The following is a 108,918-nucleotide window of genomic DNA, read 5'->3' as shown; positions in this document are numbered from 1 at the left end:
GACGGGCGCCTGGTCGCGGGCGCGCTATGCGCGGTGGATGCTGGCGGGCTTCGGCGTGGGCGTCCCGGGCTACGCGCTGCTCGCGGCGTGGCTGGTCTCGCGCGATTTCGATCTGCTGACGGTGGCGACCGCAACCATGCCCCTCGCCGCGCTGCTGCGCGTGCTGATGATCCTGGGCTGGGCGTGCCTGATCCTGCTGCTCGCGCGGTCGGGCGGCGGGCTCACCGAGCGGCTCGCTGCGGCCGGGCGGATGGCGTTCACCAACTATCTGACCACCAGCATCGTCATGACCACGCTCTTCTACGGCTATGGCCTGGGCTGGTACGGGACGCTGTCGCGGGCGGCGCTCTATCCGATCGTGTTCGCGATGTGGGCGGCGATGCTGTTGTGGTCGCCGGCGTGGCTCGCCCGCTTTCGCTATGGCCCGTTCGAGTGGCTGTGGCGTTCGCTGGCGCGACTCGAACTGCAGCCGATGCGGCGGACGTCCGTTCTGCCCCGTTGATGGCGCAGACCCCCGATTTGCGAATGCGTCGCAAAACAGTTGCGAGCAGTTCGCAATGGCGCTACCCGGTCCCGGTCAACAAGGAATCGGCAATGGTCGTCTGCGTTTGCAATGCGATTCGGGAAGACGAAGTCCGGCGGGCCGCGCGGTCCGGCGCGATGAGTGCCTGCCAGGCCTATCGGGCGCTCGGCCGGCAGGCGAAGTGCGGACAATGCGTGCCATTCGCACGCGAGATCATCGACGAGGAGCGCGCGATTGCGTGACGCTCGCAGGTAGAAAAACCGCAGATTCCCGCCGTTTTCTGCCTGTTCAAACCGGGATCAGCACCGTAGATTCACGCCCATAATTTACCAGCAAGGGCATGTGAACGTGAAGGGTGATCCCAAGGTCGTCGAATTCCTCAACGAGACGCTCCGCAACGAGCTGACGGCGATCAATCAATATTGGTTGCACTACCGGATGTTCGATCATTGGGGGGTGTACAAGCTCGCCAAGTTCGAGCGCGAGGAATCGATCGAGGAGATGAAGCACGCCGACCGGCTGGCGGAGCGCATCCTCTTCCTGGACGGCCTGCCCAACTTCCAGCTGCTCGGCCGCCTGCGCATCGGCGAGACCGTGGTCGAGGCGATCAAGGCCGACCTGGCGCTGGAGCTGGAGGCCGTCGCCCAGCTGCGCGAGGCGATTGCGTACTGCGAGAGCGTGCGCGACTTCGTGAGCCGCGACCTGTTCGCCGAGATCCTCGAGAACGAGGAAGAGCATGTCGACACGCTGGAGCGCCAGTTCGAGATGATCGAGCGCATGGGCCTGGAGAACTACATCGCCCTCAATGCGAAGTCGGAATATGACGTGAAGGAAGGCTGAGCCTCCCTACCCGTTTCCGAAAAGATGGGGCCGGCGGCGACGCCGGCCCTTTTTTTGTGCGCGGACGAATAGGCTCAGCCCTGGTCCGCATCCGCGCCGTCGAAGCGGCGCCGGGCGGCTCGAAACGCGTCTGCGTTGTCGATCACCCAGGTCCAGAGCGGCAGCATGCCCACCAGCAGCCCGCGCCCAAGCTCCGTCAGGCGATAGTCGACCCGCGGCGGCACCTCCCGATAGTCGTGACGGGCGATCAGTCCGTCGCGCTCCAGCTGGCGCAGCGTGCGGGTGAGCATGCGCTGGGTGACCCCGTCCAGCCGCCGGGCGAGCTCCGCGTGGCGCAGCGTTCCCGCGACGCCCAGCGCATGGACGATGCCCAGCGACCAGCGGTTGCCGGCATGGGCCAGCACCTCCCGCTTCAGGCCATCGTCCGCGTCGCTCAGCGCCGCACAGGCGGCCTGCGATTGGGCGATCACGTCTTCGAAGCTGCTTTTGGGGTGCGGTATCACGCCTGTGCCTTCTTTTGCTCGCGGATCGGCGAGCCATCTCACCCACCCGATTGGAGGAGATACGAATGCACGAGACCGAACCCAAGACCGATGCCACGCTCGTCCTCGGCGCGGGCGAACTGGGCGTTGCGATGCTGGAGGCGCTCACCGACCGGCGCACGGCGGACGGACGCACGCTGAGCGTGCTGCTGCGGCCCCGGCAGGACCCTGCCGCCGAGGAGGGGATCGACGCACGGTTGCACAGCCTGGGCATCGACATCGTTCGCGCGGACCTGGCGACGGAGACGGAGGACGCGCTTGCCGCGGTGTTTGCGCGCTTCGACACCGTGATCTGCTGCACGGGGTTCGTCGGCGGGCCAGGCACCCAGCGCAGGATCACCGCCGCCGTGCTGGAGGCAGGGGTGGAGCGCTATGTCCCCTGGCAGTTCGGCGTCGACTATGACGTCGTGGGGCGGGGCAGCGGCCAGCCGGTGTTCGACGAGCAGGCCGATGTGCGCGACCTGCTGCGCGGCCAGTCGCGCACGCGCTGGACCATCGTGTCGACCGGCATGTTCACCAGCTTCCTGTTCGAACCGGCGTTTGGGCTGGTCGACCTGGAGCATGGCCGGGTGCATGCGCTCGGCAGCTGGGAGCATCGGCTGACGGTGACCACGCCTGAGGACATCGGCCGGCTGACGGCGGCGATCCTGGCGCATCGGCCGCGGCTGGACGATCAGGTCGTATACGTGGCGGGCGACACCGTCTCCTATGCCGAGCTGGCGGACCGGGTGGAGGCGTATCTGGGGCGGCCGGTGGCGCGCGTGTTGTGGAGCATGGAGCAGCTGCGTGCGGACGCGGCAGCGCATCCGGGGGACGGCATGCGCGCCTACCGGCTGGCGTTCGCGCGCGAAACCGGCGTCGCCTGGGACCGGGAGCGGACGTTCAACGCGGCGCAGGGGATCGCCGTCACCGATGTCGCCGGCTGGCTGCGGCAGCACCGCCCGGCGGGCGGCGATCGCGGCTAGGCCGAAGGCGGCGGGCGCGGTCGGCCGCGCCCGCCGCCGCGGTCAGCCGGGGGAAGCGGCGGACCCTGCCAGCAGGCCGCCGTCGATGTTGATCTCGGTCCCAGTCACGTAGGTTGCCTCGTCGGAGGCGAGCGTCACGGCGATCGCGGCGACTTCGTCGGGCATGCCGAAGCGCTTGAGCGGGGTGTCGGCCACGAACGCCTGCATCCTCGCCGCCCGATCCGGGCCGCTGCCGAGCATCGGCTCCCAGATCGGGGTGAGGATGGCGGCCGGGTGGATCGAGTTGCAGCGGATCTGCCAGCCCTGCTGCGCGCAATAAAGCGCCACCGTCTTGCTGTGGTTGCGGATCGCCGCCTTGGACGCGGCATAGGCCGCCGCGCCCGGGATGCCGACCAGCCCCGAGCGTGAGGAGATGTTGAGGATCGAGCCCCTTCCCGTCCCCTTCATCGCGCCGATCGCGTAGCGACAGCCGAGAAAGGTGCCGTCCAGGTTGACGCGATGCACCGCGCGCCAGTCTGCAAGGCTGGCGTGTTCGGGATCGTGGGGCACCATCCCCCCTTCAAAGCCGGTGATGCCGGCATTGTTGACCACCACGTCGGCCACTGGGACGATGCCGGCCAGCCGCGCCCAGTCGCCTTCCTCGCGCACGTCGAGGGGTTCGAACCGGCAGCCGATTTCGGCGGCCGCAGCCGCTCCCATGGCGGCGTCGATGTCGGTGGCGATGACGGTCGCCCCTTCGTCGTGGAAGCGGGCGGCGATGGCGCGGCCGATGCCACGCGCAGCGCCGGTGACGACGCACGTCTTGTTCTTCAGTCGTTGCATGATGTTCTCGAAACAGAGTCCGGTCGGCGGATCGCTCCGCTGGCGCAGGTTTTTACCGCCTTAGCGGTGACGCTGGATCATTTCGAAAACTCCCGAGAACGGGGTGGTGGTACGCCGACGGATCGCCGGTTGCAATCCGCGCGGGCTCAGGCGGCGGGACGGACCTCGAAGCGGGCGTCGGCGAGGCGGATCAGGCGGCGGCCGGCGGCCTCGGCCACGGCACGCATCTCGCGTTCGGCATTGGGATCATCGGCGAGCACTTCGAACGGCTCCGGCTGCTCCCCCTGGCGCAGCGCCCTGGCCAGGCGCAGGGCCGGCCAGGGGCAGCGCAGGCCGCGGGCGTCGATCATCCGTCCTTGTTGTCGAACGGGTTCTTGGGCGCGCGCAGGTTCAGGCGGACCGGTACCGCGCCGAAATCGAACTCGCGGCGGATGCCGTTGATGAGGTAACGCTTGTAGCTTTCCGGCAGCATGTCGACGCGGGTGCCGAACAGCACGAAGCTGGGCGGGCGCGTGTTGTTCTGCGTGATGTAGCGCATCTTGATGCGCTTGCCGCCGGGCGCGGGCGGCGGATTGGCCTCGATCGCGCGATCGAACCAGCGGTTGAGCTGGCCGGTCGAGACACGGCGGCTCCACGCCTCGCGCGTCTCGAACGCGACCTTAAGCAGCGTCTCGATGCCCTTGCCGCTGAAGGCCGAGACGGTGAGCAGCGGCACGCCCTTGGCCTGGGCCAGGCCTTCCTCCAGCGCACCCTTGACGCCGTTGAACAGGCTGGAGGCGTTCTCCGCCACGTCCCATTTGTTGAGGGCGATCACCAGCGCGCGGCCTTCCTGGAGGACGCGGTCGGCGATCTTGATGTCCTGCACCTCAAGCCCGCGGGTGGCGTCGAGCAGCAGCACGACCACCTCGGCGAAATCAACGGCACGCAGCGCGTCAGCGACGGAGAGCTTCTCCAGCTTCTCCTGCACGCGGGCGCGCTTGCGCATGCCGGCGGTGTCGATCAGGCGGACCGGACGGCCCTCCCATTCCCACTCGATCGCGATCGAATCCCGGGTGATGCCGGCTTCCGGGCCGGTGATGAGCCGGTCCTGGCCGAGCATGCGGTTGATGAGCGTCGACTTGCCCGCGTTCGGGCGGCCGACGATCGCGAGCTTGAGTGGCGCGTCGGGGGATTCGGGATCCTCCTCCGGCTCTTCCTCGTCCTCGCGGTCGACGAACGGGCGCAGCGCGTCGAACAGGTCGACCACACCCTCGCCATGCTCGGCCGAAAGCGGCACCGGATCGCCGAAGCCGAGCGCCATCGCCTCGATCACGCCGGTCTCGCCGGCGCGGCCCTCTGCCTTGTTGGCGAGCACGATGACGGGGCGATCGGCGGCGCGCAGCCAGCGGGCGATTTCCTCGTCGAGCGGGGTCACGCCGACCCGCGCGTCGATCATGAACAGCGCGACGTCGGCGTCCATGACGGCCGCCTCGGTCTGCTGGCGCATGCGGCCCGGCAGGCTCTGCGGGTCCTCGTCCTCGAACCCGGCGGTGTCGATGATCCGGAATTCCAGGCCGAGGAGGTTGGCATCCCCCTCCCGCCGGTCGCGCGTGACGCCAGGCTGGTCATCGACAAGCGCCAGGCGCTTGCCGACGAGCCGGTTGAACAGCGTCGACTTGCCCACATTGGGGCGTCCGATAATGGCGACGGTAGGAAGCGGCATGTCCGTTTTCAGCAGCGATCAGCGCCAGGCGCTGATCGTGCCCGAGTCATCGAGCAGGTAAAGGGTCGAGTTGGCGACGATCGGCGACAGGCCGATCGGGCCGCTGGAAGCCTCCACGGTGGCGCTGACGGTGCCGTCCTCGGGCGAGGCATAGACCAGCTGGCCTTCGGAGTTGGCGAGCACCAGGCGATTGCCGGCGAGCACCGGGCCGACCCACAGGATCGGGCCCTTCTTCTTCTTCTCGTTCTGGTAGCGGGGCAGCTGGTGCATCCAGCGGACCTTGCCGCTGCCGCGCGCGACGCAGAGCAGGCGCGCATCGTCGGTGACGACGAACAGCCACTCTCCGGCGACGGCGGGCGTCGAGATCCCGGCGAGGTTCTGCTCCCACAGGCGCTGGCCGCTGGTGACCTCGAGCGCGACCATGCGGCCACCCTGGCCGACGGCATAGGCGCGGCCGGCGTCGATCACCGGCTCCGCATCGATGTCGGCGAGCGAGGAGACCGAGGTGGTGGCGCTGGTGCGCGAGAGGCTGTCCGCCCAGAGCGAGCGGCCGTTTTCGTAGCGATAGGCGTTGAGCTCACCCGAGGAGAAGCCGGCGACCACGGTGCCCTGCGCCGAGGCGGGGGCTGCGACGCCGAACACGCCCTGGCTTTCGACGGAGCCCGCCTGAGTCCAGACGACGGTGCCGTCGGCCTGCGCCAGCGCGAACAGCTGGTTGTCCTGGCTGACGACATAGACCTGGTCGTTGGCGACCGTGGGCGCACCGCGCAGCGGACCGCCCGGCTTGGCGCGCCACACCTCGGCACCGTCCGCCACGTTGAACGCGACCACGTCGCCGAGGCCGTTGGTGGCGAACAGGCGCCCTTCGCCGACGCTCACGCCGCCGCCGAAGCGGGCCGCCTGGTTGCCGTTGTCGGCATCCTTGACGGTATTGGCGGTCCAGCCGGCAGCGCCGGTCGTCGCGTCAAAGGAATGGACGACGCCCTCCACGTCCATGACGTAGAGGCGGCCGCCGGCGACCACCGGGGCGGCGCCCAGGCGGACGCGGGTGGTGCCGCCGGGGATGCGGGCGGTCCACACGCGGCTGGGCGCAGCGGCGAGCGCGAGATGGCCCATCGCCTTCGACTCGTTGCCGCCCGGCTGGGTCCAGTCGGCATTGGCGACCGGGGGCGGCAGCAGCACCTGCACCGCGGCGAGCGACGGATCGACCGTCACGTCATTCTCCGCGGACAGGATCGGCACGCGCTCGCCAAGGATCGGCGTCTTGCGCTTGCCATCGCCCTTGAAGATGCCGCAGCCGCCCAGCAGCGAAAGCGCTGCCACGGCCGTCATCAGCTTCGCGCTGGTCCTCATCCTGCGTTCTTTTCCTCTGAGGTGGGGGTCGTCGGCGCCTTGGAGGCGGGCGCGTCTACGCCAAGAGCACTCGCCATCTGAACCGCACGTTGCCGGATCGATTCCGGCACGCTCTCGGTCTGGGCCATTTCCCCGAACATCTTGCCGGCCAGGTCACGGCGACCCAGGCGGATATAAGCGACCGCGACCATTTCGCCCGCGCTGCCGAACCAGGGGCTCTGCTTGCTGGCGAGGCCACGCAGCCGATCGACGACGGCCTGGGGCTTCAACGTGTCATATTCGGCCGCGGTCTGGCGCAGGAGTGCCAAGTCGCGGAACTCGCCCGGAAGCGAGGTGTCGTTCGCGACCTCCGCGAACTTGGCGGCGGCGCCCTTCAGGTCCTGCTTGTTGAGCAGGATGTCGGCCTGCACGAACTTCGCCGAGGCGCGGTAGCCGTCGCTGCCGGAGTTTTCGAGCTTGGCGAGCGCGCTCGTGGCGGCATTGACCTTGCTCGCGCCCAGGTCGTCCATCGCCTGCTGGAGCAGCACGCCCTGTTCGGCCGCCTTCTCCTTCTGGTGGTGCTGCCACCAGATCCAGCCGCCGAACGCCGCCAGCACCGCGACGATCGCCACCGCGACCCACAGGCCGTAGCGGCGGCCGAAGCTCGCCACCTGGTCGCGCCGCAGCTCCTCGTCGACCTCGCGCAGGAAGGCCTGGTTATTCTGGGGGGTGAGCGCCAAGTCCTACTCCATGCGTGCCGCGAACGAAGCGCGCTATCTAGCCGCGCGGGAAGGGAAACGAAAGCCGTTCAAACCCTGGGTTGATAGAGGTGTTCGGCGTTGGGAAACGCACGCGACCGCACTTCGCCCGCATAGGCCTCAACCGCGGCCGAAATACGGCCGGCGAGATCTTCGTAGCGCTTCACGAACCGGGCGGTGCGATCGAACAGGCCGAGCATGTCCTCCCCCACCAGGACCTGCCCGTCGCACTGCGCCGACGCGCCGATTCCGATGGTGGGACAGGCGATGCGGTCCGTCACCGCGATCGCGATCGGCTCCAGCACGCCTTCGATCACGACCATGAAGGCGCCCGCCTCCGCGATCGCGACGCCGTCGGCGACGATCTTGGCGGCTTCCGCCTCGCTGCGCCCGCGCGCGCCATAGCCGCCGAGCAGGTTCACCGCCTGCGGCGTCAAGCCAATGTGGCCGATCACGGGGATGCCGCGCTCGGTGAGGAAGCGGACGGTCGGCGCCATCGCCTCCCCGCCCTCCAGCTTCACGGCGGCGGCGCCGGTCTCCTTGAGGAGCCGCGCGGCGCTTTCGAAGGCCTGGGCCGGGCTCGCTTCATAGCTGCCGAAGGGCATGTCGATCGCGACCAGCGCATGGGCACTGCCGCGCACCACCGCCGCACCATGCGCCGCCATCATCTCCAGCGTGACCGGCACGGTCGACGGCAGGCCGTAGATCACCTGGGCCAGGCTGTCGCCGACCAGCAGCATGTCGCAATGGGGATCGAGCAGCTGCGCCATGCGCGCGGTATAGGCAGTGATCATCACCAGCGGCTCGGCATCGGCGCCCTTGCGGGCGCGGAGCGCGGGCACGGTCAGCCGCTTGGGAGGAGGCGACGCGGGATCGGCACGACGTGCGCCGCCCTCGATGGAGGAGGTGGTGGACATGGGCCCGGAATAGAGGGTGCGGCGCCAGCGCGCCAGTCACTCGCGCCGATCAGCGCCAGTGCTGCCCATAGGCATCCGGCTTGAAGCCGACCAGCAGCGCATCCCCATCCTCCAGCACCGGGCGGCGGATGGACGAGGGGTTGGCGAGCATGATCGCCATTGCCCGATCGCGGTCGAGATCGGCGCGCTGCTCCTCCGGCAACTTGCGGAAGGTGGTGCCGGAGCGGTTGAGCAGCGCCTCCCAGCCGAGCCGGTCGACCCAACGCTCCAGCGCCTGCCGGTCGACGCCGGCGGTCTTGTAGTCGTGGAAGGTGAAGGCGACGCCCTTCTCCTCCAGCCAGCTGCGCGCCTTCTTCATCGTGTCGCAGGCGCGGATGCCGTACAGGGTGGCGGTCACATCGGGTCCTTGGTGGTTTTGGTTGGCCCGAGGCGTAGCCGCGAGAGTCGGGAAAGGCGACCGCCGAGTGCCTCGGCGGTACCCACCCCCGGCCCCTCCCTTCCAGGGAGGGGAGAGGCAGCCTGTTAGCCGATGACTGCAGCGCCCCCTACGAGCCGCGCCCGGTCAGCTGGCGCGGTAGGCGCGGCCGGACTGGATGAGGCGCTGGCGCGCGGTATTGCCCGGGACCGCGATGTGGGTGGCGGGATCGAACTCCTTGCCGGCGCCGGGTCCGTCGGCGGGCACCCAGATCTCGACGACCGTGTTGGTGTAGCTGCTGGGCAGGTAGCGGACCCAGTAGCCATCCGGATGGTGGCTCCAGCGGCCGGTCGGCACGTCACGGCTGCCGGCGCCCACGGGGGCCATGCCGGCGAGCACCGCCACGCGCTCCAGTTCGCTGTAGCTGGTGCCGGGGGTGGTCAGCATCTGGCGCAGGTCCGCCTCCGCCCGGAGCACGGCGCGCACCTCGGCCGGCAGGTTGTCGGCGATGGGGCCGGACGAGAGCATGTCGAGCACGCCGCGGTTGAGCCCGGCGAGCTGGCGCGGGGTCAGCAGCTGGGCGGCGGCGGCACGATGCTCGTTGGACATGTCCTCCAGCTTCGCGCGCGACAGGATCGCCCACAGCAGCGCCTGGATGGTGTGCTGGTCGATCTCCGGGTGCTGGACCGAGTTGCGGACGATGGTGATCACCGCATCCTTGGCAGCACCGAGCGGCGGGGCATAGAGATAGCCGTCGCCGTTGCCCGGCCCGTGGGTGCCGGCGTGCAGGCAATAGCTCTGATCGTGGAAGCTGTAATAGCCCGGCTGCAGGACGAAGCCGCCGTTGGGCGTGCGCTGCAGTTCGGCGAGGTTGCGCTTGGGCTCCCGCGGCACGAACCCGTCCTGGCTGGGATCGCCCCAGCGTGCGTCGGGAAGGCTGGTGGTGATCGGTTCCTTGCGCAGGCTGGGCATCGAGACGCCGGCGCGCTTGGCGAGATCGCCGAGCATGCCGAACTGCGCATCCGCGGGGACGGCGCCCCAGGCGAGCATCGACACGGAAACCGACGCCAGAACCTTTATCCACACGGTGCGCAAAGTCATTCCCCCCGAAGTTATTGCCCCATTTGCTGGCGGCCTCAGTAACGAGAGCGCCGATAGCTGTGAAGCGGGATCGAGAACTTGCGCGCAGCCGCGCCAAGCCGCCGGCAACTCAGGCAATCGGGAGGACGGGACGCGAGCGATCCCGAGTCTAGGTCAGCTGATTGATCAGGGCCGTCGCTCCGGCTTCGATCCCGGTTGCCAGGTCGCCCTGCCGGAAGCGAGGCAGCATTTGCTCCTCGATGATGTGGCCGCAAAGCGCATCGGGCAGGGTTTTCTCAAGGCCGTAGCCGACCGCGATCCGTACCTTGCGTTCGTTGGGAGCCACGAGGAGGACGACGCCGTCGTCGTGTTCTGCCCGCCCGATCCCCCAGGCGTTGGCCAAAGCGGTTGTGAAGTCGGCAATGTCCTGCCCATCCAGCGAAGGGACGGTCACGATGACCATCTGATGACCCGTCGCCTGTTCAAGCGCGTACAGACGCTTGGAAAGCGCCTCTTCTCGCGTGGCATCGATAATGCGGGCGGTATCAGTGACATACCCTGCCAGGACGACCGCCGGCTGCGCCGACGCCGGGGACTGCCTTGAACGGCTATCCTCGACAGAGGAATTCCCCGCCGATCCATCTGAGCAGGCGGCAGCAAGGGCAAGCATCAACAATGTCAGCTGCTTCATGGGAGGCACGCTGGCGTGCTGGCGTTCTGCCGTCAACGTCCGCAATTGGGGTCGCTGGCTGCCCGCTACTAGGCGTCAGCCCCGCGGCGGAACTGGGGACTGGGCCGGCGGGTTGCATTGTCTTCCCTGACGGAGACTCGACATGGCTCAGAAAGGTGCAGGCGGAAATCCCGGCGCGATCACGACCAAGGGCGGCGACGGTGCGAGGGGCAGCACCGGCACCGGCCGGGGCGGCGCCACCGGAACCGGGGCGCGCAAGGCGTCGAAGAAGAAGTCACCCGACAAGACCGGCGACGACAAGGACAGCTCGGCCGAGGAATAGCGGGCGAGGGAGGCGTGCCCGACCGGCGCCCTCCCCCTGTCCTACCGAGGCTCGCCCCTCCGGCTGGCAGGGGCACGGGATAGCGGACGCTTCGATTGCCGGGAGATGGCCGGTGTGCGGGCGATCGAGCGGCTCGCCGGCGGTCATGGCCCCGTGGGGTGGCTGCACGAGGGCGGCACGACCGGAACCACCAGGCACAGGCTCTGCGCCGGCAGCACGTCGCGCCAGTCGGCGATCAACTGCTTGTACGCCTTGCCCACCGGGCGGATGTTGCGATCCAGGTCGTAGAGGCCGACCGGGGTCACCCGGCCGTTCTTTTCGCGAAGCGCGGTGTCCCAGTCCATCTGGTCGGTCAGCGAATACCAGGTGAAGCCCACCGTCGGGATGCCGGTGTTGCGCAGCCTGAGGACGTTGGCCCATTCCTTCCACAGCCAGTTGACGCCCTCGTCGCCGTTCGGTCCCTCGGCGATGTTGGTCTCCGTGTGCATCACCGGCAGGCCGTAGCGGCAGTAATATTGGCGGGTGATCTCGCTGTAGCCGAACACCTCGCCCGAGGCCCAGCTGTGGCCGTCCTGGTGCATGCGATGTTCGTTGGTCCAGTAATAGTCCGTGCCGAGGATGCAGTGCTGCTTCAGCCGGTTGCCGTGGAAGCGGTGGTACTCCTCGCGCGTCATGCCGTTATCCAGCAGATATTCGTACATCGCGCTGTCGACCCGGCGGCCGTAGTTGAGATCGAGGCTGAGGAAGCGGCGGGCGTTCATCACCTCGGCAGGGCGGATCGCAGCCGGGCTGTCGGCGTGGAAATACTCCGAGGACTCGCTCTGGATGAACAGCGCGTCGGCGCGATGCTCCAGGATGCGCCGCATCGCGAGGACGTTGGCGTAGACGATGTTCTTGAGCGCGGTCACGAAGGCGCGGTCGCTCGCGAGCTGCTCGTTCCACCAGCCGTAGAGCGCGGAGAAGACCGCGCAGACGAACATCTCGTTCACCGGGGTATAGAGCTGCACCCAGGGATAGCGCTGGGCGAAGGCGGCCGCATAATCGGCAAAGAGCTGCGGGAAATCGGGGTTCTGGAAGTCGCCCACGAAGTCGGGCACGCCGAAGTGGCAGAGATCAACGATGGGCGTGATGTTGCGGCGGCGGAGGTCCCCGAGCGTGAGGTCGGCGAACTCCCAATCATATTTGCCCGGCGCCAGCAGCGTCTTGTGGAGCGGCGGGCCGAAGCGGAGGAAGTGGATGCCGAGATCCTGGACCAGGTCGAAGTCCTCCCGCCAGCGCGCATAGTGACCACAGGACTCCATCTGGTCGACGCGCACCCGGCCGTTGTCGATGGTGGGGATGCTGCTCTCGATCCCCGTGCAGAACATGAAGTGCGCCATCCGCCTCTCCCGGCAGCCGGTCGGATCGCGTGAGCGCGAGGCGGCCGAGACCAGGGACTGGAACGCGAGCCGTGGCGCGAAGGTTTCGGGAAAAACGCGCGTGCCCGGTCAGGCAGGCTCGGGCGCGAGGAAACGGCCGAGGGTGACGACGTCCTGCGGGACGAGGCCCAGCCGATCGTAGAAAGCGAGCGCATCGGCATTGCCGGTGCGCACCATCAGCTGGATCTTGGGACAGCCGCGGGCGCGCAGCCATGCCTCCGCGCCCAGCATCAGGGTGCGGCCGAGCCCGTGGCGACGCCGATCGGGGGCGACGGCGAGATAATAGACCCAGCCGCGGTGGCCGTCATAGCCGACCATGACGCTGCCGATCAGCGCTGCGCCGTCGCGCAGCACCAGCACCGCCGAATCCGCGGCGGCAAGCGCGCGGGCGAAGTCGGCGGCGGGATCGTTCCAGGGCCGCGTCAGCCCGGCCGCCTGCCACAGCGCGACCACGGCGGCGGTGTCGGCGGGGCCGGCCTCGACCGGGGTCACGGGCAGCGGATGCGGGTGGTGGTGATGCCGTCGACGGTGACCGCCAGCCGCTCGCCGCGGGACCGTGCGAGTCGATAGCGCCGCCCGGTGGTGATGCCGTCGACCTCGGCCGAGGTGTCGACGTCGACCGCCCCGTCGGTAGCGGTGGTGACCGCATCGATGCGGGCGCCGGCGATGCGATCCGCCGCCACCTCGAGCGGATGGGCGCAGGCCGCGTCCTCCCCCCAGCGGCCGAGCATGGCGGGCGGAAGGCTGGTCGCGGCGGCGTGCGGCGGCAGTGCCGGGTCGGATCGCGGCGCCTCGTCCGAACAGGCGGCCAACAGCAGCGGCAGCACCGCAGCCGCCAGCCTCATGCCCCCGATCCGGCCGTTCCGTACGTTCATTCTCGCCCCCTCCCCTGCAAGGTGCCCGCATAGCCAAGCGCCCTCGCCGCCGCCAGAGCCGCGAGGGATCGGATCGCAACGGCGGCTCGTTCTGCGCCCGCACGACGCCGCCTTCCACGGCGTCGCCCAACCAGACGAGGTAGCATGAAGGCCCAACTGAAGCCGCTTTCCGAGCAGGTGATCGTCATCACCGGCGCAAGTTCCGGCCACGGGCTGGAGACGGCCCGCCGGGCGGCGGCGGCAGGCGCGCGGGTGGTGCTGATCGCGCGCGACGGCGACGCGCTGGCGCGGGTGCGCGACCAGATCCAGACCACCGGCGGCACCGCCGTCACCTTCGTGGCCGACGTCGGCCAGGAGGAGGAAGTCGAGCGCGCCGCAACCTTTGCGATCGACCACTTCGGCGGCTTCGACACCTGGGTGAACAATGCCGGGATCGGCGTCTATGCCGCCGCGCTGGAGACGCCCACCGCCGACCACCGCCAGGTGTTCGAGACCAATTACTGGGGGGTGGTGTACGGATCGCTGGCAGCGCTGCGCCACCTGAAGGAGAAGCCCGGCGGCGGCGCGCTGATCAACGTGGGGTCGATCAACTCGGACATGCCCTCCCCCGTCATCTCCTCCTACACGGCGTCGAAGCATGCGGTGAAGGGCTTCACGGATTCGCTGCGGCTGGAGATGATGGCGGAGGGTGCGCCGGTGTCGATCACCCTCATCAAGCCGGGCCCGGTCGGAACCCCCTTCCCCCAGCACGGCCGCAACCTGACCGGCTACAAGGCGCAGCTTCCGCCGCCGCTCTACGCACCCTCGCTGGTGGCGGACGCGATCCTGGATGCGGCGCAGCACCCGCGGCGTTCGCTGACGGTCGGCGGCGTGGGCAAGCTGCAGGTGCTGGGCGCCCAGCTGATGCCGCTGCTGTTCGACCGGGTGGCGCAGAACATGGGGGTGCTGCTGGCCAACCCCGCCCGGCCGGTGCCGGTGAGCCCGGGCAATCTCTACGCGCCGGACGGCAAGGACGGGGTCACCGAGGGCGAGCAGAAGGGGCGACCGGTCAGCGCCTTTACGGCCACCCGCACGCACCCGGGGATTGCGCTGGGGGCCGTTGCCCTGGCGGGTGCGGCGCTGGGCCTCGCCGTTCGCGCGCGGGGCCGCAAGCCGTAGCCGTGACCGCCGCTCCGCAGTGCTTCGGAGCGGCGCCACGGCGGGGATGAAGGAAAGCGCCCTCAGGCGAGCTTGAGGCCTTCCTTGTTCATCGCGGCGGTGATGTGCTTGTTCTGCGTCTCCGACAGCTGGTCGCGCAGCTTGGGGAAGAGGTCCTGTTCCTCCTCGCGCATGTGGCTTTCGATCAAGACGCGGAATTCCTTGAGCTTGGGAAGCCAGGCGGGATCGTCCTTCGCCATCTCGGTCAGGTCGAAGAAATACTGCTTCACATAGCCATGCTCGTGATTGAGATGGTCCGCCGCCTCCGTCAGACCCTGATCGCGCATCATCGCGTAGACGACATTCTCTTCCTGGAACGCATGCTTGCTGATCGCATGCTTCAACTGCATCAGCAGGAAGGCACGGCGGGCGGTGTCCTCGTCCTTCGTCTTTTCCAGCAGGTCGAAGATCTTGAGCGCCGCGGCATGTTCGGCCGCCAGCGCCTTGTCCCAGCGGCCGGCCATCACCGTCGGCGCCTGTACCGCCGCCTTGCGCAGGAAATTGGCGAGGAGGCCGGCGACCACTCCCGTCGCCGCGCCGATCGCGACCGTGCGGCCGACATTTCCCGAAGATGCTTGCTGCGTCGTGGCCATCTGCTTGCTCCTCACCGTTTCCGGCTCAACGAAAGGCGTGGCGCCGCCGTTCCGCAGCGCGAGGGAATGGCGCGGCTCGGTGCGGAACGCCCGTGCGAACGGATGCGCTTACGTCCCATCTTGATTTAACGATATAACATCACCTAGACGACGCCGGTCAAAAAGGTGGGGAGCAAGACCATGGGTTTTCGAAACATGCGCCGCGGCGCAGCAGCGCTGCTGACGACGTCCGCCCTTGCGGCGGGTGCGCCGGCCCCGGCGTGGGCACAGGAGGCGGTGACCGGGGGCGAAGAGGCGGAAGTCGACGCGCGCGGCCACGTCGGCACGCGCGAGATCGTCGTCACCGGCCGTTCGCTGGAGACGGAGGAGAATGCCTTGCCGGTGCAGGTGCTCGCCGGCGACGAACTGGCGCATCGCCGTGAAGGCGGCCTAGGCGAGACACTCGCCGGCCTGCCGGGCGTGCACCTCGACAATTTCGGCGGGGGCGCATCGCGTCCCGTGATCCGCGGCCAGACGGTGCCCCGCATCGAGGTGCTGAGCGACGGCGCCAACCTGTTCGACGTGGCGTCGGTATCGCCGGACCACGCGATCACCACCGATCCGCTGCTGCTCGACGCCATCGAGATCCAGCGCGGGCCTGCCGCGACCCGCTATGGCGGCAATGCCACCAACGGCGCGATTAACCTGATCGACAGCAAGGTGCCCAAGGTGGTGCCGGTCGGCGGCCTCACCGGCGCGACCGAGGTGCGATACGGGACCGGCGACGAAGAGAAGACCGTGGTCGGCCGCGTGACGGCGGGCATCGGCCAGTTCGCCCTCCATGCCGAGGGGGCGCGTCGAGCGGCGGACGACTATGACGTGCCCGACAGCTACGGCTCCGACAAGCTGCGCGATTCCTTTGCCGAGAGCACCAGCTATGCGTTCGGCGCGTCCTGGATCACCGCCAAGGGCTATGTCGGCGCCGCCTATTCACGCATCGAAAGCGAATATGGGCTGCCCGGCCACAGCCATCTGAACGGGGTCTGCCATACGCACGGGCTGGACCTGCATTGCGGGGCACATGGCAGCTGGGAGGATCCGTTCGGCTCGCCCGACGACCACACGGCCTATATCAAGCTGCGCAGCGACCGGGTCGATGTCCGCGCCGACTATGACGACCTGCTGCCGGGCTTCTCCCACACGCGCGCGCGCCTCTCCTACACCGACTATACCCATGACGAGATCGACGGCGATCTGCTGTTCAGCCGCTACACCAACGAGGTCTGGGACGGGCGCTTCGAGCTGACGCACGAGCCCGTCCTCGGGTTCACGGGTGTGCTGGGGGTGCAATATACCGACGGCCGGTTCGGCGGCATCAACGTCAACGACCGGCACAAGCCCTTCCCGGACGGAGCCTATGGCTTTGACGGAAGTCCCGATTACCTCACCGACAACTTCGGCATCTTCCTGTCCGAGCGGCGGTCGTTCGGCTCGGTCGACGTCGAGGCGGCGGTCCGCAAGGACTGGCGCACGGTGGACGTGACGGTGCCGCCCTATCGCATCACCCTCGATGCCGAGCTGCAGGACCTCTTCGCCGAATGGTACGGCCCGGACTGGCGGCAGATCCTGGAGCGCGAGGACGTGGACGCGTTTCGCGCCCGGAACCCGGCCGTGAAGCACGATCCCTTCTCCGCCTCGCTTGCAGCCAACTGGAACATCGGGCGCGGATACGGCCTCGCGCTTTCGCTGGGGCATACCGAACGCGCGCCGAGCGTGCGCGAGCTGTACGCGCGCGGCAACAACCTGGCGACCAACAGCTACGAACTCGGGCTTGCGGTCGGGAACCCGGTCCTGGGCGAAAAGGGCCTGTCCGCCGAAGACATTCTGGAGACCACCGACGCGATCAACCTGACGTTCCGCAAGGCGGGAGGTCCGTTCGAGTTCGAGGTCGGCCTGTTCTATCAGGAGGTCGACGACTATGTCTTCGCGCGCCTGATCGAGACCGAGACCGAAACCGGCGTTCCGCACGACTTCCTGATCTACACGGCGGCGGATGCGCGCTTCGCCGGGATCGACGGCCAACTCAGCTACCAGCTGACGCCCCAGTCCCGGGTGACGGTGTTCGGCGACTATGTCGACGCCAAGCTGAAGCGCGACGACGACAACCTGCCCCGGATCCCGCCTGGGCGCCTGGGCGCGCGCTATGACCTTGCCGCCGGGCCGCTTTCGGGTGACGTCGAATATTATCGCACGTTCGAGCAGGACAAGGTCGCCTCCTATGAGACGCCCACGGCGGGCTACGACATGCTCAACGCCACGCTGAGCTATCGCATCGACCTGGGCGGCGCGCGGGCGGTGGAGCTCTACGCACGTGGCAGCAACCTGCTCAACGAGCTGGCGTTCGTCCACACCTCGTTCGTGAAGGAGCAGTCGCCGCTGCGTGGCCGCAACGTCGTGATCGGCATGCGCCACGCTTTCTGATCGGGTGGCGGAACCCGCGCTTCCGCCCCCCTTTTCCAACCCAGTGATAGCGTCATATAAAGATTTCTTTATATGACGGTTGACCGAGCCATGATTTTTCCCGATGCTTGCTGCGTCGAGGTTCTCCGGCCGGGCGCTTGCCTGCGCCGGAGCTAAGACGGGAAGCCGGTGCGCTCCTGATGGGGCAAGGCCGGCGCTGCCCCCGCAACTGTAAGCGGCGAGCGGCGATCCAAGCATGTCACTGAGGCGCGCGGCGTCTTGGGAAGACGGATCGTCCGTGCTGACCCGCGAGCCAGGAGACCTGCCTTTGACGCCATAACGTCCACCGGCGGGGTGCCCGGTCTGGTCGCGTGCGTGTGCGGCCGGGCGATCCCTGGCGCGTGCCTGCCTGCGCTCGGTCCGGCGCTTCGCCCTCTTCGGGGTTGAAGACATGACAGTGACGATCGCGACCTTGGGGTTTCCCCGCATCGGTCCGCGCCGCGAGTTGAAGTTCGCATTGGAGAAGTTCTGGTCCGGTAGGATCGGCGAGGCCGAGTTGCAGGAAGCCGCATCGGGCCTGCGCACCGCCGCCTGGGCGCGGCAAAAGGCGTTGGGGGCCGACTGGCTGCCGTCCAACGACTTCTCGCTCTATGACCATGTGCTGGATACCAGCGTGATGCTGGGCGCGATCCCGAGCCGCTATGGCGCGGCGGACGGGGTCACCGACCTGGCGACCTATTTCGCGATGGCGCGGGGCACCACCGGCGAGGACGCGGGATGCGGCCATGCGCATGGTTCGGTGACCGCCGGCGAGATGACGAAGTGGTTCGACACCAACTACCACTATATCGTCCCGGAGATCGAACCCGGCCGCAAGCTCGCGCTCGGCCGGTTGAAGGTGGTCGAGGAATATCGGGAGGCTCAGGCGCAGGGTTATGAGACGCGCCCGGTGCTGCTCGGTCCGATCACATGGCTGAGCCTGGCCAAGGGGCATGGGATCGACCCGTTCGACTTGCTCGACGAGGTGCTCGGGCTCTACCGCGTCATCCTGGGGCATCTCGCGCACGCCGGAGCCGAGTGGGTGCAGATCGACGAGCCGATCCTGGTGACCGATCTTTCGGAGCAGCAGCGGGCGGCCTTTACCCGCGCCTATGCGGCGCTCCAGCGGTCCGGCCCCAAGCTGATGCTGGCGACCTATTTCGGTGGGCTGGAGGACAATCTGGCCCTGGCGACCGCGCTGCCGGTGCAAGGCTTGCACGTCGATCTCGTCCGCGCGCCCGGGCAGCTCGATGCCGTCCTGCGGGCCGCGCCCAAGGACCTGCTGCTCTCGCTGGGCGTGATCGACGGGCGCAACGTCTGGCGTGCCGACCTGGACGCGGTGCTGGAACGGCTCGCCCCGATTGCGGCATCGCGCGACCTGGTGCTGGCGCCGTCCTGCTCGCTGCTGCACGTGCCGGTGGACCTTACGCTCGAACCCAAGCTCGACGCCGAGGTGAAGCAGTGGCTCGCCTTTGCGGTTCAGAAGGTGGAGGAACTGGCGGTCCTCAAGCGCGCGCTGAATGAAGGGCGGGACAGCGTAGCCGGGCCGCTCGCGGCGTCGGCAGAGGCGGCAGCGAACCGGAAGGTGTCGCCCCGCATCCATGACGCGGCGGTGCAGGCGCGGGTGGCGGGGGCGACGCCGGACATGCGAGCGCGCCGTTCCGGCCATGCCGAACGCGCGCGGGCCCAGGCCGAACTGCTCGACCTGCCCCCCTTCCCCACCACCACCATCGGCTCTTTCCCGCAGACGGCCGAGGTACGCCATGCGCGTGCCGAGCATAATCGCGGCAACCTCGACGATGCCGGTTACCAGCAGTTCCTGCGCGAGGAGACCGAGCGCGCCATCCGCTGGCAGGAAGCGGTCGGGCTCGACATGCTCGTCCACGGCGAGTTCGAGCGCAACGACATGGTGCAGTATTTCGGCGAGCAGCTGGCCGGCTTCGCGTTCACGGTGAACGGCTGGGTGCAGAGCTATGGCTCGCGCTGCGTCCGGCCGCCGATCCTGTTCGGCGATGTCCGCCGCACCCACCCGATGACGGTGGAGTGGTGGCGCTTTGCGCAGGGGCTCACCGACAAGCCCGTGAAGGGCATGCTCACCGGGCCGGTCACGATCCTCAACTGGAGCTTCGTGCGCGACGACCAGCCCCGCGAGACCTCCTGCCGGCAGATCGCCTTTGCGATCCGCGACGAGGTGCAGGACCTGGAAGCGGCCGGATGCCGGGCGATCCAGATCGACGAGGCGGCGCTGCGGGAGGGCCTGCCGCTCAGGAAGCGGGACTGGCAGCAGTATCTCGACTGGGCGGTGGACTGTTTCCGCCTCTCGGCCGCAGGCGTGGCGGACGGCACCCAGATCCACACGCACATGTGCTATTCGGAGTTCAACCACATCCTGCCGTCGATCGGCGCGATGGACACCGACGTGATCTCGATCGAGACGGCGCGGTCGCAGATGGAGCTGCTGGAGGCGTTCGCGAAGTATCGCTACCCGAGCGCGATCGGGCCGGGCGTGTACGACATCCACTCCGCGCGCGTGCCGGGCGAGACCGAGATGGTCGAGCTGATGCGGCTGGCCCAGCAGCACCTGAGGCCCGAGCAGCTCTGGGTGAACCCGGACTGTGGGTTGAAGACGCGCAAATGGGATGAGGTGAGGCCGGCGATCGAGGCGATGGTCGCCGCGGCACGCACGCTGCGCGCCGCCTAGCGCTGAAGAGCGGCTGCGTGCCGGATCCGCGGCACGCAGCCTCCCCGTCTCGGCTCAGCGGAGCGGCAGGCGCGGGGAATAATCGGCCAGCGTCATGAACACGCTGTCGATCTTCGTCACCAGCTTGCCGCCGGCTTCGGAGGTGGCGACCACCGCACGCCATTCCGGATCGGCGCCGAACGCCTTCCAGCTCGCCTCCCGAGCCTCCCGGCTCGGGTAGGCGAGCACGTAGACGACCCGACCCTCCGGCGCTTCCGCGGTCGGCTGCTCGTTCCAATAGGCGACGTTGTGCATGCCGTGCTTGGCAAAGAGCGCGAGCGTATGCTCGCGGAAGCGGGCGTTGAGGGCGGCGAGCTTGCCGGGCGCGGGGTAATAGATGCGCAACTCGTAGACCGCGGTCTTCGGATCGAGTGCCGAGGACTGGGCGATCGCCGGACGCATGGCGGCAGGACTGGCGATTGCCGCAGTGACCAGGCAGGCGGCGAACAGGAAGCGCATGGGGATCTCCCGGACAGGTGCGGGCCATCATAGGCACCATGCGCGACCGCGCGCCACTCTGGCGGCGCGGTTCCGGCTGCCTGCGGTTGTCCATCTACAGTCCCGTCGGCCAGGTCTCGTCCTGCCCCGCCTCGCCCCTTGCCGCCGTAGCCTGCACGGCAGTCGTAGTGTCGAACCACAGGAAGGCATCATATTCCTGGGCCAGCGACGCCTCGGAATAGTGGCTCCAGCGTTCTGTGTCCGGGCGGTAGATGACGCCGATGTAGCGCTCGAGCCGCTCACCCGCGAGGGCCTCGCGCAGTTCGGGGCTTGCCGCCCCCTCGCGCAGATCGAGCAGGAAGCGCGGGGCGCCGCTGTCGTGGAGGATGCGCTCGAAGCTGTCGGGGCGGGACGGATTGACCGTCATGATCCGCATCGGCTCGTCCCAATCATCGGCGGCGGCGACGGTGCCAGCGTGGGTTCCGAAGCCGATCAGGCAGGCGGCGCCGTCGTAGCGCTCCCGCACCAGCTGGCCGAGGTTCAGCTCACCGCGGCTCTGGCCCATGTCGGTCCGGCGGGCGTCGCCGACATGGCTGTTGTGCGCCCAGACCACCGCCTTGGCATCCGGCCCCTTGCGCTGCAGCAGCAGTTCCAGCGTGTCGGCCATATGCTCGTCGCGCAGGTTCCAGCTGGCCGCCGAGCCATAGTACATGGCGCGATAATAGGCCTCTGCATTGGCGACGAGCCTGGCGTTCTGCGCCGCATCAAGGAAGGAGTCCGGATCGCCGGGCGCATAGGCGGCTTCGTTGGCGAACAGGTCGCGCAGCAGCTGCACCACCGCCGTTTCGCATCGGCCATGGCCTTCGCTCAGCGCCATGCGGCCATAGCGTTCGGGCTGCTCCTTCCACGGCTTCAGGCAGCCGTAGAGGCGGCGGGCCTCGGCGGCGGCTGCCGGATCGACCCGCTCCAGATAGCCGATCACAGCGGCGACCGACGCCGTCATGTTGTAGAGATCCAGACCGTGGAAGCTGACGCGGGCGGACGCGTCCCGATCGGCATTGTGGGCGGTGAGCCAGTCCACGAAGCCGTCGAACTCGGCATTGCGCCACATCCAGGCGGGAAAGCGGGTGAAGGGGGTCGGCGCTTCGGCCGGCGCAGGCTTTGCGCGCACGGTGCGGTCGATGACCGCGGCGTCGGGCCAGTCCGCCTCGACCGCGACCATGGTGAAGCCGTGCCGCTCGATCAGGTGGCGGGTGATGGCGGCGCGGGCGCGGTAGAATTCGGAGGTGCCGTGGCTCGCCTCGCCCAGGCACACCACGCGGGCGTCGGCGAAGCGATCGAACAGCGCTCCGAATGCCGGATCGTCGAAATCGGGCAGCGGTTCGGCAGCGCCTGCCACCAGCTGCGCCGCCCGGCGCGTGTCGTCTTCTGCCACCATCCGCCTGCCTCTCCGTTGCGGGAGACCAACGCCGGGACGGCGGCTTGGTTCGGCGTGTAGGCTCGGCGGGAACGTCAGCGCCGGGCAAGGTGCGATACCCTGCCCGGCGCCCGGCGCTTACCAGCGGCTGCCGTACTGACGGTCGCGCCAGCCATAGTGGCCGCGGTCGTCCCGCCAATCGCGGCGATCGTGGCGCCAGTCGCGGCGGCTGTCGCGGCGCGCGTCTGCGATCTCGCGGCGGCACTCGCGCTGCTCGCGGCGGTATTCGCGGCGGCTGTCGGCACGGCGCAGCTCGCGGCGGCATTCCTGCACTTCGCGCCGGACTTCGTGGTTGTAGCCGTAACGCTGGGCGGATGCGGCGGCCGGAGTGAAAGCCGCAGCGGCCACGGTGGCCAGGATGATCAGCGTACGCATGGTTCTCTCCTTCGCAATCTCGATGGGGAGAAGCTAAGCGCGCCGGCCTGAACGAAGCCCGTCCGCGACATTCATCGACGAGACAGCGTTTCGGGCCGCTTCGCGCGCGCGGGACGCCCGCGCGGGAACTCCCCTGCCCTCCGGTCGTAGTCCCCCCAGACACAGGGAAGGACATGCCTATGGCCGAGAGCATCGCGCACGCCGATCGACGGCCACCCGGCGTCCTCGGCCACCGGATCTATTCCGCGCTGCTCCCGGCTTCGATCACCTGCTTCATCGGCGCGCTGATCACCGACATCGCCTATTCCCGCGCACCCGACATGATGTGGCTCAACTTCTCCAGCTGGCTGCTGCTGGCGGGACTGGTCTCGGGCGGAGTCGCCGGGGTGGTGCTGATCGTCGAGACGGTGCGCAGGCGCGCGCGGCGCACGGGCGCGTGGGCGGTGCATGCGCTGCTGTTCCTAGCCGCCTGGGTGGTGGAGGTGTTCAACTCCTTCGTCCACACGCGCGACGGGTGGACGGCGGTGGTGCCGACCGGGCTGATGCTGTCGATCCTGGCCGTCGTGCTCGCGCTGCTGGCCGGATGGTTCTGGCAGTCCGCCAATCGCCGCGTGGCGGGAGACCTGTGATGAAGCGCAGCCTTGCAGCCCTGCTCGCCGTTTCCGCCCTTGCCGGCTGCGGGGGCGGCCAGAAGATCGACCCCAACGCACAATATGGGCCGAACCCTCTGCTGCCCGAGCCGAAGGAGGCGCTGATCTCCGACGTGGGCGTCTACAAGGTCGTGGGCTGGAAGGCGGGCGAGACTCCGACCGTGCCGGCCGGGTTCCGCATCGAGGCGATCGCGACCGGGCTCGCCAACCCGCGCAACGTGCTGGCGCTGCCGAACGGCGACGTGCTGATCGTGGAATCGAAGAAGGAGGGCGGCGAGCCGGTCCAGCGGCCCAAGGACCCCATCCGCGACTGGATCATGTCGATGGCGCATGGCCAGGCGAAGAGCGGCGAGGCCCCGCCGCAGAGCAACCGCATCACGCTGGTGCGCGATGCCAATGGCGACGGCCGGCCGGATGGGCGATCGGTGCTGGTGGACAAGCTGAACGCGCCGTTCGGCGTGGCGGTGATCGGAAGCGACCTGTATGTCGCGAACACCGATGCGATCGTGCGCTATCCCTTCGTGCCCGGGCAGACGCGGATCACCGCGCCCGGCGTGAAGGTGGCCGACCTGCCGGCGGGGCCGATCAACCACCATTGGACCAAGAGCCTGACGGCGAGCCCGGACGGGACCCGGCTCTACGTGGGCATCGGATCGAACAGCAATGCCATGGAGCGCGGCGAGGAGGCCGAACGCGACCGGGCTGCGATCCTGGAGGTCGATCCGAAGACCGGCCTGCTGAAGGTGTATGCGAGCGGGCTGCGCAATCCCAACGGGCTGACCTTCTATCCCGGGTCGAACACGCTGTGGGCCGTCATCAACGAGCGTGACGAGCTCGGCCCCGACCTGGTGCCCGACTATATGACGTCGGTGCAGCCGGGCGGCTTCTATGGCTGGCCGTACAGCTATTACGGGCAGCATGTGGATCCGCGGGTGCGGCCGCAGCGGCCGGAGTTGGTCGCGAAGGCGATCTCCCCGGATTATTCGCTGGGATCGCATGTCGCGCCGCTCGGCCTCGCCTTCTACACGGGCGCGAGCTTTCCTGCGGCCTACCGGGGCGGCGCCTTTGTCGGCGAGCACGGCAGCTGGAACCGCAGCGATCCGCACGGCTACAAGGTGGCGTTCATCCGCTTCCAGGGCGGCCGGCCGACCGGCATCCCGCAGGATTTCGTCACCGGCTTCCTGAAGGACGGCAAGGCACGCGGCCGGCCGGTGGGCGTCGCGGTCGATCGCACCGGCGCGCTGCTGGTGGCGGACGATGTCGGCAACACGGTGTGGCGGATCAGCCATGCCGGCGGCGCTCCCGCTGCGGGCACGGGCGGCCGCAGCGCGACCTGACTTCCCCCAACGCAACGTCCGGCGCACTCGGGTGGAGTGCGCCGGACGGATGCTGGCCGCTTAGCGCGAGCCGGGGATCATTCCCACTCGATCGTGCCGGGCGGCTTGCTCGTATAGTCGTAGGTGACGCGGTTGATGCCCTTCACCTCGTTGACGATGCGGGTCGCGACGCGCGGCAGGAAGTCGCCGGGGAATTGGAACGCCTGGGCGGTCATGCCGTCGGTCGAGGTGACGGCACGCAGCGCCAGCACCGAGTCGTACGTGCGGCCGTCGCCCATCACGCCCACCGAGCGGACCGGCAGCAGCACCGCGAACGCCTGCCAGATCGCGTCGTAGAGGCCGGCGTTGCGGATCTCTTCGAGGTAAATGGCGTCGGCCTTGCGCAGGATGTCGCAGCGCTCCTTGGTGACCTCGCCCGGGATGCGGATGGCGAGGCCGGGGCCGGGGAACGGGTGCCGGCCGACGAAGGCGTCGGGCAGGCCCAGCTCGCGGCCGAGCTCGCGGACCTCGTCCTTGAACAGCTCGCGCAAGGGCTCGACGAGCTTCATGTTCATGCGCTCGGGCAGGCCGCCGACATTGTGGTGGCTCTTGATCGTCACCGACGGGCCGCCGGTGAAGCTGACGCTCTCGATCACGTCCGGATAGAGCGTGCCCTGGGCCAGGAATTCGGCGCCGCCGATCTTCTTCGCCTCGTCCTCGAAGACGTCGATGAACGTCTTGCCGATGAACTTGCGCTTGGCCTCCGGGTCAGTGACGCCGGCGAGGCCGTTCATGAACAGCGGTTCCGCGTTCACGTGCACGAGCGGGATGTTGTAGTGGTTGCGGAACAGCGAGACGACCTGCTCGGCTTCGCCGGTACGCATCAGGCCGTGGTCGACGAAGACGCAGGTGAGCTGCTCGCCGATCGCCTCGTGGATCAGGACCGCTGCCACTGCCGAGTCGACGCCGCCGGACAGCCCGCAGATCACGCGGCCCTGGCCGACCTGGGCACGGATGTCGGCGATCTTGGCTTCGCGGAACTCGGCCATCGTCCAGTCGCCGGTGAGGCCGCAGACGTGGCGGGCGAAATTGCCGATCAGGCGGCCGCCATCGGGCGTGTGGACGACTTCGGGGTGGAACTGGGTGCCGTAGTAGCGGCGCGTATCGTCGGCGATCACCGCGAACGGTGCGCCGGGGCTGGTCGCGACGACGCGGAATCCGGGGGCGAGCGCCGTCACCTTGTCGCCGTGGCTCATCCACACCTGATGGCGATCGCCCTCATCCCAGAGCGCGTCGAACAGGCCGCAGCGGTCCTCGACGCCGATATAGGCTTCGCCGAACTCGCCGCTCATGCCCTTCTCGACGGTGCCGCCGAGCTGCTGGGTCATGACCTGCTGGCCGTAGCAGATGCCGAGCACCGGCACGCCCGAATCGAAGATCGCCTGGGGCGCTCGCGGGCTCCCCTCCTCCGGCACCGAGGCGGGGCCGCCCGACAGGATCACGCCGCGCGGGCGCATCCGCTCGAAGGCTTCGGCCGCCGACTGGAAGGGCGCGATCTCGCTGTAGACGCCGGCCTCGCGGACGCGGCGGGCAATCAGCTGCGTGACCTGGCTGCCGAAGTCGACGATCAGGATGGAGTCTGTGGGATGAACGCTCATGGCAGCGCGCGATAGCAGAGCTTGTGCGCGCTGCCAGCCCCTTTGGCGAGGGCCCTACTCCGCATCCGGCCTTCCGTTCGTCTCGAGCAGGGATCGAGTTTGTCGAGAGCCCGTGTCGAGAGAACCGCGGCCGGTTTCTCGACACGCCGTCTCGACAAGCTCGACGGCTGCTCGAAACACACGGGAGAGGTGGGGGTGCGCCCTGAACCCAGATGGAATCAGGTAGATCCGTTCGTGCTGAGTAGGGGCTGAGCTTGTCGAAGCGCCGTATCGACTTCGCTCAACGGCTACTCAGGACGAACGGGTACGCTCAACGCCATCACGCTCTCCTTACTCGACCGGCTTGACCTCCATGCCGGTCCAGCGGGCGGCGAACGCCCAGAGGTCGGCATATTCCTCGATGACCTTGTCGGTCGGCTTGCCCGAGCCGTGGCCGGCGCGGGTCTCGATGCGGACGAGGTGCGGCTTGTCGCCGATCTTGGCCGCCTGAAGCGCTGCGACGTACTTGAACGTATGGCCCGGCACGACGCGGTCGTCCGTGTCCGCGGTGGTGGCGAGGATCGCGGGATAATCCTTGCCCTTGCGGATGTTGTGGTACGGCGAATAGGCGCGCAGGGCCTTGAAGTCCGCTTCCTCCGCCGGATCGCCATAGTCGTCGACCCAGTAGCGGCCAGCGGTGAAGCGATCGAAGCGCAGCATGTCCATGACGCCGACCGCCGGCAGCGCGGCCGCGAACAGGTCCGGGCGCTGGTTGACGACCGCACCCACCAGCAGGCCGCCGTTGGAGCCGCCCTGGATCACCAGCTTGTTCTTGGTGGTGTCGCCCTGTGCGATCAGATCCTCGGCCGCGGCGATGAAGTCGTCGAAGACGTTCTGCTTGTTGGCGAGGCGCCCGCCGTCATGCCACGCCTTGCCATATTCGCCGCCGCCGCGAATGTTCGCGACCGCGAGCACCCCGCCCTGCTCCAGCCACGCCAGGCGATTGGACGAGAAGGCCGGCAGCACCGACGAGTTGAAGCCGCCGTAGCCGTAGAGCAGCGTCGGCGCAGGGCCGGTCGTCCCCTTCTTGCGGACCAGGAACATCGGCACGCGGGTACCGTCCTTGGAACCGTAGAAGCGCTGCGCGACGTCATAGTCGGCAGGGTTGAACGCGACCTTGGGCGTCTGCCACGGCGTCGCTTGACCCGTGCGGACGTCGTAGCGGTAGATCGTCGTGGGCGTGGCGAAGCTGGTGAAGGCGAAGAAGGTCTCGGGATCGTCCTGGTCGCCGCCGAAGCCGCTGGCCGTGCCGATGCCGGGGAGCGGCACTGCGCCGTCGCGTGCGCCGTTGAGCGTATAGCGGCGCACCTCGGTCTTTGCGTCCACCAGGTAGCTCGCCATCAGCTTGCCGCCGGTGATCTTCGCACCCTGGAGCGTCGCCTCGTCCTGGGGCACGATCTCGCGCAGGCGATCAGTCGATGCGGCGGCGTCGATCGCGACGATGCGGCCGCGCGAGGCGTCCTTGTCGGTCACGAAGTAGAAGGTGCTGCCGATGTTGCCCGCCAGATCCCAGCTGTTCTCCAGCCCGCGCACCAGCGTGCGGGGCCGCATGCGGCTGTCGGTGAGGTCGACGAGCGTGATCTCGTAGCGGTTGTCGGTGCCCTCCGACGTGGTGATCACCAGCCACTTGCCGTCGTCGGTGACCTGGCCGACGTGGCTCTGCTTGGGCTTGTCCGGGGTCGAATAGACCTTGATGTCGGCCGACTGCGGCGTGCCGATCTTATGGAAATAAAGCGCGTGGTTGAGGTTGAGCGCCTGGAAGGCCGCCCCCTGCTCCGGCTCCGGGAAGCGCGAGTAGAAGAAGCCCGAGCCGTTGTGCGCCCAGGCAACCGCGGTGAACTTGGCCCACTTCACCTCGTCTTCGAGCGGCTTGCCTGTCGCGACGTCGAGCACCTTGAGCGTGCGCCAGTCGGTGCCGCCGTCCTGGATGCCATAGGCGATCAGACGGCCGTTCTCCGACGGCACCCATTCGGACAGCGCGGTGGCGCCGTCCGCCGCCCAACCATTGGGATCGATCAGCACGCGGCCCGGCCCGTCGAGCGTGTCGCGGACATAGAGGACCGACTGGTTCTGCACGCCGCTGTTGCGCGTGTAGAAGTAGCGGCTGCCCTTCTTGGTCGGGAGGCCGAAGCGCTCATAGTCGATCAGGGTGCGCAGCCGCTCCTTGAAGATGGCGCGGCCCGGCAGCGTCGCCAGGTACGCGTCGGTCACGCGGTTCTGCGCCGCGACCCAGGCGGCCACCTCCGGATCGGTGCGGACGTCGTTCTCGAGCCAGCGATAGGGATCTTCGACCTTTTCGCCGAAGAGCTTGTCGACCTGATCGACCCGGCGGGTTTCGGGGTAGGACATGGTTACCTCGGCTTTGTGGGACGGCGACTGCGAAAGGCCGGGCATGCCGGCGCGAAAGCCCGGGTCGGACTTGCCGCAGCCGGCGAGCGCCAGCGAAACCAAAGCCATTGCAGTCGCGCAGACGCGTCGTGACACCAGGTGCTCTCCGGGGAAAAAAGAAAGGGCCGGCGCCAAACTGGCCCGGCCCTTCTTTGTTTGCAACCGCTTAGAAGCGGTGGCGACGTCGCAGCTTATGCGGCTTCGTCGAAGTCCTCTTCGGTCACGACCGGACCCGAGTCCTGGCCCTTGGCCGAGACGTCGCGGTCGACGAACTCGATGATCGCCATCGGCGAGGCGTCCGACGCGCGGATGCCGGCCTTGATGATGCGGGTGTAGCCGCCGTTGCGATCGGCATAGCGGGTCGCCAGCACGTCGAACAGCTTCACCAGCTGCGCGTCGTCGAGGAGACGGGCGTGGGCGAGACGACGGTTGGACAGGCCACCCTTCTTCGCCAGCGTCACCAGCTTCTCGACGTAGGGACGCAGTTCCTTCGCCTTGGCGACGGTGGTGGTGATCTGCTCGTGCTTGATCAGCGCGGCCGACATGTTGCGGAACAGGGCCAGACGATGAGCCGAGGTACGCTGCAGCTTACGACCGCCAACGCGATGACGCATGAGTATTTCCTTCGTTCGTTAAGGGGCCGTGTCACGGAAACCCCAGACCAGGTGGGACGGTGAGCCACCCAACAATACCGTCATGCCAGCTGTGCCGGCATCTTTGAACCTAGCGCTCTGAACCCGGAGCCCGTCGCGGCAAAGCCGCGACGTCGAACGGGCCGGTTTGCACCGGCCCGCCGGCCGGGGTTCGGCGTCTCCGGATCAGCCAGGCTGATCCGGTGCGCCTTACCCCATGATCTCCTGCTCGAGCTTCTTGGCCATTTCCTCGATGTTCTCGGGCGGCCAGCCCGGGATTTCCATGCCGAGGCGCAGGCCCATCGACGAGAGCACTTCCTTGATCTCGTTGAGCGACTTGCGGCCGAAGTTCGGGGTGCGCAGCATCTCTGCCTCGGTCTTCTGAACCAGATCGCCGATGTAGATGATGTTGTCGTTCTTCAGGCAGTTCGCCGAACGCACCGACAGTTCCAGCTCGTCCACCTTCTTGAGGAGGAAGCGGTTGATCTGCGCGGTGTCGCCCGCCGACTCGGCGACCTGTGCCGGAGCCGCAGCACCGGTCGGCGCCTGACGGGTGACCGACGAGTCGTCGAAGTGCACGAACAGCGCCAGCTGGTCCTGAAGGATGCGGCCCGCATAGGCGATCGCGTCCTCCGGGGTCACCGTGCCGTCGGTCTCGACGGTCAGCGTCAGCTTGTCGTAGTCGAGCTCCTGACCCACGCGGGTGTTCTCGACCTTGTACGACACCTGGCGCACCGGCGAGAACAGCGCATCGACCGGGATGAGGCCGATCGGCGCGTCGGCCGGACGGTTGCTCGCGGCCGGAACATAGCCCTTCCCGCTCTCGGCGGTCAGTTCCATGTTGAGCGTCGCGCCTTCGTCCAGGTGGCAGATCACGAGCTCGGGGTTCATCACCTCGATGTCGCCCGAGACGGCGATGTCGCCAGCCTTGACTTCGGCCGGGCCGGTCATGGACAGCTGGAGGCGCTTGGCGCCCTCGCCCTGCATCTTGAGCGCGATCTGCTTCACGTTGAGGACGATGTCGGTCACGTCCTCACGCACGCCCGCCAGGCTCGAGAACTCGTGCAGCACGTTCTCGATCTTGATGGAGGTGACCGCGGCGCCCTGCAGCGAGGACAGCAGCACCCGGCGCAGCGAGTTGCCGAGCGTCAGGCCGAAGCCACGCTCCAGCGGCTCGGCAACAAAGGTCGCCTTGCGCTTGGAATCGCCACCAGCCTTCTTCTCGAGGCCGCTGGGCTTCTTGAGTTCCTGCCAGTTCTTAGCGTTGACAGACACGGGCTTCCCCTAGTTGTGGGCGCAGGCGGGGGCTGCCCGCGCCGAATGACGATCCGGCCGCGCAGCCAACAAGGGTCGCGACGGCCGGACGGGATCGATCAAACGCGGCGGCGCTTGGAGGGGCGCACGCCGTTGTGCGGGATCGAGGTCACGTCGCGGATCGACGTGATCTGGAAGCCAACGGCCTGCAGCGCGCGCAGCGCCGACTCGCGACCCGAACCCGGGCCCTTCACTTCGACTTCCAGGGTGCGCACGCCGTGGTCGGCAGCCTTGCGGCCTGCGTCTTCGGCTGCGACCTGGGCGGCATACGGGGTCGACTTACGCGAACCCTTGAAGCCCATCATGCCGGCCGAAGACCAGCTGATCGCGTTGCCCTGCGCGTCGGTGATGGTGATCATGGTGTTGTTGAAGCTGGCGTTCACGTGCGCGACGCCTGCGGTGATGTTCTTGCGTTCGCGCCGACGAAGGCGCTGCGGTGCCTGTGCCATGGGGTAATCCTGACCTGATATCGTGTGACGAAGGCCGGGAGGCGTTCAGCCTCTCACCGGCCTGCGGAGAAGCAAGCGCGTTGCGCTTACTTCTTCTTGCCCGCGATCGGCTTGGCCTTGCCCTTGCGGGTGCGCGCATTGGTGTGCGTGCGCTGGCCACGGACCGGCAGGCCCTTGCGATGACGCAGGCCGCGGTAGCAGGCCAGGTCCATCAGGCGCTTGATGTTCATCGCGGTTTCGCGACGGAGGTCACCCTCGACGGTGTGGCTGGCGTCGATCGTCTCGCGGATCTGCAGCACTTCCTGATCGCTCAGGTCCTGCACGCGACGCTCGGCAGCGATGCCCAGCGCGTCGGTGATCTGCTTGGCCTTCGCAGGACCAATGCCGTGGATGTACTGCAGCGCAATGATGACGCGCTTGTTGGTCGGGATGTTAACACCCGCGATACGTGCCATGAACTTTATTCTCCCAGCTCCACGAGGCACCGCATGGCTATACGCGCGCCCCATCTCGTAGCGTTGACCCGAAACGCACGATTGCGGCGGACACGCGTGCGCGCCGCCGGGACCGGTGTGTCGGGGTAAAGCGCAGGTAAGCCCAGGCGGGGAAGCTGTCAACCGCCCGGCGGAACCAAATTTGCGATGGAGCGTGCGGGTGGTCGTGGCGGAGGGTGCCGACCCGGCTAGATAGGTTGGCCGCTGACGGAAGCGGGTGCCGCCGCCTCTCGATCAGTCCCGTACCCCGGCGAAGGCCGGGGCCCAGTTGGGAGAGCTTGCCGTAGGAGCCTCGGCCGCACCGTAGCTGGGCCCCGGCCTTCGCCGGGGTACAGGGCGGCGGGGACCGAAGCCCCCGCACTCCTCAGCGGTTGAGGATGTCCGCGATCTGCGTGGCGACCGTGTCCATGTCGGCCATGCCGTCGACGCGCTCGACTAGGCCGCGCTCTTCGTAGCCGGGCAGGATCGGCGCAGTCTTGGCGCGATACTCGGCCATGCGGGTGCGCACCGTCTCTTCATTGTCGTCGGGACGGCGCTTGAACTCGATCGAGCCGCAGGCGTCGCAGGTGGCCTCGACCTTGGGCAGCTTGAACTTGTCGTGATAGCCCGTGCCGCAGACGGCACAGGTGAAGCGGCCGACGATGCGCTCGACCAGCGCATCCTCGTCCACCACCAGCTCGATGACATAGGCCAACCGGCGGCCGCGATGCTCGAGCAGCAGGTCGAGCGCGTCGGCCTGCGCCGCGGTGCGCGGATAGCCGTCGAAGATCGCGCCCTGCCCTTCCTCGAGCTGGTCGAGGCGCTCGCCGATCAGAGCCGAGACGATCGCGTCGGAGACGAGCTCGCCCGCCTCCATCACCGCTTTCGCCTTGAGCCCCACGGGCGAGCCCGCCTTCACCGCCGCGCGCAGCATGTCGCCGGTGGACAGCTGCACCATCCCGCGATCATGCTCCAGACGGCTCGCCTGCGTACCCTTGCCGGCGCCCGGCGGTCCGAGCAGGATGATGTCCACGTGTCTTCCCCTCTTCGATCGATCAGCGACGCGCGCGGCCGCCCTTGAGCTTGGCCTTCTTGATCAGGTCCCCATACTGGTGCGCCAGCAGGTGCGACTGGATCTGCGTCACCGTATCCATGGTTACGTTGACGACGATCAGAAGGCTAGTCCCACCAAGATAGAAGGGAATAGCGAGCGCCGAGACCAGATACTCCGGCAGCAGGCAGAGGATGACCAGATAGGCCGCACCGATCACGGTGATGCGGGTCAGCACGTAATCGAAATAGGCCTCGGTGTTCTTGCCCGGGCGGATGCCGGGAATGAAGCCGCCGTAGCGCTTGAGGTTGTCGGCGGTTTCTTCCGGATTGAACACCACGGCGGTGTAGAAGAACGAGAAGAAGATGATGCCGGCGCCGTAGAGCAGCATGTACACGGGGCTGCCGTGCTGCAGATACTGGTTGAGGCTGATCACGAAATCGCCCCACCAGCTCTGGCCCTCTGCCGCCTGGCCGGCGAACTGGGTGATCGTCACCGGCATCAGCAGCAGCGAGGACGCGAAGATCGGCGGGATGACGCCCGCGGTGTTGATCTTGAGCGGCAGATGGCTGCGGTCCGCCTGCACCCCGCGCGCGGTCTGGCGCTTGGGATACTGGATGAGGATGCGGCGCTGGGCGCGCTCCATGAAGCAGATGAACAGGACGAGGCCGATCACCGCGACGGTGATGCCGACGAGCTTGAGCGGATCGAGCGTGCCCGAACGGCTGCCCTCGAACAGCTGGACCAGCGTGGTCGGAAGGTGGGCCACGATGCCGGCCATGATGATGAGCGAGATGCCGTTGCCGATGCCGCGGCTGGTGATCTGCTCACCCAGCCACATCAGGAACATGGTGCCGCCGATCAGCGAGACGACCGCCGCGATGCGGAAGGTCATGCCCGGCTCGATCACCGCCTGCGCGCCCGCCTGGGCGCCGAACGCCTCGAGCCCGACGGCGATGAAATAGCCCTGCACCGCCGTCAGCGCGACCGTACCGTAGCGGGTGTACTGGTTGAGCTTCTTGCGGCCCGATTCGCCTTCCTTCTTGATCGCGGCGAGCTGCGGCGACAGCGAGCTGGCGAGCTGCACGACGATCGAGGCGGTGATGTACGGCATGACGCCCAGCGCCACGACCGACATGCGCGTCAGCGCGCCGCCCGAGAAGGTGTTGAAGAAGTCGAGCACGCCGCCCTGGGTCTGGTTGGCGAGCAGGCCGAGCTGGGTCGGATCGATCCCCGGCAGCGGCACGTAGCTGAGCATGCGGAAGACGATCAGCGCGCCCAGCGTGAACCACAGGCGCTTCTTGAGCTCGGTCGCCTGGCCGAACTTGGCCAGGTTCAGGTTGGTTGCAAGGCCGTCGGATGCCGCTGCCATGAATGTGTCCCGATGATGCTGGCGGGCGCTGATGCCCCACCCCCGGCGCCCATATAGGGCTAAAGGCCGGGATGTCTAACGGGTCCGCGGCGAAACGCCGGCGGCCCTTTCAAACGAGCGGGCCCGCCCACCCCTGCCCGCTCGGCCGAAGCCGGAAGCAGAGCGGAAGCGGACGGGCCCGACGCGAACGACGTTCAGGCGGCGCCGATCAGGCGCGCGCGGCCTTCTTGGCGGCCAGGGTCTGGCCCTTCTTGGCCTTTGCCTTCTCGGCAGCCGCCACGACCTCGATCACGTTGACGGTGCCGCCAGCCTTCTCGACTGCCTCGCGAGCCGAAGCCGACACGCCGGCGACGGTGAAGCTCAGCGTCGCGGTCAGCTCGCCCTTGCCGAGCAGACGCACGCCGTCCTTGCCGCCGCGGGCCAGGCCAACAGCCTTGAGCGCTGCGTGGTCGATGTCGGTCGCGGTCAGCGTGCCGGCATCCACCAGCTTCTGGATCGCGCCGAGGTTCACCTCAGCATAATCCTTGGCGAAAATGTTGTTAAAGCCACGCTTCGGCAGACGCATGTGGAGCGGCATCTGACCGCCCTCGAAGCCCTTGATCGAGACGCCTTCGCGGCTCTTCTGGCCCTTCTGACCACGACCTGCGGTCTTGCCCTTGCCGGAACCGATGCCGCGGCCGACGCGCATCTTGCGGTGACGGGCGCCCTGGTTGTCGGTGAGTTCGTTGAGCTTCATGAGTTGCACTCGCTTTCGCTTTTTACGCGCTGATGAAATGAGGAAGGGGGCCGCATAGCCCCCTTCCCCCTATTTGTCACCGGTGAAGGTGAAGGCCTCAGCCTTCGACCTGCACCATGTGCTGCACCTTGCGGATCATGCCGCGCACCTCGGGGGTGTCGTTCAGCTCGACCGTCTTGTGCATCTTGTTGAGGCCCAGGCCGACGAGGGTCGCGCGCTGGTCCTTGGTGCGCCGGATCGGCGAACCGGTCTGCGTGATCTTCACGGTAGCCATGGGATTACTCCACCACCGCCGCGGCTTCCGCCTCGGCAGCCTGCGATCCGCCACGACCCAGCAGGTCGGCGATCTTCTTGCCACGACGCTGTGCGACCGACTTCGGCGAAGTCTGCTCGTTCAGCGCCTCGAAGGTCGCACGGATCATGTTGTACGGGTTCGACGTGCCGACCGACTTGGTCACGACGTCGGCCACGCCCAGGCTCTCGAAGATGGCGCGCATCGGGCCACCCGCGATGATGCCGGTACCGGCAGGCGCCGAACGCAGCGTCACGCGACCGGCACCGAAGTGGCCGTTGCCGTCGTGGTGCAGCGTGCGACCGTCCTTGAGCGGAACGCGGACCATCGCCTTCTTCGCCGAAGCGGTCGCCTTCGAAATGGCTTCCGGCACTTCGCGCGCCTTGCCATGACCGAAGCCGACGCGGCCCTTGCCGTCGCCAACGACGACGAGGGCTGCGAAGCCGAAGCGCTTACCGCCCTTCACGGTCTTCGACACGCGGTTGATGTGGACGAGCTTTTCGATCAGCTCCTCGCCACCATCCTCGTTGCGACGATCGTCGCGACGCCCGCGGTTGCCGTCCCGGCCGCCACGACCACGCTCGCCGCCGCGACCACGGCCGCCACGCGGACCACGGCCCTGGGGCGCGCCTGCCTCTGCACCCGTCGCCTCGACGGCGGGGGTTTCGGCCTGGTTGTTCTCGTCGGCCATCTTAGAACTCCAATCCGCTCTCGCGCGCGGCTTCCGCCAGCGCCTTGACGCGTCCGTGGAAGAGGAACCCACCACGATCGAACACCACCTGCGTCACGCCGGCAGCCTTTGCGGCCTCCGCGACGCGCTGGCCCACCGCCTTGGCGGCATCGACGTTCGCGCCGCTCTGGCCACGCACGTCCTTTTCCAGCGTCGAAGCCGAAGCGACCGTCCGGCCCTCGGCGTCGTCGATGACCTGGGCATAGATGTGCTTGCCCGACCGGTGGATCGACAGGCGCGGACGACCGCCCGAGCGCGCACGAAGCGCGGTACGGTTGCGGCGGCGGCGCTTCTCGAACAGCGACATACCCTTGGTAGACATCACTTCTTCTTCCCTTCCTTGCGGAAGATGAACTCGCCGTCGTACTTGATGCCCTTACCCTTGTAGGGCTCCGGCTTCCGCCAGCGGCGGATCTCAGCGGCGACCTGGCCGACCTTCTGCTTGTCGATGCCCGAGATCTCGACCGTGGTCTGATCCGGGGTCTTCACCTCGATCCCCTCGGGGATGTCGAAGTTCACGTCGTGCGAATAGCCGAGCTGCAGCTTGAGCACCTTGCCCTGCGCTGCCGCACGATAGCCGACGCCGGTGATGAGCAGCTTCTTGGAGAAGCCCTCGGTCACGCCGGTCACCAGGTTCTGCACCAGGGTACGCTGCATGCCCCAGAAGGCACGGGCGCGCTTGGTGTCGTTCGCCGGCTGGACCGAAATGCCACCGTCGGTGACTTCGTAGGCGATGTCGTCCGCGAGCGGCATGGAGAGGGTGCCCTTGGGACCCTTCACGCTCAGCTCACGGCCGGCGATGTTGGCAGTAACGCCGGCCGGAACCGGGACTGCCTTCTTGCCGATGCGGCTCATTAGAACACCTCCGCCAGCACTTCGCCACCGACGTTCTGCTCGCGCGCTTCGGCGTCGGAGAGAACGCCACGCGGCGTCGAGACGATCGTGATGCCGAGGCCGTTGCGAACGCGCGGCAGCTCCTGGCTGCCCGAGTAGACGCGACGACCCGGCTTCGAGACGCGCGCGACGTGCTTGATCGCCGGCTGACCCTCGAAATACTTCAGCTCGATGCGGACGCCGGCCGCGGGGCCCATCTGCTCTTCGCTGTAGCCACGGATATAGCCCTCGCGCTGAAGCACGTCGAGGACGCGGGTCCGCAGCTTGGACGCCGGCGACAGGACGGAGTCCTTGCGCGCGCGCTGGCCGTTGCGGATGCGGGTGAGCATATCACCCAGGGGATCGGTCAATGCCATCGGTACGGTCCTTACCAGCTCGACTTGACGACGCCGGGGATCATGCCGCGGTTGGCAAGATCACGAAGCATCACGCGGGCGAGGCGGAACTTGCGGTAATAGGCGCGCGGGCGGCCAGTGACCTCGCAGCGGTTGCGAATCCGGGTCGGATTGCCGTTGCGCGGGATCTCGGCCATCTTCAGGCGCGCGATCAGGCGCTCGGTCTCGTCCAGCGAGGTGTCCGCTGCCTGCGCCTTCAGCTTCGCATACTTGCCGGCGTACTTCTTCACCAGCTGCTTGCGACGCTCGTTCTTGTTGATCGAACTCAGTTTCGCCATGGACTTAAGCTCTTCCTAGTCTGGCTTCGGCAACGCGCCGAAGCCCTTGTTGCGGCACCGCCCCGACCGATGGCCGGGGCGATCCCATCAATGGGTTAGGCCGCCTTCTGCTGCTCGCCGTCCTGCGCCTGCGGGAACGGGAAGCCGAACAGACGCAGAAGCTCGCGAGCTTCGTCGTCGGTCTTGGCGGTGGTGGTGACGATCACGTCCATGCCGCGCACCTTGTCGACGCGGTCATAGCTGATTTCCGGGAACACGATCTGCTCCTTGATGCCGCAGGCATAGTTGCCGCGACCGTCAAAGGACTTCGGGTTCAGGCCGCGGAAGTCGCGGACGCGGGGAAGCGCGATCGTGATGAAGCGGTCGAGGAACTCGTACATCCGCTCCCGGCGCAGCGTGACCTTGCAGCCGATCGCCATGCCTTCACGCAGCTTGAACTGCGCGATCGACTTCTTCGCCTTGGTGACGACAGGCTTCTGGCCGGCGATCAGCTCCATTTCGGAAGCCGCCTGCTCGACCTTCTTCTTATCCTGCGTCGCCTCGCCCACGCCCATGTTGAGCACGATCTTTTCGATCCGGGGCACTTCGAGCGCGTTCTTATAGCCGAACTTCTCCGTCATCGCCTTGACGATGCGGTCGTCGTAGATCGACTTCATCCGCGGCGTGTACTTGTCAGCCATTGATGACATCCCCCGTCTTCACGGCCACGCGGACCTTCTTGCCGTCGCGCTCTTCGAAGCGGACGCGGGTCGGCTTGCCGTCAACGACGTGCGCGACCTTCGAGATGTGGAGCGGCGCTTCCGAACGCTCGAGGCCACCCTGCGGGTTGACCTGGGTCGGCTTGCGGTGGCGCACGGCGATGTTCACGCCCGACACCACGACCTTGCCGTCCTTCGGCATCGAACGGACGACTTCGCCGGTCTTGCCCTTGTCCTTGCCGGACAGGACGATGACCTGGTCACCCTTCTTGATCTTGGCGGCAGCCATTACAGCACCTCCGGCGCGAGCGAGATGATCTTCATGAAGCCGCGCGAACGCAGCTCGCGAACCACCGGGCCAAAGATACGGGTGCCGATCGGCTCCTCGTTCTTGTTGACCAGCACCGCGGCGTTGCCGTCGAAACGGATCACCGAACCGTCGGTACGACGGATGTCCTTGGCGGTCCGAACGATGACGGCGCGGTGCACGTCACCCTTCTTCACGCGGCCGCGGGGTGCGGCCTCCTTGATGGAGACGACGATGACGTCGCCCACACCTGCCGTGCGGCGCTTGGAGCCGCCCAGCACTTTGATGCACTGCACCCGCTTCGCGCCGCTGTTGTCTGCGACGTCGAGATTGGACTGCATCTGAATCATGATGCGCTTCCTTCTCTATGGGCCCGATTCCGACCGGCGCCCGCCTTCAAAAACGAACCCCCGGCGCGGGCAACCGCGCCAGGGGGAGCGGCCAACTAGCCGTCCCTGGGGAGGAACGCAAGCCCCTGCCCCAATTCCCGTTTCCGGCCCCGAAAGGCCGGAGGTGGAGGCCGTTAGGCCTCCGCCGCCACCTGGGCCGGAGTCGCGTGGGTGTTCACGCGGTCCACGACCTTCCAGGTCTTGAGCTTGGAGATCGGCGCGGTCTCTTCGATGCGCACGGTCTCGCCCTCGCGGTACTCGTTGCCCTCGTCATGGGCATGGTACTTCTTCGAACGGCGGATGATCTTGCCGTAGAGCGCGTGCTTCACCTTGCGCTCCACCTTCACCACCACCGTCTTGTCGGTCTTGTCCGAGACGACCGTCCCGGTCAGCACGCGCTTCGGCATGTCAGTCGTCCCTTACTTGGCCTGCGAGCGCGTGCGCTCGCTCTGCAGCGTCTTGATCCGTGCGATGTCGCGACGGACTTCCTTGACGCGGCTCGGCTTTTCCATCTGGCTGGTTGCAGCCTGGAAGCGGAGGTTGAACGCCTCACGCTTCAGGTTGCCCAGCTCCTCGGTCAGCTGATCGTCGCTCTTGGCGCGCAGATCGGTTGCCTTGGTCATTTTCAACCCTCCAGGTGCGAGGTGTCGCCCAGACGGGCAACGACCTTGACCGCGATCGGCAGCTTCATCGCTGCACGCTCGAATGCCTCAGCCGCGAGCGGGCCGGGCACGCCGTCCAGCTCGAACAGGATCCGGCCCGGCTTGACGCGGGCGACCCAGAACTCCGGCGAACCCTTACCCGAGCCCATGCGGACTTCGGCAGGCTTCGACGAAACCGGAACGTCCGGGAACACGCGGATCCAGAGACGGCCCTGGCGCTTGATGTGGCGCGTGATCGCGCGGCGAGCCGCCTCGATCTGGCGAGCGGTGATCCGCTCCGGCTCCATCGCCTTCAGCCCGTAGGAGCCGAAGTTGAGCGCGGTGCCACCCTTGGCGTCGCCATGGATGCGGCCCTTGAAGGCCTTGCGGAACTTGGTGCGCTTTGGTTGCAGCATTTTCCTAGTCCTTAGCGGCGGTCATCGCGGGCCGGACGCACGCCGGAGGTCTGAGCCTCCAGCATCAGCCGGTCCTGCGCCATCGGGTCGTGGCCGAGGATCTCACCCTTGAAGATCCACACCTTCACGCCGCACACGCCATAGGCGGTGTGTGCAGTCGCTTCGGCATAGTCGACGTTCGCGCGCAGCGTGTGCAGCGGAACGCGACCCTCACGGTACCATTCGGTGCGTGCGATCTCGGCGCCGCCGAGACGGCCGGCGCAGGTGATCCGGATGCCCTCGGCGCCCAGACGAAGCGCCGACTGCACCGCGCGCTTCATGGCGCGACGGAAGGCGATGCGACGCTCGAGCTGGTCTGCGACACCCTGTGCCACCAGCTTGGAGTCGATCTCGGGCTTGCGGATCTCGACGATGTTCAGCGACACGTCGGACGAGGTCATCGCGGCGAGCTTCTTGCGAAGCTTCTCGATGTCCGCGCCCTTCTTGCCGATGATCACGCCCGGACGGGCCGCATAGATCGACACGCGGCACAGCTTGGCCGGGCGCTCGATCACCACCTTCGAGATCGCGGCCTGCGGCAGCGTCTCGGTGATGTACTTGCGGATCTTGAGATCCTCCAGCAGCAGACGGCCATAGTCATGGCCTTCCGCGAACCAGCGGCTGTCCCAGGTGCGGTTGATCTGCAGACGCAGACCGATGGGGTTCGACTTCTGACCCATTACGCTTCCTCCACCTCGGCAACGACGATGCGCACGCGGCTGAACGGCTTCAGGATGCGGGTCGACTTACCACGGCCGCGGGTAGCGAACCGCTTCATGGTGATCGACTTGCCGACCGAAGCCTCCTTCACGACGAGAGCGTCGACGTCGAGGTTGTGGTTGTTCTCCGCGTTGGCGATCGCCGAGGCGAGGCACTTGCGGACGTCCACGGCCATCGCCTTCTTCGAGAAGGCGAGGATGTTCATCGCTTCACCGGCAGAGCGGTTGCGGATGAGGCCGGCGACGAGGTTCAGCTTCTGGGCCGAGCCACGCACCTGCGTGGCGACTGCCAGTGCTTCCTTCTCGCCCACGCGGCGAGGGGCTGCCTGCTTGCTCATCAGCGCTTACCCTTCTTGTCGGCGGCGTGGCCGGGGAAGAAGCGGGTGGGAGCGAACTCGCCGAGCTTCATGCCCACCATCTCTTCGTTGACCGACACCGGCACGAACTTGCGACCGTTGTACACGTTGAACGTCAGGCCGACGAACTGCGGCAGGATCGTCGAACGACGCGACCAGGTCTTGATCGGACCAGCGCGCGTACCGGCTTCCTGAGCGGCCTCCGCCTTCTTCAGCAGGCTCAGTTCGACGAACGGGCCCTTCCAAACAGAACGAGCCATCTATCAGCCCTTCTTCTTCGCGTGACGCGACCGGATGATCATCTTGTCGGTCGCCTTGTTGTGACGAGTGCGCGCACCCTTCGTCGGCTTGCCCCACGGGGTGACCGGATGACGGCCGCCCGAGGTCCGGCCTTCACCACCGCCGTGCGGGTGGTCGACCGGGTTCTTGGCAACGCCGCGGGTCAGCGGGCGCTTGCCCAGCCAACGGGTGCGGCCAGCCTTGCCGAGGTTCTGGTTCTGGTTGTCCGGGTTCGAAACCGCACCCACCGTCGCCATGCACTCTGCACGGATGTAGCGCTGCTCGCCCGAGTTCAGGCGAACGATGACCATGCCCTTGTCGCGGCCCACGACCTGCACATAGGTGCCGGCCGAACGTGCGATCTGACCGCCCTTGGCAGGCTTCATCTCGACGTTGTGGACGATGGTGCCGACGGGCACCTGGCCCAGCTCCATCGCGTTGCCCGGCTTCACGTCGGTCTTGCGACCGGCGATCACCTTGTCACCAACGCCCAGACGCTGCGGGGCGATGATGTAGGCCAGGCTCTGCTTGCCGTCGATCTCGCCATAGTTGACGAGCGCGATGAAGGCCGTGCGGTTGGGATCGTACTCGATCCGCTCCACGGTGCCCTCGACGTCCCACAGGCGACGCTTGAAATCGACGATGCGATAGCGCTGCTTGTGGCCGCCGGCGATGCCGCGCGACGTCACGTGACCCTTGTTGTTGCGGCCGCCCGTCTTGGTCTTGCCCTCGGTCAGCGCCTTTACGGGGCGCCCCTTGAACAGACCCGAACGGTCGACGAGGACCAGGCCGCGCCGTGCCGGCGAGGTCGGGTTGTAATGCTTGAGTGCCATTACGCCATGGTCCCCTGCGTTACGTCGATCGACTGACCTTCGGCCAGGGTAACGATCGCCTTCTTGATGTCCGTGCGCTTGTAGGCTTCGCCCTTCCAGCGCTTGGTCTTGCCCTTGACGACGATCGTGTTCACGCCGGTGACCTTCACGTCGAACAGCGCTTCGACCGCCGCCTTGATCTCGGGCTTGGAGGCGGTCTTCGCCACCTTGAACACGACTGCGTTCTGCTCCGACACCAGGGTCGACTTCTCGGTGATGTGGGGCGCGAGCACCACGTCGTAGTGGCGGACGTCGACCGCCTTGCTTGCCTTAGCCATGGAAGCGCGCCTCCAGCTTTTCGACAGCGGCGCGGGTGAGCACCAGCGTGTCATGCTTCAGGATGTCGTAGACGTTGGCACCACCGGCCGGCAGCACGTTCACGGCCCGCAGGTTGCGAGCGGCGAGCGCGAAGCTCGTCTCGACGGCGTCGCCGTCGATCACCAGCGCGGTCTTGCCGAAGCCCAGCTTCGACAGGTTGCCGGTCAGCGCCTTGGTCTTGCCGTCCTCGACCGTGAGGCCGTCGACGACGATCAGCGAACCCGCCTTGGCGTGGCTCGACAGCGCCATGCGCAGGCCCAGCGCGCGGATCTTCTTGTTCAGCGACGGATTGAAGTCGCGAACACGCGCACCGTGTGCCTTACCGCCGCCGACGAAGATCGGAGCGCGACGATCGCCGTGACGAGCAACACCGCCGCCCTTCTGGCGACCGAGCTTCTTGCCGGTGCGTGCGACGTCCGCACGCTCGCGGGTGCCACGGGCGGTGCCGCGGCGCTTTTCCAGCTGCCACGTCACGACGCGGTGCAGGATGTCGGCACGCGGCTCGACGCCGAACACCTCGTCCTTCAGCTCGATGTCGCCGCTCTCGGCGGCGTCGAGGGTCTGTACCTTGACCTTCACGTTCAGCCCTCCTGGCCTTCGGTCGCCTCGGGAGCCGCCTGTGCGGGCGCCTCGGCCGGGGTTTCGTTGCTGTTGGCGACGGCCTTCAGGCCGGCGGGGTACGGCGCGTCGGCATGGCGCGCGACCTTCACCGCGTCCTTGACGATCAGCCAGGTGCCCTTGTGGCCCGGGACCGAACCCTTGACGAAGATGAGACCACGCTCAGCATCCGTCGAGACGATCTCGAGGTTCTGCTGCGTGCGGTTGCGGTCGCCCATGTGGCCGGCCATCTTCTTGTTCTTGAAGACGCGACCCGGATCCTGGCGGTTACCGGTCGAACCATGCGAACGGTGCGAGACCGAAACGCCGTGCGTCGCGCGCAGACCACCGAAGTTCCAGCGCTTCATGGCGCCCGCGAAACCCTTACCCTGGGTCTTGCCGGACACGTCGACGAGCTGGCCGGCGACGAAATGGTCCGCCGAGATCGTCGAACCGACGTCCAGCAGCGCATCTTCGGCAACGCGGAACTCGCAGACTTCCATCTTCGGCTCGACCTCGGCCTTGCCGAAGTGGCCGCGCTGCGGCTTGGCGACGTTCTTCGCCTTGGCAGTGCCGGCACCGATCTGCACCGCGACATAACCGTCGCGGTCGGCAGTGCGCTGCGCCACCACCTGAACCTCTTCCAGCGCCAGGACGGTCACGGGCACGTGGCGCCCGTCATCCTGGAACAACCGGGTCATTCCCATCTTCTTAGCGATCACGCCAGTGCGCATGACCCACTCCTCCAACAGAGGCTCGCCATCCCGGCGAGCTTGCCAACGAAAAAGGCCCCGGCCGCTTTCACGCTCCGGAGCCCCAGCCCTCACGACAAACGCCCCCGCCAGGGCCGGTCATCGAGGAACACCGCGGACGAACCGCCTGTTTTTCCCTCGATAGCGGGGACGCGGACAACGGCTTTGATCGAATGATCCCCTGCCGTTCGGTATCCCGTAGCTGCTTTCCCAGCCTCTACCGCGACTTAGCGCGGGAAGCGAAAGCGCGACGCCCGGTGAATCACCAAGCGTCGCGGTGCCGGCGCATTACGCCAGCTTGATCTCGACGTCAACGCCGGCGGCGAGGTCGAGCTTCATGAGCGCGTCCACCGTCTGCGGGGTCGGCTGCACGATGTCGAGGAGACGCTTGTAGGTGCGGGTCTCGAACTGCTCGCGCGACTTCTTGTCGATGTGCGGACCGCGGTTCACGGTGAACTTGTCGATGTGCGTGGGCAGCGGAATCGGACCACGGATCAGCGCGCCGGTACGACGGGCGGTGTCGGCGATGTCGCCGGCTGCCTGGTCGAGCACGCGATGGTCGAACGCCTTGAGGCGAATGCGGATGTTGTTGTCCATATCCCTACCGATGCGAAATGGTCACGACCCCGGCCGTCACCCCAACCGAAGCTGAGGGCTCGTGCCGCAGGCGCAGCGCCGGCGGGTTGAGATCCCGGTGGAAACCGGGATGGCGGAGAAAGAGCCGAAACTCAAAAAAACTGGAAGGCCGCCCTTACAGAGGCCTCTACAAAAAGGCAACCGCCCGGCACCCCCTTTTTGGGGATGCCGGGCGGCTGTTGTCAGTCGCCTTGTGAGCGGCTTACTTGTTGATTTCGCTGACCACGCCCGCGCCGACGGTACGACCGCCCTCACGGATGGTGAAGCGCTGACCAACGTCCATCGCGATCGGTGCGATGAGCTTGACGCCCAGCGCGACTTCGTCGCCCGGCATGACCATCTCGGTGCCTTCCGGCAGCTCGATCGTGCCGGTCACGTCCGTGGTGCGGAAGTAGAACTGCGGGCGGTAGTTGGCGAAGAACGGCGTGTGACGGCCACCCTCGTCCTTCGACAGCACGTAGACCGACGACTGGAAGTCGGTGTGCGGCTTGATCGAACCCGGCTTGGCCAGAACCTGACCACGCTCAACTTCTTCACGGCCAACGCCACGGATCAGCGCGCCGATGTTGTCGCCTGCCTCACCCTGGTCGAGCAGCTTGCGGAACATTTCCACGCCGGTGACGACGGTCTTGCGGACCGACTCCTGGATGCCGACGATCTCGACTTCCTCGCCGACCTTCACAACGCCGGTCTCGACGCGGCCGGTGACGACGGTGCCGCGACCCGAGATCGAGAACACGTCTTCGATCGGCATCATGAACGGCTTGTCGAGCGGACGCTCCGGCTGCGGGATCGACTCGTCGACTGCTGCCATGAGGGCCAGGATCGCGTCCTTGCCGAGCTTGTCGTCCGAACCCGAAAGGGCTGCGGTCGCCGAGCCACGGATGATCGGAATGTTGTCGCCGTCGAACTCACGCTTGGAGAGCTCTTCACGGATTTCCATTTCGACCAGCTCAAGGATTTCCTCGTCGTCGACGAGGTCGACCTTGTTGAGGAAGACCACCATGGTCGGCACGCCAACCTGGCGAGCGAGCAGGATGTGCTCCTTGGTCTGCGGCATCGGGCCGTCGGTCGCGGCAACCACCAGGATCGCGCCGTCCATCTGGGCGGCACCGGTGATCATGTTCTTCACATAGTCGGCGTGGCCCGGGCAATCGACGTGCGCATAGTGACGCTTGTCGGTCTCATACTCGACGTGTGCGGTCGAGATGGTGATGCCGCGCTCGCGCTCTTCCGGAGCCTTGTCGATGTTGGCGAAGTCGACGGCGGCGTTGCCCGCGACGTTCTCGGCCAGGACCTTGGTGATCGCAGCGGTCAGCGACGTCTTGCCGTGATCGACGTGGCCGATGGTGCCGATGTTGAGGTGCGGCTTGTTCCGCTCGAATTTCGCTTTTGCCATTTTCCTACCTTCTGATTCGAATCCGCTGCCGCATCAGGGGCCACGCGAACGCGGCCCCATAGCGACTGTTTGGGGGTTACGCCAGCTTCGCCTTCACTTCGTCGGCCACGTTCTGCGGCACTTCGTCGTAATGCGAGAACTGCATCGAGTACTGCGCACGGCCCTGGGTGAACGAGCGGAGCTGGTTCACATAGCCGAACATGTTGGCCAGCGGCACCATCGCCTCGACCACCTGCGCGTTGCCGCGGCTGTCGGTGCCCTGGATCTGGCCACGACGGCTGTTCATGTCGCCGATGACGTCGCCCAGATATTCTTCCGGGGTGACGACCTCGACCTTCATGACCGGCTCGAGCAGCTTGATGCCGGCCTTCTGAGCGGCCTCACGCATCGCGCCACGGGCGCAGATTTCGAACGCCAGCGCCGACGAGTCGACGTCGTGGTACTTACCGTCGATCAGGTGCACTTCGAAGTCGATGATCGGGAAGCCGATCAGCGAGCCCGTCTGCGCCGTCTCGCGGAAGCCCTTCTCCACCGACGGGATGTACTCGCGCGGGATGTTGCCGCCCTTGATCTCGTCGAAGAACTGGTAGCCCGAGCCACGCTCGCCCGGCTTCACCTGAACCTTGACTTCACCGAACTGGCCCGAACCACCCGACTGCTTCTTGTGGGTGTAGGTCAGCTCGACGGGCTTGGCGAGATACTCGCGATACGCCACCTGCGGCGCACCGACGTTCGCCTCGACCTTGAACTCGCGCTTCATGCGGTCGACCAGGATCTCGAGGTGGAGCTCGCCCATCCCCTTGATGATGGTCTGGCCCGACTCGTGGTCGGTCGAAACGCGGAACGAGGGATCCTCGGCAGCCAGGCGGTTGAGCGCGATGCCCATCTTTTCCTGGTCGGCCTTGGTCTTCGGCTCCACCGAAAGCTCGATCACGGGCTCGGGGAATTCCATCCGCTCCAGGATGATCGGGTTCGACGCGTCGCACAGCGTGTCGCCGGTCGTCGTCTCCTTGAGGCCCGCGATCGCGACGATGTCGCCGGCGCGCGCTTCTTCGATGTCCTCACGCGAGTTCGCGTGCATGAGGAGCATACGGCCGATCTTTTCCTTCTTGTCCTTCACCGAGTTCAGGTAGCTGCCCTTGGTCAGCGTGCCCGAATAGATGCGGGTGAAGGTGAGCGAGCCGACGAACGGATCGTTCATGATCTTGAAGGCCAGAGCCGAGAACGGCGCATTGTCTTCCGGCGGACGCGAGTCCGCGGTCTCGCCGTCGAGCTTCACGCCCTGCACGTCGGGAATGTCGAGCGGCGACGGCAGATAGTCGACCACCGCGTCGAGCAGCGGCTGAACGCCCTTGTTCTTGAACGCCGAACCGCAAAGGATCGGAACGAACGACATCTCGAGCGTGCCCTTGCGGATCAGCTTCTTGAGGTCGGCGACCGACGGCTCGTTGCCCTCGAGATACGCTTCCATGAGCGCATCGTCCTGCTCGACGGCCATCTCGATCAGGTCGCTGCGATACTTCGCGGCCTTTTCCTTCAGCTCGTCGGGGATCTCGCGATATTCGAACTTCGCGCCCAGGCTCTCGTCGAGCCAGATGATCGCGCGGTTCTCGACCAGGTCGACCAGGCCCTTGAAGCCGCCTTCCTCGCCGATCGGGATGTACAGCACGGCCGGACGCGCGCCGAGACGCTCGACGATCGTGTCCACGCAGTAATAGAAGTTCGCGCCGGTGCGATCGAGCTTGTTGACGAAGCACATCCGCGGAACTTTGTACTTGTCCGCCTGGCGCCACACGGTCTCCGACTGCGGCTCCACGCCGGCAACGCCGTCGAAGCAGGCAACCGCACCGTCGAGCACGCGCAGCGAACGCTCGACTTCGATCGTGAAGTCGACGTGGCCGGGGGTGTCGATGATGTTGATCAGGTGCTCTTCGCCCTTGCCCTCTTCAGCGCGCCACTTGCACGTGGTCGCCGCCGAGGTGATCGTGATCCCGCGCTCCTGCTCCTGCTCCATCCAGTCCATCGTCGCGGTGCCTTCGTGCACTTCGCCGATCTTGTAGGACTTGCCGGTGTAATAGAGGATGCGTTCGGTCGTGGTCGTCTTGCCGGCGTCGATGTGCGCCATGATGCCGATATTGCGATAGCGCTCGAGCGGATGGCTGCGGGCCATGATCGTTCTTCCTTAGCGATGTGGGGAGCCGGCGTGACCGGCTCCCCATCATATAGGTCGGTTGTGTTGCCAGCGGAAGACCGCCGGACCCGCTGTTACCAGCGGTAGTGCGAGAAGGCGCGGTTCGCTTCCGCCATGCGGTGCGTGTCTTCGCGCTTCTTGACGGCGTTGCCGCGGTTGTTGGCGGCGTCCATCAGCTCACCCGACAGACGGGCTGCCATGGTGTTCTCGCTGCGGTTGCGGGCCGAGGCGATCAGCCAGCGGATCGCGAGCGCCTGCGCACGCTCCGGACGGACTTCGACCGGAACCTGGTAGGTCGCACCGCCAACGCGGCGGCTGCGGACCTCGATGCCCGGCTTCACGTTGCCGAGCGCGTCGTGGAAGACGCCGATCGGGTCACGCTTGGCGCGCGCTTCGATGGTCTCGAACGCACCATAGACGATGGCTTCGGCGACGGACTTCTTGCCGTCCAGCATCACCGAATTCATGAACTTCGAAAGAACCTGATCCCCGTAGACGGGATCCGGCAGGATTTCCCGCTTCTCGGGACGACGACGACGTGCCATCTGCTTTATTCCTTTAAAACTTCAGCCTGAATGGACCGCAACAGCGGCCGGCTTACTTCGGACGCTTGGCGCCGTACTTGGAGCGGGACTGACGGCGGTCCTTGACACCCTGGGTGTCGAGCACGCCGCGCAGCACGTGGTAGCGCACGCCCGGAAGGTCGCGCACACGGCCGCCGCGGATGAGCACCACCGAGTGCTCCTGGAGGTTGTGGCCCTCGCCCGGGATGTAGCTGATGACTTCGCGCTGGTTGGTCAGGCGAACCTTGGCCACCTTGCGCAGAGCCGAGTTCGGCTTCTTCGGGGTCGTCGTGTACACACGGGTGCAGACGCCGCGCTTCTGCGGGTTCTGCTCCATCGCAGGGACCTTGGACTTGGTCTTCTGCAGTTCGCGGCCCTTGCGGACCAGCTGGTTGATCGTCGGCATGAAGCCCTTCACCTTTCAAACGGTTACTTTGCCGGAGTCGTGACAGGAATGCGCAAAGGCCACGCGGCGAGACGCCCCGGGGCCTTAGGTCTCCAACAACGTTCAGCGCTGCCCAGCAGGTCGGGACCGGAAACCGGAACCATCCCATTGAACGGGCGCGCCTATACGCGCTCGCCCGCGCACGGTCAATGGCGCGGCCGGTAGGGGAAAGGCACCGCCCCCCTGCCCCGCCCCACCGGCCGCGGGTCACCCGCCCTGACGGCCGGTGACGAGCTTGCCGCCCTTCACCACCGCTGCGGGACGTGCGAGCAGGGTCACGTCCCGGGTGGGATCGCCGTCCACCGCCACGAGATCGCCGAAGCGGCCGACCGCGATCGCCCCCACGTCCGCCTCTCGGCCCAGCGCCTGCGCGGCATTCCACGTGGCGGTGCGGATCGCGTCCAGCGGCGTCATGCCGAAGCGGACCATGACCGCGAACTGGCGCGCATTGTCGCCATGGGGATAGATGCCGGCGTCGGTCGAGAAGATCATGCGTGCGCCCGCCTTCGCCGCACGGCCGAAGTTCTCGCGCTGGAGCGTGCCGACGCGGCGTTCCTTCTCGATATTCTCCGGCAGGACGCCGTTCGCCTTGCCTTCGGCCAGCGTGTATTCGGTGTTGTAGACGTCGAAGCCGAGCCAGGTGCCGCGCTCCCGCGCGAGGCGGATGCCCTCGTCGTCGATGAAGCTGACGTGCTCGATCGTGTCGATGCCGGCGCGGATCGCGGCCTTGATCCCTTCGGCGCCGTGGGCGTGGGCGGCGGTCTTGAGCTTCCAGAAATGCGCCTCGTCGGCGACGGCCTTGAGCTCCTCTTCATGGAGCTGCTGCACGCCGGGCTCGGTATTGCGGGAGAAGACGCCGCCGGTGGCGCAGACCTTGATGACCTCGGCGCCATATTTGCGCTGCTCGCGCACCCGCTTCTTCAGCTCCTCCGGGCTGTCGCCCATGGCGGGCGAGACGCGCTGGAAGGAGGGCGGCAGGAAGGTCTCGTCGCAGTGACCGCCGGTGGCGCCGAGCGCATAGGCGGCGGGGACGATGCGCGGTCCCTCGATCCAGCCCTCCTCGATCGCCTGCTTCAAGCCGACGTCGGCGTAGTTATCCGACCCGACGTTGCGCACGGTGGTGAAGCCGGCGCGCAGCGTCCGCGCGGCATTGCCCGCCGCCTGCGCCACCCAGAAGCTGTCGGTGAACTGGAGGCCGGTGTAGCCGCCGTACTTCGGATTGCTGGTCAGATGGACGTGCATGTCGATCAGGCCAGGGACGATCGTCTTGCCCGGAAGATCGATGCTAGTCGCACCCGCCGGAATCAGCGGCCGGGCGTTGCCGGTCGCGACCGAGGCGATGCGCCCGTCGGTGATCACCACCACCGGCTGATCGAGTAGCCGGCCGCTCTGGACGTCGAGCATGCGATCGGCCGTCACCACGACCGTTTCCGAGTTCGTCGTCTGGCTGAATGCCGGCGGCGTGAATGCCGCCGCTGCGGCCGCAGCCGCCACCCCCAAGTTCCGCATCATCATCCCCCTGCACGCGTTCGCCCCTTGGTCGGGGCGGATGCAGGTTCGGTCAATCCACTCGGGAGAGAAAATGCGGCGGGTGCGAAAGCGCAGAGCCTTCGCGCCCGCCGCCGGGGATCACATCCCCTGCACTTCCTTCAGATGGCCTTCGACCACCGGGGCGGTGTTCGAGGCGAAGGTCTTGAGCGAGGCAGCCTCGCCATTGGCGGCATAGCCCTGCAGCGCGGAGAGCGCCTGCTGGTGGGCTGCGACCTGCTGCTGCTTGTAGACGGTGTCGAAATCGGCACCGCTGGCGGCGCGCAGCGCTTCCAGGTTCGCATTCTGCTCGGCGGTGAGCGCCGGCGCCGGGGTGACGTTGGCGCTGGCGGCCGCGGTCTTCAGCTTGGCGGTGGAGGCGGTGTGATCCTTCACCATCTGTGCCGCGAACTTCTTGAGCGCAGGCACCGTCGCCTTGTCCTGCGCGATCTTGGCCGATTCGATCTCGAACGTGTCGCTGGCGGCCATGGTGTTGGCGAAGCTCTGCGCGGTCAGGCCCGCTGCATCGGTCGCGTTGCCGGTCGTGGCGGCGGCGTTGCCGTCCAGCGTCTCGTCGGTCAGCACGGTGTCGTTGGCCGTGCCCTCATCGACAACCACCGTGTTGGTGTTGTCGGTCGTGGTACGATCGCCGCAGGCCGCGAGGCCCGCCAGTGCGGGCAACACGGCCCCGATCAGCAAAAGCTTCTTCATGCGCTCTCTCCTTCGGGGCTGTGCAACGCAGTCTGCACGCCCCCGTTCCTTGATTTGCGATGAAGCGTGGGCAGACCGCCGCCTCGCTCAGCGAGTCGGCGTCGCGTCGTTGGCGATCGGCAGCGTGTCGTTCGTGGCTGGCATCGCCATGTTGGCGTCGGTGCCGTTGCCCATCATGGCGCCGTCCGTCCCGCCCGCGCTGCCCATCGCGTTGGCGGGATCCTCGCCATCGTTCGAGAAGGCCATGTTGTCGTAGCTGTCGTTGAGGACGACGTTCTCGTCGTTGGTCACGCGGACCTCTTCGCCGCCTCCACAGGCGCCGAGCAGGGCAACGAGCGGCAGCATCAGCATCGGAACGGCTTTGGTCATGGCGGCGTCTCCTTCGCGGGCAACAACGTGCGTTCGCGAAGGCCGTTCCGAAGCCGTCAGCCAGACAGGAGGCGGCGGACGGCCCAAAGGACCGCCCGCCGGCCGGATCAGATGTGCAGGGCGCGTCCGTAGGCGGCGAGCACACTCTCGTGCATCGCCTCGGACATGGTCGGGTGCGGGAACACCGTTTCCATCAGCTCGGCTTCCGTGGTCTCCAGCGTCTTGCCGACGGTGTAGCCCTGGATCATCTCGGTCACTTCGGCGCCGATCATGTGCGCGCCGAGCAGTTCGCCGGTCTTGGCGTCGAACACCGTCTTGATGAAGCCCTCGGCCTCGCCCAGCGCGATCGCCTTGCCGTTGCCGATGAAGGGGAAGGTTCCCGCCTTCACCTCATAGCCCGCTTCCTTGGCCTTCGCCTCGGTCAGGCCGACGCTCGCGATCTGCGGGTGGCAATAGGTGCAGCCGGGGATGTTGCGGACGTCCATCGCGTGCGGGTGCTTGCCCGCGATCGCCTCGACCGCGATCACCCCCTCGTGGCTGGCCTTGTGGGCGAGCCAGGGCGGCGCGGTGATGTCGCCGATCGCCCACAGGCCGTCGACGTTGGTCTTGCAGGTGGCGTCGGTCTCCAGGAAGCCGCGGTCGTTCATCGCGACGCCCAGTTCCTTGAGACCAATGTCGGCGGTGTTCGGGACGATGCCGATCGCGACGATGACATGGCTGTACTCGCCGTCGAACGCCTTGCCGTCCTTGCCCGTGATCGTCGCCTTCACGCCGTTGGCGTCGGCGGAGATCTTGTCGATCTTGGCGCTCGTCAGGATCTTCATGCCCTGCTTGGTGAGCGACTTTTCCAGGAAGGTGGAGATGTCCGCGTCCTCGACGGGGACGATGCGGTCCATCATCTCCACGACGGTAACTTCGGCGCCCATGTCGTTGTAGAAGCTGGCGAACTCGATGCCAATCGCGCCCGATCCGATGACCAGCAGCTTGCTCGGCATCTCACTGGGCGTCATCGCATGGCGATAGGTCCACACGCGCTTGCCGTCCGCCGGCAGGTTCGGCAGGTCGCGGGCGCGCGCGCCGGTCGCGACGATGATGTTCTTGGCCGCAAGCTCGGTGGTCTTGCCGTCCTGGCCCGTGACGGTCAGCTTGCCCTTCCCCGTCAGCTTGCCGGTGCCCATGTGCACCGCCACCTTGTTCTTCTTCATCAGGTGGGTGACGCCCTGGTTGAGCTGCTTGGCGACGCCGCGCGAGCGCTTCACCACCGCATCCAGGTCCGCGCTGATCTTGTCGGCGACCAGGCCATAATCCTTGGCGTGCTGCATATAGTGGAAGATCTCGGCCGAGCGCAGCAGCGCCTTGGTCGGGATGCAGCCCCAGTTGAGGCAGATGCCGCCCAGGTTCTCGCGCTCGACGATCGCGGTCTTGAGGCCCAGCTGCGCCGCACGGATCGCCGCGACATAGCCGCCCGGCCCCGAGCCGAGAACGATGAGGTCGTAGGTTTCAGCCATGGCTTGGTGCTTCCGTTCTGCGATTCTTCAGGATTGTACGGTGTTGATCGGGCGCGGGCGCCGGTTCTCGTCGATCGCGACGAAGACGAAGCGCGCCTGGGTGACCCGGCATTGTTCCTCGACGTGGCGGCCGCGGCGCCAGGCCTCGACCTCGATCGTCATGGAGGTGCGGCCGGTCTTCACCAGCTCGGCATAGACCGACACCTCGTCGCCAACCGCGACGGGGGCGTGGAACTGCATCGCCTCCACCGCGATGGTGACGGCGCGGCCGCGGGCGTGGCGTGCGGCGGTGAGGCCGGCGGCCATGTCCATCTGGCTCATCAGCCAGCCGCCGAAGATGTCGCCATAAGGATTGGCGTCGGCGGGCATGGTGGTGACGCGCAGCGCCGGCTGCCCCTGGGGCGGGCCGTCAGTCATGGGTCAGACCCTCGCGGGCGAGACGCTGTTCGGCGATGGCGCGCTGCAGCTGGCGGATGCCGAGCACCACCACCACCAGCACCGCGCCCAGCGTCACCAGCTCGACGTCGTCGCGCGCGGGCCGGTAGGACCAAGCGGAGAGCATCCCCACCCCCACGACGGCCGCGACGCTCAACACGATCTGGATCAGCTCGATCGCAATCCGCACCTTCATCGCCGCGCTCCGCCTAGCAACCACCGGCTGCGCCCGGGCCTCAAGCAAGCAGGCCCATCGGCTGCTCGACCAAAGCCTTGAACAGCTTGAGCATCTGGGCGCCGTCCGCACCGTCGATCGCGCGGTGATCGAAGCTGCCGGTCGCCGTCATCACGGTCGCGACGCCGAGCGCGTCGTCGACGATGTACGGGCGCTTCTCGCCCGCGCCGACCGCCAGGATCATGCCCTGCGGCGGGTTGATGACCGCCTCAAACTGCTTGATGCCGAACATGCCCATGTTGGAGAGGCTGGCGGTGCCGCCCTGATATTCCTCGGGCTTCAGCTTGTTCTCCTTGGCGCGGCCGGCGAGCTCCTTCATCTCGGTCGAGATGCGGGCGACGCCCTTGGCCGCCGCGTCGCGGATGATCGGGGTGATCAGGCCGGTCGGCGTGGAGACCGCGACCGACACGTCGGCGCGGCTGTAGCTGACGAGCTGGTCGCCCAGGAACGTCACGTTGCACTTCGGGCTCTGCTCGAGCGCGATGCCGAGCGCCTTGATGAGCAGGTCGTTGACCGACAGCTTCACACCGCGCGCGTCCAGGCTCTTGTTGAGCTCGCCGCGCAGCTTGAGCAGCGCGTCCAGGCGCACGTCGACCGTCAGGTAGATGTGCGGGATCGTCTGCTTCGCCTCGGTCAGGCGGCGCGCGATCGTCTTGCGGATGTTCGAGAGCTTCGAAACCTCGTGCGGGATCGACTCGTCGTACCAGACCGCCTTGGTCTCTTGGCTCGGCGCAGTCCCGCCGGCGGGAACGCTGGCCGCAGCGCCGGCCGAGGCGCCCGGTGCGGGAGCCGCTGCCTTCGCCTGGCCCGGCTTGGCGCTGTCGAGGTCGGCCTTGACGATGCGGCCGTTGGGGCCGGAGCCGCTGAGGCCCGCGAGGTCGATGCCCTTTTCGGCGGCGAGTCGACGTGCGAGCGGGCTGGCCTTCACGCGGCTGCCGCTGCTGGCCGGGGCTGCCGGAGCGGCAGCGGGCTTCGCCTCCGCCTTAGGCTGCTCGGCAGGAGCCGGGCTCGCTGCCGGAGCGGGCGTCGCGGCCGGCGCAGCAGCTGCCGGTGCAGCGGCTGCCGGTGCCTCGATCGAGCTCGCGTCCTCGCCCTCACCCGTCAGGATCGCGATCACGGTGCCAACCTTCACATTGTCCGAACCCTCGGCGACGAGGATCTTGGCGATCACGCCCTCGTCCACCGCCTCGAACTCCATCGTCGCCTTGTCGGTCTCGATCTCCGCCATCAGGTCGCCGGAACGAACGGTGTCGCCCTCTTTCACCAGCCACTTGGCGAGGGTTCCCTCCTCCATGGTGGGGGAAAGCGCGGGCATCTTGATTTCGATCGACATGGGTACAGCTGGATCCTCTCGGGGCTCTGACCTTCCTTTGCCGTCACAGCCGCACCGGTCAACCCCGTGGGCTTGCGTGAACGGCCGAGCGTCGCCACGCTTCAAACCAAAGGGGAGCGTTTTCGATGCGTACGTATCTGGTGGTGATCGACGAAAGTCCCGAGTCGCAGATCGCGCTGCGCTTTGCCGCGCGGCGCGCGGTGAAGACCGGCGGCTCGGTCGAGATCCTGGCGCTGATCGAGCGGCCGGAATTCGTCCAATGGGGCGGCGTGATGGCGACCATGGAGCAGGAAACCCAGCAGCGTGCGCAGGGCCTGGTCGCCGCCGCCGCGGGTACGCTGCTGGAAGAGTCGGGCCTGAAGCCGGCGCTGACCGTCCGTGAGGGCGATGGCCCGGCGATCGTGCGGGAGATGATTGCCGGCAACCCCGAAATCGCCGCGCTGGTGCTGGGCGCGGCGGCAAGCGGCGCCCCTGGGCCGCTGGTGAGCCACTTCTCCGGCACCGACGCGGGCACGCTGCCCGTGCCGGTGATGATCATCCCGGGCAGCCTGGACCGGGAGGCGATCGACCGGCTGAGTTGAGGAAGCACGGGCGGCCGCCGGCCGGCAGCCGCCCGGACCCGGCCTGCGTCAGGCGGGACCGCTCGTCACGAAGGCGCCGTTGACGCCCACGGGGAAGAAGCCGCCCGAACCCGTCGATGCGGCATTCAGGTACACGATGTTGAGCACCTGGCCCGTGGAGCGGCTGAACGCGATGCCGTCTTCGTCCGCCGGCACCAGGTTGGCATTGCCGTCCCTCGTGATCCCCTGATCGAGATCGCTGCTGCCGTCGAGCGAGTCGCGCGCATCGCTGATCCGGTTCGCCGAGGTGATGAGGCTCGGCATCTCGATACCCTTGGAGTAGAGCGCCGTGCGCAGCAGCCCGGCATGGTAGCCCTCGGTCGCGAGGATGCCCGCGGCCGCGTCGATGTAGGTCGGATTGGTGAGCAGCGGCGCCGCACCCTTGTAGGCGGTCACGCCCACATCTTCGAACAGATAGGCGGCGAGCAGGAAGTTCTCGTCGCTCGCATAGGGATCGAACGTGTCGTTGCTGCCGACCACGCCCGCCGACCGAGCCGCGGCGGTAAAGGGTCCTGCCGCATCGCCGCCGATGTTGATCGCCGGCTGGGCGATCGCCGCGTTGCCCAGCGCCTCGCGGAGGAAGGCGACGTGGTGGCGTTCGTTGTAGGCGATCTCGCGTGCATATTGCGCGACCACGGGATCGGTGAAGGTTACCGCGCGTCCGCCTTGGACCGCACCCGCCCGACCGACGCCGCCGAGCATGTCAACGGGCAGGCTCTGCCCGGTGGTGGCGAAGCTGTAGAACTGCGCCTCCAGATATTCCAGGTTCAGCGCGAAGTTGAGGACGTTCACGTCGGCGATGCCCGAGCTGGCGGTCGGCGTGGGCGTCGGGGTGGGCGTCGGCGTTACGACGTCGCCGTCATCGTCGTCGTCGCAGGCGGCCAGCAGCGACAGCCCGCCCGCCATCGCGGTCGCGGTGCCGGCGTAGCGGAGGAAGCGGCGACGCTCGGCCCGGCGATGCTCGACCGCCTGCAGGATCCGCCGCTTGGATTCGATGTCCATCATGTGAAGTCTCCCTGATCGAACCCGCGGGCTCAGTTCGCCGCGCTGCTGCGGATGGTGCCGTTGACACCGGCGGGGAAGAACCCGCCCATCGTGGCCGCGGCGTTGTTGAGGTAGACGATGTTGAGCACCTGGGCGGTGGTCCGGCCGAAGGCGAGCGCATTGTCGTCGACCAGCGCGACGTTCGACATCAACTCGTCGTTGTCGTCCTCGACCGGAGAAATGCCCTGGTCGCGATCGTCGCGGCCGTCGAGCGAATCGCGCGCGTCCGAGATTTTCTGAACGGAGTCGCGGATCATCGGTGTCTCGACGCCCTTGCTGTACAGCGTCGTGCGCAGGATGGCGGCGTGATACGCCTCCACCGCCATGATCCCGGCGGCCGCCTCCAGATAGGTCTTGTTGGTGATCAGCGCCGCCGCACCCTTGTAGGCCGACACGCCGACGTCCTCGAAAATGAAGGCGCCGAGCAGAAAATTCTGGTCATTGGCGTAGGGGTCGAACGTTTCGCCCGTGCCGATCAGCCCGGCTGCCCGTGCGGCACCCGAGAAGGCGCTGGTCGGCGTGGCGCTGATGTCGATCGCCGGCTGCGCGACCGCGGCCGAGGCGAGCTGTTCGCGCAGGAAGGTGACGTGCGCACGCTCGTCCCCGGCGATCTCGCGCGCATATTGCGCCACCACCGGATCCTGGAAATCGACCCTGCGGCCGCCGTTGACGGCACCCTGCTGCGACATCCCGCCGAGCATCGACTGCGGCAGCCCCTCTCCCGTGGCGGCGAAGCTGTAGAACTGCGCCTCGAGATATTCGAGGTTCAGCGCGAAATTGAGGATGTCGGCGTCGGTCACGGCCTGTGCCCGGGCGGGCCCGGAGCGCGAGAGCGCCACCGCGCCTGCCGTGGTCAGTGCCGCGGCACCGAATGCCCGCGAGAAAAATTCGCGCCTTTCGTTTCGGCGCCGTACGCGCGCGTCCAATGCTTCCACGATCGTGTCGGACTCAGTCATGGGGGCCTCCCTGTCGAGGTTACCTTCATGCGGCACCGGACAGCATTGCCCCGCCCGCTGGGGAGCGAGCGCGGCAAAAACGGCCGACCAACTTCCCGGGCCATCAACGCTACACCACCGAATTAAGTCGCATCAGCCAAGCATTATTTTGCCTTTACGTAAGCGATACGCACCGCTTCTGGCGGAAATATTTGACGGGGTCGCGGCACATCGGCTTATTGCACCGCAGCATTTTGTCGATGTGCCCACCTACTGCTCGATCGCGTGTGTCCAAAGCCGCTTGAGTGCATCTGGCTGGCCCGGCATGATCGTGCAGATGCGAACCCTTTTCCTGCTGCCGCTGCTTGCCCTCGCCATCCCTGCCGCGGCGCGCGAGGCGCCCAGGCCCGAGCGGATGAAGGCGGACGTCGAGAAGCTGGTGTCGTTCGGCACCCGCCACACGCTGTCGTCGGCCGACCACCCCAGTCGCGGGATCGGCGCGGCGCGGCGCTGGTTCGCGAACGAGATGGGCCGGATCGGCGAGGCATGCGGCGGCTGCATCACGGTGGCGAACATCGCCCGCAGCTTCACCGGCCCGCGCGCACCCAATGGTGTGCAGATCGTCGACGTGCTCGGCTTCCAGCAAGGGCGCGATCCCAAGCGGGTGGTGATCGTGATGGGGCACATCGACAGCCGCGTGACGGACGTCATGGACGCGACCAGCGACGCGCCGGGGGCCAATGACGACGCATCGGGCGTGGCGCTGGTGCTGGAGGCGGCGCGCATCCTTTCGAAGGAGAAGTTCGACGCGACCATCGTCTATGCGGCGCTGTCGGGCGAGGAACAGGGACTGTGGGGCGGCGAGCTGCTCGCCGACACCGCGCGCGAACGCGGCTGGACGGTGAGCGCGGTGCTCAACAACGACATCGTCGGCAACACGATCGGCCTCGACGGGCGGCGAGTCGCGGACCGGGTGCGGGTGTTCTCCGAAGGCATCCGCAGTTCCGAATCGCTGGAGCAGCAGATCGCGCGCCGCGCGGCCGGTGGCGAGGACGACGGCCCCAGCCGGTCGCTCGCCAAGGCGATCAACGGCGTTGCGGCAACCGTGCCGGGCGGGCTCGACGCGGTGCTCGAACGCCGCCCCGACCGGTTCGGCCGCGGCGGCGACCATGAGCCGTTCCTGAAGCTCGGCTACCCGGCCGTGCGCTTCTCCGTGGGGGTCGAGAACTACGACGCCCAGCACCAGAACCTGCGCACCGAGAGCGGCCGCGTCTATGGTGACACGGTCGACCGGATGGACTTCCCCTATCTCGCGAAGGTGACCGCCCTGAACGTGGCGACGCTGGCGCGGCTGGCAGCGGCGCCGGCCGCACCCGAGGGGGTTACGATCGCGGGCGCGCTCAGCACCGACACGACGGCGCGGTGGCAGCCGGTCGCGGGCGCCGCCGGATATCGCATCCGCTGGCGCCGCAACGATCGCCAGGACTGGACGGACCATGTGGACGTGACGGGCACGAGCCATGTGCTGAAGGGCGTGATCGTCGACGACCATTTCGTCGGCGTGTCGGCGCTTGCCAAGGACGGCAGCGAGAGCCTGGTCAGCTTTGCGGGGCGCGCGCCCCGCGGTTGAGGATCGGAGGCGACGTCTCAGCCCGCGCGGGACTGGCGGTCCGGCTTCTCGGTACGCGTCGGATCGGCGTCCCGAACCGGATCGAAGAGGCGCCATTCGCCCCGGACGTCATCGCGCAGCATCTCTTCGCTGCAGCGCATGCAGCGGGCGCGAAAGTCGACCCCATCGTGCCACACACGCTTCGCGTGCTTGTGGCCCATCACCATACAAAGCCAACCCACGGATCGTCTCCCGACTCTCCCCTGATATGCGCTTCGGCCCCGAAGTAACCGCCCCCTACGGAGGCCGAAGAGCACAGAAGGCATACGCTGCACCGCAAAAACGCGCCACGCCCTTAGCGACCGTACGTGGCCGCGCTCCGGTAAACCGCGTACGAATTACTACGTAGCGTCCTCAAGAGGACTAGGAGATCGCGTCCCGCGACTCAAGCGGTCAACCGCGAAGCGCGGGACCGGCAAAGAACGGGCCGCTGAAGAGCGGCCCGAGGATCATGTTGTTAGGGGAACATGCGCCGAAATCCGGCTATTCGCTTCGTAGAACGGCCTGCATAAACCCAGCCTTAACGGCTGCAGCCGGCCGAACAGCTGCCGAGGCGCCGGACCCAATATTCCTCCTGGAACGGCAAGCCTTCGGCGATGCCCTGCGTCTCGACCGTCAGCGCGTGCGAGGTATTGACCGTGATCGTGGTCCGCCCATGTCCCAATCCGGGACAGGTATAGTGTACCGTCGCGCGATTTCCGGCATCTTCGATGACGAAGCGCGAGCACTGCACGCCGGCATGACGGAGCTGAACCAGCGCGCCGACATCGCGGACGCACAGATTGCGCCCCCCCGCCTTCGCACCGCGTTCGCGGACCTGCCACAGCCCCGGCTCGATCGACGCTGTCGCCTTTAGTCCGGAGCCCGGAACCACCGCTACGGCAGACGCCGCACCGAGTATCGCCGCGACTGCGGCCAGAATGGCGCGACCTGCGCCCCCACCCCTCATGTCTCACCTTCCGTTTGCCGCAGCGCGGCAGCCCCCGCCGCGCATGTGGGGGCTGCCTGCCGCGGATGCAACGTCAGGAGAGCGCCGTCTCGAACGGCACCGGGAACTTGGTGGCGCAAAAGGCGCAGTCGACGGTGATCAGGCCGTTCTCGTCGGCCATCTCGCGCCGCTCCTCCTCCGGGAAGCGCGACAGCACCTGCTGGATGTAGGTCACGTCGCAGCGGCAGCCGCGGCTCATGGCCGTGCTTCCCTGCACCAGCACCTCGCGCTCCTCGTTGAACAGCCGCCAGACCAGCGTCTCCAGCGGAAGCGCCGCATCCGTGAGCTCGTCCGCGCCCATGGTGGCGCCGAGTGCCTCGACGTGCTGCCACTGCGGGTGATCGAGGCGGGTGTGGATACGATCGCGCCCCTCCTCGCCATCGGGCAGGTGTTGCAGGAACAGCCCGCCCGCAACCGGCCGGCCGGCCGCATCGCGACCGACGCCCAGGCGCACCAGGCTCGGGATCTGCTCCGACTGGAGGAAGTAGCTCTGCGCCGCGTCCGCCAGCGACTCGCCGTCCAGCGGCACGATGCCCTGGTAGCGCTCGCCGGTCACCGCCTGGTCGAAGGTGATCGCAAGATAGCCGTTGCCGAACAGCGCGAACAGCGACGGCGCCTCCGGCAGCGCCGCCAGCCGCTCGGCGTCATAGTCCACGTAGCCGCGCAGCTCGCCGGCCTTGAAGTCGCAGACCATCAGCCGCACGACGCCGTTCTGCGTCTGCGCCTGGAGCGTGAGCTGCCCCTCTTCGCCCTTCAGCGTCGAGCCGAGCAATGCGGTGAGCGCCAGCGCCTCGGCCAGCAGCGTCTCGATCGCCGGCGGATAGGCGTGCGCGGAGAGGATCGAATCGAGCACGGGCCCCAGCCGGGTGATGCGGCCGCGGGCGTCCCGATCGGGAATGGTGAAGCCGATCGCGCGGTCGAGATCGGTGGCGGTGGGTTCCTGCATGGTGTCTACCGTTCGGGCTGAGCCTGTCCGAGCCCTGCCCTTCTCCTTCCGCCCGCATGGGAGAAGAAGAGCGGCCCCTTGTGGGGGGGCGAAACGGCGCTCGGTGGTGTGGAATAGAGATAGGAAGCCGCGCGCGTTCGGCAACTCATGCGCCGAAGCCGCCTCAGAGCCTCTTATTGGGGAGCCCGTTCGTCCTGAGTAGCCATTGAGGGAAGTCGAAATGGCGTATCGAAGGATGCTTCGATATGGGGCTTCGGCAAGCTCAGCCCCTACTCAGCACGAACGGGGATGAATGCGGGTCGCTCAGCCCACCTGGCCGAAGCACCAGCGCAGGACCGACTTCTGCGCGTGGAGGCGGTTCGCCGCCTCCGGCCAGATCAGCGACTGCGGCCCGTCGATCACCTCCGGCACCACCTCCTCCCCGCGGTGGGCGGGCAGGCAGTGGAGGAACTTCGCGTCGGGCTTGGCGGCGGCCATCAGCGCCTCCGTCACCTGGAACGGCGCCATGGCCGCAAGCTTCGCATCGGCATGGGCCTGGCCCATCGAGATCCAGGTGTCGGTGACGATCACGTCGGCACCGGACACCGCCTCCAGCGGATCGCGGCAGACGCGCGCGCGGGCGCCCGCCGCTTCCAGCACCTGGGGCGCGGGGTCGAAGCCTTCCGGACAAGCAGCGACCACGTCGAAGTGCATCAGCCCGCCCGCCTCGATGATCGAGTGGAGGACGTTGTTTCCGTCGCCCAGCCACGCCCATTTGCTGCCCGGCAGCGCCTGGCCGGCCTCGATCACCGTCAGCAGGTCCGCCATGATCTGGCAAGGGTGCGAATTGTCGGTGAGGCCGTTGATGACGGGGACGGTGGCATAGGCCGCCATCTCCTCCAGCTTCGCATGGTCGTCGGTGCGCACCATGATGGCGTCGCAATAGCCTGACAGCACGCGCGCGGTGTCGGCGACCGTCTCGCCGCGGCCGAGCTGGCTGGTGCCGCTGTCGAGGATCACCGCGCTGCCGCCGAGCTGGCGCATCGCCATGTCGAACGACACGCGAGTGCGGGTGGAGGATTTCTCGAACACCATCGCCAGCGTGTGGCCGGCGAGCGGCGCGTCGGCGTCGGGGCGCCCCTTGGGAAAGCCGGCGCGGGCCTGCTTGCGGTCGAGCGCGTCGGCGAGCATCGCGGCGACGCCGTCGGCGCCGGCGGAGGAGAGATCGAGGAAGTGACGGGTCTGGGTCATGGCAAAGGCCCTTGGCTCCCCGCCGGACCGGCCGCCCCGTTCGCGAGGGCGGACGGCCAGGACGGGCCGGTCGATGTCAGGTGGCGAGGATCAATCGTCGGCGACGGGCACGAAGGTGCGCGCGCCGGCGGAGAGCTTTTCCACCGCCTCGGCGATGTGGCGCTCGTCGATCACCAGCGGCGGCAGCACGCGCACCACGTTGCCGCCGGCCGAGACGGTCAGCAGCTGATGGTTGTCGCGCAAATGCGCCACGAACTCACGCGCGTCGGCCTTGAGCTTGATGCCGAGCATCAGCCCCTTGCCGCGCACCTCCTCGAACAGGTGGTCGTGGTTGGGGATCATCTGCTCGAGGGCCGAGCGCAGGCGCTCGCCCATCTGCTTTACATGATCGAGGAAGCCCGGCTCCAGCATCACGTCGAGCACCGCCTGGCCCGCCGCCATCGCGAGCGGGTTGCCGCCATAGGTCGAACCGTGGGTGCCATAGACCATGCCCTTGGCCGCTTCCTCGGTCGCGAGGCAGGCGCCGAGCGGGAAGCCGCCGCCGATGCCCTTGGCAACCGACATGATGTCGGGCGTGACGCCATATTGCTCGTGCGCGAAGAAGGTGCCGGTACGGCCATAGCCGCACTGCACCTCGTCCAGCACCAGCAGCAGGCCGTGCTCGTCGCATGCCTTGCGCAGGCCCTGGAGGAACTCCGGCGTCGCGGCCATCAGCCCGCCCTCGCCCTGGACCGTCTCGACCAGGAAGCCGGCGGTCTCGTCGTCGATCTTGGCGAGCGCGCCCTCCAGATCGTTGAAGGACACATAGTCGAAGCCGGGCAGCAGCGGCTCGAACCCGTCGCGCATCTTGGGCTGGTCGGTCGCGGAGATCGCGCCGAGCGTGCGCCCGTGGAAGGCGTTCTGGAAGGTGATGAGCTTGTGCCGCTCCGGATTGCCGTTGGCGTAGTGGTAGCGGCGCGCGGTCTTGATCGCGCACTCCACCGCCTCGGCACCCGAGTTGGTGAAGAACACCGTGTCGGCAAAGCTGTTGTCGACGATGCGCTGCGCCAGCGCCTCCCCCTGCGGGCTGCCGTAGAGGTTGGAGACGTGCATCAGGGTCGCGGCCTGGTCGGCGATCGCCTTCACCAGATGCGGGTGGCCGTGGCCGAGCGCGTTCACCGCGATGCCGGCGGCGAAGTCGAGATAGCGCGTGCCGTCCTCGCTGAAGAGGTAGCAGCCCTCGCCTCGCACCGGGCGCACGCCGCACCGTGGGTAAACGGGCATGAGCGCGGTGATCGACATCGAACGGCCTCCTTCAGGCTAGGTGGAAAAGCTCCAGAAACGCGAAAGGGCGGCCCAGCCAGGCCGCCCTCCCGTTGCTTTACGCGCGACCGGCAAAGCCGGTCAACACCAAGGCTGGTTCACGCGCCTCAGCTCTTGGTCTTCCAGCCGGTTGCGAGCAGCCGATAAGCGATGATGCCGAGCACCACGTCGACGCCCAGGATCACCAGGCTGCCGAGCAGCACGGGCGAGTCGGCGGTGCCGATGAAACCGTAGCGGAAGCCCGAGATGATGTAGAAGAAGGGGTTGGCGTGACTGATCGCCTGGAAGGTCGGCGACAGGCGCTCGACCGAATAGAAGGTGCCGGACAGGAGCGTGAGCGGCCCGACGACGAAGTTCTGCACCGCGGCGGCATGGTCGAACTTCTCCGCCCAGATCGAGGTGAGCACGCCCACCAGCGCCAGGAACACCGAGCCCAGGAAGCCGAACCACAGGATCGCCCAGAGGTGCTGCGGCGTCACGTGCACGCCCGGCCACAGCGCCATCGCCAGCCACACCGCGCCGCCGACCAGGAACGCGCGGGTGACCGCGCCGCCGGTCAGCGCCGCCAGCAGCTCGCCGGTCGAGAGCGGCGGCATCAGATAATCGACGATCGTGCCCTGCATCTTGCCGACCAGCAGCGAGAAGCTGGCGTTGGCATAGGCGTTGGTGAGCATGCCCATGACGATCAGGCCAGGCGCGAGGAAATCGGCAAAGGCGACGGTGCCGCCGCCGACCGGAACCGCCCCGCGTGCCCCCAGCGCGGTGGTGAACACCACGAGGTACAGGAGGGTTTGCACGGCAGGTGCCCAGATCGTCTGGAGCTGCACCTTGAAGAAACGGCGCACCTCCTTGATATAGAGCGCACGCAAGCCGCCCCAGTTGACGTTCCGGATGACCGGAACACCGGGGTCGGAAATCCTGTTTTCGGATGCGAGGGGCTGATCGGCCATGGGTGCCGCCTAGTCGCTGGCGTCGCGGGCCGCAACCCGCACCGGAACCGAGTGGGGAACGACGACGAATGAGTTGGACCGAGGAACGCATCGCCACGCTGACCAAGATGTGGGAAGCCGGGCAGACGGCGAGCCAGATCGCGGAAGAGCTGGGCGGGATCAGCCGCAATGCGGTGATCGGCAAGGCCCACCGGCTGGGGCTGCAGTCGCGTCCCTCGCCCGTTCGCGCCAATGATCCGGAGGCCAAGAAGGCCGCCGCGGCAGCCCCGGCCGCGCCCGTGGCCGCGCCGGTCGAGCCGCCGGCGCCCAAGCGAGTCGAAGCGTCGCCCCCGCCTGCCCCCGAACCGGTGAAGCCGGCGCCGGTACGCGCGCCCGAGCCCGTGCGCGCCGCCGCGCCGGAACCGGCCGAGGAGGACGACACGGCGCCGGCCGCCGAGTCGCGGCCCCAGCCGACGCTGCGTTCGGTCGGCCCCGGCGGCTTCCTGCGCCAGAACCCGGGCGAGAACAGCGCGCCGATCACGCCCGCCCCGCCCCGCCGCCTGGTGCCCGCGCGCCCCAGCGAGGCGATCGCCGGCAAGACCACGCTGCTCGACCTCAACGACCGCATCTGCAAGTGGCCGATCGGCCACCCGGGCGAGCCGGACTTCCACTTCTGCGGCGACAAGGTGAACCCCGGCTTCCCGTATTGCGTCGAGCATTGCGGCCACGCCTATCAGGCGCAGCTGCCCCGCCGCGACCGACGCCCGCCGCCGCCGCTGCCCTATGGCGGCCCGCGCGTCCGCTGAGGCAGAGCACGAAACACCGATCGCCCTGGAACCCCGTTCCGGGGCGATCGCATTTTGACGGGGCTGCGAGGAGGCAAGGATGCGGACTGCGGGTTGGATGATTGCGCTGGCGCTGGCGGGGGTGCCGTTCCCGGCCCTTGCCCAGGCGAAACCCGATCTCGGCGCGAACCTGGAGCGGTTCGATTATCCCTACCCGGTCCGCTGGTTCGAGACGCGCGCGCAGGGCGAGGCGGTGCGCATGGCCTATCTGGACGTGGCGCCGACCGCGGCCGCGAACGGCACCACCGTCGTGCTGCTCCACGGCAAGAACTTCTGCGCGGCCACCTGGGGCGAGACGATCGGAGACCTGGCCGCACGCGGCTATCGCGTGATCGCTCCCGACCAGATCGGCTTCTGCAAATCGTCCAAGCCGGCGGGCTTCCAGTACAGCTTCCACGCGCTGGCGAGCCTGACGGCGGCGCTGCTGGACCGGGCGGGTGCCGGGCGGGTCGTGCTGGTCGGCCATTCGACCGGGGGCGTGCTCGCGACGCGCTTCGCCCTGCTCTACCCCAAGCGCCTGTCGCAGCTGGTGCTGGTCAACCCGCTGGGCCTGAACGACACGCTGGCGGAGGGCGTGCCCTATACGCCGCTCGACGGGCTGCGCGCCGAGGAGGCGAAGACCGACGCCGGCTCGATCAAGGCCTATCAGCTGCGCAACTATTACCACGGCGAGTGGCGCCCGGCCTATGATCGCTGGGTGGCGATGCTCGCCTGGCAATATGCGAGCGCGGAGGGCGACACGGTGCGCGAAGCCCAGGCGCGGCTTTCCGACATGATCGAGACGCAGCCCGTCGCGGCCGAGCTGTCGCGCGTGGCAGTGCCCGTCACCCTCCTCATCGGCCAGCTCGACAAGACCGCGTTTCGCGCCAACACCGCGCCCGAGGCGGTGCGGGCGAAGGTGCGCACCGTGCCGCAGGCGGCGGAGGCGGCGGTGAAGGCCTTTCCCAACGCGCGGCTGGTGCGGCTGCCGGCGCTTGGCCATTCGCCGATGGTCGAGGACCCCAAGAGCTTCCACCTCGCCCTCGCCCACGCGATCCGGCACTGAACCTGGCCGGCGCGCTTTGCGCTGGGGTCGCCCGCGTACTATAGCTGTTCCATGGCAGAAGACCTGTTCGCGTCGCCCTCCTCCACCACCGCCAGCAACAGCTACGACGCCTCGTCGATCGAGGTGCTCGAGGGGCTGGAGCCGGTTCGTCGCCGCCCCGGCATGTACATCGGCGGCACGGACGAGCGCGCGCTGCACCACCTGGCGGCCGAAGTGCTCGACAATGCGATGGATGAGGCCGTCGCCGGCCACGCCAACCGCATCGAGGTGACGCTGGAGGAAGGCAATCGCCTGACCATCGTCGACAACGGGCGCGGCATCCCGGTGGACCCGCACCCGCGCTTCCCCGACAAGTCGGCGCTGGAGGTGATCCTCTCGACGCTGCACTCGGGCGGCAAGTTCACCGGCAAGGCCTATGCGACCTCCGGCGGCCTGCACGGCGTCGGCATCAGCGTGGTGAACGCGCTGTCGTCCGACACGGTGGTCGAGGTCGCGCGCGATCGGCAGCTGTATCGCCAGCGCTTCGCGCGCGGGCAGACGCTGGGGCCGCTCGAAAAGGTCGGCGCGGCGCCCAACCGGCGCGGCACTTCGGTCACCTTCACGCCCGACACCGAGATCTTCGGCGACATGCCGTTCAAGCCGGCGCGGCTGCACAAGCTGGTCCGCTCCAAGGCGTATCTGTTCGCGGGCGTAGAAATCCGGTGGCGCTGTGCGCCGTCGCTGATCTCCGACGACACGCCGGCCGAGGCCGTGTTCCAGTTCCCCGGCGGTCTCGCCGATCACCTCCGCGAGCAGGTGGGCGCGCGCGAGTGCGCCACCTCCGACTTCTTTGCCGGCGCGCAGGAGTTTCCGGACGCGCAGGGCCGTGTCGAATGGGCGGTCGCCTGGCCGCTGTGGAGCGACGGCAGCTACAGCTGGTACTGCAACACCATTCCGACGCCGGACGGCGGCACCCACGAGCAGGGCCTGCGCCAGGCGCTGGTGCGTGGCCTGCGCGGCTTCGGCGAGTTGGTGGGGCAGAAAAAGGCCAAGGACTTGACGCCCGACGACGTGCTCACCGGGTCCGAAGTAATGTTGTCGGTGTTCATCCGCGACCCGCAGTTCCAGAGCCAGACCAAGGACCGGCTGACCTCGCCCGACGCCACCGCGCTGGTCGAGAAGGCCGTGCGCGACCATTTCGACCATTATCTCTCCGACAACATGGAGCGCGGCCGCGCGCTGCTCGGCTATGTGCTGGAGCGGATGGACGAGCGCCTGCGCCGCAAGCAGGAGCGTGAGGTCAAGCGCAAGACGGCGACCTCGGCCCGCAAGCTGCGCCTGCCGGGCAAGCTCACCGACTGCGCCGCCGATGATCCCGCCGGCACCGAGCTGTTCATCGTCGAGGGCGACTCGGCCGGCGGCTCGGCCAAGCAGGCGCGCGACCGCAAGACGCAGGCGATCCTGCCGATCCGCGGCAAGATCCTGAACGTAGCCAGCGCCACCAGTGCCAAGATCCTGGCAAACCAGGAAATCGCCGACCTGATCCTCGCCATGGGTTGCGGCACGCGCAAGGACTGCGACCCCAGCCACCTGCGCTACGAGCGCATCGTCATCATGACGGACGCCGACGTCGACGGCGCGCATATCGCGACGCTGTTGATGACCTTCTTCTTCCAGGAGATGCCGGACCTGGTGCGGCGCGGGCACCTCTACCTGGCGCAGCCGCCGCTCTATCGCCTGACGGTGGGGGCGAAGAGCCTCTACGCGCGTGACGATGCGCACCGCGCCGAGCTGGAGCGTACCGCGTTCAAGGGCAAGAAGGTCGAGGTCGCGCGCTTCAAGGGCCTGGGCGAGATGAACCCGATGCAGCTGCGCGAGACCACCATGGATCCCAAGACGCGCTCGATGATCCGCATCACCCTGCCCCAGGAATATGAGGAGCGCGCAGGGGTGAAGGACCTGGTCGACCGGCTGATGGGCAATAATCCCGCCCACCGCTTCGCCTTTATCCAGGAGAATGCGGCAAGGCTGGATGAAGAAGTGATCGACGCCTGAAAAGCGCGTGACAGACGACGTCGCCGCTTGTTAGCCTCGTCATCGGAACTCCCGATGGCGAGGTCTTGGCGATGCTGCGAACTGCACTTGGCGTGTCCCTTTCCATGCTGCTGGCTTCGGCGGCAGCGGCCCAGGAGGCGCCGGAGAGCGCGGGAGGCGAGGTCGTCGTCACCGCCGTCCGGCTGGAGCAGACGGAACAGAGGCTGGCCGCGTGCATCGCGCGCCACTGCCCTCCCGCCGAAGACGTCGCCGCCTCGCTCTCCCATGTCGAGAACCAGTTCGTGGCCGGAGCGTATCGCGACGCCCGGCGGACGATCGCGGAGGCGATCCGGCGCAATCGCGGGTTTGCAAAGACCAATCCCGTGGACGTGGCCGTGCTCTACCGCGCCGACGCACGGATCCACGCACACCTGGGGGACGGCGACGGGATGAAGGCCGCCATGCGGGGCATGCTCGCCTCCCTGCGCGCAGGGCTCTCGGAGACCGATCCGCAGACGCTCTATGGCCGCATCGAGCTGGTCGACGGACTTTCCGAACTGGGCAACATCCGTGGGGCGGAACGCGAGTACAAGGCCATTGCCGAGGACGCGGCGGCAGCCGGGCAGCCGACGATCCGGAACTTCGCGCTGCTGCGTACCGCTTCGCTCAAGGTCTCCCTCGCGCAGCTCAGCGAGCGGTTTCGCCCGGAGGCCCGTGCCGCGCTCCGGCAGCTGAAGACCGCCTCCGCGTCCGATGCGACCGGCTTCCGACTGGCGACACAGGTGCTCGAGACCCGGCTGGCGATGGCCGAGGGAGCCCCGGACGCGGTCGATGCGCTGATCGCCCGAGTGCAGGCGGAACCGGCCAGCACGCCGCGCCTGCTCTACAGCGAGCCGGTCAAGCTCGGCGCCGGCAAGTGGAACGATCCGCCGCTCCAGAGTTATGAGGACCAGTGGATCGACGTCGCTTTCTGGATTGGTCCGGACGGCCGCACCCGCGACGCAGCGCTGCTGCGGCAGAGTGAGCATTACAGCGGTGGATGGAACAAGCGCGTGCTCGAATCGCTGGCGTCCCGCCGCTATGTCCCGCTGGCGCTCCCCCCGGGCGATCCGGGGCTCCTGCGGGTGGAACGCTACACCATCACCTCTCGCCTGGCGACGAAACTCGGGTCGCGCATCCCCCAGCCGACCGGGCTGCCGCGCGTGGAGGTGCTCGACCTGACGATGGACGCACCGCCGCCGGGTATGAACCCGCAGCAGGCGAGCTGAGCGGGTGCCGCTTTGCCCGTTTCGGGCTGCTGCGTTGGGAGTCGCGCTTGCGACCGGGATGCCCCTTGCCGCGCAGGAAGCGCCCGCTCCTGCCCCTGAGGCGCAGGCGGTGACCGCATCGCCGGAGTTGCGGCAGCGGGCCGAGGCGCTGGCGGCGGCGATCACGGGGAACATCCCCTATGACCGCTATTTCGCGCCGAGCTTCCGAGCGGCGATCCCGGAGGCGGCATTCCGGCAGGTGCGCGACCAGCTGACGGGGGGCTTCGGGAAGCCGACACGGCTCGAAGCCCTGGTGGCGCGTACGCCCCATGTCGCCGACTTCCGCCTCGGCTTCGAGCGCGGAACGGCGGTCGGGCAGATCGTGGTCGATCCCGCGGCGCCGCACCTGGTGACCGGCCTCCGCATCACCGGCAGCGAACCGCGCGAGGCGCCGGAGGCGAGCATCCAGGCGGTGGTCGACGCGATCCGCGCCCTGCCGGGTGCCACCGGCTTTGCGCTCGCGCGGCTGGAGGATGGCGGCCCCGTGCGCCTGGCGGCGCACGATCCTGCCACGCCGCTTGCGATCGGCTCCACGTTCAAGCTGGTGATCCTGGCGGAGCTGGTGCGGGCCACGGCCGCAGGCGAGCGCAGGTGGGACGACATGGTGACGCTGGATGGCAGCCCGCTTCCGGCCGGAGGCTATACGAGCAAGCCTGCGGGGACGCGCGTCTCGCTGCGCGAACTGGCGACGCAGATGATCTCCGTCAGCGACAATTCCGCCACCGACATCCTGCTGCGCGCGCTGGGGCGCGACAAGGTGGAGGCGATGCTGCCGGTGATCGGCATCCGCGATGCGCGCGGGCGCAACACGCCGTTCCTGGGCACCCTGGAGGCGTTCAAGCTCAAGGGCGTGGAAGGCGGTGCGCTTGGGCAGCAGTGGGAGGCGGCGGACGTCGCCGGCCGCCGCGCGCTGCTGGACGGAGCGGTCGCGCAAGCACCGGTGTCGGCGATCCCGACCTCGCTGTTTCAGGATGGCAAGCCGATCCGGATCGCGACGGTCGAGTGGTTCGCCTCGGCCGACGACCTGCTGCGGGTGATGGACTGGCTGCGGCGCAATACCGAAGGGCCAGCGGGAGCGGAGGCGCGCGCGGTGCTGTCGAAGAACCCCGGCATTGCGCCGGCGAACGCCGCCCGCTGGGACTGGGTGGGCTACAAGGGCGGATCGGAGCCCGGGGTGATCAACATGACGCTGCTGATGCGGGCCAAGTCCGGCGGCTGGGTGGCCATGGCCGGAAGCTGGAACAACCCGCAGGCGGCGATCGACGAGGCGCGGTTCGTCGGGTTGATCAACAAGGCGGCGGCGCTGGCTGCGCCGTAGGAAGTGCGCTGCGGCGCGCCCGGGGACCTTACGGGCCATTCCAGTGCTCCTGCGAAGGCAGGAGCCCAGGGTTCCGGACGCCACCGCCGGTTGCTCGGCTGAGCCCTGGATCCCTGCCTCCGCAGGGATACGGTGGTGGGGTTGGTACCGTCCCTCAAATTCCCCGCGTCGCAGCGAGGGACTGCGCACCTTCCGATCGTGCCCCACCTGGGCCCCGGCCTTCGCCGGGGTACAGGAGGTGTGTGGAACGCCGCCCCGGCTCAGGCCTTGGCCTCGTCCTCTTCCTCGGGCGGGGTGTTGCGGGCGCGCTTGCGCTCGGTGAACCAGATGCCGATCAGCGCGACCTCGTAGAGCAGCACCAGCGGGATCGCGAGGAGCATCTGCGACCAGACGTCAGGAGGCGTCAGCACCGCCGAAAGCGCAAAGGCAGCGACGATCGCATAGCGGCGTGCGCTCACCAGCTGCTGGCGGGTGACGATGCCGGCGAGTTCCAGCAGCATCAGCAGCACGGGCAGCAGGAACGCGAGGCCGAACGCGAACAGGAACTGCATCACGAACGACAGGTAGTTGGCGACCGAGGGCAGCGCCTCCTGCTGCACGCCGCCGAGATTGCCCTGGTAGCCGAGCAGGAAGTGCAGCGCGACCGGGATGGTGACGTAATAGGCGAGCGCCGCGCCCATCAGGAACAGGACCGGCGTCGCGAGCAGGAAGGGGAACAGCGCCTTCTTTTCCGACCGGTAGAGGCCGGGCGCCACGAACTGCCACAGCTGGTTCGCGATCACCGGGAAGGACAGCATCATCGCCGCAAAGAAGGCGACCTTCACCTGGACGAAGAAGCCTTCGAAGATCTGGGTGAAGATGATCCGCTTCTGCCCGGCCGCGAGCAGCGGCTGGACCAGGAAGGCAAAGATCTGTTCCGAGAAATAGAAGCAGGCGCCGAACGCGATCGCGATCGCGATCAGCGAGTAGATGAGGCGCTGGCGAAGCTCGATCAGATGGTCAAGCAGCGGTGCCTGGCTGTCGTCGATGTCCCTCACGACGGCGCCTTTCCATCCAGCGCCGGCGGCTGGGCCGGGCGATCGTCCTCGCCCGCGGGCTCGACATGCGGTTTTTCGACCATGACCGGCGCGTCCTGCGCGTCGGTGGAGAACGGCGCCGTGTCCGCTGCGCCCGTTTCAGGGGCGGCGGGGCTGGCGGTGTCCGCAGCCGGGAGCGCCGGATGCTCGCGCAGAATGCGGGCGTTTTCCTCCGCCCACTTCTTTTCCATCTCGGCCAGTTCCGCCTCGCGCACCATGGCGTCGAAGCCGGAGCGGAACTGGCGCGCGACGCCGCGTGCCTTGCCGACCCAGTGGCCGACGAAGCGCATTGCCTTTGGCAGGTCCTTCGGGCCGATCACCAGCAGCGCAACCACGGCCACCAGCATCAGCTCGGTCGGAGCGATATCGAACATTCAGCGCCCGTTCGCGTCGAGGGGCGCGCCGGGCGCGCCCGTGAAGATCAGGATCAGCGGTCGTCGCGGGTGCGGTCGGCGTCGCGCACCGGATCGACCACGGGATCGCGAACCGGCTCACGCGGGGGCGCAACCTCGGCATCATAGCCGCGGTTCGCGTCGGTGCGCTGCTCCAGACGGGTCGGGCGCGCGGGCGGCAGATCGTCGTCTTCCTCGGCCATGCCCTTCTTGAAGCTCTTCAGTCCCTTGGCGACATCGCCCATCATGTCGGAAAAGCGGCCCTTGCCGAACAGCAGGAGCACGATGATCCCGACGATCAGCCAATGCCAGATGCTAAGACCGCCCATTGTCACTCTCCATTACGCGTTGGCGCCCACTTAGTCGCTCTCGTCGCCGCTTTCTAGCTCGCCCGCAAGGGCAACGTCGATCGGATCGAGCAGGCCGGCGGCGCGCAAGTCGTCCATTCCCGGCAGATCGCGGCGCGTGCGAAGGCCGAAGTGGGTCAGGAATTCGGGCGTAGTGGCGTAGGTGAGCGGCCGGCCCGGCACTTCGCGACGGCCGGCGGGACGCACCCAACCGGCCTCCATCAGCACGTCGATGGTGCCCTTTGCCACCTGAACCCCACGAATCGCCTCGATCTCGGCGCGCGTGACCGGCTCGTGATAGGCGATGATCGCCAGCGTCTCGATGCCCGCGCGGGACAGGCGGCGCGGCTCCTCGCGATCGCGGCGCAGGAAGCGGGCGAGATCGGGCGCGGTCTCGAAATGCCAGCGGTCGCCGCGGCGGACAGGCGCGATGCCGCGGCCGGCGTAATCGGCGACGAGCTGGTCGAGCGCACGCGGAACGTCCGCCCCCTCCCCCACATAGGCGCGGATCGCGGCGACGCTCATCGGCGAGTCGGCCGCGAACAGCACCGCCTCCACCGCGCGAACCAGTTCGTCGGGTGCAGTGCTCACCGGATCGCCCGGATGCGCAGCGGCGCGAAGGGGGCGCTCTGGTCGAGCTCGACCTTCCCCTGCCGCGCGAGCTCCAGCGCCGCGAGGAAGCTGGAGGCGAGCGCCGAGCGGCGGAAGGCGGCGTCGGCATCCTCGGGCAGGAAGCGCTCCAGCACCGTCCAGTCGAGATGAGTGCCGAGCATCGCCGACACCCGCTCGATCGCGGTCTCCAGCGTCATCACCGGGCGATGCTGGACGATGTGGAGCACCGGGCGGGTGCGCGCGCTCACCCGGCCATAGGCGGCGACCAGGTCGTAGATCTCGGCCTGCCAGATCGTCTGGCGCAGGACGCGCAGCCCTTCGGGTGCACCGCGCGGAAAGACGTCGCGGCCGATGCGGTCGCGCGCGAGCAGGCGGGCACCGGCCTCGCGCATTGCGTTCAGCCGCTCGAGGCGGAGTTGCAGGCGGAGCGCCAGTTCCTCCGGGTCGGGCTGCGCCTCCGGGTCGCGCGGCAGCAGCAGCGCGGACTTCAGGAAGGCGAGCCAGGCGGCCATCACGAGATAGTCGGCGGCGAGTTCCAGCTTCAGCGCGCGCGCCTGCTCGACATAGGCGAGATATTGCTCGACCAGCTTCAGGATCGAGATTTCGCGCAGGTCGACCTTCTGCGTCCGGGCGAGCGCCAGCAGCAGGTCGAGCGGGCCTTCCCAGCCCTCCACCTCCACCGTCAGCGTGTCGTCCGTTTCCATGAGGGTGTTAGACAGGGTCCGCGTGCGGATTGCCAGAGGGGCGGCGTCGTGCGCGTCTGAGCGTCGCAGGCGGCTAACCCAGCGTGCAACCCGTACCCCGGCGGAGGCCGGGCCCCAGTTGCGGTGTCCTGGCGGGGGGTTGCACTCCCTTACCGCCGCCTTCCCAACTGGGCCCCGGCCTTCGCCGGGGTACGAAGAAGGAGCAGCGCGTTTGGTTCAGGCGAGCGCCAGGAGGGCGTCGCGCTTTGCGATCAGGGGAGCGATGTCGGTCGCTTCGGCAGGGCGGGTCACGCTCGCCATGGCGCGATCCAGTCTTGCGCGGCTTTCGGGTGCGATCTCGCCGAGGCGGCCGGCGATCTCGACCATCTCGTCCATGCGGGCCCAGCAGTCGAGCACCAGGTCGCAGCCGGCGGCGATTGCAGCCGCGGCCTTTTCGCCGGCGGTCCCGGACAGCGCCTTCATGTCGATGTCATCGGTCATCAGCAGCCCGTCGAAGCCGATGCGGCCGCGGATCACCTCTCCGATCACGGTCGGCGAGAGGGTGCCGGGGCGCTCGGCATCCCAGGCGCGATAGACGACGTGCGCGGTCATCCCCATCGGCGCATTCGCCAAGGTACGGAACGGCGCCATGTCCTGCTCCAGTGCCGCGGCATCGGCGTCGACCACGGGTAGTTCGAGGTGGCTGTCGACCACCGCACGGCCGTGGCCGGGCATGTGCTTGACGACGCCGACGACACTGGCGCGGGCGAGTCCGTCGAGCACCGCGCGGCCGATCGCGGCGACCTGCAGCGGATCAGCGCCATAGGTGCGCTCGGCCACGGCGGGGGTGGTGTCGGGCTGGCGCACGTCGAGCAGCGGCAGGCAGTCGACGGTGATGCCGACCTCTGCGAGCGTGTGGCCGATCGCCTCGGCATTGGCGCGGGCGGCTTCGATCGCCGAGGCCGGGGCCACGTCCCACAGCCGGGCGAAGGCGGCACCGGCAGGAAATGCCGGCCACTCGGGCGGCTTCATGCGAGAGACCGCCCCGCCCTCCTGGTCGATCAGGATCGCCAGGTCGTCGCGGCCGGTGAGCGCACGCAGCGAATCGGTGAGCGCGCGCAGCTGCGGGCGGTCGACGACGTTGCGGCCGAACAGGATGAAGCCGGCCGGCTCCACATCGCGGAAGAAGGCGGCTTCACCGTCGGTGAGCGCGGGGCCGGACAGGCCGAAGATCACGGGCTTCATGCCCGCTGCCTAGCGGCTTGGAGGCGGGATTAGAACACCCCGAGGGCGGGGTTCGTCGCGCGCATCTGCGGAGCGAGCCCGCCTCCGAGAGGGGCGTACTCCCGCGAAGGCGTGACTTCTGCGGAACGGGGGCCGCCGTCCTTTACCCGTGTTCCTGCGCAGGCAGCAATCCAGGGCCAAGCAGACTAACGCCTTGCGGTGCTTGGAACCCTGGGCTCCTGCTTTCGCAGGAGCGCGGCGGGTTTGGTCCCGTCGGGCCTACGACACTGGTAGGAAGCGGCGGCGAGGTGCGCTGCGCCTTCGCTTCGGTCACCCAACTGGGCCCCGGCCTTCGCCGGGGTTACGGTGTCGGGAAAACGGACGCGTCAGCGGGCGATGTAGCAGCCTTCGCCGGCGAGCTTGAGCTTGCCGCACAGTTCGCCCGCCTTGGGAGCGTCGCCCGCGTCGACGCGCAGCCGGTAGACGGTCTTGCCGTTGACCTCGGCCTGCTCGATCGAGGGGGTGAGCGGGGCGAGATAGCCGAAGCGCTTGGTGAGGCGCTGCCAGCTGCTGTTGGCGACGCTTGCCTGCGGGAAGGAGCCGAGCTGGACCACCGAGCCGGAGGCGGTGCGGACCGGCGCCGCTGCCGCCTGGCGGGCGGGCGCGCGGGCCTGGAGCTGGCCGGCGGAGGCCGGAACCGCTGCCACCACCTTGGCCGCACCCTCGGACGGGGTCGCGGCGGGCGCCTGTGCCGGTGCCGCCTGGCCCAGGACGGGCGCCTCGGGCACCTTGCTCAGGTCGACAGTCGCGGCGCCCCCGTCCCGGCCTTCGCTGGTCGCAAAGACGGTGTCGCCGGTGCCTTCCACTTCCATGCCGCCGGGCTGGTCCGGCTTCACCTTGTACGGACCCTTCTCCGCGGTGATGATCGCGCCGTTGCCACCGCCGCCGCCCGTGACGTTCGCGCCGAAGTTGAGCGCCGCCCAGATGACGCCGCCGAGCACGGCGATGCCGACCAGGACGAGCAGCAGCACCCGCCACAGCGAGGCAGTCGCCTCGGGCGGGGGCTCGACGCTCTCCAGCCACGGCAGGCGATCCTCGTCGCGTGCGTGCATGCCCGTCGCCAGCCGTTCGGCCATCAATGCATCTCCTCGACGGCCTCGACCCCCATCACGGCGAGCCCGTTGCGGATGATCTGCCCGATTGCGTCGGCCAGGAAAAGCCGCGCGCAGGTGAGCGCCGGATCGTCGGGCTGGAGGGTGCGGCGCGACGGATCGTCGTTGCCCATGTTCCAGGCGGCGTGGAATTCCGCCGCCAGATCATAGAGATAGAAGGCGATGCGATGCGGCTCGCGCGCGGTCGCCGCGGCTTCCGCGACGCGCGGGAACTGGGCGGCGCGCTTCACCAGGCGCAGCTCCGTCGTATCAAGCCGGGACAGGTCGACCGTGTCGCACTCGATCCCCGCCTCCCGCGCGCGCCGGTGCAGCGAGGCGACTCGCGCATGGGCGTACTGGACGTAGAAGACCGGATTGTCCTTGGACGCCTCCACCACCTTGGCGAAGTCGAAGTCCATCTGCGCATCCGCCTTGCGGGTGAGCATGGTGAAGCGGACGACGTCCTTGCCGACTTCCTTCACCACGTCCGCGAGCGTCACGAAGTTGCCGGCGCGCTTCGACATCTTCACCGGCTCGCCGGCGCGCAGCAGGCGCACCATCTGCACGAGCTTGACGTCGAAGCGGGTCTTGCCCTCGGTCAGCGCCTGGACGGCGGCGACGATGCGCTTGACGGTGCCGGCGTGGTCGGCGCCCCAGATGTCGATCAGCTGGTCGGCGGTCTGCGCCTTCTGGAAATGATAGGCGAGGTCGGCGCCGAAATAGGTCCACTGGCCGTTGGACTTCTTGATCGGGCGATCCTGGTCGTCGCCGAACTGAGTGGAGCGGAACAGCGGCAGCTCAACCGGCTCCCAGTCCTCGGGCGTCTCGCCCTTGGGTGCTTCGAGCACGCCGTCGTAGACGAGGCCGCGCTCGCGCAGCCACGCCTCGGCCGCCTCGGGCTTGCCGGCCGCCTGAAGCTCGGCCTCGGACGAGAACAGGTCGTGGTGGATGCCGAGCAGCGCCAGATCGTCTTTGATCATGACGAGCATGGCGGCGACGGCCTCCTTGCGGAACATCGCCAGCCACTCGCTCTCGGGCGCGTCGACGAAGCGGGCGCCGTGCTCGGCCGCGAGCTTCTCGCCGATCGGCTTGAGGTAATCGCCGGGGTAGAGGCCCTCCGGGATCTCGATCGTCTCGCCCAGCGCCTCGCGGTAGCGCAGGTGTGCCGAGCGGGCGAGCACGTCGACCTGGCCGCCGGCGTCGTTGACGTAATATTCGCGGATCACCTTGTGGCCGACGAACTCGAGCACGCTGGCGAGCGCGTCGCCGACCACCGCGCCGCGGCAATGGCCCATGTGCATGGGACCCGTCGGGTTGGCCGAGACGTATTCGATGTTGACGGTGGTCCCCGCCCCCATCGTCGAGCGGCCGTAATCGCCGCCCGCCTGGATGATGCCGCGCAGCTCGTCGCGCCAGGTGTCGTCGGTCAGCGTCAGGTTGATGAAGCCCGGGCCCGCGACCGACACTTCGGCCACGGCGTCGAGCTTGCCGAGTTCGGCGGCGAGCTTTTCGGCGAGCGCACGCGGATTGGTGCGCGCGGGCTTGGCCAGCACCATCGCGGCGTTGGTCGAAAGATCGCCGTGGCTCGCGTCGCGGGGCGGCTCCACCGTGACGGCGCGTCGTTCCAGCCCCTCGGGCAGGTCGCCCGCCGCGACCAGCGCGTCCAGGGCGGCATCGAGATGGGCGGCAAAGCGTGCGTACAGCGTCATGGGCGTTCCGGTGGTGAAAATCAGGCGCGGCTGTAGAGGAGTTTTCCGTTCGCTTGAACCATCATCCTGACGAAAGTGGGATTGCGGGCCTATTCCGCCGCAGTGCTCCCGCGCAGGCGGGAGCCCAGGGTTCCAGACGCAACGGGTGGTGGTTTCGTGTGGCCCTGGGTTCCCGCCTTCGCGGGAACACGGGTTCTCCCGTCCGCCGCGGGTCAGAATCCCTCGGGCAGGCTCACCTCGCCCACCAGCTCGCGGTAGCGGGCGATGGCGAAGCGGTCCGTCATGCCGGCGATGAAGTCGGCGATGTGGCGGCTGCGGCCGGGCTCGTCGGCGGGGAGATCGCTGCGCCAGCCGCCGGGCAGCAGCGTGGGGTCGGCCCGATATGCGGCGAACAGCCCGGTCACCACCGTGCGCGCGGCATCCGCGGCGGCGAGCTGCGAGGGATGATGGTAGAGGTTGGCGTACATGAAGCGCTTGAGCGTGCGCTCCTGATCGCGAACCTTGTCGGAGAAGCCGACGAGGCAGCGGCCGCAGGCGCGCACGTCGGCGACGCTCTGCACGCCCGCGTCGGCGATGCGGCGGCGGGTCTCGGCGATCAGGTCGTTGACCATCGCGCCGATCTGCGCGCGGATCAGCTCTCCCACCAGACGATCGGGCGCGTCGTCCGGGAATTGCGCGCGCACCTCGTCCCAGCGCTCCGCGACGATCGGCACGCCCAGCATCTGGTCGAACGTCAACAGCCCAGCGCGCAGGCCGTCGTCGATGTCGTGATTGTCATAGGCGATATCGTCGGCGAGTGCTGCGACCTGCGCCTCAAGCGAGGACCATTCGCCCAGCCGCAGCGGAAAGGCGGCGTCCACGTCGGCCAGTGCCCAGCCGGGGCGGCGGATCGGGCCGTTGTGCTTGGCGAGCCCCTCCAGCGTATCCCAGGTGAGGTTGAGCCCCCGCCAGCGCGGGTACGGGCTGTCGAGCCGTGTCAGCGTGCGCAGCGTGTGGCCGTTGTGGTCGAAGCCGCCTGCCTCCAGCAGCGCGTCCTTGAGCGCATCCTCACCGGCATGGCCGAACGGCGGGTGGCCGATGTCGTGCGCGAGGCACAGCGCCTCCGTCAGGTCCTCGTTCAATCCCAGCGCGCGCGCGATGGCGCGGCCGATCTGCGCGACCTCCAGGCTGTGGGTCAGGCGGACGCGGAAATGGTCCCCGTCGGGTGCCATGAACACCTGCGTCTTGTGACGCAGGCGCCGAAAGCTGATCGAGTGGATGATGCGGTCGCGATCGCGCTGGAACGCGTCGCGGGGGCCGCGCGCCGTCTCGTTGCCCTCGTCATGCAGGCGTCCGCCGTGCGCCCGAGGGTCCGCCGCCCAGGGCGCCTGTTGTCTGGTCACTTGGGAAGCTGCTCGATCTTTTGTCCAGGTTCGCTGGCCCAGACAAAGGCGGAGAGCCCCTGCTTGGCAAGCGTGTTGACGAAGGTCTGCGCTTCGTCGTCGGTCTTGAACGGCCCCACCAGCAGCCGGTTGGTGGCACGCAGCGGGGTGGTCCACGCCGCGCGCCCCTTGAGCGCCGCGGCCTTGGCACCCAGCGCGCGATACGCCTTGGGCAGGTCCGCCTTGTTGGCGCCGCCCGCGACCTGCACCCAGGTGCGCGCAGGATCGCGCTTGACGGGATCGGGCTTGGCCGGGGTCTTCGCCTTGCCCTTTGCGGTCGCGGCCTTGGGGTCGTCCTTTGCCGCCTTGGCGCTGCCGAGCTTTGCGGCGGCATCCTTGGCCTTGGTTGCCGGCTCCTTGGCGGCGGGCTTTTCCGTCTCGCGTGCCGCGGCAGCCTTAGCAGGCGTCGGCTTGGGCTCGGGCCGGGCGGGCTCGACACGAACCGGGGGCGCAGCGGGGACCGTGGCGGCAGGGGTCACCGGTGCGGCCGCGGCGGAGGGCAGCGGCGCGACGCCCAGCTCGGTCGCCGGGATCGTCAGGTTGCGGATGATGGTCGCAAGCGTGGTGTCGGTCGCCGCGGCGGCGGCATCGCTGCGCGCGGGCGCCGGCGGCTGGGGCGCCGAGGCGACCTGCCTGGGTTCGGCGGCAGCGACGTCGCGCGCCTCCTGCGCGGCCGCGACAGCAGCGGCACGCTGCGCGTCGGCGAGCCGGGCGGCCTCCGCCAGGCGCTGCGCCTCGGCGAGCCGGGCAGCCTCTGCGGCACGCTGCGCCTGGGCGACGCGCTCGGCCTCGACCCGGCGGGCCGTCTCGGCAGCTGCAGCGGTCCGGGCCGCTTCGGCCGCGCGTGCGACCTGGGCGAGGCGTGCGGCCTCAGCGGCGCGGGCGGCTTCGGCCACGCGCGCCGCCTCGGCGACGCGATCGGCCTCCGCCTTGCGCGCGGCGGCAAGTTCGGCCTCGCGCTGGCGAGCCTCGGTCTCGCGGCGGGCAGCGGCCGCGGCCTCGCGACGTTCCCGACGAGACAGCTTGCGGGTGCGCGTGGCCGCCTGGGCTGGCTGCACGGCGGTAGTTACTGCGGCGACGGCGACCGGCGCCTCCGCGCGCGGTGCGGGCACGATCGGGGGCGCAAGCCGGGCATCGGCGATGCGGGCGGGCGTCGTCCCCAGGCGGCCGAAATGCACGGCAAAGGCGCGATCGGCCGGCGAGAGCGACGGCAGGCGGCGGAAGAAGGGCGCGAGCTGCGTGCCGAAGCCGGGCAGCATGGTGGCGGCGATCCGGTCGGCCCCGGCCGCATCGCCCTGCATCGCCAGGACACAGGCGTGGACGCGCCACGCCGCACGGTCGCTCTGGCGCAGTAACGGATCGAGCAGCTGGTTGGCGGCGCGGACGTCGCCGGTGATGCCGAGCGACAGCGCGAGGCGGCGGACGATCTCGTCATCCCGATCGACGGAAAGCGCGAGCCGGTAATCGCGCTGCGCGTTGGTGGGATAGCCGAGCAGGTCGAACGCGAGCCCGCGATCGGCCGCAAAATAACGAGGCGCCAGACCCGCGCGTTCGGCCGCGGCGAAGAGGCGCATCGCCTCCCCCGGCCGCTCCATCGACAGCAGCGCGGAGGCACGTCCTGCGAGGACGCGGGGATCGCCGGGCGCCACCTTCTCGGCCCGGGCGAAGAACTGCACCGATGCCTGCGGGTCGCCGAGGCGTGTGCTCAGGCGGCCGGCCTCGATCAGGGCGTTGAGGTCGTTGGGACTGGTCGCCAGGATCCGCATCTGTTCGGACAGGCGGTCCGCGTTCGGGGTCGGCTGCTGGACGATCGCCTGCGCCCATGCGGGCTGCAGACTCGCCTGCGCCAAAGCGAGGCAGGAGGCGGCGAGCAGCGTTGGCAGCAACGCCCCGCGACCGGTGGTCGGGAAACGGTTCATGGGTGCAGCCACCTTAGAGGCGCGAGCGGAATACGGAAGTTGTGCGCCGCTGACCAGGCGACCAGACGATGCCCCCAGGGGACGAACTGCGTGCGGGGAGATGGCCGGGCACCCCAGGGAGGCGCCCGGCCACCGACCTTACTGGTTGTTCTGGCGGTGCAGGAAGCGCGGGATGTCGAGCGGCTCCTTGGCCGTCTCGTCCCCGCGTGCCGGAGCGCGGCCGGCGTTCGCCATGCGCTCGAACAGGGTACCGCCCGGACGGCTGCGGCCGCTGCCCTGCTCCTCGCCTGCTGCCGCCTCGGTGCCCGGGGTCAGCCAGCGACGACGTGCCTCGAAGCCGGGGCGCGGCTCGTCGGCAGACGGCGTGGGCGCCGGAGCCGGAGCGGCCTGCTGCGGAACCATGGTGTCCGCGCCGAGCACCAGCTCGTCGGCATCCTCCACGGGCGGCTGCGGCGCGGGCTGGGGTGCCGGCTGCGGGGCCGCGACAGGCTGGGCCTGGGGCGCTGCCGCCTGCGGGGCCGGTGCCGGCTGGGCTACCGGCTGGACCGGAGCCTCGACCGCCTGCGGCTCGCCCGCCGGAGCGGGACGACGGCTGCCGCCGAAGGAGAAGGAGGTGCGCGCCGGTTCGGCGGCGATCGCCGCCTGCTGCGCGGGCGAGCTCGCCTCTATGCCGGTGGCGACCACCGACACGCGGATCTTGCCCTCGAGCTCCGGGTTGAACGCCGAACCCCAGATGATGTTGGCGTCGTCGTCGACCAGCTCGCGGATGTGGTTCGCGGCCTCGTCCACCTCGAGCAGGCGCATGTCGTCGCCGCCGGTGATCGAGACGATCACGCCCTTGGCGCCGTTCAGCGACACGCCGTCGAGCAGCGGGTTGGCGATCGCCTTTTGCGCGGCCTCGATGGCGCGGCTGTCGCCCTCTGCCTCGCCGGTGCCCATCATCGCCTTGCCCATCTCCTGCATCACCGAGCGGACGTCGGCGAAGTCGAGGTTGATGAGGCCGGGCATGACCATCAGGTCGGTGATGCCGCGCACGCCCTGCTGCAGCACCTCGTCCGCCATTTCGAACGCCTGCTTGAAGGTCGTGTTGGCGTTGGCGATCAGGAACAGGTTCTGGTTCGGGATGACGATCAGGGTGTCGACGTACTTCTGAAGCTCCTCGATCCCGGCGTCGGCCGAGCGGGCGCGCTTCTTGCCCTCGAACGAGAAGGGCTTGGTCACGACGCCGACGGTCAGGATGCCCATCTCGCGCGCCGCCTTGGCGATCACCGGCGCCGCACCGGTGCCGGTGCCGCCGCCCATGCCGGCCGCGATGAAGCACATGTGCGCGCCCTGCAGCGCTTCCTGGACCTGCTCGATGGTTTCCTCAGCCGCGGCACGGCCGATCTCCGGCCGGCTGCCGGCACCCAGGCCCTGCGTGATCTTGACGCCCAGCTGGATGCGCTGCGGCGCGTCCGACTGCTTGAGCGCCTGCGCGTCGGTATTGGCGACCAGGAATTCCACGCCCTGCACTTCGGCGCGGATCATGTTCGCGATGGCGTTGCCGCCCGCCCCGCCGACGCCGATCACCGAAATGCGCGGCGTCAGATCGTCGAGGTCCGGCGGAAGAAATTCGATGCTCATTCCTGATCTCCCGAAGCGGGCCGGCCGCTGGCCAGCAACCGCCTAACTAGTTTCTTCTGCACCAACGGCTTGGGGGCATCTACCCCCGATCAGCACCATCCGTAGCGAATCTTCAATAGTTGGTCCGAAAGGCGGCCATCAGGCGCTGCAACATCGCCATCGGACTGGGCCGGGTGACCACCTGATGGGTCGGCTGGATCGCCCTGAGATCGACCGGATCGGACGCCGCGAACATCGCCAGGCCCGCGAGCGTGGCGAAGCCCGGACCCGAATGCGCCTCCGGCAACGCGGTCAACCCGCGCGCACGGCCGACCCGGACGGTGCGGCCGAGCGCCTGCTGCGCATAGTCGGCGATGCCCTTCAGCTCCGCACCGCCGCCGGTCAGCACCACCTGACGCCCGACGGGATCGTCGAAGTTCAGCTTGCGCAATTCCTTCTGGATCTCTGCCATCAGCCGGTCGAGCCGCTGGCGGATGACCGCGATCAGCTGCGCGCGGGTGATGCGGGTCCCTTCGGCATCCTCGTCGGGGCGGACCGGCGCCACGTCGATCATGTCGTGGTTGTCGCGCGGGCTCATGTTGGCCGAGCCGTAGAAGCACTTCAGCCGCTCGGCCTGGTTGCGGCCGGTGCCAAAGGCGGAGGCGACGTCGTCGGTGATGTCGGCGGCGCCCATGGAGATGGAGGCGAGGCCGGTGAGCACGCCGTTGGCGAACACCGACACGTTGGTGACGCCCGCGCCGATCTCCACCAGCGCGACGCCCAGTTCACGCTCCTCCTCCGACAAGCAGGCGAGGCCGGTCGCGACCGGCGCGGCGATGATCGACTTCACCTCCAGGTGCGCCGAACGGACGCAGAGATCGAGGTTGCGGACCGGCGAACCCTCGGTCGCGACGACGTGGATCTCGACGCCCAGGCGATCGGCATGGAGGCCCATCGGGTCGCGCACCCCGCCGAGGCCGTCGAGCGAATAGCGCATCGGCTGCGCGTGCATCACCATCAGCGCGCCCGGATCGATCGCGTTGCGGCCGGCCTTCAGCAGCGCGTCCACGTCCGACTGCTCGACGCGGTGACCGCCCAGGTCGACCTCCAGCTTGACGATGTCGGACAGGAGCCCGCCGGCCGAGAAGCTGACCCACACGTCCTCGATGTTGAGGCCGGCGATGCGTTCCGCCTGCTCCACCGCCTCGCGCACGGCGGTCTCGGTCGCCTTCATGTCGGCGATATAGCCGCGCTTGACGCCGCGGCTCTCGCGCTGGCCGGTGCCGAGCACCACCAGTTCGCCGCCGTCCCCCTTTTGCGCGATCAGCGCCGACACCTTCGACGATCCGATGTCGAGTGCGGTGATCAATCCTTCCGGTGCTACCTTCGCCATCGCCTGCCCCTTAAACGACGCCCGTGCTGCCTGTCTCTACGCTGCCTGTCTCATTGCCCTGGCCGGCAGGCGCAGCCCCTTCCGCCGCGTTGCTGGGCGCGGCATCGTCGGCCGCGGGCGCGGCTGCGGCACCCGGCGCCATGCGCACCACCAGCTTGCTGGGATCGCGCAGGTCGAAGCGGGCATAGCCCTTGCCCAGCAGGCTCATGGTGCCGTCCATCTGCGCGAACTTGACGAGCGCATTCGCCGCGGCCTTTTCGCCTTCCGGCAGCACCAGCGTCTCGCCCGACTGGAACAGCAGGTCCCAGCGGCGATTGCCGACCCAGGTCGCGGCCTTCACCATCGGGCGGAGCGCCGGCGCGGCGGCGATCAGGCGCTGATAGGCCGGCTCCTGCGCGTTGGCGCCCTCCCCGATCACCAGCGGCAGGCGCGGGATCGCGTGGGCGGGCACCTCGTCGAGCAGCACGCCCTTGTGGTCGATCAGCATCAGCTGGCCGTTGTTCTGCCAGACGGCCGCCGGATCACGCTCCACCACGTCGATCACGAGGGTGTCGGGCAGCCGGCGGGAGACGCGCGCATCGGCGATCCAGCCATATTCGAGCAGCCGGTCGCGGGTGCCGTTCAGGTCCACCAGCGGCATTGCGCGGGAACGCTGGTCCAGCGCGACCGCGTAAACGGAGTTCGCGTCCATGCGCTTGAGGCCGGTGACCTCGATCTGGGCGACTCGGAAGCCGAGGCTGCCGATCCCCTCTGCCATCGCGGTGCCGACCAGGCCGAAGACGCCGAGCCACCCGGCCGCGGCGATCGCAGCCCCGCCGACCAGCGCGGTGATGCCCCAGGCCGCCGCCTTGCGCACCGTCGCCTCGCCGCCGGGTACGCGGGCCACGGCGTGGTCGAGGATCGAGGCGCGGCGCTGGCGCTTGGGCTGCGGACGGCGCTTGGGCTTCACCGTCCGCGCCGGTGCCGGGCGCCGGGAACTTGCACGGCTCATTCGGTCGCTCCGTGGGTGAGTGCCTCGTCGACGATCCACTGCACCAGCTGCGGATAGGACATGCCCACCGCGCGCGCCTGTTCGGGCACCAGGCTGAGCGGTGTCATGCCCGGCTGCGTGTTGACCTCCAACAGGAACAGACCCTCAACGCCCTGGCTGTCGTCCCAGCGGAAGTCGGAGCGCGACGCGCCGCGGCAGCCGAGCCGCTGGTGCGCGGCGACCGCGATCGCCTTGCACGCCTCGGCGATGTCCTCTGGGATCTCCGCCGGGCAGACGTGCTCGGTCAGCCCCTCGGTGTATTTGGCGTCGAAGTCGTAGAAGCCGGACTTGGGCCGCAGCTCGGTGACGGCGAGCGCGCGGTCACCCAGCACCGCCGTGGTGAGCTCGCGACCGCGGATGAACGGCTCGGCCAGCAGCTCGTCGAACTCCTGCCAGGGGCCGGTCGCCTCGCGGGCGATCGGGTTGCCGTAGTTGCCCTCGTCGGTGACGATGGCGACGCCGACCGACGAACCCTCGTTGACCGGCTTCAGCACATAGGGGCGCGGCAGCGGATCGCGCTCGAACAGCTCCTCGGTCGCGACGATGCGGCCGCCGGGCATGGGGATGCCGTGCGGGACCAGCGCCTGTTTGGTGAGCTGCTTGTCGATCGCGATCACCGAGGTGGCGAGCCCGGAATGGGTATAGGGCAGGCCCATCAGGTCAAGCATGCCCTGCACGGTGCCGTCCTCGCCGGGCGAGCCGTGGAGCGCGTTGAACACCACGTCCGGCTTCGCCTCGGCCAAGCGCAGCGCGACGTCGCGATCCATGTCGATGCGGGTCACGCGGTGACCGAGCGACTCCAGCGCATCCGCGACGCCCGTGCCCGACATCAGCGAGACCGGACGCTCGGCCGACCAGCCGCCCATCAGCACGGCGATGTGAAGGGTGCGCTCGGTCACAGGGAAACTCCTTGGCTCGCGGCCAGAACGAGGGTGCGCGGCATCACTTGGCAAGTCCCACGCGCTGAATCTCCCATTCCAGCTCGACGCCGGAATGGGCCTTCACCCGTGCGCGCACTTCCTCGCCCAGCGCCTCGATCTCGGCGCTGCTGGCCGACCCCAGGTTGAGGAGGAAGTTGCAGTGCTTTTCGCTGACCTGCGCGTCGCCGCGGCGCAGGCCGCGACAGCCGGCGGCGTCGATCAGGGCCCAGGCCTTGTGGCCGTCCGGGTTCTTGAAGGTCGACCCGCCGGTCCGGCTGCGCAGCGGCTGCGAGGCCTCGCGCTCGGCGGCGATGCGATCCATCTCCGCGCCGATCGCGGCCGGGTCGCCGGGCGTGCCTTCGAACACCGCCTCGACGACGACCGCGCCGGCCGGCAGCTCGGAATGACGATAGGTGTAGCCCAGCCGCTCGGCGGGCCAGATTTGGATCGTGCCTTCGCGCGTGACGACGGTCGCCTCGACCAGAATATCGCTGGTGTCGCGGCCATAGGCGCCGGCGTTCATCCGTACCGCGCCGCCGATCGTGCCCGGGATGCCGCGGAGGAACTCCAGGCCGGCGATGCCGGCGTCCCGTGCGCCGGAGGCCACGGTGATCCCCATCGCCCCTGCCCCTGCCCGCACGCGGTTGCCGGGTTCGACGGACACGCGGGCCATCGCCTTGGGCAGGCGTACAACTACGCCCGGCACGCCACCGTCGCGCACGATCAGGTTGGAGCCGACGCCGACCGGGAGCACCGGTACCTCGGGATCGAGTTGCCGCAGCAGTTCGGCGAGCGCCTCGACCGTGTCGGGGCGCACCAGCCACTCTGCCGGCCCACCGGTACGGAACCAGATGAAGTCGGCGAGCGAGCCCTGCGGCTCGACCTTGCCCGCAACGGGAGGCAGCGCGGCCGTATCCAGGCGGAGGGCGGTGCTCACTTCCAGCCCCACAGCTTCGCCCAGGCGAGCCATGCCTTCCACTGCGCCTCTGCCGCGCGACGGCCGGCGTCCTGGAAATCGGCGGCCTGGCTACCGGCCTGGAGCATGCGGCGGACGGCATCCACCTGCGCCTCATGGGCGCGGAAGAGCTCGCGCTGCGCCTCAGTCGCGGTCTTGAACCAGTCGCTCATGCCGCCTGCTCCACGCGCGCTGCCTGGACGATCGCATCCGCGAGGCCGGCGGCGGTCTTGGTGATGTCCCCTGCCCCCAGGCAGACGATCAGGTCGCCCTCGCGCGCGTCGGCGGCGAGCAGCTGTGCGAGCGCCGCGGCATCCGCGACCGAGCGTGCGGAGCGGTGGCCGCGACGGCAGATGCGCTCGGCCAGCGCCTCCCCGCTCACGCCCTCGACCGGTGCCTCACCCGCCGCATAGACGGGGAGCGCATAGACCGCATCGGCATCGTTGAACGCTTGCGCGAACTCATCCATCAGCGCGCCGAGCCGTGAATAGCGGTGCGGCTGGACGACCGCGATCACGCGCCCGGCCGACGCTTCGCGCGCAGCGGAGAGCACCGCGCGGATCTCGACCGGGTGATGGGCATAGTCGTCGATCACCGTCATCGCCGGCTCGGCGACCGTGCCGACCTTGGTGAAGCGGCGCTTGACTCCGCCGAAGGCACCGAAGCCGCTGGCGATAGTGGCATCGTCGATGCCCATCTCGATCGCGACGGCAATGGCGGCGAGCGCGTTCTGGACGTTGTGGCGCCCGGCCATCGGCAGGACGATGCCGGCGATGGTGCGCTGGCTGCCGTCGCGTTCCCGCACCACCGCATCGAAGCGGTTGCAGCCGTCCTTCGATACGATGTTGGTGCCGCGCACATCGGCCTGGGCGGCGAAGCCATAGGTCACGATCCGCCGATCTCGCACGCGCGGGATGATCGCCTGCACTTCCGGATGATCGAGGCAGAGGATCGCCGCGCCATAGAAGGGCACGTTCTCGACGAACTCGACGTAGGCGTCCTTGGCGCGGTCGAACGAGCCATAGTGGTCGAGATGCTCGGGATCGATGTTGGTGACGACCGCGATCGTGCCGTCCAGGCGCAGGAAGCTGCCGTCGCTCTCGTCGGCCTCCACCACCATCCAGTCGCTGGCGCCCAGCCGCGCGTTGGAGCCATAGGCGTTGATGATGCCGCCGTTGATGACGGTGGGGTCGACCCCGCCGGCGTCGAGCAGGGCTGCGATCAGCGAGGTGGTGGTCGTCTTGCCATGGGTGCCGGCGACCGCGACCGTGGACTTCAGGCGCATCAGCTCGGCGAGCATTTCCGCGCGGCGGACGACCGGCACACGGCGGGCGAGCGCAGCCTCGACCTCCGGGTTGCCGCGCTGGATGGCGGTCGAGGTCACCACCACCGCCGCGTCGCCCAGGTTGGCGGCGGCATGGCCGATCGCCACCGGGATGCCGCGGTCGCGCAGGCCCTGGACGACATAGCCTTCCGCCACGTCGGAGCCCTGCACGCGATAACCCAGGTTCTTCATCACCTCCGCGATGCCGGACATGCCGATGCCGCCGATGCCGACGAAGTGGATCGTGCCGATGTCGGTTGCGACGCCCTTCATGCCAGCGCCTCCCGCACGGCAGGCTTGGCCGATCCGCTCGAGATCCTGGCTGGGGGCGAGTCGATGCTCTCGACCAGATCGGCGAGGTCGCGGACCGCATAGGGGCGGCCGCAGCTGCGCGCGCGAAGCGCGGCATTCTCCAGCGCCTGCGGCTCCAGGCCGAGCTTCTGGATCTGCTTGGCGAGCTCCGTCGGGGTGAAGGCGGTCTGCGGAATGGTGCGTGCGCCGCCCGCCTGGGTGATCTCGCGCGCGTTGACGGTCTGGTGATCGTCGGTGGCGCTTGGGAGCGGCACCAGGATCGCCGGACGGCCGGCCGCGGTGAGCTCGGCGATGGTCGAGGCACCGGCGCGGGCGATCACGACATGGCTCCAGGCCAGCCGTTCCGGCAGGTCGGGCAGATAGGTGGCGATCTCCGCCGGGATCCCGTGCTCGGCATATTGCGCGCGCACGCGGTCGATGTCCTCCAGGCGGGCCTGGTGCGTCACCTGCAGGCGGCGGCGGAAGTGCAGCGGAAGCAGCGCGAGGCCGTCGGGCACGACCTGGCTGAGGATGCTCGCACCCTGGCTGCCGCCGGTCACCAGCACGCGGAACAGGCCGTCTTCCTCCGGCGTCGGGAACGGGCGGTCGCGCAGGGCGAGCACGGACTCGCGCACCGGGTTGCCGACGAGGTGGACCTTGCCGGCATAGGCGGGCTTCAGCCGCTGCACGTCTTCATACGAGGTCGCGATGGCGTTCACGCGCCCGGCGACGAAGCGGTTGACGCGGCCGAGGACGGCGTTCTGCTCGTGGATCACGGTCGGCACCTTGCGCGCAAAGGCCGCGAGCAGCGCCGGAAGCGCGGGATAGCCACCGAAGCCGACGACGGCAGACGGCTGGAAGGTGTCGTAGAGCGCCATCGCCATGGCGCGGCCGGCGAGCATCTCGCGCCCGGCGCGCAGCCAGCCCAGCGGCCCGCCCTGGAGGCGGCCGGCGGGAAGCACGTGGGTCTGGACGCCGTCGAACAGCCCTGGGAAACGGACGCCGCGTTCGTCGCTGACCAGCGCGACGCGGTGGCCGCGCGCGGTCAGCTCCGTCGCAAGGGCTGCCGCGGGGACCATGTGCCCCCCCGTGCCGCCAGCTGCCAGGACATAATGTTTCGATCCGCGCATCAACCGTTCCACCGGGTACCGTAGGGAGATCGCGTCAGATACGGGTTCCGGCGCGTGAAAGCGAGCAGCAGTCCCATGCCGAGCGACAGCGCGATCATCGAGGAGCCGCCATAGCTGATGAACGGCAGCGTCATGCCCTTGGACGGCGCGATGCCGGTGTTCACCGCCATGTTGATCAGCGCCTGCAATCCGAACTGCACGGCAAGGCCGGCGGCGGCGAGCAGGCGGAAGGCATCTTCCTCGTCCAGCAGCCGCACGAACACGCGCACCACCAGCGCCAGGAACAGGAGCGCGATCGCGGCGCAGGCGATCAGGCCAAACTCCTCGCCCACGACCGCATAGATATAGTCGGTGTGCGCTTCCGGCAGCTTGAACTTGATGCGGCCGCCGCCGGGACCCGTGCCGGTGATGCCGCCGGCCGTCAGCACCGCATGCGCCATGTCGGTCTGGTAGCTGTCGGTGTGGACGGCGTTGGGATCGGGGAAGAGGAAGCTGTCGATGCGGATGCGGGCCGTGTCGTAGAATACATAGGCCGCGACCACGCCGCCCGCGCCGAGCGCACCGAGCAGCGCCATGATCCGGGTGGAGATGCCCGCGATCATCAGCAGCGTCAGCCAAACGGAACCAAAGATGATCGTCTGGCCGAAATCCGGCTGGAGCATCAGCACGCACCCCACCAGCGCGGTGAGCGCGCCGGTGATCGGCACGACCGGCAGGTGCGGGTCCTTGGCGCGGAACGACAGGATCCAGGCGGTGGCGACGATGAACAGCGGTTTGAGGAACTCGGAGGGCTGGAACTGGCTGATCCCGACCCCGATCCAGCGCCGGGCGCCGTTGATCTCGACCCCGATCAGCGGCGTCGCCATCAGCAGCACCAGGAACACGGCGGCCCCGCCCAGCGCAAAGCGCCGTGCCGCCGTCGCGGGCAGCATCGAAACCCCGATCATCACTGGGAAGGACAGCACCACCCACAGCGCCTGGCGCCAGAAATAGGCCATCGCCGGGATCTTCACCGCGCCGCTGGAATAGCGCACCGCGGTAGCGGGGCTGGCGGCGGCGACGGCGACCAGCCCGAGCGCGACCAGCAGCATCGCGATCAGCAGCAGCACCCGGTCGATGTCGCGGAACCACAGGCCGATCGGCGAGCGGGCGCCGCGGCCGACATGGCGCTGGACGCGCTCGCGCAGGGGATCGGCACGGAGAGAAGCGGCGCGCGCAACATCGGTCATCGCAGGTCCTCCACCGCGCGCGCAAAGGCGCGCCCACGCTCGGCATAGTCGCTGAACTGATCGAACGAGGCGCAGGCCGGCGACAAGAGCACCACCTCACCCGGCTTCGCACGGGCGGCGGCGGCGCGGACGGCTGCGTCCAGCGTGCCCGCTTCCTCCACCGGCATGTCGGGGGCCAGCACTTCGGCGAAGCGGGGCCCCGCCTCACCGATCGTGTAGGCGCGCACGACATGGCCGAAGCCGGGGCGGCAGGCGTCGAGATCGTCGCCCTTGGGCTTGCCACCCAGGATCCAGTGGATGCGCGGGAAGGCGGCGAGCGCGGGCGCGACGGACTCGGGGTTCGTCGCCTTGCTGTCGTCGATGAAGGCGACGCCGTTCACCTCCCCCACCCGCTGCATGCGGTGCGGCAGGCCGGAAAAGCTCGCGAGGCCGGCGTCGATGGCGGCATTGTCGACGCCCAGCGCCTCGCACGCGGCGATGGCGGCGAGCGCGTTCTGGGCGTTGTGCGGCCCCTGCAGCGACGGCCAGCGCGACTGGTCCATGCAGACCCCGGGGGCGATCTTGGTCAGGTCGGCGCTGCGGCCCGCTTGCGCGACCTGGCGGGCGATGAGCGCCGAGGGCGTGTCGCCGATGCCGATGATCGCGGCATGGCCAGCGGACTGCATCGCGAACAGCCGCGCCTTGGACGCGGCATAGGCGTCGAAGCCGTCGTAGCGGTCGAGGTGATCCGGCGTGATGTTGAGCAGCACCGCCACGTCGCAATCGAGCGTGGTGGTAAGATCGATCTGGTAGCTCGACAATTCGAGCACATAGACGCCGCCGGCGGCAAGCGGCTGCTGCTCCAAGATCGGCAGGCCGATGTTGCCGCCCATCAGGGTCGGGACGCCCGCCGTCTGGAGGATGTGGTGGATCAGCGCGGTCGTGGTCGACTTGCCGTTGGTGCCGGTGATGCCGACGACGCGGTGCGGCGGCAGGTCGGCGCGAGCTTGTGCGAACAGCTCGATGTCGCCGAGGACCGGCACACCCGCGGCGGCTGCCTTGGCGGCGATCGGATGGCTGTTGAGCGGCACGCCCGGCGACACGATCACGCCGTCGAAGCGCGCGAGGTCGATCTCCAGCGGGTCGGCAAGCGTGGCGCCACTCACGGCGTCACGGCGTGCGGGATCGCTGTCCCAGGCGGTGACGCTCGCGCCGCCTGCAAGCAGCGCGTCGACCGTGGCGATGCCGGAGCGTGCAAGCCCCAGCACCGCATAGCGCCTGCCGGACCAGCCGCCCGCGACGATCATCGCAGCTTCAACGTCGACAGGCCGGCCAATGCCAGCACGAGTGCCACAATCCAGAAGCGGATCACCACCGTCGCCTCCGCCCAGCCGAGCTGTTCGAAATGATGGTGGATCGGGGCCATCTTGAACACCCGCTTTCCGGTGCGCTTGTAGAAGAACACCTGGATGATGACGCTGAGCGCCTCCACCACGAACAGGCCGCCGATAATGCCGAGCACGATTTCGTGGTGCGCGGTCACCGCGATCGCGCCGAGCGCGCCGCCGAGCGCCAGGCTGCCGGTATCGCCCATGAACACGGCCGCCGGCGGCGCGTTGAACCAGAGGAAGGCGAGCCCCGCCCCCGCGATCGCGCCGCAGAGGATCGCGAGGTCGCCCGCGCCTGCGACATAGGGAATGCCGAGATAGCCGGCGAACTTCGCGTTGCCCGCCAGATAGGCGATGACCATGAACGCGACCGAGGCGATGATGACCGGCATGGTCGCAAGGCCATCCAGACCGTCGGTCAGGTTCACGGCATTGCCGAACGACACGATCGTGAAGGCGGCGAAGACGACGTAGAACGGCCCGAGGTCGATCGCGACGTTGGAGAAGAAGGGCACGTAGAGCTGAGTGCCCGTCTCCCGGATGATCAGCCAGCTTGCGATGCCGGCGATCACGAATTCCAGCAGCAGGCGGACGCGACCCGGCACGCCGGCGGTGCTCGCCTTGCGGACCTTGTCATAGTCGTCGAGGAAGCCGATCGCCGCAAAGCCCAGCGTCACGAACAGGCAGGCCCAGACGAACGGGTTGCGCAGGTCCATCCACAGCAGGATGGACAGCGTCATCGAGGTCAGGATCATCAGGCCGCCCATGGTGGGCGTGCCGACCTTGGCGAGATGGGTCTGCGGCCCGTCCGTGCGGATCGGCTGCCCCTTGCCCTGGCGAACGCGCAGCCAGCCGATGAACCAGGGGCCGATGATGAGGCCAAGGAACAGCGCCGTCGCGACGGCACCGCCGCTGCGGAAGCTCAGATAGCGGACGAGGTTGAGGACGCCCGGAAAGCCCAGCGTCTCGGCGATCAGATACAGCATCAGCCTCTTTCCGCCAGCGCCGCGACCACGGCTGCCAGCCCCACCCCATTCGAGCCCTTGACGAGAACCGCGTCGCCCGGCGCAAGCAGCGCCAAAAGGCGGTCCTGCGCGGCAGCGGCGTCGGGCACATGGACGAAATCGACCGTGCCCTCAAGGGCTTCGGCAAGGGCCTTCATGCCCGCGCCCACCAATATGGCGTGCGAAACCCCCGCTTCGCCGAGCGGGCCCGCCAGCTCGGCGTGGAAGCGGTCGCTCGCCTCCCCCAATTCGCGCATTTCGCCGAGCACCGCGAGCTTGCGGCCCGGCTCCTCGGCCAGCACCTTGAGCGTCGCACGCATCGAGGCGGGATTGGCGTTGTAGCTCTCGTCGATCAGCAGCGCACTGCCCTCGCCGATCGCGATCTCCGTGCGTGCGCCGCGGCCGGGAAGGCCCGGCAGGTCGGCGAGCGCGAGGCCTGCCTGGGCGAGGTCGCCGCCGGCCGCATGGACAGCCGCGAGCACGGCCATTGCGTTGGCCACCCAGTGCACGCCCGGAGGCGCGAGGGTGAAGCTCAGCTCGCGAGCGCCGAGTTGCGCGATGACGAAGGTGCCGCCGGTGCCGATCGCGACATGCTCGACCGCACGCACGTCCGCTCCCTCGCCGAGACCGAAGGTGACGATCCGGCCGGCATGCGGGCGGGCCGCGGCGATCAGGCGATCCCGGTGGGGACTATCGAATGGGATGATGGCGGTGCCGCCGGGCTCCAGACCCTGGAAGATCTCCCCCTTGGCGTCGGCGATGGCGGCTTCGGAGGCGAAGAAGGCGGTGTGCGCCGGGGCGATGGTGGTGACGACCGCGATGTGCGGGCGCACGATGCGGGTGAGCGCCGCCAGTTCGCCCGCGTGGTTCATGCCCATTTCGAACACGCCGAAGCGGGTGGCGGCCGGCATGCGCGCGAGGCTCAGCGGCACGCCGGTGTGGTTGTTGTAGCTCTTGACCGAGCGGTGTGCGGCGCCCGGCGCGCCGCGGTCGAGCGCTGCGAACAGCGCCTCCTTGGTGCCGGTCTTGCCGACCGAGCCGGTGACGCCGATCACCGTCGCGTCCGTGCGGGCGCGGGCGGCACGGGCGAGCGCCTCGAGCCCGGCCGTGGTGTCCTCCACCCGCACGCTCGGATGCGGCGTGTCGGCCGACACCAGCGCGCCGGCGGCGCCGCGGGTGAAGGCCCCGTCAAGGAAGCGGTGGCCGTCGGTCGCCTCGCCGCTCAGCGCGACGAACAGGTCTCCGGGCGCCACCTCCCGCGAGTCGAAGGTGACGCCGCCGACCGCGAATTCGGCCGAGGCGGTGCCGCCGGTGGCAGCCGCGATCTCGGCCGAGGTCCACAAGGGTGTCATGCCGTCCCCGCACACTCCCGTGCCACCGCGACGTCGTCGAACGGCAGCACCAAATCTCCGACGATCTGCCCCTGTTCGTGCCCCTTGCCGGCGAGCAGCACGATGTCCTCGGGTCCGGCTTCCGCGATGGCGGCGGCGATCGCGTCGCGGCGGCCGCCGATCTCGCGGGCGTCCGGCGCCCCTTCGAGCACCTGCGCCCGGATGGCGGCCGGATCCTCGCTGCGAGGATTGTCGTCGGTGACGATGACCAGGTCGGCCCCGGCGGCGGCTGCCGCACCCATCGGCTTGCGCTTGCCGGTGTCACGGTCGCCACCGGCGCCGAACACCACGATCAGGCGGCCGGCGGCATGGGGCTTCAGCGCGGCGATCGCCGCCTCGAGCGCATCCGGCGTGTGCGCATAGTCGACGTACACCGGCGCGCCGCTGCGGGTGATGACCGCGCGCTCCAGCCGGCCACGCACCGGCTGTAGCCGGGAGAGGCCCGCGAGCGTCGCCTTGAGATCGCCGCCGGTCGCCAGCACCAGCCCGGCGGCGGTGAGCGCGTTGGCAGCCTGATAGGCGCCGATCAGCGGCAGGTTGACCTTGTGGGTCTCTCCTTCCGCCTCGATCATGAGCGTCTGACCCAGCAAGGTGGGGTCGCGGCCGGCGAGGCGCAGCGTCTCGCCATGCTCGCCGACCGTGAGCAGCCGGTTGCCGCGCATGCGGGCAAGGTCGATCACGCGATCAGCGTGGGGATCGTCCACCCACACGACGGCCGTGCCGTCCGGGTCGAGCACTTCGGAGAAGAGGCGCAGCTTGGCGGTGAAATAGGTCGCCATGTCGCCGTGATAATCGAGGTGATCGCGGCTGAGGTTGGTGAAGGCGGCGGCGCGGACCGGCAGGCCTTCGGTGCGGTACTGCGACAGGCCGTGGCTCGATGCCTCGAACGCGACGTGGGTCACGCCCTCGCGGGCGAGGCCGGCGACGTTGGAAAGGAATGTCACCACGTCGGGAGTCGTCAGGCCGGTCGAGACGCGATCGTCGGCGGTGGTGACGCCCAGCGTCCCGATTGAGGCGGCGTGATGCCCCTGCATGCGCCAGAGCTGGCGGGTGAGCTCGACCGTCGAGGTCTTGCCGTTGGTGCCGGTCACCGCGACCGCGGTTTCCGGGAACGGCGCGAAGAACGCCGCCGCCAGACGGGCGAAGCGCTCGCGCGGGTTGCGGTCGGCGATGTGGACTGCGCCCTGGACTACCGCCTCTGGCCGAGCAACGACGGCGATGGCGCCGGCGGCTACGGCTGCGGGGATGAAATCCTCGCCGTTGACGGTCGCACCCTCGAACGCGCCGAAGATCGTGCCCGGGGCCACCTTGCGATGGTCGATGGCAAAGCCGGTGACGGTCGGACCGCCTTCGGTGCCGAGGAGAGTTCCCAACTTCATTCCGGTCCCGCGCTCTTTTCCTGGCCAGCGGGATGCCACAGCAGCCCGCGCAATTCGCTCGTGTCGACGTCGGCCCGCGCATCCGGGATCACGCCCAGCAGCGGCCCCGTGCGGCTGATCACCCGCGACGCCACCGGCGCGGCCGTCCAGGCGGCGCTGGTGAAGCCGTAGGTTTCCTTGGTTCCCTTGGGCGAGTCGAGCATCGCGATCACCACATAGCGCGGGTGGTCCATCGGGAAAGCCGCCGCGAAGGTCGAGACGTTGACCTTCTTGGAATAGCCGCCGCCCGACACGCGCTCGGCCGTGCCGGTCTTGGCGCCGACGCGGAAGCCGGGAGCCTCGCCGCGGCGGCCGGTGCCTTCCTGCACGACCAGGCGCAGCAGCTGGCGCATGCGGTCGCTGGTCGCCTGGCTGAACACGCGCCGGCCCTTCGGAACCGTGCCCGGTTCACGCTTCAACAGCGTCGCCGGGCGCCAGATGCCGCCGTTGACCATGGTCGCGTAGGCGGTCGCGAGGTGGAGCGGCGTCACCGCGATGCCATGGCCATAGGCGGAGGTCATGGTCGTGGTCCGTGCCCAGAAGGTCGGCCAGATCGGGCGCGCCTTCTCGATCTCGATGCTGGGAGGCGTGTCGAAGCCCAGGCTGCGGAAGAGCGTGCGCATCCGCGCCTCGCCCATCTCGTCGGCGATGCGCGCCGTGGCGATGTTGGACGAGTGGACCAGCGTCTCGGGAATGTTGAGCCAGCGGCGCTCGGCGTGGTCGTCGTGAATGCGGAAGCGACCGATCGGCAGCGGCTGGGTCGCGTCGTAGCGCTTGCTCATCGAACTGACGACGCCGGTCTCGATCGCGGCGGCGACCGTGAGCGGCTTGAAGGTCGAGCCGAGCTCGTAGACGCCCTGGGTCGGGATGTTGAGCTCGGACCCGCCGCTCGTCACCTTGTTGGGATTGAAGGTGGGAAGCGAGGTCATCGCCATCACCTCCCCCGAATCGACGTCGAGGATGACGCCGGCGGCACCGACCGCCTGGAAGCGCGCCATCGCCTGGCTGAGCTCGCTCTCCAGCGCGGCCTGGACGCGCACGTCGAGCGACAGCGCGACCGGCTGGCCGCGCTCTGCCGGGTCGGTCAGCCGGGTGTCGAGGTAGCGCTCCATGCCGCGCATGCCGCGGCCGTCCATGTCGAGATAGCCGAGCGCATGGGCGGCGAGCGTCGACTGCGGATACAGCCGCTCCGGCTCGCGCGCGAAGACGATGCCGGGCTCGCCCAGCGCGTTCACCTGCCCCACCAGCTCCGGCAGCGCGCGGCGGCGGAGATAGCGGAAGGTGGCCTCCCCCTGCAGGATGCGGCGGTAATAGCCGGCGTCGTGCTCGGGAAGGACCGCCGCGAGTTGCTCGGCGAGCAGCGCCTTGTCGCCGATCACCTTGTTCGGTCGCACCGCGATCGACCAGGCATCGATGGTGCGGGCAAGCGGCGCGCCGTTGCGGTCGACGAGGTCGGCGCGCAGCGGCACCAGCGCCGCCGCCGCATCCCGCGAGGAAGCGGGCGAGGTCGAGATGGCGAGCGTCGCCAGCCGAAGCAGCACCATTGCCACGCCCGCCGCGAACAGCAGCAGCACGATCATCAGCCGCACATGCGCGATGGCGACCAGCGAATGCCGGCCGCCATCACCCTGGCGCTGAGTCATCGGGGGCGCGACGACGACGATCACCGGTTCTTCACCGCCTCCTGCCGGGCGCCGCGGGCGAGATCGCGCAAGGTGCGGTCGCTGAGCAGCGTCTGATCGAGCATCGCCACGGCCTGTGCCTTGCGCTCGGCCGGGCGGCTGGGTGCGGCGGTCACCAGGCCGGCGGTGCGGACCGGCGCGGCGGCAGGCTTGCGCACTGCGGGCGCCGCGCTTGCGACGGCGACGGGTGCGGCGGCAGCCTTGCGCGGCGCCGGCTGCGCCCGAGCGACCGCGACGGGCGCTGCGGCGGCGGCGGGCTTGGCCAAGGACACGCTTGCGGTGGCGACCGGCGCGCGGGTGGTCACCGCTTCGGCTGCGGCCTTGGCTGCTGCGGCGTCCGCCTCCGCCTGCGCCATGGTCGCGGCGGTCAGCACCACCCCGGCGCTGGGCACCACATAGGAGGCGAACTGGACATCGTCGCCGGGCGTGCGGCCGGGCAGTTGCGCCAGCATCGCCTCGCCGCCCACGAACTGCTCGGCACGCGGAGCGGCCAGCGAGAGGACGTCACCGTTCCAGCGCTCCAGCTGGGCGAGGTTCGCGCGGGTGTCGAACTCGGTCTCCAGCACGCGGATGTCGTTGCGCGCCTTCACGATCGCGCGCTCGACCGATTCGACGCGGCTGCGCTCGGCGGCCACCTGCGAGGTGACGAGGTAGAAGGCGGGCGCGACCACCGCGACGCACAGGCACCAGCCGAGTGTCTTGAACCCGAACGCTGCCATTACTTCACTCCTGCCTCTGTCCATGCCGCGGCGGCCGTACGCCGGGCGGTTCGCAATGTTGCCGATCGTGCGCGCGGGTTGCGCGCGAGCTCCGCCTCGCCGGCGCGGACCGGTTTGGCGGGAGATTCGAAGCTGGGCGCGCGGCCTGCCGCCTGGGCGGGCATGTGCCGCGATCCCGAAGGCGTGCTGCCGCTGCGCTCCCGGAGGAAGCGCTTGACGATGCGGTCCTCCAGGCTGTGGAAGGTCACCACCGCCAGCCGCCCGCCGGGCTTCAGCACGCGCTCGGCCGCTTCCAGCCCGCGCTCCAGCTCGTCGAGCTCGGCGTTCAGGTGGATGCGCAGCGCCTGGAAGGTGCGGGTCGCCGGATCCTTCTTCTCGTGCGGCTTGTGGCCGAGCGCGCGGCGTACGATCGACGCCAGCTCGGCCGTGCGGGTGATCGGACGCGCCTCGACGATCGCGCGCGCCACCCGGCGCGAGCGGGGCTCCTCACCATAATGGTAGAGCACGTCGGCGATCTCCGCCTCGTCGGCGGTGTTGACGAAGTCGGCCGCGGTCGGCCCCGACTGGCTCATCCGCATGTCGAGCGGCCCGTCCGCCTGGAAGGAGAAGCCGCGCTCCGCCTGGTCGAGCTGCATGGAGGACACGCCGATGTCCATCGTCACGCCGTCGACGGGCACCACACCCAGATCCGCCAGCGCCGAGGCCATCGAGGAGAAGGGCGCCTCGACCAGGGTCAGCCGCTCACCCGCCTCGGCAAGGGTCGGCGCGGCATTGGCCACCGCATCGGGATCGCGATCGAACGCGATCACCCGCGCGCCCCGGCCGAGCATGGCACGCGTATAGCCGCCGGCACCGAAGGTGGCGTCGACATGCACTTCGCCGGCCTCAATCGCGAGGCCGTCGAGCACCTCGTCCAGCAGCACGGGGATGTGAGGCGCGTCGCTCATCGCAGCCCCTTCTCTTCCATGCAGAACTCGACGAGCTCGCGCGTCTCCTCGGCGATGCTCTCGTCGGCGAGCAGCGCTTCCGGGTTCCAGATGTTGAAGGTGTTGCCGCGGCCGTGGAAGAAGGCCCACTTCTCGATCTTGGCACGGCGGCGGAAGAAGGTCGGCAGCACGAACCGGCCGGCGCTGTCGAACGGCGCCGATTCCAGGTTGCCGAATGCATTGCCCGCCAGGTTGTAGTCCACCGCCTCCCCGCTGTCCTCGACCGCCAGTTCGCGCGGATCGATGCGCGCGTGCAGGATGCGGGGCCAGTTGACGTCGAACCCGACGAGGCAGCCGTGCTGGGAATCGCGCGCGATCAGCAGATCGCGGGCGTCCGCGTTACGCTCCAGTGCGGCGCGCAGCTTTGCGGGAACAGCGACTCGCCCTTTGGCGTCAACTGCTTGCAGCCCGTAGCTCAGATAGAGTTCTCGGTCTGACACGCTGCCCCAATCGGTCGCGCAGCGTCGCCTTCCCCGCTGTCCTCACGATGCTGGCGCCGGCCAGTCGCGCTTCGGCTTCGCGGCGGAGGTGCTGCCCCCTCGTTGACACATTCGTATCAAATCCATCTTTGGCCCACAATGGGCTAACCTGGGTGAGAGTGGGATTTACCGCCACTTTTTCCCGGCTGGTCCGGGATTCACCGCCACGCGCAAGAACGCACCCCCAGGCCGCGGAGGCGGAAGCGGGCGAATGGCAGTGGGAGAGAATGGGAAACGCCACCCGGTCGCAGCCACAGGCGTGCCAGCGCGCACGCCGAATGGCGTTGCACGGGCTCGTCCGTCAGCGGGTGGAAATCGCCCCTATTGGGGAATCGAAGCCGGCGGCTCCATCGGCGCGAGCTTGGCAGGCGGCGCAATGCTGTTGGTGGCGGCGGGCGCGATGCCGAGCTCAGCGAGCGGCTCGCGGCCGGCATCGGCGGTGCTCACGCCCTTGTCGGTGCCGGTCATGTTGGCGACCGTCTCCACGTTGGGCGCGCCGACCGCCACCACCGGCGCATCGTTGCGCGCGGAACTGACCAGCGCACTCGCCAGCAGGATGAGGATGAGCACGACGGCGAGACCGGTCATTCCGACCCGCACACGCTGCATCGCGCTCAGCTGTTCATTGGCATTCGGCATGCGTGAAGGAGAACTAGTCGAATCGTCCGCCACTGTCGACCGCGGCGTCAGGCTGCCGCCGCTTCGCGTCGCGGTGCGAGGCCCTTCGCCGCCAGCCATTCGGGGTTGTAGAGGGTGGAGAGATAGCGAAAGCCCGTGTCGCACAGGATGGTCGCGACCCGGCTGCCGGCCCCGAGCTGCCGCGCCAGGCGCACGGCCCCGGCGACGTTGATGCCCGACGACAGGCCGAGGCAGATCCCCTCCTCGTCCAGGAGGCGGCGGACCCATTCATAGCCCTCGGCATCGGAGATGCGGAACTGGGTGTCGATCGGCGCCCCCTCCAGATTGGCGGTGATGCGCCCCTGGCCGATTCCTTCCGCGACCGAGGACCCTTCGGACTTCAGCTCGCCGCAGGCATAATATTCATAGAGCGCGGCGCCGTGCGGATCGCTGAGCGCGATGGTGATGTTCGGGTCCCGCTCCTTGAGCGCCAGGCCGACACCCGCGAGCGTGCCGCCCGTCCCCGCCGCACAGGTGAAGCCGTCGATGCGGCCGTCCATCTGGTCCCAGATCTCGGGCGCGGTGCCGGTGATGTGCGCGCGACGGTTGGCGATGTTGTCGAACTGGTTGGCCCAGATCGCGTTCGGCGTCTCCTCGGCGATGCGGCGCGAGGTGTGCACGAAATGGCCGGGGTTGGAATAGGGCGCCGCCGGCACCAGCACGAGCTCGGCACCGAGCGCGCGCAGCGTGTCCATTTTCTCCCGACTCTGCGTCTCCGGCATCACGATGATGGTGCGATAGCCCTTGGCGTTGGCGACCAGCGCCAGGCCGATGCCGGTGTTGCCGGCCGTCCCCTCGACGATGGTGCCGCCGGGCGCGATCAGGCCGCGCGCCTCGGCATCCTCGATGATCGAAAGCGCCGCGCGGTCCTTCACCGAGGCGCCGGGGTTGGCGAACTCGCATTTGCCGTAGATTTCCGCGCCCGCAGCCTCGCTTGGACCTTTCAACAGGACGAGCGGAGTGTTGCCGATCAGGGCGAGCGAGTTGGGAGCGGTGTGCATGACGGCTACATGGGTGCAAGCCGCCGCGGGCACAAGCAAGCGATGCTACGGGCAGGCCAACCCGCATTCGCTGGATGCCCGCGCTTTTCGGTTCAGCTTGGCGCCCGAAGGCAATAGGGCGCGGGCCGGACACAAGGGGATTTCCACCATGAAGCTGTCGCATTCCATCGCCGCGCTCGCGGTGTGCGCTCCTGCCGCCGCCGTGGCGCAGGAGGCAACGCCGCCCGCGAACGAAGTGGTGGTCACCGGCCGCGGGCTGGAAACACCCGCCGAAGCGACGGTGGCAGTGGTCGAGATCGACCGCGAGCGTATCCTGTCGGAAGCGAGCCACCGGCTCGAGACTCTGCTCGCCGATGCGGCCGGCCTGCAGCAGTTCCGCCGCGCCGACTCGCGCTCGGCGCATCCGACCGCGCAGGGGCTGTCGCTGCGCGGCATCGGCGGCAATGCGTCGAGCCGCGCGCTGCTGATCCTGGACGGCGTGCCGCAGGCGGACCCGTTCGGCGGCTGGGTCGCCTTCCCCGCCTATGCGACCGAGCGGCTGGGCCGCATCCGCGTGACCCGCGGCGGCGGCAGCGGCTTCTGGGGGTCGGGCGCGCTCGCCGGCACGGTCGAGCTGGAGAGCGCGACGCCGGACCAGCTGTCGCCGCTCACCGGCAGCATCGCCTATGGCAGCCGCGACTCGGTGGAGGCCAACGGATCGGCAACGCTGGTGCGCGGCAGCGGCTTTGCGACCGTGTCGGGCGCCTATGCCCGCGGCGACGGCTTCGTGCCGACCGTGGCGGAAGACCGCGGCCCCGCCGATCGCGCAGCCCCCTATGAGCAGGCGTCGGGCGCGATCCGGGCGGGCATCGCGCTCGCGCCGGAGACGGAAGTGCAGGTCAACGTCAGCGCCTTCACCGACCGGCGCGAGCGCGGCACCGCCTTCACCGACAACAGCAGCGAGGGCGCGGACGCGAGCGTGCGGCTGGTCGGGCGCGGCCGCTGGGGCTGGTCGGCGCTGGGCTATGTCCAGACGCGGGCGTTTGCGAGCAGCTTTGCGAGCGTCGACGCGACCCGCACCACCGCCACCCAGTCGCTGGACCAGTATAACGTGCCGGCCACCGGCATCGGCGCGCGGTTCGAAGTGGCGCCGCCGGTCGGCAAGGGCATCTCGCTGCGGTTGGGTGGCGACGTGCGGGCGCTCGAGGGGCGCACGCAGGAACGCTACACCTTTGTCGCGGGCAGCCCGACGCGCCGCCGGGAGACCGGCGGGCGGACGCAGACGCTGGGCCTGTTTGCGGACGGATCGGCGCAGCTGGGCGACCTGACGCTGTCGCTGGGCGGGCGTGTCGACTGGTGGCGGATCGAGGACGGGCATCTCGACGAGCGTGCGCTCAGCGGGGGCGCGGCGCTGACCGACACGCGCTTTGCCGACCGCGACGGCAGCGAGGCGACCGGCCGTGCGGGGATCGCGTGGCAGGCGAGCGATGCGATCGCCTTGCGGGCCGCGGCCTATCGCGGGTGGCGGCTGCCGACGCTCAACGAACTCTATCGGCCGTTCCGGGTGGGACCGGACGCCACCGCGGCCAATCCAGACCTGGCCCCGGAGCAGCTGACCGGGGCCGAAGGCGGCGTCACCCTCACCCCGCTGCCGGGCATGCAGCTGTCGGGCACCTTCTTCTGGAACCGGCTTGAGGATGCGATCGCCAATGTGACGGAGGGCCGCGGACCGGGCAACTTCCCGGGCGTGGGCTTCGTGTCGGCGGCGGGCGTCTATCGTGTACGGCGCAACCTCGACGCGATCGAGTCGAAGGGGTTCGAGCTGGATGCCAGCTACCGGCCGGGGCCGGTCGGCGCGCGCGTGTCCTGGTCGCACACCGATCCGCGGGTGGAGGCGTCGGGCAGCGCCGCGGCACTCGACGGGCTGCGGCCGGCCCAGACGCCGCGCGACCTGGTTTCGGCGACCGTGGACTGGCGTCAGGGCGGCTGGGGCGCCGCCCTGACGCTGCGCCACGCCGCCCGCCAGTTTGAGGACGATGCCAATCAGGAGGCGCTGGCGCCCGCGACCACGGTCGACGCCTTCTTCGCGGCACCGATCCGCGCCGGCTTCTCGGTGGAGCTGCGGGGCGAGAACCTGCTCAACGAGCGGGTGGAAACCGGCATCAGCGGCGCCGATGTGGTCGAGCGGGCGTCGCCGCGGACGCTGTGGGTGGGGTTGCGCTACCGGGGGTAAGCAGCACGCCGGGGTAGGATAAGGCCTACATCTCCACGACCGTCCCGGCGAGGCGTTCGACCTCTCCGGGATCGTGGGTGACCATCAGCATGGGGAGCGCGAGTTCGTCGCGCAGCCGCTCGATGGTGCGCATCACCTCCTCGCGCCGGCTGCGGTCGAGCGAGGACATGGGTTCGTCCAGCAGCAGGAAGCGCGCGCCCGACAGCAGCGCTCGGCCGATCGCGACGCGGCGCGCCTCCCCGCCAGAGAGCGTTCGGGGCCAGCGATCGAGCAGGGGTTCGAGCTCCAGCAGCGCCACCGTCTCGTCGAAGCCGATCAGCGCCCCCTCCCGGGCCGCGCGGCGGGCGCCGTAGCGCAGGTTGCTATGCACCCGCAGGTGCGGGAACAGCCGCGCCTCCTGGAAGACATAGCCCGCCTGGCGCCGGGCGACGGGCACGTCGATGCCCGTAGTGGAGTCGAACAGCGTGCGATCGCGCACGCGGACATGGCCGCGATCGGGGCGGACCAGGCCGGCGACCATGTTCAGCACCGTGGTCTTGCCGGCTCCCGAGGGGCCGAACAGCACCGTCAGCCCGGGCGCCGGCGCAATCCGGCACGCGAAGCGGCGGTCCCCGCGGCGGAGCACGACATCGACGTCAAAGGACATGCAGCCTCCGCCCGGAGCGGCGGGTCAGCACCTCGGAGACGACGAGCGCGGCCAGGGCGAGCGCGACCGAGAGGATGGCGAGCCGCAGCACCGCCGGTTCGCGCCCCGGCACCTGGAGGGCATCGTAGATGGCGAGCGGCAGCGTCTGGGTCTCGCCCGGCACATTGGAGACGAAGGTGATGGTCGCGCCGAACTCACCGAGCGCACGCGCGAAGCCGAGCACGGCGCCTGCGAGCACACCGGGAAGGCTCAGCGGCAGCGTGATCGTCGCAAACACGCGCGCCCGCCCTGCCCCGAGCGTGCGCGCGGCGGATTCCAGGCGGCGGTCGACGGCCTCGATCGAGAGGCGCATTGCCCGCACCATCAGCGGCAGCGCCATCACCGCCGCCGCGATCGCAGCCCCGGTCCAGCGGAACAGCACGGTCTCACCGGTCCAGCGTTCGAGAAGCGCTCCGACCGGGCCTGTGGGCGCGAAGGCGAGCAGCAGCAGCCAGCCCGTCACCACCGGCGGCAGCACCAGCGGCAAGTGGACGATGCCGTCGAGCAGCACCCGTCCGGGGAAGCGGCCGCGGGCGAGCAGCCAGGCGAGCGCGAAGGCGGCCGGCAGCGCCGCTGCCACCGCCACCCCGCCGACGCGCAGCGACAGCCAGACGACGGTCCACTCCTCGGGCGACAGTTCCACCGCTCAGCGCGTCGAGAAGCCGAAGCGGGCGAAGATCGCCTTGCCCTCGCGGCTGTTCAGGAAGCGGCGGAACGCCTCCGCATCCGTGCTGGTCCCGTTCTTCAGGCGCGCGGCGGGATAGACGATCGGCGGGTAGCTGCCGGCGGGAAACACCCCGGCGATCCGCACCTTTGCAGAGGCGCGCGCGTCGGTCGCGTAGACGATGCCGAGCGGGGCCACGCCGCGCTCCACCAGCGCGAGGGCCGCGCGCACGCTTTCGCCCCGCACCACCAGCGGCGCGACCTGCTGCCAGCCGCCGAGCTTTTCGAGCGCCGCCTTGCCGTATTTGCCCGCCGGCACCGCGTCGGGATTGGCCATGGCGAGGCGGCCGCGAGGCCCAAGCGCGGGGCGCAGATCCACTCCGGGCCGCAATGCGACGCGAACGCTGCTGTCTTCCGGCGCGATCAGCACCAGACGGTTGCCGAGAAGATCGGTGCGGGTGCCGGGCACGACGAGCCCGCGCCGCTGGAGATCGTCCATCCAATCGCGATCGGCCGACACGAACAGGTCGGCGGGCGCGCCGGAGGCGGCCTGCCGGGCGAGCGCTGAACTCGCGGCGAACGACAGCCGCGGCCGGGGATGGCCGCGGCGCGCCCAGGCGTCGGCCGCCGCGTTCATCGACTCCTGCAGGCTCGCCGCGGCGAGCACCAGCGGCGGCCGCGGCTGTGCGGCAAGCGGGGCGGAGGCGCCCGCTAGACCCAGCAGCGCGAGCGCAGCGAGTACGCCTCGTCTCAACATCCCCGTCTCCGTCTCATTCCGCCGTTCCTAGCGGGAGACGGAGGCGGTTGCACCTGTCGCTTGGCCGGCCGCCTGCGGCCGGCCGAACAGGTCAGGACTTGCCGGTCATCTGGCCGATGGTGGCGCGGCCGAAGCTTGCGATGAGTTCGCCGATTTCGCGAGCCTGGGCGACCGAGCGCGTGCTCTGTTCGCGCAGATATTCGCTTTGCAGGCGCATCACCTCGGTCATGTCGTGGGCCTGGGCGGCGGCGCGCATCATCCGAAAGGCTTCGCGGGTGTTGGTCTCGGCCTGGTCGAGCATCCTGAGGCCGAGCTCGCTGCCCTGGCCGGCGATCTGCCCGCCGGCCGCGCGCATGCGCTCGCCCGCGGCACGCAGCCCCTCGGCCATGCCGCCGGCCGCGTCGCCCGATCCGCCCGGCATGCCGTCGCCGCCGAAGGCATTGTCCGCGCCGCCGATCCCTGCTCCCGTGGTTGCGGCACCGTCGCCTGCGGGTTCGGAGGTGCTGTTACCGGGATTTTCTTCCGCCATGTCTGTCTCCTGCCGGCGCGGCGCCCGGCCTCGAAAAGGGGGTCTGCCCGCGCCTGTCGGTGCGACGCGCGAGGATCGGCAAGGTTCCGCGCCGGCGGGCCGTTTCATCTCCGCAACGGAACGACTTCCCGCGCGAAAAGTTGATCGTCTCCCAGCCGTCGTCCTTGAGCGGAGTCGAGCCGTCGCCACCGCCTATGAATTCAAGCCGCACGAGCGGCCGCTGCTTCCGGGTTCGCCGGCGACGCCCGAGCATCCGCTCGGCCGCCGCTACGCCTATTTCGCAGTGGGCACGTTGCTTGGGATCACGGGCGGCCTGAACAACGGGCTGCTCACCGCCAACCTGCCCCAGATCCAGGGTTCGCTCGGCCTGACGCCCGTGCAGGGGGGCTGGCTGACCGCGATCAACGCAATGACCAGCGTGTGCATGGGCATGCTGCTGATCAAGTTCCGCCAGCAGTTCGGCCTGCAACGCTTCACCCGCGTGTTCCTGATCGCGTTCCTGTGCCTCAACGTCTTCCAGCTGTTCGTCCACGGCTATGTGACGCAGCTGATCGTCCGCGGGGCGGCCGGCCTGGTCGGAAGCGCGCTCACGACGCTGTGCTTCATGTACATCATGCAATCGCTGCCGGCGTCGATGCGCCTGTCGGGCATGATCATCGGCTTCGGCTCCTCCACGGTGGCGCTGCCGTTGGCGCGGGTGATCTCGCCGCTGCTGCTGCTGGACGGGCACATCCAGAACCTGTTCCTGTTCGAGCTGGGCCTGACCCTCGCCGCGCTCGCCTCGGTCGGCCTGCTGCGGCTGCCCCCCAGCGAGCGGTTCCAAGCCTTCGAGCGGATCGACTTCCTGACCTTTGCCCTGTTCGCGCCGGGCATGGCGCTGCTGTGCGCGGTGCTGGTGCAGGGCCGCATTCAGTGGTGGACCACCGAATGGCTGGGCTATGCGATCGCCGCGGCGATCCCGCTGATCGGGACCGCACTGCTGATCGAGCACAACCGGGCCAACCCGCTGCTCAACACGCGCTGGATGCGCAACGGCAACATCCTGCGCTTCGCGACCGTCGCGGCATCGATGCGCATCCTGCTGTCCGAACAGAATTTCGGCTCCATCGGACTGCTGACCGCGCTGGGCATGGGCAACGAGCAGCTGGTCACGCTGAACGTGGTAGTGGTGTTCGCCTCGATCGCCGGCATCTGCGTGAGCCTGGCGACCCTCACCCCCAACGAGCTGGGGCTGCCGGTGATCGCGTCGGTGGTGCTGATCGGCATCGCCGCCTGGATGGATTCGCACGCGACCAACCTCACCCGGCCAGCCAACCTCTACCTGAGCCAGGCGCTGATCGCCTTTGCCGCGCTGTTCTTCCTGGGGCCGATGATCATGATCGGCATCTTCCGCGCGCTCGCCCGCGGGCCGAGTCACATCATCAGCTTTTCCGCCGTGTTCGGCATCTCGCAGACGATGGGCGGGCTGGTCGGGTCGTCGCTGCTGGGCAGTTTGCAGATCGTGCGGGAGAAGTTCCACGCGTTCCAGATCACGCAGGCGCTGACGACGACCGACCCGCAGGTCGTGTCGCGCATCCGGCAACTCGGCGGCGCCTATGCGTCGGCGATCGGCGATCCCGTCCGGCAGCAGGCGCAGGGCACGAGCCTCCTTGCCCAGCTGGTCACGCGCGAGGCGAACATCCTGGCCTACAACGATGTTTTTCTGATGGTCGCGATGCTCTCGGTCGTGCTGACCGTGTGGCTCGGCGGCTATTGGCTCTATCACAAGGTGCGCGGGGTCAACCCGTTGGCCGAGGAACTGGCAGCAGTGCAACGGATGCGACAGACGACGTGAGCGATACCCGCC

Annotated in this window: 117 protein-coding genes and 1 riboswitch (1 of these 118 only partly in view); of the genes, 19 read left to right on the top strand and 98 right to left on the bottom strand. The window is 68.7% G+C overall.

What is annotated here, in order from left to right:
- From MHZ35_RS05215 to bfr, 3 genes are all read left to right on the top strand, one after another.
- Positions 1-502 carry the final stretch of a DUF418 domain-containing protein gene (locus MHZ35_RS05215; protein ID WP_239434655.1) on the top strand. The gene continues 755 nt to the left of window position 1, outside the view, so the window shows 502 of its 1,257 coding nt (coding positions 756-1,257); its start codon lies beyond the left edge, outside the window; the stop codon is at positions 500-502.
- 92 nt (positions 503-594) lie between these two features.
- Positions 595-765 (top strand): (2Fe-2S)-binding protein, encoded by a 171-nt coding sequence (locus MHZ35_RS05210; RefSeq protein WP_125961363.1) that lies wholly within the window; start codon positions 595-597, stop codon positions 763-765.
- A gap of 106 nt (positions 766-871) precedes the next feature.
- The gene (gene bfr, locus MHZ35_RS05205; protein WP_125961468.1) at positions 872-1,363 is read left to right on the top strand and encodes a bacterioferritin; all 492 of its coding nucleotides are present in this window, start codon (positions 872-874) and stop codon (positions 1,361-1,363) included.
- A 74-nt stretch (positions 1,364-1,437) separates the two neighbouring features.
- Here bfr and MHZ35_RS05200 read toward each other — a convergent pair whose 3' ends face one another.
- Entirely contained in the window at positions 1,438-1,866 is a 429-nt protein-coding gene (locus tag MHZ35_RS05200; protein ID WP_125961364.1) for a winged helix-turn-helix transcriptional regulator, read from the bottom strand.
- Between the two features lie 65 nt (positions 1,867-1,931).
- Between MHZ35_RS05200 and MHZ35_RS05195 the strand changes: the two genes are divergently transcribed.
- On the top strand, positions 1,932-2,870 hold the full coding sequence (locus MHZ35_RS05195; RefSeq protein ID WP_239434654.1) for an aromatic alcohol reductase: 939 nt from the start codon (positions 1,932-1,934) through the stop codon (positions 2,868-2,870).
- A 42-nt stretch (positions 2,871-2,912) separates the two neighbouring features.
- Here MHZ35_RS05195 and MHZ35_RS05190 read toward each other — a convergent pair whose 3' ends face one another.
- The 9 genes from MHZ35_RS05190 to MHZ35_RS05150 form a co-directional block, all read right to left on the bottom strand.
- On the bottom strand, positions 2,913-3,692 hold the full coding sequence (locus tag MHZ35_RS05190; RefSeq protein WP_239434653.1) for an SDR family oxidoreductase: 780 nt from the start codon (positions 3,690-3,692) through the stop codon (positions 2,913-2,915).
- 146 nt (positions 3,693-3,838) lie between these two features.
- Positions 3,839-4,042: a sulfurtransferase TusA family protein gene (locus tag MHZ35_RS05185; RefSeq protein ID WP_239434652.1), complete on the bottom strand. Its 204-nt coding sequence runs from the start codon at positions 4,040-4,042 to the stop codon at positions 3,839-3,841.
- Positions 4,039-5,394 carry a ribosome biogenesis GTPase Der gene (der, locus tag MHZ35_RS05180; RefSeq protein ID WP_239434651.1) on the bottom strand — a complete coding sequence of 452 codons (1,356 nt, stop codon included), beginning with the start codon at positions 5,392-5,394 and terminating at the stop codon, positions 4,039-4,041. Before der ends, MHZ35_RS05185 begins: the two co-directional genes overlap by 4 nt.
- 18 nt (positions 5,395-5,412) lie before the next feature.
- On the bottom strand, positions 5,413-6,747 hold the full coding sequence (locus MHZ35_RS05175; protein WP_239434650.1) for an outer membrane protein assembly factor BamB family protein: 1,335 nt from the start codon (positions 6,745-6,747) through the stop codon (positions 5,413-5,415).
- A complete protein-coding gene (locus MHZ35_RS05170) occupies positions 6,744-7,466 on the bottom strand; it encodes a tetratricopeptide repeat protein (RefSeq protein WP_239434649.1) in 723 nt (240 codons plus the stop codon). Before MHZ35_RS05170 ends, MHZ35_RS05175 begins: the two co-directional genes overlap by 4 nt.
- Positions 7,467-7,534: 68 nt before the next feature.
- Entirely contained in the window at positions 7,535-8,401 is an 867-nt protein-coding gene (panB, locus tag MHZ35_RS05165) for a 3-methyl-2-oxobutanoate hydroxymethyltransferase (RefSeq protein WP_239434648.1), read from the bottom strand.
- A 49-nt stretch (positions 8,402-8,450) separates the two neighbouring features.
- Positions 8,451-8,798 (bottom strand): ArsC family reductase, encoded by a 348-nt coding sequence (locus MHZ35_RS05160; protein ID WP_239434647.1) that lies wholly within the window; start codon positions 8,796-8,798, stop codon positions 8,451-8,453.
- Positions 8,799-8,963: 165 nt separating this feature from the next.
- Complete coding sequence (locus tag MHZ35_RS05155; protein WP_239434646.1) at positions 8,964-9,917, bottom strand: hypothetical protein; 954 nt, start codon at positions 9,915-9,917, stop codon at positions 8,964-8,966.
- A 148-nt stretch (positions 9,918-10,065) separates the two neighbouring features.
- Positions 10,066-10,587, bottom strand: coding sequence for a TPM domain-containing protein (locus tag MHZ35_RS05150; RefSeq protein ID WP_239434645.1), 522 nt, complete (start codon positions 10,585-10,587; stop codon positions 10,066-10,068).
- A gap of 142 nt (positions 10,588-10,729) precedes the next feature.
- Here MHZ35_RS05150 and MHZ35_RS05145 point away from each other — a divergent pair, with 142 nt between their 5' ends.
- Positions 10,730-10,909: a hypothetical protein gene (locus MHZ35_RS05145; protein WP_125961375.1), complete on the top strand. Its 180-nt coding sequence runs from the start codon at positions 10,730-10,732 to the stop codon at positions 10,907-10,909.
- 143 nt (positions 10,910-11,052) lie between these two features.
- Here the strand turns inward: MHZ35_RS05145 and MHZ35_RS05140 are convergent, their stop codons facing one another.
- From MHZ35_RS05140 to MHZ35_RS05130, 3 genes are all read right to left on the bottom strand, one after another.
- Positions 11,053-12,288, bottom strand: a complete 1,236-nt coding sequence (locus tag MHZ35_RS05140) for a family 1 glycosylhydrolase (RefSeq protein ID WP_239434644.1) — start codon at positions 12,286-12,288, stop codon at positions 11,053-11,055.
- Positions 12,289-12,396: 108 nt separating this feature from the next.
- Positions 12,397-12,819: a GNAT family acetyltransferase gene (locus tag MHZ35_RS05135; protein ID WP_239434643.1), complete on the bottom strand. Its 423-nt coding sequence runs from the start codon at positions 12,817-12,819 to the stop codon at positions 12,397-12,399.
- Entirely contained in the window at positions 12,816-13,202 is a 387-nt protein-coding gene (locus tag MHZ35_RS05130) for a hypothetical protein (RefSeq protein WP_239434642.1), read from the bottom strand. The genes MHZ35_RS05135 and MHZ35_RS05130 overlap by 4 nt, the downstream gene beginning before the upstream one ends.
- 144 nt (positions 13,203-13,346) lie before the next feature.
- Between MHZ35_RS05130 and MHZ35_RS05125 the strand changes: the two genes are divergently transcribed.
- Positions 13,347-14,360 carry an SDR family oxidoreductase gene (locus MHZ35_RS05125; protein WP_239434641.1) on the top strand — a complete coding sequence of 338 codons (1,014 nt, stop codon included), beginning with the start codon at positions 13,347-13,349 and terminating at the stop codon, positions 14,358-14,360.
- Between the two features lie 62 nt (positions 14,361-14,422).
- Here MHZ35_RS05125 and MHZ35_RS05120 read toward each other — a convergent pair whose 3' ends face one another.
- Positions 14,423-14,992: a hemerythrin domain-containing protein gene (locus MHZ35_RS05120; RefSeq protein WP_239434640.1), complete on the bottom strand. Its 570-nt coding sequence runs from the start codon at positions 14,990-14,992 to the stop codon at positions 14,423-14,425.
- Positions 14,993-15,172: 180 nt separating this feature from the next.
- On the opposite strand from MHZ35_RS05120, the gene MHZ35_RS05115 reads away from it, so the two are divergent.
- Both MHZ35_RS05115 and metE read left to right on the top strand, forming a co-directional pair.
- Positions 15,173-17,452, top strand: a complete 2,280-nt coding sequence (locus MHZ35_RS05115) for a TonB-dependent receptor plug domain-containing protein (protein WP_239434639.1) — start codon at positions 15,173-15,175, stop codon at positions 17,450-17,452.
- 102 nt (positions 17,453-17,554) lie between these two features.
- A riboswitch (cobalamin riboswitch) is annotated at positions 17,555-17,775 on the top strand.
- A gap of 107 nt (positions 17,776-17,882) precedes the next feature.
- Complete coding sequence (metE, locus tag MHZ35_RS05110) at positions 17,883-20,171, top strand: 5-methyltetrahydropteroyltriglutamate--homocysteine S-methyltransferase (RefSeq protein ID WP_239434638.1); 2,289 nt, start codon at positions 17,883-17,885, stop codon at positions 20,169-20,171.
- A 54-nt stretch (positions 20,172-20,225) separates the two neighbouring features.
- On the opposite strand, the gene MHZ35_RS05105 is transcribed toward metE, so the two are convergent.
- From MHZ35_RS05105 to MHZ35_RS05095, 3 genes are all read right to left on the bottom strand, one after another.
- The gene (locus MHZ35_RS05105; RefSeq protein ID WP_239434637.1) at positions 20,226-20,669 is read right to left on the bottom strand and encodes an NIPSNAP family protein; all 444 of its coding nucleotides are present in this window, start codon (positions 20,667-20,669) and stop codon (positions 20,226-20,228) included.
- 94 nt (positions 20,670-20,763) lie between these two features.
- Positions 20,764-22,086, bottom strand: coding sequence for an erythromycin esterase family protein (locus MHZ35_RS05100; RefSeq protein WP_239434636.1), 1,323 nt, complete (start codon positions 22,084-22,086; stop codon positions 20,764-20,766).
- A gap of 117 nt (positions 22,087-22,203) precedes the next feature.
- A complete protein-coding gene (locus tag MHZ35_RS05095) occupies positions 22,204-22,500 on the bottom strand; it encodes a hypothetical protein (protein ID WP_239434635.1) in 297 nt (98 codons plus the stop codon).
- 179 nt (positions 22,501-22,679) lie between these two features.
- On the opposite strand from MHZ35_RS05095, the gene MHZ35_RS05090 reads away from it, so the two are divergent.
- Together MHZ35_RS05090 and MHZ35_RS05085 are read left to right on the top strand one after the other, a co-directional pair.
- Complete coding sequence (locus MHZ35_RS05090) at positions 22,680-23,129, top strand: DUF2231 domain-containing protein (protein ID WP_239434634.1); 450 nt, start codon at positions 22,680-22,682, stop codon at positions 23,127-23,129.
- Positions 23,129-24,487, top strand: a complete 1,359-nt coding sequence (locus MHZ35_RS05085) for a PQQ-dependent sugar dehydrogenase (RefSeq protein ID WP_239434633.1) — start codon at positions 23,129-23,131, stop codon at positions 24,485-24,487. Before MHZ35_RS05090 ends, MHZ35_RS05085 begins: the two co-directional genes overlap by 1 nt.
- Before the next feature lie 77 nt (positions 24,488-24,564).
- Here the strand turns inward: MHZ35_RS05085 and guaA are convergent, their stop codons facing one another.
- The 40 genes from guaA to MHZ35_RS04885 all read right to left on the bottom strand — a co-directional run bounded on the left by guaA (position 24,565) and on the right by MHZ35_RS04885 (position 54,902).
- Positions 24,565-26,124: a glutamine-hydrolyzing GMP synthase gene (guaA, locus tag MHZ35_RS05080; protein ID WP_125961387.1), complete on the bottom strand. Its 1,560-nt coding sequence runs from the start codon at positions 26,122-26,124 to the stop codon at positions 24,565-24,567.
- A gap of 330 nt (positions 26,125-26,454) precedes the next feature.
- Positions 26,455-28,512 carry a prolyl oligopeptidase family serine peptidase gene (locus tag MHZ35_RS05075; protein WP_239434632.1) on the bottom strand — a complete coding sequence of 686 codons (2,058 nt, stop codon included), beginning with the start codon at positions 28,510-28,512 and terminating at the stop codon, positions 26,455-26,457.
- A gap of 230 nt (positions 28,513-28,742) precedes the next feature.
- Positions 28,743-29,165, bottom strand: coding sequence for a 50S ribosomal protein L17 (gene rplQ / locus MHZ35_RS05070; RefSeq protein ID WP_125961388.1), 423 nt, complete (start codon positions 29,163-29,165; stop codon positions 28,743-28,745).
- 228 nt (positions 29,166-29,393) lie between these two features.
- Positions 29,394-30,458 (bottom strand): DNA-directed RNA polymerase subunit alpha, encoded by a 1,065-nt coding sequence (locus MHZ35_RS05065; protein ID WP_132883268.1) that lies wholly within the window; start codon positions 30,456-30,458, stop codon positions 29,394-29,396.
- Positions 30,459-30,556: 98 nt separating this feature from the next.
- Positions 30,557-30,946: a 30S ribosomal protein S11 gene (gene rpsK, locus MHZ35_RS05060; protein WP_129342170.1), complete on the bottom strand. Its 390-nt coding sequence runs from the start codon at positions 30,944-30,946 to the stop codon at positions 30,557-30,559.
- Between the two features lie 86 nt (positions 30,947-31,032).
- Positions 31,033-31,401, bottom strand: coding sequence for a 30S ribosomal protein S13 (gene rpsM, locus MHZ35_RS05055; protein ID WP_125961391.1), 369 nt, complete (start codon positions 31,399-31,401; stop codon positions 31,033-31,035).
- A gap of 403 nt (positions 31,402-31,804) precedes the next feature.
- Positions 31,805-32,452: an adenylate kinase gene (locus MHZ35_RS05050; protein WP_125961392.1), complete on the bottom strand. Its 648-nt coding sequence runs from the start codon at positions 32,450-32,452 to the stop codon at positions 31,805-31,807.
- 22 nt (positions 32,453-32,474) lie between these two features.
- The gene (gene secY, locus MHZ35_RS05045; protein WP_239434631.1) at positions 32,475-33,842 is read right to left on the bottom strand and encodes a preprotein translocase subunit SecY; all 1,368 of its coding nucleotides are present in this window, start codon (positions 33,840-33,842) and stop codon (positions 32,475-32,477) included.
- Positions 33,843-34,050: 208 nt separating this feature from the next.
- Positions 34,051-34,578, bottom strand: coding sequence for a 50S ribosomal protein L15 (gene rplO / locus MHZ35_RS05040; protein WP_239434630.1), 528 nt, complete (start codon positions 34,576-34,578; stop codon positions 34,051-34,053).
- A gap of 97 nt (positions 34,579-34,675) precedes the next feature.
- A complete protein-coding gene (gene rpmD / locus MHZ35_RS05035) occupies positions 34,676-34,852 on the bottom strand; it encodes a 50S ribosomal protein L30 (protein WP_239434629.1) in 177 nt (58 codons plus the stop codon).
- Positions 34,853-34,856: 4 nt separating this feature from the next.
- Positions 34,857-35,561, bottom strand: a complete 705-nt coding sequence (rpsE, locus tag MHZ35_RS05030; protein ID WP_132883263.1) for a 30S ribosomal protein S5 — start codon at positions 35,559-35,561, stop codon at positions 34,857-34,859.
- Between the two features lies 1 nt (position 35,562).
- On the bottom strand, positions 35,563-35,922 hold the full coding sequence (rplR, locus tag MHZ35_RS05025) for a 50S ribosomal protein L18 (protein ID WP_125961397.1): 360 nt from the start codon (positions 35,920-35,922) through the stop codon (positions 35,563-35,565).
- Complete coding sequence (gene rplF, locus MHZ35_RS05020; protein WP_125961398.1) at positions 35,922-36,455, bottom strand: 50S ribosomal protein L6; 534 nt, start codon at positions 36,453-36,455, stop codon at positions 35,922-35,924. Before rplF ends, rplR begins: the two co-directional genes overlap by 1 nt.
- A complete protein-coding gene (gene rpsH / locus MHZ35_RS05015; RefSeq protein WP_125961399.1) occupies positions 36,455-36,850 on the bottom strand; it encodes a 30S ribosomal protein S8 in 396 nt (131 codons plus the stop codon). Before rpsH ends, rplF begins: the two co-directional genes overlap by 1 nt.
- Before the next feature lie 11 nt (positions 36,851-36,861).
- Entirely contained in the window at positions 36,862-37,167 is a 306-nt protein-coding gene (rpsN, locus tag MHZ35_RS05010) for a 30S ribosomal protein S14 (protein WP_125961400.1), read from the bottom strand.
- Between the two features lie 95 nt (positions 37,168-37,262).
- Positions 37,263-37,847, bottom strand: coding sequence for a 50S ribosomal protein L5 (rplE, locus tag MHZ35_RS05005; RefSeq protein WP_125961401.1), 585 nt, complete (start codon positions 37,845-37,847; stop codon positions 37,263-37,265).
- Positions 37,840-38,154: a 50S ribosomal protein L24 gene (rplX, locus tag MHZ35_RS05000; RefSeq protein ID WP_125961402.1), complete on the bottom strand. Its 315-nt coding sequence runs from the start codon at positions 38,152-38,154 to the stop codon at positions 37,840-37,842. Before rplX ends, rplE begins: the two co-directional genes overlap by 8 nt.
- Positions 38,154-38,522: a 50S ribosomal protein L14 gene (gene rplN / locus MHZ35_RS04995; protein WP_125961403.1), complete on the bottom strand. Its 369-nt coding sequence runs from the start codon at positions 38,520-38,522 to the stop codon at positions 38,154-38,156. Before rplN ends, rplX begins: the two co-directional genes overlap by 1 nt.
- 173 nt (positions 38,523-38,695) lie before the next feature.
- Positions 38,696-38,968, bottom strand: coding sequence for a 30S ribosomal protein S17 (rpsQ, locus tag MHZ35_RS04990; RefSeq protein ID WP_125961404.1), 273 nt, complete (start codon positions 38,966-38,968; stop codon positions 38,696-38,698).
- Between the two features lie 12 nt (positions 38,969-38,980).
- The gene (gene rpmC, locus MHZ35_RS04985; RefSeq protein WP_125961405.1) at positions 38,981-39,184 is read right to left on the bottom strand and encodes a 50S ribosomal protein L29; all 204 of its coding nucleotides are present in this window, start codon (positions 39,182-39,184) and stop codon (positions 38,981-38,983) included.
- 2 nt (positions 39,185-39,186) lie between these two features.
- Positions 39,187-39,618, bottom strand: a complete 432-nt coding sequence (gene rplP / locus MHZ35_RS04980; protein ID WP_125961406.1) for a 50S ribosomal protein L16 — start codon at positions 39,616-39,618, stop codon at positions 39,187-39,189.
- An 11-nt stretch (positions 39,619-39,629) separates the two neighbouring features.
- A complete protein-coding gene (gene rpsC / locus MHZ35_RS04975) occupies positions 39,630-40,337 on the bottom strand; it encodes a 30S ribosomal protein S3 (RefSeq protein WP_125961407.1) in 708 nt (235 codons plus the stop codon).
- Complete coding sequence (rplV, locus tag MHZ35_RS04970; RefSeq protein ID WP_125961408.1) at positions 40,337-40,714, bottom strand: 50S ribosomal protein L22; 378 nt, start codon at positions 40,712-40,714, stop codon at positions 40,337-40,339. Before rplV ends, rpsC begins: the two co-directional genes overlap by 1 nt.
- On the bottom strand, positions 40,714-40,992 hold the full coding sequence (rpsS, locus tag MHZ35_RS04965) for a 30S ribosomal protein S19 (protein ID WP_125961409.1): 279 nt from the start codon (positions 40,990-40,992) through the stop codon (positions 40,714-40,716). Before rpsS ends, rplV begins: the two co-directional genes overlap by 1 nt.
- A gap of 3 nt (positions 40,993-40,995) precedes the next feature.
- The gene (rplB, locus tag MHZ35_RS04960; protein ID WP_125961410.1) at positions 40,996-41,844 is read right to left on the bottom strand and encodes a 50S ribosomal protein L2; all 849 of its coding nucleotides are present in this window, start codon (positions 41,842-41,844) and stop codon (positions 40,996-40,998) included.
- Complete coding sequence (locus tag MHZ35_RS04955; RefSeq protein ID WP_125961411.1) at positions 41,844-42,161, bottom strand: 50S ribosomal protein L23; 318 nt, start codon at positions 42,159-42,161, stop codon at positions 41,844-41,846. The genes rplB and MHZ35_RS04955 overlap by 1 nt, the downstream gene beginning before the upstream one ends.
- On the bottom strand, positions 42,154-42,780 hold the full coding sequence (gene rplD / locus MHZ35_RS04950; protein ID WP_125961412.1) for a 50S ribosomal protein L4: 627 nt from the start codon (positions 42,778-42,780) through the stop codon (positions 42,154-42,156). The genes MHZ35_RS04955 and rplD overlap by 8 nt, the downstream gene beginning before the upstream one ends.
- A 2-nt stretch (positions 42,781-42,782) precedes the next feature.
- Positions 42,783-43,532 carry a 50S ribosomal protein L3 gene (gene rplC, locus MHZ35_RS04945; protein ID WP_125961413.1) on the bottom strand — a complete coding sequence of 250 codons (750 nt, stop codon included), beginning with the start codon at positions 43,530-43,532 and terminating at the stop codon, positions 42,783-42,785.
- A gap of 306 nt (positions 43,533-43,838) precedes the next feature.
- Positions 43,839-44,147 (bottom strand): 30S ribosomal protein S10, encoded by a 309-nt coding sequence (rpsJ, locus tag MHZ35_RS04940; RefSeq protein WP_033921125.1) that lies wholly within the window; start codon positions 44,145-44,147, stop codon positions 43,839-43,841.
- 241 nt (positions 44,148-44,388) lie between these two features.
- Complete coding sequence (tuf, locus tag MHZ35_RS04935) at positions 44,389-45,585, bottom strand: elongation factor Tu (RefSeq protein ID WP_239434628.1); 1,197 nt, start codon at positions 45,583-45,585, stop codon at positions 44,389-44,391.
- Between the two features lie 76 nt (positions 45,586-45,661).
- On the bottom strand, positions 45,662-47,755 hold the full coding sequence (gene fusA, locus MHZ35_RS04930) for an elongation factor G (protein WP_125961415.1): 2,094 nt from the start codon (positions 47,753-47,755) through the stop codon (positions 45,662-45,664).
- Between the two features lie 95 nt (positions 47,756-47,850).
- The gene (rpsG, locus tag MHZ35_RS04925) at positions 47,851-48,321 is read right to left on the bottom strand and encodes a 30S ribosomal protein S7 (protein ID WP_125961416.1); all 471 of its coding nucleotides are present in this window, start codon (positions 48,319-48,321) and stop codon (positions 47,851-47,853) included.
- 52 nt (positions 48,322-48,373) lie between these two features.
- Positions 48,374-48,745, bottom strand: coding sequence for a 30S ribosomal protein S12 (rpsL, locus tag MHZ35_RS04920; protein WP_086129340.1), 372 nt, complete (start codon positions 48,743-48,745; stop codon positions 48,374-48,376).
- Positions 48,746-48,991: 246 nt separating this feature from the next.
- Positions 48,992-50,296: a Xaa-Pro dipeptidase gene (locus MHZ35_RS04915; protein ID WP_446741015.1), complete on the bottom strand. Its 1,305-nt coding sequence runs from the start codon at positions 50,294-50,296 to the stop codon at positions 48,992-48,994.
- Between the two features lie 117 nt (positions 50,297-50,413).
- Positions 50,414-51,022, bottom strand: coding sequence for a DUF4142 domain-containing protein (locus MHZ35_RS04910; protein WP_239434626.1), 609 nt, complete (start codon positions 51,020-51,022; stop codon positions 50,414-50,416).
- Between the two features lie 87 nt (positions 51,023-51,109).
- Positions 51,110-51,391 carry a hypothetical protein gene (locus MHZ35_RS04905; protein WP_132883259.1) on the bottom strand — a complete coding sequence of 94 codons (282 nt, stop codon included), beginning with the start codon at positions 51,389-51,391 and terminating at the stop codon, positions 51,110-51,112.
- A 107-nt stretch (positions 51,392-51,498) separates the two neighbouring features.
- Positions 51,499-52,899, bottom strand: coding sequence for a dihydrolipoyl dehydrogenase (gene lpdA / locus MHZ35_RS04900; protein WP_239434625.1), 1,401 nt, complete (start codon positions 52,897-52,899; stop codon positions 51,499-51,501).
- A gap of 27 nt (positions 52,900-52,926) precedes the next feature.
- Positions 52,927-53,316, bottom strand: coding sequence for an acyl-CoA thioesterase (locus MHZ35_RS04895; protein WP_125961421.1), 390 nt, complete (start codon positions 53,314-53,316; stop codon positions 52,927-52,929).
- Positions 53,309-53,530, bottom strand: coding sequence for a hypothetical protein (locus tag MHZ35_RS04890; protein WP_239434624.1), 222 nt, complete (start codon positions 53,528-53,530; stop codon positions 53,309-53,311). Before MHZ35_RS04890 ends, MHZ35_RS04895 begins: the two co-directional genes overlap by 8 nt.
- A 40-nt stretch (positions 53,531-53,570) precedes the next feature.
- Entirely contained in the window at positions 53,571-54,902 is a 1,332-nt protein-coding gene (locus MHZ35_RS04885; RefSeq protein ID WP_239434623.1) for a pyruvate dehydrogenase complex dihydrolipoamide acetyltransferase, read from the bottom strand.
- 125 nt (positions 54,903-55,027) lie between these two features.
- Between MHZ35_RS04885 and MHZ35_RS04880 the strand changes: the two genes are divergently transcribed.
- Positions 55,028-55,483: a universal stress protein gene (locus MHZ35_RS04880; RefSeq protein ID WP_125961424.1), complete on the top strand. Its 456-nt coding sequence runs from the start codon at positions 55,028-55,030 to the stop codon at positions 55,481-55,483.
- Between the two features lie 48 nt (positions 55,484-55,531).
- Here MHZ35_RS04880 and MHZ35_RS04875 read toward each other — a convergent pair whose 3' ends face one another.
- Together MHZ35_RS04875 and MHZ35_RS04870 are read right to left on the bottom strand one after the other, a co-directional pair.
- Positions 55,532-56,527 (bottom strand): ferritin-like domain-containing protein, encoded by a 996-nt coding sequence (locus MHZ35_RS04875; protein ID WP_239434622.1) that lies wholly within the window; start codon positions 56,525-56,527, stop codon positions 55,532-55,534.
- Positions 56,528-56,556: 29 nt separating this feature from the next.
- The gene (locus MHZ35_RS04870; protein WP_239434621.1) at positions 56,557-57,522 is read right to left on the bottom strand and encodes a ferritin-like domain-containing protein; all 966 of its coding nucleotides are present in this window, start codon (positions 57,520-57,522) and stop codon (positions 56,557-56,559) included.
- 316 nt (positions 57,523-57,838) lie between these two features.
- Between MHZ35_RS04870 and MHZ35_RS04865 the strand changes: the two genes are divergently transcribed.
- A complete protein-coding gene (locus tag MHZ35_RS04865) occupies positions 57,839-59,131 on the top strand; it encodes a M20/M25/M40 family metallo-hydrolase (RefSeq protein ID WP_239434620.1) in 1,293 nt (430 codons plus the stop codon).
- A gap of 17 nt (positions 59,132-59,148) precedes the next feature.
- Here the strand turns inward: MHZ35_RS04865 and MHZ35_RS04860 are convergent, their stop codons facing one another.
- The 6 genes from MHZ35_RS04860 to MHZ35_RS04835 all read right to left on the bottom strand — a co-directional run bounded on the left by MHZ35_RS04860 (position 59,149) and on the right by MHZ35_RS04835 (position 64,586).
- Positions 59,149-59,337 carry a hypothetical protein gene (locus tag MHZ35_RS04860; protein WP_239434619.1) on the bottom strand — a complete coding sequence of 63 codons (189 nt, stop codon included), beginning with the start codon at positions 59,335-59,337 and terminating at the stop codon, positions 59,149-59,151.
- Between the two features lie 353 nt (positions 59,338-59,690).
- A complete protein-coding gene (locus MHZ35_RS04855; RefSeq protein ID WP_239434618.1) occupies positions 59,691-60,119 on the bottom strand; it encodes a DUF3617 domain-containing protein in 429 nt (142 codons plus the stop codon).
- A gap of 73 nt (positions 60,120-60,192) precedes the next feature.
- Positions 60,193-61,104: an Hsp33 family molecular chaperone HslO gene (locus MHZ35_RS04850; RefSeq protein WP_132883252.1), complete on the bottom strand. Its 912-nt coding sequence runs from the start codon at positions 61,102-61,104 to the stop codon at positions 60,193-60,195.
- Between the two features lie 303 nt (positions 61,105-61,407).
- A complete protein-coding gene (gene argF, locus MHZ35_RS04845; RefSeq protein WP_239434617.1) occupies positions 61,408-62,334 on the bottom strand; it encodes an ornithine carbamoyltransferase in 927 nt (308 codons plus the stop codon).
- Between the two features lie 90 nt (positions 62,335-62,424).
- Positions 62,425-63,615: an aspartate aminotransferase family protein gene (locus tag MHZ35_RS04840; protein ID WP_239434616.1), complete on the bottom strand. Its 1,191-nt coding sequence runs from the start codon at positions 63,613-63,615 to the stop codon at positions 62,425-62,427.
- A 128-nt stretch (positions 63,616-63,743) separates the two neighbouring features.
- Entirely contained in the window at positions 63,744-64,586 is an 843-nt protein-coding gene (locus MHZ35_RS04835) for an ABC transporter permease (RefSeq protein ID WP_132883249.1), read from the bottom strand.
- A 68-nt stretch (positions 64,587-64,654) separates the two neighbouring features.
- Between MHZ35_RS04835 and MHZ35_RS04830 the strand changes: the two genes are divergently transcribed.
- From MHZ35_RS04830 to MHZ35_RS04810, 5 genes are all read left to right on the top strand, one after another.
- A complete protein-coding gene (locus MHZ35_RS04830; RefSeq protein ID WP_132883248.1) occupies positions 64,655-65,371 on the top strand; it encodes a GcrA family cell cycle regulator in 717 nt (238 codons plus the stop codon).
- Between the two features lie 79 nt (positions 65,372-65,450).
- Positions 65,451-66,455: an alpha/beta fold hydrolase gene (locus MHZ35_RS04825; RefSeq protein ID WP_239434615.1), complete on the top strand. Its 1,005-nt coding sequence runs from the start codon at positions 65,451-65,453 to the stop codon at positions 66,453-66,455.
- 51 nt (positions 66,456-66,506) lie between these two features.
- Positions 66,507-68,489, top strand: coding sequence for a DNA topoisomerase IV subunit B (gene parE, locus MHZ35_RS04820; RefSeq protein ID WP_239434614.1), 1,983 nt, complete (start codon positions 66,507-66,509; stop codon positions 68,487-68,489).
- Positions 68,490-68,581: 92 nt separating this feature from the next.
- Entirely contained in the window at positions 68,582-69,736 is a 1,155-nt protein-coding gene (locus MHZ35_RS04815; protein WP_239434613.1) for a TonB C-terminal domain-containing protein, read from the top strand.
- 58 nt (positions 69,737-69,794) lie between these two features.
- The gene (locus tag MHZ35_RS04810; RefSeq protein ID WP_239434612.1) at positions 69,795-71,093 is read left to right on the top strand and encodes a serine hydrolase; all 1,299 of its coding nucleotides are present in this window, start codon (positions 69,795-69,797) and stop codon (positions 71,091-71,093) included.
- Positions 71,094-71,353: 260 nt separating this feature from the next.
- On the opposite strand, the gene tatC is transcribed toward MHZ35_RS04810, so the two are convergent.
- The 29 genes from tatC to MHZ35_RS04665 all read right to left on the bottom strand — a co-directional run bounded on the left by tatC (position 71,354) and on the right by MHZ35_RS04665 (position 102,226).
- Complete coding sequence (gene tatC / locus MHZ35_RS04805) at positions 71,354-72,130, bottom strand: twin-arginine translocase subunit TatC (protein WP_239434611.1); 777 nt, start codon at positions 72,128-72,130, stop codon at positions 71,354-71,356.
- Positions 72,127-72,543 (bottom strand): Sec-independent protein translocase protein TatB, encoded by a 417-nt coding sequence (gene tatB, locus MHZ35_RS04800; RefSeq protein WP_239434610.1) that lies wholly within the window; start codon positions 72,541-72,543, stop codon positions 72,127-72,129. Before tatB ends, tatC begins: the two co-directional genes overlap by 4 nt.
- A 53-nt stretch (positions 72,544-72,596) precedes the next feature.
- Positions 72,597-72,890 (bottom strand): twin-arginine translocase TatA/TatE family subunit, encoded by a 294-nt coding sequence (locus MHZ35_RS04795; RefSeq protein ID WP_132883241.1) that lies wholly within the window; start codon positions 72,888-72,890, stop codon positions 72,597-72,599.
- Positions 72,891-72,920: 30 nt separating this feature from the next.
- Positions 72,921-73,499, bottom strand: a complete 579-nt coding sequence (gene scpB / locus MHZ35_RS04790; RefSeq protein ID WP_132883240.1) for an SMC-Scp complex subunit ScpB — start codon at positions 73,497-73,499, stop codon at positions 72,921-72,923.
- A complete protein-coding gene (locus MHZ35_RS04785; RefSeq protein WP_125961440.1) occupies positions 73,496-74,224 on the bottom strand; it encodes a segregation and condensation protein A in 729 nt (242 codons plus the stop codon). The genes scpB and MHZ35_RS04785 overlap by 4 nt, the downstream gene beginning before the upstream one ends.
- A 216-nt stretch (positions 74,225-74,440) precedes the next feature.
- Complete coding sequence (locus MHZ35_RS04780; RefSeq protein ID WP_239434609.1) at positions 74,441-75,448, bottom strand: glycoside hydrolase family 3 N-terminal domain-containing protein; 1,008 nt, start codon at positions 75,446-75,448, stop codon at positions 74,441-74,443.
- Between the two features lie 365 nt (positions 75,449-75,813).
- Positions 75,814-76,563 carry an SPOR domain-containing protein gene (locus tag MHZ35_RS04775; protein WP_239434608.1) on the bottom strand — a complete coding sequence of 250 codons (750 nt, stop codon included), beginning with the start codon at positions 76,561-76,563 and terminating at the stop codon, positions 75,814-75,816.
- Positions 76,563-78,287 (bottom strand): arginine--tRNA ligase, encoded by a 1,725-nt coding sequence (gene argS / locus MHZ35_RS04770; RefSeq protein WP_239434607.1) that lies wholly within the window; start codon positions 78,285-78,287, stop codon positions 76,563-76,565. Before argS ends, MHZ35_RS04775 begins: the two co-directional genes overlap by 1 nt.
- A gap of 212 nt (positions 78,288-78,499) precedes the next feature.
- A complete protein-coding gene (locus MHZ35_RS04765; protein WP_446741013.1) occupies positions 78,500-79,669 on the bottom strand; it encodes a deoxyguanosinetriphosphate triphosphohydrolase in 1,170 nt (389 codons plus the stop codon).
- Positions 79,666-81,627, bottom strand: coding sequence for a tetratricopeptide repeat protein (locus MHZ35_RS04760; protein ID WP_239434606.1), 1,962 nt, complete (start codon positions 81,625-81,627; stop codon positions 79,666-79,668). Before MHZ35_RS04760 ends, MHZ35_RS04765 begins: the two co-directional genes overlap by 4 nt.
- 138 nt (positions 81,628-81,765) lie before the next feature.
- Complete coding sequence (gene ftsZ, locus MHZ35_RS04755; RefSeq protein ID WP_239434605.1) at positions 81,766-83,250, bottom strand: cell division protein FtsZ; 1,485 nt, start codon at positions 83,248-83,250, stop codon at positions 81,766-81,768.
- 112 nt (positions 83,251-83,362) lie between these two features.
- Positions 83,363-84,622, bottom strand: coding sequence for a cell division protein FtsA (gene ftsA / locus MHZ35_RS04750; RefSeq protein WP_125961446.1), 1,260 nt, complete (start codon positions 84,620-84,622; stop codon positions 83,363-83,365).
- Positions 84,623-84,632: 10 nt separating this feature from the next.
- Positions 84,633-85,613 carry a cell division protein FtsQ/DivIB gene (locus MHZ35_RS04745; protein WP_239434604.1) on the bottom strand — a complete coding sequence of 327 codons (981 nt, stop codon included), beginning with the start codon at positions 85,611-85,613 and terminating at the stop codon, positions 84,633-84,635.
- Positions 85,610-86,551: a D-alanine--D-alanine ligase gene (locus MHZ35_RS04740; protein ID WP_239434603.1), complete on the bottom strand. Its 942-nt coding sequence runs from the start codon at positions 86,549-86,551 to the stop codon at positions 85,610-85,612. The genes MHZ35_RS04745 and MHZ35_RS04740 overlap by 4 nt, the downstream gene beginning before the upstream one ends.
- A gap of 43 nt (positions 86,552-86,594) precedes the next feature.
- Entirely contained in the window at positions 86,595-87,509 is a 915-nt protein-coding gene (murB, locus tag MHZ35_RS04735) for a UDP-N-acetylmuramate dehydrogenase (protein WP_446741012.1), read from the bottom strand.
- A complete protein-coding gene (locus MHZ35_RS04730; protein WP_239434602.1) occupies positions 87,506-87,700 on the bottom strand; it encodes a hypothetical protein in 195 nt (64 codons plus the stop codon). The genes murB and MHZ35_RS04730 overlap by 4 nt, the downstream gene beginning before the upstream one ends.
- Positions 87,697-89,124: a UDP-N-acetylmuramate--L-alanine ligase gene (murC, locus tag MHZ35_RS04725; protein WP_239434601.1), complete on the bottom strand. Its 1,428-nt coding sequence runs from the start codon at positions 89,122-89,124 to the stop codon at positions 87,697-87,699. Before murC ends, MHZ35_RS04730 begins: the two co-directional genes overlap by 4 nt.
- A complete protein-coding gene (gene murG / locus MHZ35_RS04720; protein ID WP_239434600.1) occupies positions 89,121-90,272 on the bottom strand; it encodes an undecaprenyldiphospho-muramoylpentapeptide beta-N-acetylglucosaminyltransferase in 1,152 nt (383 codons plus the stop codon). Before murG ends, murC begins: the two co-directional genes overlap by 4 nt.
- Complete coding sequence (locus tag MHZ35_RS04715) at positions 90,272-91,501, bottom strand: FtsW/RodA/SpoVE family cell cycle protein (RefSeq protein WP_239434599.1); 1,230 nt, start codon at positions 91,499-91,501, stop codon at positions 90,272-90,274. Before MHZ35_RS04715 ends, murG begins: the two co-directional genes overlap by 1 nt.
- Positions 91,498-92,787, bottom strand: a complete 1,290-nt coding sequence (gene murD, locus MHZ35_RS04710) for a UDP-N-acetylmuramoyl-L-alanine--D-glutamate ligase (protein ID WP_239434598.1) — start codon at positions 92,785-92,787, stop codon at positions 91,498-91,500. Before murD ends, MHZ35_RS04715 begins: the two co-directional genes overlap by 4 nt.
- Complete coding sequence (gene mraY, locus MHZ35_RS04705) at positions 92,784-93,854, bottom strand: phospho-N-acetylmuramoyl-pentapeptide-transferase (protein ID WP_239434597.1); 1,071 nt, start codon at positions 93,852-93,854, stop codon at positions 92,784-92,786. Before mraY ends, murD begins: the two co-directional genes overlap by 4 nt.
- A complete protein-coding gene (locus tag MHZ35_RS04700; RefSeq protein WP_239434596.1) occupies positions 93,854-95,224 on the bottom strand; it encodes a UDP-N-acetylmuramoyl-tripeptide--D-alanyl-D-alanine ligase in 1,371 nt (456 codons plus the stop codon). Before MHZ35_RS04700 ends, mraY begins: the two co-directional genes overlap by 1 nt.
- Positions 95,221-96,642: a UDP-N-acetylmuramoyl-L-alanyl-D-glutamate--2,6-diaminopimelate ligase gene (locus tag MHZ35_RS04695; protein WP_239434595.1), complete on the bottom strand. Its 1,422-nt coding sequence runs from the start codon at positions 96,640-96,642 to the stop codon at positions 95,221-95,223. Before MHZ35_RS04695 ends, MHZ35_RS04700 begins: the two co-directional genes overlap by 4 nt.
- On the bottom strand, positions 96,639-98,324 hold the full coding sequence (locus MHZ35_RS04690; RefSeq protein ID WP_274615668.1) for a peptidoglycan D,D-transpeptidase FtsI family protein: 1,686 nt from the start codon (positions 98,322-98,324) through the stop codon (positions 96,639-96,641). The genes MHZ35_RS04695 and MHZ35_RS04690 overlap by 4 nt, the downstream gene beginning before the upstream one ends.
- A gap of 20 nt (positions 98,325-98,344) precedes the next feature.
- On the bottom strand, positions 98,345-99,082 hold the full coding sequence (locus MHZ35_RS04685) for a hypothetical protein (protein ID WP_239434593.1): 738 nt from the start codon (positions 99,080-99,082) through the stop codon (positions 98,345-98,347).
- Entirely contained in the window at positions 99,082-100,029 is a 948-nt protein-coding gene (gene rsmH / locus MHZ35_RS04680; protein ID WP_239434592.1) for a 16S rRNA (cytosine(1402)-N(4))-methyltransferase RsmH, read from the bottom strand. The genes MHZ35_RS04685 and rsmH overlap by 1 nt, the downstream gene beginning before the upstream one ends.
- Complete coding sequence (locus MHZ35_RS04675; protein WP_239434591.1) at positions 100,026-100,508, bottom strand: division/cell wall cluster transcriptional repressor MraZ; 483 nt, start codon at positions 100,506-100,508, stop codon at positions 100,026-100,028. Before MHZ35_RS04675 ends, rsmH begins: the two co-directional genes overlap by 4 nt.
- Positions 100,509-100,868: 360 nt before the next feature.
- Positions 100,869-101,186, bottom strand: a complete 318-nt coding sequence (locus tag MHZ35_RS04670) for a hypothetical protein (protein ID WP_239434590.1) — start codon at positions 101,184-101,186, stop codon at positions 100,869-100,871.
- A 47-nt stretch (positions 101,187-101,233) separates the two neighbouring features.
- Positions 101,234-102,226, bottom strand: a complete 993-nt coding sequence (locus MHZ35_RS04665; RefSeq protein WP_239434589.1) for a cysteine synthase A — start codon at positions 102,224-102,226, stop codon at positions 101,234-101,236.
- Between the two features lie 148 nt (positions 102,227-102,374).
- Between MHZ35_RS04665 and MHZ35_RS04660 the strand changes: the two genes are divergently transcribed.
- The gene (locus tag MHZ35_RS04660) at positions 102,375-104,438 is read left to right on the top strand and encodes a TonB-dependent receptor (RefSeq protein ID WP_239434588.1); all 2,064 of its coding nucleotides are present in this window, start codon (positions 102,375-102,377) and stop codon (positions 104,436-104,438) included.
- Between the two features lie 25 nt (positions 104,439-104,463).
- Here the strand turns inward: MHZ35_RS04660 and MHZ35_RS04655 are convergent, their stop codons facing one another.
- The 4 genes from MHZ35_RS04655 to MHZ35_RS04640 form a co-directional block, all read right to left on the bottom strand.
- Positions 104,464-105,084 carry an ATP-binding cassette domain-containing protein gene (locus MHZ35_RS04655; RefSeq protein ID WP_239434587.1) on the bottom strand — a complete coding sequence of 207 codons (621 nt, stop codon included), beginning with the start codon at positions 105,082-105,084 and terminating at the stop codon, positions 104,464-104,466.
- Positions 105,074-105,760 carry a molybdate ABC transporter permease subunit gene (modB, locus tag MHZ35_RS04650; RefSeq protein WP_239434683.1) on the bottom strand — a complete coding sequence of 229 codons (687 nt, stop codon included), beginning with the start codon at positions 105,758-105,760 and terminating at the stop codon, positions 105,074-105,076. Before modB ends, MHZ35_RS04655 begins: the two co-directional genes overlap by 11 nt.
- Positions 105,761-105,769: 9 nt before the next feature.
- A complete protein-coding gene (modA, locus tag MHZ35_RS04645) occupies positions 105,770-106,543 on the bottom strand; it encodes a molybdate ABC transporter substrate-binding protein (RefSeq protein ID WP_239434586.1) in 774 nt (257 codons plus the stop codon).
- A gap of 91 nt (positions 106,544-106,634) precedes the next feature.
- Complete coding sequence (locus MHZ35_RS04640; RefSeq protein WP_239434585.1) at positions 106,635-107,072, bottom strand: phasin family protein; 438 nt, start codon at positions 107,070-107,072, stop codon at positions 106,635-106,637.
- A 283-nt stretch (positions 107,073-107,355) separates the two neighbouring features.
- Here MHZ35_RS04640 and MHZ35_RS04635 point away from each other — a divergent pair, with 283 nt between their 5' ends.
- A complete protein-coding gene (locus MHZ35_RS04635) occupies positions 107,356-108,906 on the top strand; it encodes an MFS transporter (protein ID WP_239434584.1) in 1,551 nt (516 codons plus the stop codon).
- The last annotated feature ends 12 nt before the right edge of the window (positions 108,907-108,918 follow it).

The organism is Sphingomonas sp. ACRSK (assembly GCF_022346685.1).
Classification (GTDB): Bacteria; Pseudomonadota; Alphaproteobacteria; order Sphingomonadales; family Sphingomonadaceae; genus Sphingomonas; species Sphingomonas molluscorum.
This window is presented reverse-complemented; position numbering and strand designations above follow the sequence as displayed.

What these genes read in the sequence shown, in the direction of transcription:
- MHZ35_RS05210 (WP_125961363.1), top strand. Translation starts at nt 595, where the DNA reads ATGGTCGTCTGCGTTTGCAATGCGATTCGGGAAGACGAAGTCCGGCGG.
- MHZ35_RS05195 (WP_239434654.1), top strand. Translation starts at nt 1,932, where the DNA reads ATGCACGAGACCGAACCCAAGACCGATGCCACGCTCGTCCTCGGCGCG.
- MHZ35_RS05190 (WP_239434653.1), bottom strand. Translation starts at nt 3,692, where the DNA reads ATGCAACGACTGAAGAACAAGACGTGCGTCGTCACCGGCGCTGCGCGT.
- MHZ35_RS05185 (WP_239434652.1), bottom strand. Translation starts at nt 4,042, where the DNA reads ATGATCGACGCCCGCGGCCTGCGCTGCCCCTGGCCGGCCCTGCGCCTG.
- der (WP_239434651.1), bottom strand. Translation starts at nt 5,394, where the DNA reads ATGCCGCTTCCTACCGTCGCCATTATCGGACGCCCCAATGTGGGCAAG.
- MHZ35_RS05175 (WP_239434650.1), bottom strand. Translation starts at nt 6,747, where the DNA reads ATGAGGACCAGCGCGAAGCTGATGACGGCCGTGGCAGCGCTTTCGCTG.
- panB (WP_239434648.1), bottom strand. Translation starts at nt 8,401, where the DNA reads ATGTCCACCACCTCCTCCATCGAGGGCGGCGCACGTCGTGCCGATCCC.
- MHZ35_RS05155 (WP_239434646.1), bottom strand. Translation starts at nt 9,917, where the DNA reads ATGACTTTGCGCACCGTGTGGATAAAGGTTCTGGCGTCGGTTTCCGTG.
- MHZ35_RS05150 (WP_239434645.1), bottom strand. Translation starts at nt 10,587, where the DNA reads ATGAAGCAGCTGACATTGTTGATGCTTGCCCTTGCTGCCGCCTGCTCA.
- MHZ35_RS05145 (WP_125961375.1), top strand. Translation starts at nt 10,730, where the DNA reads ATGGCTCAGAAAGGTGCAGGCGGAAATCCCGGCGCGATCACGACCAAG.
- MHZ35_RS05140 (WP_239434644.1), bottom strand. Translation starts at nt 12,288, where the DNA reads ATGGCGCACTTCATGTTCTGCACGGGGATCGAGAGCAGCATCCCCACC.
- MHZ35_RS05130 (WP_239434642.1), bottom strand. Translation starts at nt 13,202, where the DNA reads ATGAACGTACGGAACGGCCGGATCGGGGGCATGAGGCTGGCGGCTGCG.
- MHZ35_RS05125 (WP_239434641.1), top strand. Translation starts at nt 13,347, where the DNA reads ATGAAGGCCCAACTGAAGCCGCTTTCCGAGCAGGTGATCGTCATCACC.
- MHZ35_RS05120 (WP_239434640.1), bottom strand. Translation starts at nt 14,992, where the DNA reads ATGGCCACGACGCAGCAAGCATCTTCGGGAAATGTCGGCCGCACGGTC.
- MHZ35_RS05115 (WP_239434639.1), top strand. Translation starts at nt 15,173, where the DNA reads ATGGGTTTTCGAAACATGCGCCGCGGCGCAGCAGCGCTGCTGACGACG.
- metE (WP_239434638.1), top strand. Translation starts at nt 17,883, where the DNA reads ATGACAGTGACGATCGCGACCTTGGGGTTTCCCCGCATCGGTCCGCGC.
- MHZ35_RS05105 (WP_239434637.1), bottom strand. Translation starts at nt 20,669, where the DNA reads ATGCGCTTCCTGTTCGCCGCCTGCCTGGTCACTGCGGCAATCGCCAGT.
- MHZ35_RS05100 (WP_239434636.1), bottom strand. Translation starts at nt 22,086, where the DNA reads ATGGTGGCAGAAGACGACACGCGCCGGGCGGCGCAGCTGGTGGCAGGC.
- MHZ35_RS05095 (WP_239434635.1), bottom strand. Translation starts at nt 22,500, where the DNA reads ATGCGTACGCTGATCATCCTGGCCACCGTGGCCGCTGCGGCTTTCACT.
- MHZ35_RS05090 (WP_239434634.1), top strand. Translation starts at nt 22,680, where the DNA reads ATGGCCGAGAGCATCGCGCACGCCGATCGACGGCCACCCGGCGTCCTC.
- MHZ35_RS05085 (WP_239434633.1), top strand. Translation starts at nt 23,129, where the DNA reads ATGAAGCGCAGCCTTGCAGCCCTGCTCGCCGTTTCCGCCCTTGCCGGC.
- guaA (WP_125961387.1), bottom strand. Translation starts at nt 26,124, where the DNA reads ATGAGCGTTCATCCCACAGACTCCATCCTGATCGTCGACTTCGGCAGC.
- MHZ35_RS05075 (WP_239434632.1), bottom strand. Translation starts at nt 28,512, where the DNA reads ATGTCCTACCCCGAAACCCGCCGGGTCGATCAGGTCGACAAGCTCTTC.
- rplQ (WP_125961388.1), bottom strand. Translation starts at nt 29,165, where the DNA reads ATGCGTCATCGCGTTGGCGGTCGTAAGCTGCAGCGTACCTCGGCTCAT.
- rpsK (WP_129342170.1), bottom strand. Translation starts at nt 30,946, where the DNA reads ATGGCACAGGCACCGCAGCGCCTTCGTCGGCGCGAACGCAAGAACATC.
- rpsM (WP_125961391.1), bottom strand. Translation starts at nt 31,401, where the DNA reads ATGGCACGTATCGCGGGTGTTAACATCCCGACCAACAAGCGCGTCATC.
- secY (WP_239434631.1), bottom strand. Translation starts at nt 33,842, where the DNA reads ATGGCAGCGGCATCCGACGGCCTTGCAACCAACCTGAACCTGGCCAAG.
- rplO (WP_239434630.1), bottom strand. Translation starts at nt 34,578, where the DNA reads ATGAAGCTCAACGAACTCACCGACAACCAGGGCGCCCGTCACCGCAAG.
- rpmD (WP_239434629.1), bottom strand. Translation starts at nt 34,852, where the DNA reads ATGGCTACCGTGAAGATCACGCAGACCGGTTCGCCGATCCGGCGCACC.
- rpsE (WP_132883263.1), bottom strand. Translation starts at nt 35,561, where the DNA reads ATGGCCGACGAGAACAACCAGGCCGAAACCCCCGCCGTCGAGGCGACG.
- rplR (WP_125961397.1), bottom strand. Translation starts at nt 35,922, where the DNA reads ATGTCTACCAAGGGTATGTCGCTGTTCGAGAAGCGCCGCCGCCGCAAC.
- rplF (WP_125961398.1), bottom strand. Translation starts at nt 36,455, where the DNA reads ATGAGCCGCATCGGCAAGAAGGCAGTCCCGGTTCCGGCCGGCGTTACT.
- rpsH (WP_125961399.1), bottom strand. Translation starts at nt 36,850, where the DNA reads ATGGCATTGACCGATCCCCTGGGTGATATGCTCACCCGCATCCGCAAC.
- rpsN (WP_125961400.1), bottom strand. Translation starts at nt 37,167, where the DNA reads ATGGCGAAACTGAGTTCGATCAACAAGAACGAGCGTCGCAAGCAGCTG.
- rplE (WP_125961401.1), bottom strand. Translation starts at nt 37,847, where the DNA reads ATGGCTGACAAGTACACGCCGCGGATGAAGTCGATCTACGACGACCGC.
- rplX (WP_125961402.1), bottom strand. Translation starts at nt 38,154, where the DNA reads ATGGCTGCCGCCAAGATCAAGAAGGGTGACCAGGTCATCGTCCTGTCC.
- rplN (WP_125961403.1), bottom strand. Translation starts at nt 38,522, where the DNA reads ATGATTCAGATGCAGTCCAATCTCGACGTCGCAGACAACAGCGGCGCG.
- rpsQ (WP_125961404.1), bottom strand. Translation starts at nt 38,968, where the DNA reads ATGCCGAAGCGCGTGCTGACCGGGACGGTCGTCTCGGACAAGACCGAC.
- rpmC (WP_125961405.1), bottom strand. Translation starts at nt 39,184, where the DNA reads ATGACCAAGGCAACCGATCTGCGCGCCAAGAGCGACGATCAGCTGACC.
- rplP (WP_125961406.1), bottom strand. Translation starts at nt 39,618, where the DNA reads ATGCTGCAACCAAAGCGCACCAAGTTCCGCAAGGCCTTCAAGGGCCGC.
- rpsC (WP_125961407.1), bottom strand. Translation starts at nt 40,337, where the DNA reads ATGGGTCAGAAGTCGAACCCCATCGGTCTGCGTCTGCAGATCAACCGC.
- rplV (WP_125961408.1), bottom strand. Translation starts at nt 40,714, where the DNA reads ATGAGCAAGCAGGCAGCCCCTCGCCGCGTGGGCGAGAAGGAAGCACTG.
- rpsS (WP_125961409.1), bottom strand. Translation starts at nt 40,992, where the DNA reads ATGGCTCGTTCTGTTTGGAAGGGCCCGTTCGTCGAACTGAGCCTGCTG.
- rplB (WP_125961410.1), bottom strand. Translation starts at nt 41,844, where the DNA reads ATGGCACTCAAGCATTACAACCCGACCTCGCCGGCACGGCGCGGCCTG.
- MHZ35_RS04955 (WP_125961411.1), bottom strand. Translation starts at nt 42,161, where the DNA reads ATGGCTAAGGCAAGCAAGGCGGTCGACGTCCGCCACTACGACGTGGTG.
- rplC (WP_125961413.1), bottom strand. Translation starts at nt 43,532, where the DNA reads ATGCGCACTGGCGTGATCGCTAAGAAGATGGGAATGACCCGGTTGTTC.
- rpsJ (WP_033921125.1), bottom strand. Translation starts at nt 44,147, where the DNA reads ATGGACAACAACATCCGCATTCGCCTCAAGGCGTTCGACCATCGCGTG.
- tuf (WP_239434628.1), bottom strand. Translation starts at nt 45,585, where the DNA reads ATGGCAAAAGCGAAATTCGAGCGGAACAAGCCGCACCTCAACATCGGC.
- fusA (WP_125961415.1), bottom strand. Translation starts at nt 47,755, where the DNA reads ATGGCCCGCAGCCATCCGCTCGAGCGCTATCGCAATATCGGCATCATG.
- rpsG (WP_125961416.1), bottom strand. Translation starts at nt 48,321, where the DNA reads ATGGCACGTCGTCGTCGTCCCGAGAAGCGGGAAATCCTGCCGGATCCC.
- rpsL (WP_086129340.1), bottom strand. Translation starts at nt 48,745, where the DNA reads ATGCCGACGATCAACCAGCTGGTCCGCAAGGGCCGCGAACTGCAGAAG.
- MHZ35_RS04915 (WP_446741015.1), bottom strand. Translation starts at nt 50,296, where the DNA reads ATGATGCGGAACTTGGGGGTGGCGGCTGCGGCCGCAGCGGCGGCATTC.
- MHZ35_RS04910 (WP_239434626.1), bottom strand. Translation starts at nt 51,022, where the DNA reads ATGAAGAAGCTTTTGCTGATCGGGGCCGTGTTGCCCGCACTGGCGGGC.
- MHZ35_RS04905 (WP_132883259.1), bottom strand. Translation starts at nt 51,391, where the DNA reads ATGACCAAAGCCGTTCCGATGCTGATGCTGCCGCTCGTTGCCCTGCTC.
- lpdA (WP_239434625.1), bottom strand. Translation starts at nt 52,899, where the DNA reads ATGGCTGAAACCTACGACCTCATCGTTCTCGGCTCGGGGCCGGGCGGC.
- MHZ35_RS04895 (WP_125961421.1), bottom strand. Translation starts at nt 53,316, where the DNA reads ATGACTGACGGCCCGCCCCAGGGGCAGCCGGCGCTGCGCGTCACCACC.
- MHZ35_RS04890 (WP_239434624.1), bottom strand. Translation starts at nt 53,530, where the DNA reads ATGAAGGTGCGGATTGCGATCGAGCTGATCCAGATCGTGTTGAGCGTC.
- MHZ35_RS04885 (WP_239434623.1), bottom strand. Translation starts at nt 54,902, where the DNA reads ATGTCGATCGAAATCAAGATGCCCGCGCTTTCCCCCACCATGGAGGAG.
- MHZ35_RS04880 (WP_125961424.1), top strand. Translation starts at nt 55,028, where the DNA reads ATGCGTACGTATCTGGTGGTGATCGACGAAAGTCCCGAGTCGCAGATC.
- MHZ35_RS04875 (WP_239434622.1), bottom strand. Translation starts at nt 56,527, where the DNA reads ATGATGGACATCGAATCCAAGCGGCGGATCCTGCAGGCGGTCGAGCAT.
- MHZ35_RS04870 (WP_239434621.1), bottom strand. Translation starts at nt 57,522, where the DNA reads ATGACTGAGTCCGACACGATCGTGGAAGCATTGGACGCGCGCGTACGG.
- MHZ35_RS04865 (WP_239434620.1), top strand. Translation starts at nt 57,839, where the DNA reads ATGCGAACCCTTTTCCTGCTGCCGCTGCTTGCCCTCGCCATCCCTGCC.
- MHZ35_RS04860 (WP_239434619.1), bottom strand. Translation starts at nt 59,337, where the DNA reads ATGGTGATGGGCCACAAGCACGCGAAGCGTGTGTGGCACGATGGGGTC.
- MHZ35_RS04855 (WP_239434618.1), bottom strand. Translation starts at nt 60,119, where the DNA reads ATGAGGGGTGGGGGCGCAGGTCGCGCCATTCTGGCCGCAGTCGCGGCG.
- MHZ35_RS04850 (WP_132883252.1), bottom strand. Translation starts at nt 61,104, where the DNA reads ATGCAGGAACCCACCGCCACCGATCTCGACCGCGCGATCGGCTTCACC.
- argF (WP_239434617.1), bottom strand. Translation starts at nt 62,334, where the DNA reads ATGACCCAGACCCGTCACTTCCTCGATCTCTCCTCCGCCGGCGCCGAC.
- MHZ35_RS04840 (WP_239434616.1), bottom strand. Translation starts at nt 63,615, where the DNA reads ATGTCGATCACCGCGCTCATGCCCGTTTACCCACGGTGCGGCGTGCGC.
- MHZ35_RS04835 (WP_132883249.1), bottom strand. Translation starts at nt 64,586, where the DNA reads ATGGCCGATCAGCCCCTCGCATCCGAAAACAGGATTTCCGACCCCGGT.
- MHZ35_RS04830 (WP_132883248.1), top strand. Translation starts at nt 64,655, where the DNA reads ATGAGTTGGACCGAGGAACGCATCGCCACGCTGACCAAGATGTGGGAA.
- MHZ35_RS04825 (WP_239434615.1), top strand. Translation starts at nt 65,451, where the DNA reads ATGCGGACTGCGGGTTGGATGATTGCGCTGGCGCTGGCGGGGGTGCCG.
- parE (WP_239434614.1), top strand. Translation starts at nt 66,507, where the DNA reads ATGGCAGAAGACCTGTTCGCGTCGCCCTCCTCCACCACCGCCAGCAAC.
- MHZ35_RS04810 (WP_239434612.1), top strand. Translation starts at nt 69,795, where the DNA reads ATGCCCCTTGCCGCGCAGGAAGCGCCCGCTCCTGCCCCTGAGGCGCAG.
- tatB (WP_239434610.1), bottom strand. Translation starts at nt 72,543, where the DNA reads ATGTTCGATATCGCTCCGACCGAGCTGATGCTGGTGGCCGTGGTTGCG.
- MHZ35_RS04795 (WP_132883241.1), bottom strand. Translation starts at nt 72,890, where the DNA reads ATGGGCGGTCTTAGCATCTGGCATTGGCTGATCGTCGGGATCATCGTG.
- MHZ35_RS04785 (WP_125961440.1), bottom strand. Translation starts at nt 74,224, where the DNA reads ATGGAAACGGACGACACGCTGACGGTGGAGGTGGAGGGCTGGGAAGGC.
- MHZ35_RS04780 (WP_239434609.1), bottom strand. Translation starts at nt 75,448, where the DNA reads ATGAAGCCCGTGATCTTCGGCCTGTCCGGCCCCGCGCTCACCGACGGT.
- MHZ35_RS04775 (WP_239434608.1), bottom strand. Translation starts at nt 76,563, where the DNA reads ATGGCCGAACGGCTGGCGACGGGCATGCACGCACGCGACGAGGATCGC.
- argS (WP_239434607.1), bottom strand. Translation starts at nt 78,287, where the DNA reads ATGACGCTGTACGCACGCTTTGCCGCCCATCTCGATGCCGCCCTGGAC.
- MHZ35_RS04760 (WP_239434606.1), bottom strand. Translation starts at nt 81,627, where the DNA reads ATGAACCGTTTCCCGACCACCGGTCGCGGGGCGTTGCTGCCAACGCTG.
- ftsZ (WP_239434605.1), bottom strand. Translation starts at nt 83,250, where the DNA reads ATGAGCATCGAATTTCTTCCGCCGGACCTCGACGATCTGACGCCGCGC.
- ftsA (WP_125961446.1), bottom strand. Translation starts at nt 84,622, where the DNA reads ATGGCGAAGGTAGCACCGGAAGGATTGATCACCGCACTCGACATCGGA.
- MHZ35_RS04745 (WP_239434604.1), bottom strand. Translation starts at nt 85,613, where the DNA reads ATGAGCCGTGCAAGTTCCCGGCGCCCGGCACCGGCGCGGACGGTGAAG.
- MHZ35_RS04730 (WP_239434602.1), bottom strand. Translation starts at nt 87,700, where the DNA reads ATGAGCGACTGGTTCAAGACCGCGACTGAGGCGCAGCGCGAGCTCTTC.
- murC (WP_239434601.1), bottom strand. Translation starts at nt 89,124, where the DNA reads ATGAAGGGCGTCGCAACCGACATCGGCACGATCCACTTCGTCGGCATC.
- murG (WP_239434600.1), bottom strand. Translation starts at nt 90,272, where the DNA reads ATGCGCGGATCGAAACATTATGTCCTGGCAGCTGGCGGCACGGGGGGG.
- MHZ35_RS04715 (WP_239434599.1), bottom strand. Translation starts at nt 91,501, where the DNA reads ATGACCGATGTTGCGCGCGCCGCTTCTCTCCGTGCCGATCCCCTGCGC.
- murD (WP_239434598.1), bottom strand. Translation starts at nt 92,787, where the DNA reads ATGATCGTCGCGGGCGGCTGGTCCGGCAGGCGCTATGCGGTGCTGGGG.
- mraY (WP_239434597.1), bottom strand. Translation starts at nt 93,854, where the DNA reads ATGCTGTATCTGATCGCCGAGACGCTGGGCTTTCCGGGCGTCCTCAAC.
- MHZ35_RS04700 (WP_239434596.1), bottom strand. Translation starts at nt 95,224, where the DNA reads ATGACACCCTTGTGGACCTCGGCCGAGATCGCGGCTGCCACCGGCGGC.
- MHZ35_RS04695 (WP_239434595.1), bottom strand. Translation starts at nt 96,642, where the DNA reads ATGAAGTTGGGAACTCTCCTCGGCACCGAAGGCGGTCCGACCGTCACC.
- MHZ35_RS04690 (WP_274615668.1), bottom strand. Translation starts at nt 98,324, where the DNA reads ATGACTCAGCGCCAGGGTGATGGCGGCCGGCATTCGCTGGTCGCCATC.
- MHZ35_RS04685 (WP_239434593.1), bottom strand. Translation starts at nt 99,082, where the DNA reads ATGGCAGCGTTCGGGTTCAAGACACTCGGCTGGTGCCTGTGCGTCGCG.
- rsmH (WP_239434592.1), bottom strand. Translation starts at nt 100,029, where the DNA reads ATGAGCGACGCGCCTCACATCCCCGTGCTGCTGGACGAGGTGCTCGAC.
- MHZ35_RS04670 (WP_239434590.1), bottom strand. Translation starts at nt 101,186, where the DNA reads ATGCCGAATGCCAATGAACAGCTGAGCGCGATGCAGCGTGTGCGGGTC.
- MHZ35_RS04665 (WP_239434589.1), bottom strand. Translation starts at nt 102,226, where the DNA reads ATGCACACCGCTCCCAACTCGCTCGCCCTGATCGGCAACACTCCGCTC.
- MHZ35_RS04660 (WP_239434588.1), top strand. Translation starts at nt 102,375, where the DNA reads ATGAAGCTGTCGCATTCCATCGCCGCGCTCGCGGTGTGCGCTCCTGCC.
- MHZ35_RS04655 (WP_239434587.1), bottom strand. Translation starts at nt 105,084, where the DNA reads ATGTCCTTTGACGTCGATGTCGTGCTCCGCCGCGGGGACCGCCGCTTC.
- modA (WP_239434586.1), bottom strand. Translation starts at nt 106,543, where the DNA reads ATGTTGAGACGAGGCGTACTCGCTGCGCTCGCGCTGCTGGGTCTAGCG.
- MHZ35_RS04640 (WP_239434585.1), bottom strand. Translation starts at nt 107,072, where the DNA reads ATGGCGGAAGAAAATCCCGGTAACAGCACCTCCGAACCCGCAGGCGAC.